At 65.4% G+C, this 112742-nt stretch carries 109 protein-coding genes and 2 tRNA genes (2 of these 111 only partly in view); 37 read left to right on the top strand and 74 right to left on the bottom strand.

What is annotated here, in order from left to right; translation table 11 throughout:
* The 3 genes from rimM to ffh form a co-directional block, all read right to left on the bottom strand.
* Positions 1-511 carry the 5' portion of a ribosome maturation factor RimM gene (gene rimM / locus G391_RS0104885; protein ID WP_035303590.1) on the bottom strand. It extends 8 nt beyond the left edge of the window, so only the first 511 of its 519 coding nucleotides appear in the window; it begins with the start codon at positions 509-511; its stop codon lies off the left edge, out of view.
* 69 nt (positions 512-580) lie between these two features.
* On the bottom strand, positions 581-1132 hold the full coding sequence (gene rpsP / locus G391_RS0104880; protein WP_029086527.1) for a 30S ribosomal protein S16: 552 nt from the start codon (positions 1130-1132) through the stop codon (positions 581-583).
* A gap of 18 nt (positions 1133-1150) precedes the next feature.
* On the bottom strand, positions 1151-2668 hold the full coding sequence (gene ffh / locus G391_RS0104875; protein WP_029086526.1) for a signal recognition particle protein: 1518 nt from the start codon (positions 2666-2668) through the stop codon (positions 1151-1153).
* A 224-nt stretch (positions 2669-2892) separates the two neighbouring features.
* On the opposite strand from ffh, the gene G391_RS0104870 reads away from it, so the two are divergent.
* Complete coding sequence (locus G391_RS0104870; protein WP_029086525.1) at positions 2893-3363, top strand: hypothetical protein; 471 nt, start codon at positions 2893-2895, stop codon at positions 3361-3363.
* On the opposite strand, the gene G391_RS0104865 is transcribed toward G391_RS0104870, so the two are convergent.
* Positions 3360-4118 carry a hypothetical protein gene (locus G391_RS0104865; protein WP_029086524.1) on the bottom strand — a complete coding sequence of 253 codons (759 nt, stop codon included), beginning with the start codon at positions 4116-4118 and terminating at the stop codon, positions 3360-3362. The genes G391_RS0104870 and G391_RS0104865 overlap by 4 nt on opposite strands.
* 110 nt (positions 4119-4228) lie before the next feature.
* On the opposite strand from G391_RS0104865, the gene G391_RS0104860 reads away from it, so the two are divergent.
* Together G391_RS0104860 and G391_RS15090 are read left to right on the top strand one after the other, a co-directional pair.
* Complete coding sequence (locus G391_RS0104860) at positions 4229-4891, top strand: Fe2+-dependent dioxygenase (protein WP_029086523.1); 663 nt, start codon at positions 4229-4231, stop codon at positions 4889-4891.
* 67 nt (positions 4892-4958) lie between these two features.
* Positions 4959-5267 (top strand): hypothetical protein, encoded by a 309-nt coding sequence (locus tag G391_RS15090; protein WP_051257117.1) that lies wholly within the window; start codon positions 4959-4961, stop codon positions 5265-5267.
* Positions 5268-5282: 15 nt separating this feature from the next.
* Here G391_RS15090 and G391_RS13855 read toward each other — a convergent pair whose 3' ends face one another.
* Positions 5283-7346 (bottom strand): TonB-dependent receptor plug domain-containing protein, encoded by a 2064-nt coding sequence (locus tag G391_RS13855; RefSeq protein ID WP_051257116.1) that lies wholly within the window; start codon positions 7344-7346, stop codon positions 5283-5285.
* Between the two features lie 109 nt (positions 7347-7455).
* Complete coding sequence (locus tag G391_RS0104845) at positions 7456-7983, bottom strand: YqgE/AlgH family protein (RefSeq protein ID WP_051257159.1); 528 nt, start codon at positions 7981-7983, stop codon at positions 7456-7458.
* Between the two features lie 161 nt (positions 7984-8144).
* On the opposite strand from G391_RS0104845, the gene G391_RS0104840 reads away from it, so the two are divergent.
* Entirely contained in the window at positions 8145-8627 is a 483-nt protein-coding gene (locus tag G391_RS0104840; RefSeq protein WP_029086521.1) for a peroxiredoxin, read from the top strand.
* A 25-nt stretch (positions 8628-8652) separates the two neighbouring features.
* Here the strand turns inward: G391_RS0104840 and G391_RS13850 are convergent, their stop codons facing one another.
* The 4 genes from G391_RS13850 to G391_RS0104820 form a co-directional block, all read right to left on the bottom strand.
* A complete protein-coding gene (locus tag G391_RS13850; RefSeq protein ID WP_051257115.1) occupies positions 8653-10539 on the bottom strand; it encodes a hybrid sensor histidine kinase/response regulator in 1887 nt (628 codons plus the stop codon).
* An 85-nt stretch (positions 10540-10624) separates the two neighbouring features.
* Complete coding sequence (locus G391_RS0104830) at positions 10625-11791, bottom strand: acyl-CoA dehydrogenase family protein (protein ID WP_029086520.1); 1167 nt, start codon at positions 11789-11791, stop codon at positions 10625-10627.
* A 176-nt stretch (positions 11792-11967) separates the two neighbouring features.
* A complete protein-coding gene (locus G391_RS0104825) occupies positions 11968-13749 on the bottom strand; it encodes an acyl-CoA dehydrogenase C-terminal domain-containing protein (RefSeq protein ID WP_029086519.1) in 1782 nt (593 codons plus the stop codon).
* 4 nt (positions 13750-13753) lie between these two features.
* On the bottom strand, positions 13754-14233 hold the full coding sequence (locus G391_RS0104820) for a MerR family transcriptional regulator (RefSeq protein WP_029086518.1): 480 nt from the start codon (positions 14231-14233) through the stop codon (positions 13754-13756).
* A gap of 221 nt (positions 14234-14454) precedes the next feature.
* Between G391_RS0104820 and G391_RS0104815 the strand changes: the two genes are divergently transcribed.
* Entirely contained in the window at positions 14455-14667 is a 213-nt protein-coding gene (locus G391_RS0104815; RefSeq protein ID WP_029086517.1) for a cold-shock protein, read from the top strand.
* 66 nt (positions 14668-14733) lie between these two features.
* On the opposite strand, the gene G391_RS0104810 is transcribed toward G391_RS0104815, so the two are convergent.
* The 4 genes from G391_RS0104810 to G391_RS0104795 form a co-directional block, all read right to left on the bottom strand.
* A complete protein-coding gene (locus G391_RS0104810; protein ID WP_029086516.1) occupies positions 14734-16131 on the bottom strand; it encodes a protein adenylyltransferase SelO in 1398 nt (465 codons plus the stop codon).
* A 7-nt stretch (positions 16132-16138) separates the two neighbouring features.
* Positions 16139-16918, bottom strand: a complete 780-nt coding sequence (locus G391_RS0104805; RefSeq protein WP_029086515.1) for a succinate dehydrogenase iron-sulfur subunit — start codon at positions 16916-16918, stop codon at positions 16139-16141.
* An 84-nt stretch (positions 16919-17002) separates the two neighbouring features.
* Positions 17003-17920, bottom strand: a complete 918-nt coding sequence (locus tag G391_RS0104800) for a hydroxymethylglutaryl-CoA lyase (protein ID WP_029086514.1) — start codon at positions 17918-17920, stop codon at positions 17003-17005.
* Entirely contained in the window at positions 17917-19587 is a 1671-nt protein-coding gene (locus tag G391_RS0104795; protein WP_029086513.1) for an ArnT family glycosyltransferase, read from the bottom strand. Before G391_RS0104795 ends, G391_RS0104800 begins: the two co-directional genes overlap by 4 nt.
* Before the next feature lie 80 nt (positions 19588-19667).
* On the opposite strand from G391_RS0104795, the gene G391_RS0104790 reads away from it, so the two are divergent.
* Both G391_RS0104790 and pdeM read left to right on the top strand, forming a co-directional pair.
* Positions 19668-22115 (top strand): ligase-associated DNA damage response DEXH box helicase, encoded by a 2448-nt coding sequence (locus tag G391_RS0104790; protein WP_029086512.1) that lies wholly within the window; start codon positions 19668-19670, stop codon positions 22113-22115.
* Entirely contained in the window at positions 22112-22819 is a 708-nt protein-coding gene (pdeM, locus tag G391_RS0104785; protein ID WP_029086511.1) for a ligase-associated DNA damage response endonuclease PdeM, read from the top strand. The genes G391_RS0104790 and pdeM overlap by 4 nt, the downstream gene beginning before the upstream one ends.
* Here the strand turns inward: pdeM and G391_RS0104780 are convergent.
* The 3 genes from G391_RS0104780 to G391_RS15900 are packed head-to-tail and all read right to left on the bottom strand — an operon-like array spanning position 22816 to position 27345.
* Entirely contained in the window at positions 22816-23640 is an 825-nt protein-coding gene (locus G391_RS0104780; RefSeq protein ID WP_245572034.1) for a TIGR02186 family protein, read from the bottom strand. The two genes, pdeM and G391_RS0104780, sit on opposite strands and share 4 nt — an antisense overlap.
* Complete coding sequence (locus G391_RS0104775) at positions 23637-24560, bottom strand: sulfite exporter TauE/SafE family protein (protein ID WP_029086509.1); 924 nt, start codon at positions 24558-24560, stop codon at positions 23637-23639. Before G391_RS0104775 ends, G391_RS0104780 begins: the two co-directional genes overlap by 4 nt.
* 58 nt (positions 24561-24618) lie before the next feature.
* On the bottom strand, positions 24619-27345 hold the full coding sequence (locus tag G391_RS15900) for an SEL1-like repeat protein (RefSeq protein ID WP_029086508.1): 2727 nt from the start codon (positions 27343-27345) through the stop codon (positions 24619-24621).
* Positions 27346-27582: 237 nt separating this feature from the next.
* Here G391_RS15900 and G391_RS0104765 point away from each other — a divergent pair, with 237 nt between their 5' ends.
* Positions 27583-27789 carry a hypothetical protein gene (locus G391_RS0104765; protein WP_029086507.1) on the top strand — a complete coding sequence of 69 codons (207 nt, stop codon included), beginning with the start codon at positions 27583-27585 and terminating at the stop codon, positions 27787-27789.
* A 1-nt stretch (position 27790) separates the two neighbouring features.
* On the opposite strand, the gene argF is transcribed toward G391_RS0104765, so the two are convergent.
* The 15 genes from argF to coxB form a co-directional block, all read right to left on the bottom strand.
* Positions 27791-28705 carry an ornithine carbamoyltransferase gene (argF, locus tag G391_RS0104760; RefSeq protein ID WP_029086506.1) on the bottom strand — a complete coding sequence of 305 codons (915 nt, stop codon included), beginning with the start codon at positions 28703-28705 and terminating at the stop codon, positions 27791-27793.
* Positions 28705-29904 carry an aspartate aminotransferase family protein gene (locus G391_RS0104755; protein ID WP_029086505.1) on the bottom strand — a complete coding sequence of 400 codons (1200 nt, stop codon included), beginning with the start codon at positions 29902-29904 and terminating at the stop codon, positions 28705-28707. The genes argF and G391_RS0104755 overlap by 1 nt, the downstream gene beginning before the upstream one ends.
* Positions 29905-30028: 124 nt before the next feature.
* The gene (locus tag G391_RS13845; RefSeq protein WP_051257114.1) at positions 30029-30985 is read right to left on the bottom strand and encodes a M20/M25/M40 family metallo-hydrolase; all 957 of its coding nucleotides are present in this window, start codon (positions 30983-30985) and stop codon (positions 30029-30031) included.
* A 17-nt stretch (positions 30986-31002) separates the two neighbouring features.
* Positions 31003-31809, bottom strand: a complete 807-nt coding sequence (locus G391_RS0104745) for an ABC transporter permease (protein WP_035303585.1) — start codon at positions 31807-31809, stop codon at positions 31003-31005.
* Between the two features lie 101 nt (positions 31810-31910).
* Positions 31911-33557 (bottom strand): putative bifunctional diguanylate cyclase/phosphodiesterase, encoded by a 1647-nt coding sequence (locus G391_RS0104740; protein ID WP_156893838.1) that lies wholly within the window; start codon positions 33555-33557, stop codon positions 31911-31913.
* A gap of 28 nt (positions 33558-33585) precedes the next feature.
* Positions 33586-34176, bottom strand: coding sequence for a GNAT family N-acetyltransferase (locus G391_RS0104735; RefSeq protein WP_029086502.1), 591 nt, complete (start codon positions 34174-34176; stop codon positions 33586-33588).
* A 124-nt stretch (positions 34177-34300) separates the two neighbouring features.
* The gene (locus tag G391_RS0104730) at positions 34301-35566 is read right to left on the bottom strand and encodes a M16 family metallopeptidase (RefSeq protein ID WP_029086501.1); all 1266 of its coding nucleotides are present in this window, start codon (positions 35564-35566) and stop codon (positions 34301-34303) included.
* Positions 35563-36261: an SURF1 family protein gene (locus tag G391_RS15805; RefSeq protein ID WP_029086500.1), complete on the bottom strand. Its 699-nt coding sequence runs from the start codon at positions 36259-36261 to the stop codon at positions 35563-35565. The genes G391_RS0104730 and G391_RS15805 overlap by 4 nt, the downstream gene beginning before the upstream one ends.
* Before the next feature lie 52 nt (positions 36262-36313).
* Positions 36314-37513 (bottom strand): cysteine peptidase family C39 domain-containing protein, encoded by a 1200-nt coding sequence (locus G391_RS13840; protein ID WP_029086499.1) that lies wholly within the window; start codon positions 37511-37513, stop codon positions 36314-36316.
* Between the two features lie 151 nt (positions 37514-37664).
* The gene (locus G391_RS0104715; protein ID WP_029086498.1) at positions 37665-38540 is read right to left on the bottom strand and encodes a cytochrome c oxidase subunit 3; all 876 of its coding nucleotides are present in this window, start codon (positions 38538-38540) and stop codon (positions 37665-37667) included.
* A 32-nt stretch (positions 38541-38572) separates the two neighbouring features.
* Positions 38573-39145: a cytochrome c oxidase assembly protein gene (locus G391_RS13830; RefSeq protein ID WP_035303579.1), complete on the bottom strand. Its 573-nt coding sequence runs from the start codon at positions 39143-39145 to the stop codon at positions 38573-38575.
* Positions 39142-39276: a hypothetical protein gene (locus G391_RS15895; protein ID WP_281168400.1), complete on the bottom strand. Its 135-nt coding sequence runs from the start codon at positions 39274-39276 to the stop codon at positions 39142-39144. The genes G391_RS13830 and G391_RS15895 overlap by 4 nt, the downstream gene beginning before the upstream one ends.
* A gap of 10 nt (positions 39277-39286) precedes the next feature.
* Entirely contained in the window at positions 39287-40240 is a 954-nt protein-coding gene (locus tag G391_RS0104700; RefSeq protein WP_029086497.1) for a heme o synthase, read from the bottom strand.
* A gap of 91 nt (positions 40241-40331) precedes the next feature.
* A complete protein-coding gene (gene ctaD / locus G391_RS0104695) occupies positions 40332-42017 on the bottom strand; it encodes a cytochrome c oxidase subunit I (RefSeq protein WP_029086496.1) in 1686 nt (561 codons plus the stop codon).
* Positions 42018-42037: 20 nt separating this feature from the next.
* Positions 42038-43027 carry a cytochrome c oxidase subunit II gene (gene coxB, locus G391_RS13825; protein ID WP_035303577.1) on the bottom strand — a complete coding sequence of 330 codons (990 nt, stop codon included), beginning with the start codon at positions 43025-43027 and terminating at the stop codon, positions 42038-42040.
* 217 nt (positions 43028-43244) lie between these two features.
* Here coxB and G391_RS0104685 point away from each other — a divergent pair, with 217 nt between their 5' ends.
* The 5 genes from G391_RS0104685 to G391_RS0104665 all read left to right on the top strand — a co-directional run bounded on the left by G391_RS0104685 (position 43245) and on the right by G391_RS0104665 (position 48537).
* On the top strand, positions 43245-43595 hold the full coding sequence (locus G391_RS0104685; RefSeq protein WP_029086495.1) for a PadR family transcriptional regulator: 351 nt from the start codon (positions 43245-43247) through the stop codon (positions 43593-43595).
* The gene (locus G391_RS0104680) at positions 43592-44170 is read left to right on the top strand and encodes a DUF1700 domain-containing protein (protein WP_029086494.1); all 579 of its coding nucleotides are present in this window, start codon (positions 43592-43594) and stop codon (positions 44168-44170) included. Before G391_RS0104685 ends, G391_RS0104680 begins: the two co-directional genes overlap by 4 nt.
* Positions 44170-44904 (top strand): GIN domain-containing protein, encoded by a 735-nt coding sequence (locus G391_RS0104675; RefSeq protein ID WP_029086493.1) that lies wholly within the window; start codon positions 44170-44172, stop codon positions 44902-44904. The genes G391_RS0104680 and G391_RS0104675 overlap by 1 nt, the downstream gene beginning before the upstream one ends.
* A gap of 46 nt (positions 44905-44950) precedes the next feature.
* Positions 44951-46381 carry a metalloprotease TldD gene (gene tldD, locus G391_RS0104670; protein WP_029086492.1) on the top strand — a complete coding sequence of 477 codons (1431 nt, stop codon included), beginning with the start codon at positions 44951-44953 and terminating at the stop codon, positions 46379-46381.
* Between the two features lie 113 nt (positions 46382-46494).
* Positions 46495-48537 (top strand): TonB-dependent receptor plug domain-containing protein, encoded by a 2043-nt coding sequence (locus G391_RS0104665; RefSeq protein WP_029086491.1) that lies wholly within the window; start codon positions 46495-46497, stop codon positions 48535-48537.
* 3 nt (positions 48538-48540) lie between these two features.
* Here G391_RS0104665 and G391_RS0104660 read toward each other — a convergent pair whose 3' ends face one another.
* The gene (locus G391_RS0104660) at positions 48541-49185 is read right to left on the bottom strand and encodes a DUF2799 domain-containing protein (protein ID WP_029086490.1); all 645 of its coding nucleotides are present in this window, start codon (positions 49183-49185) and stop codon (positions 48541-48543) included.
* 182 nt (positions 49186-49367) lie between these two features.
* Here G391_RS0104660 and G391_RS0104655 point away from each other — a divergent pair, with 182 nt between their 5' ends.
* Both G391_RS0104655 and G391_RS15555 read left to right on the top strand, forming a co-directional pair.
* On the top strand, positions 49368-50594 hold the full coding sequence (locus G391_RS0104655) for an argininosuccinate synthase (RefSeq protein ID WP_029086489.1): 1227 nt from the start codon (positions 49368-49370) through the stop codon (positions 50592-50594).
* A 256-nt stretch (positions 50595-50850) separates the two neighbouring features.
* Complete coding sequence (locus G391_RS15555) at positions 50851-51762, top strand: hypothetical protein (RefSeq protein WP_156893836.1); 912 nt, start codon at positions 50851-50853, stop codon at positions 51760-51762.
* A gap of 5 nt (positions 51763-51767) precedes the next feature.
* Here the strand turns inward: G391_RS15555 and G391_RS13820 are convergent, their stop codons facing one another.
* Positions 51768-51959, bottom strand: a complete 192-nt coding sequence (locus tag G391_RS13820) for a hypothetical protein (protein ID WP_211226466.1) — start codon at positions 51957-51959, stop codon at positions 51768-51770.
* A gap of 96 nt (positions 51960-52055) precedes the next feature.
* A complete protein-coding gene (locus G391_RS15085) occupies positions 52056-53009 on the bottom strand; it encodes a helix-turn-helix transcriptional regulator (RefSeq protein ID WP_156893835.1) in 954 nt (317 codons plus the stop codon).
* A gap of 154 nt (positions 53010-53163) precedes the next feature.
* On the opposite strand from G391_RS15085, the gene G391_RS0104635 reads away from it, so the two are divergent.
* Complete coding sequence (locus G391_RS0104635; RefSeq protein ID WP_029086487.1) at positions 53164-53979, top strand: DUF2306 domain-containing protein; 816 nt, start codon at positions 53164-53166, stop codon at positions 53977-53979.
* A 37-nt stretch (positions 53980-54016) separates the two neighbouring features.
* Here the strand turns inward: G391_RS0104635 and G391_RS0104630 are convergent, their stop codons facing one another.
* Positions 54017-55324: a PQQ-dependent sugar dehydrogenase gene (locus G391_RS0104630; protein WP_029086486.1), complete on the bottom strand. Its 1308-nt coding sequence runs from the start codon at positions 55322-55324 to the stop codon at positions 54017-54019.
* Between the two features lie 197 nt (positions 55325-55521).
* Here G391_RS0104630 and G391_RS0104625 point away from each other — a divergent pair, with 197 nt between their 5' ends.
* A complete protein-coding gene (locus G391_RS0104625) occupies positions 55522-56049 on the top strand; it encodes a hypothetical protein (protein WP_029086485.1) in 528 nt (175 codons plus the stop codon).
* Between the two features lie 100 nt (positions 56050-56149).
* Positions 56150-56776 (top strand): LysE family translocator, encoded by a 627-nt coding sequence (locus G391_RS0104620; RefSeq protein WP_029086484.1) that lies wholly within the window; start codon positions 56150-56152, stop codon positions 56774-56776.
* Between the two features lie 161 nt (positions 56777-56937).
* Here the strand turns inward: G391_RS0104620 and rlmN are convergent, their stop codons facing one another.
* The 4 genes from rlmN to G391_RS0104600 all read right to left on the bottom strand — a co-directional run bounded on the left by rlmN (position 56938) and on the right by G391_RS0104600 (position 58785).
* The gene (gene rlmN, locus G391_RS0104615; RefSeq protein WP_029086483.1) at positions 56938-58092 is read right to left on the bottom strand and encodes a dual-specificity RNA methyltransferase RlmN; all 1155 of its coding nucleotides are present in this window, start codon (positions 58090-58092) and stop codon (positions 56938-56940) included.
* Between the two features lie 93 nt (positions 58093-58185).
* Positions 58186-58262 (bottom strand) — tRNA-Arg (locus G391_RS0104610).
* A complete protein-coding gene (locus G391_RS15395) occupies positions 58253-58438 on the bottom strand; it encodes a hypothetical protein (protein ID WP_029086482.1) in 186 nt (61 codons plus the stop codon). Before G391_RS15395 ends, G391_RS0104610 begins: the two co-directional genes overlap by 10 nt.
* A 271-nt stretch (positions 58439-58709) precedes the next feature.
* Positions 58710-58785, bottom strand: a tRNA-Lys gene (locus G391_RS0104600).
* A gap of 179 nt (positions 58786-58964) precedes the next feature.
* Here G391_RS0104600 and G391_RS0104595 point away from each other — a divergent pair.
* Positions 58965-59318, top strand: a complete 354-nt coding sequence (locus G391_RS0104595; RefSeq protein ID WP_029086481.1) for an Hpt domain-containing protein — start codon at positions 58965-58967, stop codon at positions 59316-59318.
* On the opposite strand, the gene G391_RS0104590 is transcribed toward G391_RS0104595, so the two are convergent.
* The gene (locus G391_RS0104590; protein WP_029086480.1) at positions 59308-59820 is read right to left on the bottom strand and encodes a prolyl-tRNA synthetase associated domain-containing protein; all 513 of its coding nucleotides are present in this window, start codon (positions 59818-59820) and stop codon (positions 59308-59310) included. The two genes, G391_RS0104595 and G391_RS0104590, sit on opposite strands and share 11 nt — an antisense overlap.
* Before the next feature lie 45 nt (positions 59821-59865).
* Between G391_RS0104590 and G391_RS0104585 the strand changes: the two genes are divergently transcribed.
* On the top strand, positions 59866-60609 hold the full coding sequence (locus tag G391_RS0104585; RefSeq protein ID WP_029086479.1) for a DUF6065 family protein: 744 nt from the start codon (positions 59866-59868) through the stop codon (positions 60607-60609).
* A 6-nt stretch (positions 60610-60615) separates the two neighbouring features.
* Here G391_RS0104585 and G391_RS0104580 read toward each other — a convergent pair whose 3' ends face one another.
* The 3 genes from G391_RS0104580 to G391_RS0104570 all read right to left on the bottom strand — a co-directional run bounded on the left by G391_RS0104580 (position 60616) and on the right by G391_RS0104570 (position 62781).
* Positions 60616-61158 (bottom strand): CC0125/CC1285 family lipoprotein, encoded by a 543-nt coding sequence (locus tag G391_RS0104580; RefSeq protein WP_035303573.1) that lies wholly within the window; start codon positions 61156-61158, stop codon positions 60616-60618.
* A 93-nt stretch (positions 61159-61251) separates the two neighbouring features.
* Entirely contained in the window at positions 61252-62328 is a 1077-nt protein-coding gene (locus tag G391_RS0104575; RefSeq protein ID WP_029086477.1) for a glycosyltransferase family 4 protein, read from the bottom strand.
* Positions 62329-62388: 60 nt separating this feature from the next.
* Complete coding sequence (locus G391_RS0104570; RefSeq protein WP_029086476.1) at positions 62389-62781, bottom strand: metallopeptidase family protein; 393 nt, start codon at positions 62779-62781, stop codon at positions 62389-62391.
* Between the two features lie 98 nt (positions 62782-62879).
* Here G391_RS0104570 and G391_RS0104565 point away from each other — a divergent pair, with 98 nt between their 5' ends.
* Positions 62880-65213, top strand: a complete 2334-nt coding sequence (locus G391_RS0104565; protein WP_029086475.1) for a sensor histidine kinase — start codon at positions 62880-62882, stop codon at positions 65211-65213.
* Positions 65214-65269: 56 nt separating this feature from the next.
* Positions 65270-66133, top strand: a complete 864-nt coding sequence (locus G391_RS0104560) for an HAD family hydrolase (RefSeq protein WP_029086474.1) — start codon at positions 65270-65272, stop codon at positions 66131-66133.
* On the opposite strand, the gene G391_RS0104555 is transcribed toward G391_RS0104560, so the two are convergent.
* Positions 66130-66369 (bottom strand): hypothetical protein, encoded by a 240-nt coding sequence (locus tag G391_RS0104555; protein WP_029086473.1) that lies wholly within the window; start codon positions 66367-66369, stop codon positions 66130-66132. The two genes, G391_RS0104560 and G391_RS0104555, sit on opposite strands and share 4 nt — an antisense overlap.
* A 100-nt stretch (positions 66370-66469) precedes the next feature.
* Positions 66470-67765 carry a lytic murein transglycosylase gene (locus tag G391_RS0104550; RefSeq protein ID WP_029086472.1) on the bottom strand — a complete coding sequence of 432 codons (1296 nt, stop codon included), beginning with the start codon at positions 67763-67765 and terminating at the stop codon, positions 66470-66472.
* Between the two features lie 182 nt (positions 67766-67947).
* Here G391_RS0104550 and ykgO point away from each other — a divergent pair, with 182 nt between their 5' ends.
* The 6 genes from ykgO (at position 67948) to G391_RS0104520 (ending at position 71407) form a co-directional block, all read left to right on the top strand.
* The gene (gene ykgO, locus G391_RS0104545) at positions 67948-68073 is read left to right on the top strand and encodes a type B 50S ribosomal protein L36 (protein ID WP_029086471.1); all 126 of its coding nucleotides are present in this window, start codon (positions 67948-67950) and stop codon (positions 68071-68073) included.
* Positions 68074-68228: 155 nt separating this feature from the next.
* Positions 68229-68501 (top strand): nucleoid-associated protein GapR, encoded by a 273-nt coding sequence (gapR, locus tag G391_RS0104540; protein ID WP_029086470.1) that lies wholly within the window; start codon positions 68229-68231, stop codon positions 68499-68501.
* Position 68502: 1 nt separating this feature from the next.
* Positions 68503-68817 carry a hypothetical protein gene (locus G391_RS0104535; RefSeq protein WP_029086469.1) on the top strand — a complete coding sequence of 105 codons (315 nt, stop codon included), beginning with the start codon at positions 68503-68505 and terminating at the stop codon, positions 68815-68817.
* Positions 68814-69770, top strand: a complete 957-nt coding sequence (locus G391_RS0104530) for a glycoside hydrolase family 71/99 protein (protein ID WP_029086468.1) — start codon at positions 68814-68816, stop codon at positions 69768-69770. The genes G391_RS0104535 and G391_RS0104530 overlap by 4 nt, the downstream gene beginning before the upstream one ends.
* A 94-nt stretch (positions 69771-69864) precedes the next feature.
* Positions 69865-70203, top strand: a complete 339-nt coding sequence (locus G391_RS0104525; RefSeq protein ID WP_029086467.1) for a hypothetical protein — start codon at positions 69865-69867, stop codon at positions 70201-70203.
* On the top strand, positions 70196-71407 hold the full coding sequence (locus G391_RS0104520) for a hypothetical protein (RefSeq protein ID WP_029086466.1): 1212 nt from the start codon (positions 70196-70198) through the stop codon (positions 71405-71407). The genes G391_RS0104525 and G391_RS0104520 overlap by 8 nt, the downstream gene beginning before the upstream one ends.
* 494 nt (positions 71408-71901) lie before the next feature.
* Here G391_RS0104520 and G391_RS0104515 read toward each other — a convergent pair whose 3' ends face one another.
* From G391_RS0104515 to G391_RS0104495, 5 genes are all read right to left on the bottom strand, one after another.
* Positions 71902-73353, bottom strand: coding sequence for a sigma-54-dependent transcriptional regulator (locus tag G391_RS0104515; protein ID WP_029086465.1), 1452 nt, complete (start codon positions 73351-73353; stop codon positions 71902-71904).
* Positions 73354-73480: 127 nt separating this feature from the next.
* Positions 73481-73948: a PTS sugar transporter subunit IIA gene (locus G391_RS0104510; RefSeq protein ID WP_029086464.1), complete on the bottom strand. Its 468-nt coding sequence runs from the start codon at positions 73946-73948 to the stop codon at positions 73481-73483.
* 110 nt (positions 73949-74058) lie between these two features.
* Positions 74059-74700, bottom strand: a complete 642-nt coding sequence (gene hpf, locus G391_RS0104505; protein ID WP_029086463.1) for a ribosome hibernation-promoting factor, HPF/YfiA family — start codon at positions 74698-74700, stop codon at positions 74059-74061.
* Between the two features lie 80 nt (positions 74701-74780).
* Positions 74781-76301, bottom strand: a complete 1521-nt coding sequence (gene rpoN / locus G391_RS0104500; RefSeq protein ID WP_029086462.1) for an RNA polymerase factor sigma-54 — start codon at positions 76299-76301, stop codon at positions 74781-74783.
* Positions 76302-76388: 87 nt separating this feature from the next.
* A complete protein-coding gene (locus G391_RS0104495) occupies positions 76389-77639 on the bottom strand; it encodes a UbiH/UbiF/VisC/COQ6 family ubiquinone biosynthesis hydroxylase (RefSeq protein ID WP_029086461.1) in 1251 nt (416 codons plus the stop codon).
* A gap of 90 nt (positions 77640-77729) precedes the next feature.
* Here G391_RS0104495 and G391_RS13810 point away from each other — a divergent pair, with 90 nt between their 5' ends.
* The 3 genes from G391_RS13810 (at position 77730) to cuyA (ending at position 80557) form a co-directional block, all read left to right on the top strand.
* Positions 77730-79085, top strand: coding sequence for a dicarboxylate/amino acid:cation symporter (locus tag G391_RS13810; RefSeq protein ID WP_051257110.1), 1356 nt, complete (start codon positions 77730-77732; stop codon positions 79083-79085).
* 116 nt (positions 79086-79201) lie between these two features.
* On the top strand, positions 79202-79555 hold the full coding sequence (locus tag G391_RS0104485; protein ID WP_029086460.1) for a TonB family protein: 354 nt from the start codon (positions 79202-79204) through the stop codon (positions 79553-79555).
* A 3-nt stretch (positions 79556-79558) separates the two neighbouring features.
* The gene (cuyA, locus tag G391_RS0104480) at positions 79559-80557 is read left to right on the top strand and encodes a D-cysteate sulfo-lyase (protein WP_029086459.1); all 999 of its coding nucleotides are present in this window, start codon (positions 79559-79561) and stop codon (positions 80555-80557) included.
* A 22-nt stretch (positions 80558-80579) separates the two neighbouring features.
* Here cuyA and G391_RS0104475 read toward each other — a convergent pair whose 3' ends face one another.
* From G391_RS0104475 to G391_RS13805, 3 genes are all read right to left on the bottom strand, one after another.
* Entirely contained in the window at positions 80580-81380 is an 801-nt protein-coding gene (locus G391_RS0104475; RefSeq protein WP_169719093.1) for an enoyl-ACP reductase FabI, read from the bottom strand.
* A gap of 82 nt (positions 81381-81462) precedes the next feature.
* On the bottom strand, positions 81463-82101 hold the full coding sequence (locus G391_RS0104470; RefSeq protein WP_029086457.1) for a hypothetical protein: 639 nt from the start codon (positions 82099-82101) through the stop codon (positions 81463-81465).
* Entirely contained in the window at positions 82098-83303 is a 1206-nt protein-coding gene (locus G391_RS13805; protein WP_245572033.1) for a cation:proton antiporter, read from the bottom strand. The genes G391_RS0104470 and G391_RS13805 overlap by 4 nt, the downstream gene beginning before the upstream one ends.
* Before the next feature lie 188 nt (positions 83304-83491).
* Here G391_RS13805 and G391_RS0104460 point away from each other — a divergent pair, with 188 nt between their 5' ends.
* Both G391_RS0104460 and G391_RS0104455 read left to right on the top strand, forming a co-directional pair.
* Positions 83492-84166 carry a hypothetical protein gene (locus tag G391_RS0104460; RefSeq protein WP_051257108.1) on the top strand — a complete coding sequence of 225 codons (675 nt, stop codon included), beginning with the start codon at positions 83492-83494 and terminating at the stop codon, positions 84164-84166.
* 69 nt (positions 84167-84235) lie between these two features.
* On the top strand, positions 84236-85183 hold the full coding sequence (locus G391_RS0104455) for a cation diffusion facilitator family transporter (protein ID WP_029086455.1): 948 nt from the start codon (positions 84236-84238) through the stop codon (positions 85181-85183).
* Here the strand turns inward: G391_RS0104455 and G391_RS0104450 are convergent.
* A complete protein-coding gene (locus G391_RS0104450; RefSeq protein ID WP_029086454.1) occupies positions 85180-85500 on the bottom strand; it encodes a 2Fe-2S iron-sulfur cluster-binding protein in 321 nt (106 codons plus the stop codon). The two genes, G391_RS0104455 and G391_RS0104450, sit on opposite strands and share 4 nt — an antisense overlap.
* A 112-nt stretch (positions 85501-85612) precedes the next feature.
* The gene (locus G391_RS0104445; protein WP_029086453.1) at positions 85613-87907 is read right to left on the bottom strand and encodes a TonB-dependent receptor plug domain-containing protein; all 2295 of its coding nucleotides are present in this window, start codon (positions 87905-87907) and stop codon (positions 85613-85615) included.
* Positions 87908-88114: 207 nt separating this feature from the next.
* Here G391_RS0104445 and G391_RS0104440 point away from each other — a divergent pair, with 207 nt between their 5' ends.
* On the top strand, positions 88115-89113 hold the full coding sequence (locus G391_RS0104440) for a phytase (protein WP_245572032.1): 999 nt from the start codon (positions 88115-88117) through the stop codon (positions 89111-89113).
* A 45-nt stretch (positions 89114-89158) separates the two neighbouring features.
* Here the strand turns inward: G391_RS0104440 and typA are convergent, their stop codons facing one another.
* Both typA and G391_RS0104430 read right to left on the bottom strand, forming a co-directional pair.
* A complete protein-coding gene (gene typA, locus G391_RS0104435; RefSeq protein ID WP_029086451.1) occupies positions 89159-90991 on the bottom strand; it encodes a translational GTPase TypA in 1833 nt (610 codons plus the stop codon).
* A 110-nt stretch (positions 90992-91101) separates the two neighbouring features.
* Positions 91102-92154: a YeiH family protein gene (locus G391_RS0104430; protein WP_051257158.1), complete on the bottom strand. Its 1053-nt coding sequence runs from the start codon at positions 92152-92154 to the stop codon at positions 91102-91104.
* Between the two features lie 232 nt (positions 92155-92386).
* Between G391_RS0104430 and G391_RS0104425 the strand changes: the two genes are divergently transcribed.
* Entirely contained in the window at positions 92387-93643 is a 1257-nt protein-coding gene (locus G391_RS0104425) for a multidrug effflux MFS transporter (protein ID WP_035303565.1), read from the top strand.
* Here G391_RS0104425 and G391_RS0104420 read toward each other — a convergent pair.
* The 9 genes from G391_RS0104420 to G391_RS0104380 form a co-directional block, all read right to left on the bottom strand.
* Positions 93640-94032, bottom strand: a complete 393-nt coding sequence (locus tag G391_RS0104420; RefSeq protein WP_029086448.1) for a VOC family protein — start codon at positions 94030-94032, stop codon at positions 93640-93642. The genes G391_RS0104425 and G391_RS0104420 overlap by 4 nt on opposite strands.
* Before the next feature lies 1 nt (position 94033).
* Positions 94034-95596 (bottom strand): 2-oxoglutarate dehydrogenase complex dihydrolipoyllysine-residue succinyltransferase, encoded by a 1563-nt coding sequence (gene odhB / locus G391_RS0104415; protein WP_029086447.1) that lies wholly within the window; start codon positions 95594-95596, stop codon positions 94034-94036.
* Positions 95597-95632: 36 nt separating this feature from the next.
* Positions 95633-98587 carry a 2-oxoglutarate dehydrogenase E1 component gene (locus G391_RS0104410; RefSeq protein WP_029086446.1) on the bottom strand — a complete coding sequence of 985 codons (2955 nt, stop codon included), beginning with the start codon at positions 98585-98587 and terminating at the stop codon, positions 95633-95635.
* 133 nt (positions 98588-98720) lie between these two features.
* Positions 98721-99098, bottom strand: coding sequence for a hypothetical protein (locus G391_RS0104405; RefSeq protein ID WP_029086445.1), 378 nt, complete (start codon positions 99096-99098; stop codon positions 98721-98723).
* 66 nt (positions 99099-99164) lie between these two features.
* Positions 99165-99365: a hypothetical protein gene (locus G391_RS0104400; protein ID WP_029086444.1), complete on the bottom strand. Its 201-nt coding sequence runs from the start codon at positions 99363-99365 to the stop codon at positions 99165-99167.
* 5 nt (positions 99366-99370) lie between these two features.
* Positions 99371-100273, bottom strand: coding sequence for a succinate--CoA ligase subunit alpha (gene sucD, locus G391_RS0104395; RefSeq protein ID WP_029086443.1), 903 nt, complete (start codon positions 100271-100273; stop codon positions 99371-99373).
* Between the two features lie 43 nt (positions 100274-100316).
* Entirely contained in the window at positions 100317-101507 is a 1191-nt protein-coding gene (gene sucC / locus G391_RS0104390; RefSeq protein WP_029086442.1) for an ADP-forming succinate--CoA ligase subunit beta, read from the bottom strand.
* Between the two features lie 80 nt (positions 101508-101587).
* The gene (locus G391_RS0104385; protein ID WP_029086441.1) at positions 101588-103093 is read right to left on the bottom strand and encodes a spinster family MFS transporter; all 1506 of its coding nucleotides are present in this window, start codon (positions 103091-103093) and stop codon (positions 101588-101590) included.
* A gap of 137 nt (positions 103094-103230) precedes the next feature.
* Positions 103231-105438, bottom strand: coding sequence for a TonB-dependent receptor (locus G391_RS0104380; protein WP_029086440.1), 2208 nt, complete (start codon positions 105436-105438; stop codon positions 103231-103233).
* 185 nt (positions 105439-105623) lie between these two features.
* On the opposite strand from G391_RS0104380, the gene G391_RS0104375 reads away from it, so the two are divergent.
* On the top strand, positions 105624-106340 hold the full coding sequence (locus G391_RS0104375) for a TetR/AcrR family transcriptional regulator (RefSeq protein WP_035303561.1): 717 nt from the start codon (positions 105624-105626) through the stop codon (positions 106338-106340).
* Positions 106337-107086 (top strand): LytTR family DNA-binding domain-containing protein, encoded by a 750-nt coding sequence (locus G391_RS0104370; protein WP_245572030.1) that lies wholly within the window; start codon positions 106337-106339, stop codon positions 107084-107086. Before G391_RS0104375 ends, G391_RS0104370 begins: the two co-directional genes overlap by 4 nt.
* Here G391_RS0104370 and G391_RS0104365 read toward each other — a convergent pair.
* From G391_RS0104365 to putA, 7 genes are all read right to left on the bottom strand, one after another.
* Positions 107083-108543: a carotenoid oxygenase family protein gene (locus G391_RS0104365; RefSeq protein ID WP_029086437.1), complete on the bottom strand. Its 1461-nt coding sequence runs from the start codon at positions 108541-108543 to the stop codon at positions 107083-107085. The two genes, G391_RS0104370 and G391_RS0104365, sit on opposite strands and share 4 nt — an antisense overlap.
* 12 nt (positions 108544-108555) lie before the next feature.
* The gene (locus tag G391_RS0104360; protein WP_029086436.1) at positions 108556-108987 is read right to left on the bottom strand and encodes a DUF2141 domain-containing protein; all 432 of its coding nucleotides are present in this window, start codon (positions 108985-108987) and stop codon (positions 108556-108558) included.
* 128 nt (positions 108988-109115) lie between these two features.
* Positions 109116-109694 carry a GNAT family N-acetyltransferase gene (locus G391_RS0104355; protein ID WP_029086435.1) on the bottom strand — a complete coding sequence of 193 codons (579 nt, stop codon included), beginning with the start codon at positions 109692-109694 and terminating at the stop codon, positions 109116-109118.
* Positions 109691-110116 carry a hypothetical protein gene (locus tag G391_RS13800; RefSeq protein WP_035303557.1) on the bottom strand — a complete coding sequence of 142 codons (426 nt, stop codon included), beginning with the start codon at positions 110114-110116 and terminating at the stop codon, positions 109691-109693. Before G391_RS13800 ends, G391_RS0104355 begins: the two co-directional genes overlap by 4 nt.
* 68 nt (positions 110117-110184) lie before the next feature.
* Positions 110185-111147 (bottom strand): malate dehydrogenase, encoded by a 963-nt coding sequence (gene mdh, locus G391_RS0104345; RefSeq protein ID WP_029086434.1) that lies wholly within the window; start codon positions 111145-111147, stop codon positions 110185-110187.
* Between the two features lie 95 nt (positions 111148-111242).
* Complete coding sequence (locus G391_RS0104340) at positions 111243-111707, bottom strand: hypothetical protein (RefSeq protein WP_029086433.1); 465 nt, start codon at positions 111705-111707, stop codon at positions 111243-111245.
* 40 nt (positions 111708-111747) lie between these two features.
* Positions 111748-112742: the final stretch of a bifunctional proline dehydrogenase/L-glutamate gamma-semialdehyde dehydrogenase PutA gene (putA, locus tag G391_RS0104335; protein ID WP_029086432.1), read on the bottom strand. 2128 nt of this gene lie beyond the right edge of the window; the window shows 995 of its 3123 coding nt (coding positions 2129-3123); its start codon lies off the right edge, out of view — the gene reads right to left on this strand; the stop codon is at positions 111748-111750.

The raw sequence follows: 112742 nt of genomic DNA, 5'->3' as shown, positions 1-112742 counted from the left end.
CCTCCGTCTCGTCCACCGTCGGCGGTTGAACCACGAGCCAGCCGTCGGCGATGTGCAACTCGGGCACATTGGCGCGGGTGAAGGCGAGGTACCAGGTCTGACCGCCGCCCGCCGGGGCGATTTCCAGCAGGTCGCCTGCACCGAAATTGGGGACCGAACGCACCTTGCCCAGCACAGCACTTGAGACGTCGCGGACTTCCAGCCCGATCAGGTCACTGAGGTAGAATTCGTCCTCATCGGGTTCGGGCAGGCGATCGCGCGGGACGTGGAGCTTGAGGCCGCGCAGGGCATCGGCCTGTTCCTTGGTGGCGACCTCCTGGGCGCGGGCGACGACGCCCTTCTTGTCGGGGCGAGCCCCCGTCAGGGTCAGGGCAACGGAGCCGTCAGCCCTTAACAGCGGCGAATAGGCGACAAGTGCCATGGAATCATCGGTGAAGGCGGTGATCTTGACTTCGCCGCGCACGCCGAAGGCACCGCCGACCTGTCCGACGAGGATAAGATTGTCGCTCATATGCACCTCATAGCAGAAAGGCGGCACCCACGAGGGGGGCCGCCTTTCCTTGTCGTCGGGACGAAGGTTTTAGCCTTCGGTCTTTTCTTCTTCGGCAGCCGGAGCTTCTTCAGCAGCGACTTCCTCGGCCGGGGCTTCTTCGGCAGCGGCTTCTGCGGGCGCTTCCTCGACGGCGGCCTCGACCGGAGCTTCTTCAGCAGCCGGAGCCGCTTCTTCCTCGACCGGTTCCGGGGCCGGGGCGGCCTTGGCGGCGGCTTCGGCCTCGGCGCGATCGGCTTCACGCTGGGCGCGCTCGGCGGCGCGCTCTTCAGCCTTCTTGCCCGGCTTGGCCTTGTTCGGGTTGTTGCCGGCCTGCCACTTGACGGTGGCACCCAGGGTCTCGTCCTGGCTCAGGAAGCGGGCGACACGGTCGGTCGGCTGGGCACCCTTGGAAAGCCAGTGCTGGATGCGCTCAACGTTCAGGTTGACACGCTTCTGCTCGCCGTCGCGCGGCAGCATCGGATTGTAGGAGCCGACCTTTTCCAGAAAGCGACCGTCGCGCGGCGAGCGGCTGTCGGCGACGACGATGTGGTAGTAGGGGCGCTTCTTGGCACCGCCACGGGCGAGACGAATTTTGAGCATTTCAGAGGTCCTTGAGGTCTAGTTTTTCTTGGGAGGAAAGCCGGGCAGACCGGGAAGTCCGCCGGGAAGTTGTCCGCCGCCCAGAGCCGCCATGCGGTCCTGGAGCGCCTTGAGATCGGCTTCGGTGGGTTCGGGCATCTTGCCGCCGCCCATGGCTTTGAGCCGCGCCATGTCCGGGCCGCCCATGCCGCCGCCGGTGAGCATTTTGGCCATCTGGCCGAAACCACGCCCGCCGTTCTTGCTCATCGCCTTGACTGCATCGGCCATCTGGCGGTGCTGTTTCAGCAGGCGGTTGATGTCAGCCACATCGACACCCGAGCCCGCCGCGATCCGACGTTTGCGCGAGGCATTCAGAATGTCGGGCTTCTTGCGCTCGCCCTTGGTCATGGATGAAAGGATCGCCTGCTGACGGTCAATCAGCCGATCATCGAGTCCGGCCTGGGCCATCTGGCCCTTCATCTTGGCCACGCCCGGCAACAGACCCATGATCCCGTCAAGGCCGCCCATCTTCTTCATCTGAGCCAGCTGGCTGGCCAGGTCATCGAGATCGAACTTGCCCTGGGCCAGCTTGCGCGCGGCCTTTTCGGCCTTGGCCTGATCGAGGTCCTGCGCCGCCTTTTCTACCAGGGCGACGATGTCGCCCTGGCCCAGGATGCGACCTGCCACGCGGCGGGCATCAAAGGCGTCCAGCGCATCGACGGCCTCGCCGGCGCCCAGAAACTTGACCGGCAGGCCCGTTACCGCGCGCATCGACAGGATGGCGCCGCCGCGCCCATCCCCGTCGGCGCGGGTCAGGATCAGGCCGGTCAGGGGCAGACGCTCGTGGAAGGCCTCGGCGGTGCGCACCGCGTCCTGACCGGTCAGGCTGTCAGCGACCAGCAGCGTCTCGGTCGGCTTGGCGATGGCGGCGATCTCCGCCGCCTCGGCCATCAGGGCCTCGTCGATCGTGGTGCGACCGGCGGTGTCGAGGATGAGGACGTCATAGCCCTGGAGCTTGGCCGATTGCAGGGCGCGTTTGGTGATCTCGACGGGCGACTGGCCCGCGACGATCGGCAGGGTTTCGACCTCAACCTGTTTGCCCAGAGTCGCCAGCTGCTCCATGGCGGCGGGACGGCGGGTGTCGAGCGAGGCCATCAGGACCTTTTTGCGCTCAACCTTGGACAGGCGACGGGCCAGCTTGGCCGACGTGGTCGTCTTGCCCGAGCCTTGCAGGCCCGCCATCAGAATGACGACCGGCGGCGTGGCGTTGAGGTTCAGGCCTTCAGGCGTGTCACCGCCCAGCATCTCGATCAGGCCATCATGGACGATCTTGATGACCTGGTCCGCCGGCTTGACCGAACGGATGACTTCCTCACCGGTCGCCTTCTCGCGCGCGGTGGCGATGAAGTCCTTGACCACCAGCAGGGCGACATCGGCCTCGAGCAGCGCGACGCGGACCTCGCGCATGGCGGTGTCGACATCGGCCTCGGTCAGCACGCCGCGACCGGTGATCCGGTCAAAGACGCCTGAAAGTCGCTCGTTCAGAGCCTCGAACATCTCTTCTCCTATGGCTCAAACGCCCTCAGCCCCCGTGGACGTTCGCGTCGACGGGGGTCCTCCTCGACCTCAGCCAACATCCCGGGAACCGGAAGATGGGGTCGTGTCGAGGGAGGCGCGAGGGTTCACTTGCGCCGGAAGCGGCGGCTTATGAGCCAATGCCGTCAGGAAATCAAGGTTGCGGCGGGTCGTGGGCGCGCTAACCTCAGCTGTGGAGGCGGCGCATGAAACACATTCTGTTCGTCGGCATAGCCATGATGGCTTTGGTCGGCTGTGACATTCCCGGCCTGGGGAACGAGCGTCCGGGATCAGACGGCGATGCGCGGGCGACCGCCGGCGAGGCGACCGAGCTGGTCGATGCCATGGCGGGCCGCAATCGCCTGCCCCAGCGGGACTATGCCTGCACCCTGATCGGGCCAAACCGGGACCTCGACACCCCCTACGGGACAATGGGCGTCAACACCGACATCTACACCCTGATCGTCAAGGGAGAGGGCCGCAAGGAAGGCACCTTGAGCGTCAGCGAGAACCGGCGGATCGAGGTCGAGGGTGATCTCGCCGTCATCGACGGCGAGGTCCGGCGCGTGACCCGAGGGCGAATCAATTCCGAGGGCCAGACCATCGAGCTGGCGTTCGACTTCGCCCCAGCGGATACCGAGGGGCGAAATCAAATCATCTGTACCGCCGAGGCCTAAGACCCCACGGCCAGTCGAATACGCGACGCCTGGGCCTGGACCTGACCGGCCGGAGTGAGCGTCGACGCCTCGTCCGGCGCGGTCACACCGCGCCACATGGCGACGAGCGCCTGGGTGTCGGAAAGCGTCTGAGCAGGCAGCCCTGCGGCCTGAGCGGTCGCCTGCGCCGCCATGGCGGCACCCAGGGCGTGTTGGTATTCGACGGGATCCACCGCGCCATCGACCGCGATCTCGCGATAGAGGCCGGCCGAGATATCAGACAGAGCCCCGACCACGACACCGGCATTGCCGCCGGCAGCGGTCTGGGCGGCCTCGAGCGCCGCAACGGCCGCGGCCAGGTCGGCCTCCGAGCCTGTTTCCGCAGCGCGCCTCAGAACGGCTGCGTCGAGATTGGCGTCGCCAAAAGCCGCCGGCGACGGATCATAGACCTCGGCCAGCCCCTGACCGGCCAGAGCCGCCGCCGAGGCATCACCCTCAACGGCCTGGGCCCGTTGGGCGACCAGGAAGAAACCCTTCAGATGCGCGATGCGAAGCGCCAGAAGACTGTCAGCCGGAACACCGGCATAGCCCGCTGCGGCCCCGGCTTCGCCAACGCCGGCACCGCCGCCACCCTCATTCTCGCCCTGGGCGGCCGCGCCACCCTCGCCGCCCGACTCGCCACCCGTCTCCCCGCCCGGATGCCCCTGTTCGGAACAGGCGGCTGTCAGCGCCAGGGTGGCCCCCAGAGTGATCCAGAGCTTGGGACGGAAGGTCATGGGACGTATCTCCTGAATGTTGGCGCGACCCTACCCCTCCACGATTACTTTGCAAGTCATTCTCACCAAAGGCCTTGCGCCCTCGAGAGGAATGGGCGAACGATCCACCCATGCTGACACTGGCTCAGGTTCTAACTCCCGAAGATGTGGCGCGGGTGCGAGAGGGGCTGGCGGCGATCCCCTTCCAGGACGGCAAGGCCACCGCCGGGCCAATTGCGCGCAAGGTCAAGCACAACCAACAGGCGGTCGGCGCTGATCCGGGGGCCGAACCCCTGCGGCGGTTCGTGCGCGATGCCTTGACGCGGCATCCGGTCTTTGCGGCCTATGCCCGACCCGCCGCCTGGTCGCGGATCATGTTTTCCCGCTACCAGCTCGGTGACGCCTATGGGGTGCATACTGACGATGCCTTCATGGCCGCTGAGGACGGCGGGCGGCTCAGAACCGACATGAGCTTTACCCTGTTCCTGTCGGACCCCGACACCTACGAGGGCGGGGCGCTGATGCTCGACGGGCTGGATGGAGAGCGCGAACATCGGCCAAGGGCAGGCGACGCGGTGCTGTATGCGACGGGGCAGCTTCATCAGGTCACCCCGGTCACGCGCGGAGAACGTCTGGCCGCGGTCGGCTGGATCGAGAGCCTCGTCCGGCGCGACGACCAGCGGGAGCTTCTGTTCGACCTGGAACGTGTGCGCTCTGCCACACCCGCAGGCGACACCCGCTTGCTACTCGACAAGTCGATCGGCGTGCTGCTGCGTCTGTGGGGCACCCCCTAGAACAGGCCTTGGATGCCCCTCGAATTGGGCGCAAAGTGACCCAAGGAATCCATCAAGGATCGCTGGAATGATTGTTACGCTTGCAGCAATCGGTCTGTTTGCGTCAGGCCTGCAACCCCCACCCGAGGCAGAGCGGCCAGAGCCTCCCCAGACTGAGGCCCAACAGGCGGAAGACCGCGACAATGAGGTCAGCGAGGGTGAACGCTCGGGCGATGGCGGCAATCTTGACCGCGTCATCTGTGATTGGCGTCGAGTCCAGGGCTCCAACCGTCGCGAGCGGGTCTGCCAGACCGTCGGGGACCGGCGTGCAACCCGCGATCAAGCCCGGGACACGATCCAGCGAATGCAAGGCAGTCGAACCGATCCCGCGGGCTAACGGCGAACGGGGCGGTTACCCCCAGGTGCGACGTATCCGGAAATAGATGAAGGGGTCGAAGTTCAGATCCCGCGTCTCGGTGAAGGCGACCGGCGAAACGTCCCGCGGCCCGGCATAGACCTCGCGCGTGCGAATGAAATTGCGACCCGAGAGGTTCTGAAGCTCCACGCGGAACGACAGGTCGGGACGATGGCGCCACTCGGCAAACAGGTTGTACCAGGGCTCCAACTCGATCGTCTCGACGGTGTCGAACCGATAGTGCCGCTCCGTGAACCCGAGGAAGGCGTTGCCACCCCATTGCAGATTCCACTGCGGTAGGGCCTGGGTGAAGTTGATCTCGCCCTCGAACGGTTCTTGGCCTGACATACGCCGAAGCGCACCGGTCGTCGGATCACGGACCTCGCTGACCGACCATTCGCCGCGGAACCGCACCCGACCGCCGGCGATTCCGAGACGCCCGAGCGGCACGGTCAGGTCGATACCGAGGCTGTCTTCGGTTCCGTCGCCGATATTGCCCGGCGCGTCGAAAACGTCGGTCAGGGTGAAGATCGGCACCCGATCCGAAGCGTCGGTGATCTCTTCATGGGCCAGGGTGACAACCAGCGACCCCTCGTCCCAGAAGCTACGCTCCCAGGCCAACTCGGCCACCCAGGTCTTGTCGGGTTCCAGATCCGAATTGCCGGCGGTGACGACACCGTTTGTGAAGCCGGCCGACGAGACAAAGTCGCCGAAATCCAACTGGCCCACTTCGCGTTCAAGCCGCAGACGTATCTGGTTTTCTTCGTTCAGGGTCCAGGTCACCAGAGCGCGGGGCTTGGGATAGAAGAAGGATCGCTCGAGATTGGTGTCCCCCGACTGGGTGATGGTGGATACCTCAGCCCGCATCCCCAGCTCCAAACTCCACTGGCTCGTGGGCCGCCAGGTCGAGGTGGCGAACACCTCGCCGCGCAGCTCTTCAACCCGAACGTCGGAGAAGGGCAGGACAATGGGGACACCGTTCTCGGTGTAGGTCGTGGCACTCTCAAGGAAGTTGAACGCCATCTCGCCGCCGCCTTCCAGCGACCAGGTCGGAGTGCGTGTCTGACGCAGGGTCAAACGACCGATGGATTCACCCGACGTCGAGTCCTCCGTGAACTCCCCGTCGCTGGCTCCCGTATTGAAGACACTGGCAAAGTCCGAGCCGCGCAGACGCTGGATGCCGACGGCCTCCAGTCGCCATTGTTCGCCCAGGGGGCGCTGCCAGTTCACCCCGATCTCGCCATTGGTCTGGGCGTAATCATCCTCGACGATCAGCGAACCGGGCACCGGCGCAAAAACGGCATCCTCCAGCGCGTAGTCATAGTCCTCGACCTGAAGTCGGCTGTTGAGGGCGAGACGGCCACCCCCCAGATTCTGCTGCCAGCCGGCGGAGAAGGTGCCACCGCGCCCGCCCGCCGTTTCATCCGAGTATCCATCTCGGATCAGGCTGCCGGTGCTGTCGTAACGCTGCCGGGGGCCTTCACCCGCACCGTCATCAAGGAAGGTGTAGATCAGGCTGGACCATTCGAAACGTCGGTCACCGGACAGGGGCCGCGCCCCCTCGAAGCGCATGGCCGGTGTCGTCCGGCCATCCTGATACCAGCCCGAAGCCACCGCCCAGGTCGTGTTGCCGCCGGCTCCCGGCACGCGAACCACATTGACCACCACGGGCTGTCCCTGCATGTCGATGCCGGGCGCGCCACCGCGGATCAGTTCCAGGCGCAGGACCTGCCCTGCAGGGATACGCCGCAGCGTGTCTTCCATGGGCTCCGACTTCGAAGCCGGACGCCGCCCATCGACTAGGACATTGGGTGCCGTTCCGCCCAGCCCCCGGACATTGTCTCCTTCGTCGAACGAAAAACCCGGAACCCGGTCGACCATATCCATGGCCGAGTTCGGCTGGTTGGCGGCAAAGAAGGTCGCGTCGAAGATCGTTACGCCTTCAGGGGCCGTCGCACGCGGGGCCACGGGGTCCGTACCCACGGTGTCCTGGGCCCAGGCCGGCCCGGCAACGGTTGCCAGAACGGCCGCGACCCCTGTCGCCATGAACTCAATGCGCATACTCGTCTCCCTGTCGCAGACAGGCATGCGGACGACCGGTGGCGAGCTCCAGTTACAAGCGCGAAAGGTGGATTAAATTGTCGCAAGTTTTCGACCGAATAGGTCGCCGTCAGGCCCGGCCGATGTCGCCGGACAGATGCACCACATCGACGCCGATCCGCGCCATCGCACGAGCCCACTTCGTTTCGTGATCCGCATCGAACAGGATGTCGTCTTCCGGCTCCCCGGCCAGCCAGGCATTCTCGACCAGTTCGGTTTCCAACTGACCCTCGCCCCAGCCTGCATAGCCGAGCGCCAGCACCGAGCGGCGTGGGGCGGTGGCGGGGTCTGTCATGGCCAACAGTACCTCCCGGGTCGCGGTTACCGCCAGGCCGCCGTCGATGGCCAGCGAAGCCGTCGGGTCAAAACAGTCGTCCGTGTGCAGGACGAAGCCGCGCTCTGTCTCGACCGGCCCACCGACCAGGACGCGCTGATCCCGGTGAAGCGGCATGGCTCCGATCTCCAGCCTGTCGAACAGATGCCCGAGGCTGAGGTCGCCCTGCGGCTCATTGAGACGCAGACCCATGGCATGCGTCTCATCGTGGGCACAGATCAGAATCACCGCCTGTTCGAAACGCGGGTCACCGATATTCGGCATGGCCAGAAGCAATCGGCCGACGAGGCTGGACGAATGGGACACGCCGCGATGATGGCGATCCGCGCTCCCAACGACAAGCCGTCTTGGATTCGTGGCCTGTGACACCTATGTCGGAGCCGTCGGCCGCTGACGGACCGGCCTGGCCCAAGACGGAGAGCGGCATGACCATCAACATCGGCGACAAGGTTCCCTCGGCAACCCTGATGACCATGGGCGAAGACGGGCCCCAGGCGGTTCAGACCGATGCGCTGTTCGCAGGAAAGACGACCGCCCTGTTCGCCGTGCCGGGAGCTTTTACCCCGACGTGCTCGGCTCGCCACCTTCCGGGCTTCCGGGATCGGGCCGGTGCCTTGCGTGACAAGGGCATCGACCAGATCGCGTGTGTGTCGGTGAATGACGCCTTCGTCATGGGGGCCTGGGCTGCCGATCAGGACATCAACGGCGAAGTGATCATGCTGGCGGACGGCAATGGCGACTTCACCAAGGCCCTGGGCCTGGAGATGGATGCGTCCAAATTCGGAATGGGGGGCCGGTCCCAACGCTATTCGATGATCATCGAAGACGGCGTCGTGAAGGCGTTAAATGTCGAAGATGGCGGCGAATTCCGCGTCTCGTCGGCCGAATTCATGCTGGATCAGCTCTAGATCGAACCGCACGCGTGCCGCCGCCTCAGGCGGCACGAACGTCTTCGTGGTGAAACCGGCTTTCACCGGACAGCACCCCCTGGAGCGCGCCCAGTAGTGCAGCCGGCGTCAAAGGCTTGCCGACAAACCAGGTCATGCCGGCCTCAGCGCAGGCCCGGACATCTTCGGGTGCCGTGTCGGCGGTCACGGCGATCACCGGGGTGGACTGATTGGGACCTGCGACGGCTCGCAACCGGCGGGTCGTCTCTCGTCCGTCCAGTTCCGGCATCCGCACATCCATGAAGATGACGTCGAAAGGCTGGGCCTCAGCTGCGGCCAGGGCGGCCCTGCCGTCAGCCGCCTGGGCAATGTCACAGCCCAACGGAGCCAGAATCAGCTGAACGGCCCGGCGGTTGATGTCATGGTCGTCCACCACCAGAACCCGCAAGGGACGTTCGTCCTCGTCAGCATCCGGAACATCTGACGACGCCACCTCGAGCGGCTCCGACACGACGGAAGGTTCTGTTTCCTCCGCTCTGAAAACGGGGGCCAGGGGCGTAAAGCCCGCACCGACGCGGTGCACCTCCGGCTGAACGGGCATGAGGATCGGCGCTTCGGCACCGTCGACGACCAGCGCCAGGGTGAAGGTCGTCCCCTCACCCTTTTGGCTACGCACGGTCAGGCGCCCGCCCATGAGCTGAGCCAGCCCGCGGCTGATCCACATACCCAGGCCCGACCCCCCGTGACTGCGCGCGACGCCACTTCGGGTCTGATCAAAGGCATTGAACAGGCGCTTCTGCTGCTCGGCATCCATGCCCTGGCCCGTGTCGGCGACCTCAATGACGAGGGCATGACGACCATCCTCGGCGGGCCAGGCGTTCAGGCGCACGCGGACCTCGCCCTCGTCGGTGAACTTCACCGCATTGGACAACAGGTTGTTGAGGATCTGCCGCACGCGGACCGGGTCCGCCTCAACCCAATCCGGCAGGAAGCGGCCACCTTCGACCACCAGACGCACGCCCTTGGCGCGGGCCTGACCCTGCCAGAAACGACTGGCGCGCGCGATCAGATCGCGCAGGTTGAAAACCACCGGTTCGATCTCCATCCGACCGGCCTCCAGCCGGGAATGGTCCAGCAGATCGTCCAGCAACCGGTTCATCATCTCGCCGGCATCGAGAATGAGCTCGGCATTGGAGCGGTCCGCCGCATCCGAGGCGGTCCGGCGAATCTCTGTCGCCCCCGTCAGGATTGCGGACAGCGGCGTTCTCAGATCATGGCCGACCGAGGCGATGAAGGTCGTCTTGCTGGCGGCAGCGCCTTCCAGCTCGGACCGGCGATGTTCGGCTGTACGGCGCGCGCGGCGTTCGGCCTCGGCCATCACCTGGGTCTGATTGTAAGTCGCCAGCACAAAGCCGGCGAAGATCACACAGGCCAGCGACAGGGTGAGAACAGCCTTGGGATCACCGCCCGCCTGCTGGAGGAGCCAGGGGGACATCGCAAAGAAGGCGGCGGCGGGAGCCAAATTGGCCGCCAGAATGGTGCGTGAACCTGCCGTATTCATCACGGCACTGACCGCGGCTCCGGCCAGGATCAGCATGGCACAGGCCCCACCGGGCAGGCCATGCCCCCACATCATCAGGGCGACCGAGCAATAGACGGTATTCGACAGGAAGAGGCAGAGCACGGCCAGAATACGAGCCCCGGTGCCCATCGGCTTTGGGTCTGGACGACGATAGGGGCCTGTCAGCCAGGCTTCAAAAAGCTGAACACCAAGGAAGGTGGAGGCCCAGATCAGGGATGTCAGACTCCCAATGATCGGCTCAAAGGCGAAGGCTCCGACCGCCACGATGGTACCGCGCACCATGACGGACTCGCGGCGCTGGCGCAGTCCAGCGACGAACGCCTCGTCTTCGCGGCTGAGCGCTTCAGACATACTCTAAACACCCCATCACGGCGGCTTTTAGCCGTCCTGTTTGGAGCAGAATGGCAGGGGTGGCCTAATATCCCGTTGACGGACCCTACAGCGTCCGGGCGATCAGCAGCTTCATGATCTCGTTGGTGCCGCCGTAGATGCGCTGGACGCGGGCGTCCTTGTAGAGCTGGGCGATGGGGTATTCGGTCATATAGCCGTAGCCGCCGAACAGCTGGAGCATCTCGTCCAACACCTCGCCCTGGATGTCGGAGATCCAGTATTTGGCCATCGACGCCGTGGCGGCATCCAGCTGACCCTTCAGGTGCAGGCCGATGCAGTGGTTCACGAACACCTTGGCGACCGTCAGCTTGGTCTTGACCTCGGCCAGTTTGAACTGGGTGTTCTGGAAGTCGATCACCCGCTTGCCGAACGCCTTGCGCTCCTTGACGTAGGCGAGCGTCTCGGCCAGGCCGCGCTCGGCGGCGGCGACGCCCTGGACGGCGATGTTCAGGCGCTCTTGCGGCAGCTGCTGCATCAGCTGGACGAAGCCCATGCCTTCGCCGCCGCCGATGATGTTGTCACCCGGGACCTTCACGTCGTTGAAGAAGAGCTCGGAGGTATCGTTGCCCTCCATGCCGATCTTGTGGAGGTTGCGGCCGCGCTCGAAGCCCTCGGCCCCGTCGGTCTCAACCACGATCAGCGAGGTGCCCTTGGCACCCTCGGCCGGATCGGTCTTGGCCACGACGATGATCAGATTGGCCAGCTGGCCGTTAGTGATGAAGGTCTTGGAGCCGTTGACCACATACTGGTTCCCCTCCTTGCGCGCGGTCGTGCGCACGCCCTGGAGATCGGAGCCGGCGCCCGGCTCGGTCATGGCGATGGCGCCGACCAGTTCGCCGGTGGCCATGCGCGGCAGCCAGCGCTGTTTCTGCTCCTCGGTGCCGTAGTGCCAGATGTAGGGGGCGACGATCGCGTTATGCAGCGAGGCACCGAAGTGGTCCGCCCCCTTCAGGCCCAGCTGCTGCATCAGCACGACCTCATGGCGATAGTCGCCGCCCATGCCGCCGTATGCCTCGGGTGCCGAGATGTTCAGCAGGCCCGCCTCCCCGGCCCTGTTCCACAGGTCGCGCGGCACTGAGGAGTTGGCGATCCACTTCTGGACCTCTTCCGGCGGCGCATTGTCGTCGATCCAGCGCGCGACGGAATCCGCGAAGAGGGTGACCTCTTCCTCGGCCATGAAATCAGGTTCGGGGACGTTGAGGGGGGAGGTCATTTCACACCGTCACCCTCGGGCTTGTCCCGAGGGCCCATGGCGCCGCTGCACGTGCGAACGCAGTTGGACAGCGATGTCGGACCCAACTCACCCGCCTGTCGTGCGGCCGATGGATGGGCCCTCGGGACAAGCCCGAGGGTGACGGGGCGAGAGCGCCCTGCTCTCACGCATATTGGTCAGAACGCCTCTGCCGGCATCTCCATCAGCACGCCGGCGCCCGACTGCAGCTTCTTCAGGTGGGCGCGGGCGTCCGGGAGGATGCGCTCGACGAAGTAGCGGCCGGTCATCAGCTTGTTGGCGTAGAAAGGGTCGGTCGAGCCGGCGGCGATCTGCTTTTGCGCCGCGACGGCCATCTGGGACCAGACATAGGCCAGGGCGGTCAGGCCGAAGATCTGAAGATAGTCGGTCGAGGCGGCGCCGGCGTTGTCGGGGTTCTGCATGCCGTTCTGCATCAGCCACATCGAGGCTTCCTGCAAAGTCGCCTTGGCCTTGTCGAGGCCGTCGATGAAGGGGGCGGTGGCCTCATTGCCCTTGTGCTCGGCCACGAAGGCATCGATGTCGGCGAACCACGACATGATGGCGCGGCCGCCATTGGCCGGCAGCTTGCGACCCACCAGATCGAGCGCCTGAATGCCGTTGGTGCCCTCATAGATCATGGTGATCCGCGCATCACGCAGATACTGGCTGGCCATGAACTCTTCGGTATAGCCGCTGCCGCCGTGCACCTGCATGGCCAGGGACGCGACGTGGAAGCCCTTGTCGGTCAGATAGGCCTTCAGGACCGGGGTGATCAGACCCATGTAGTCGTGGGCTTTCTGCGCGGTGGCGGGGTCTTCGGACTTCTCCAGATCGGCTTGCAGCGCGGTCCACAGGATGAAGGCTTGCCCGCCCTCAACGAAGGCCTTGGCCTCCAGCAGCATTCGGCGCACGTCCGGGTGGACGATGATCGGATCGGCAGGACCATCGGGGTTCTTCGGTCCGGTCAGGCTGCGCCCCTGCAGGCGATCCTTGGCGAAAGTCGCGGCTTCCTGATAGGCGGCGGCACCGATGGCCAGGCCTTGCAGGCCGGTGCCCAGGCGGGCCTCATTCATCACCACGAACATGTTGTTCATGCCGCGGCCTTCTTCGCCGACCAGCCAGCCGGTCGCCCCGTCATAGTCCATGACGCAGGTGGCGTTGCCGTGGATGCCCATCTTGTGCTCCAGGCCGCCGCAACGCACCGCATTGCGCTCGCCCAGCGAGCCGTCGTCGTTGACTAGGTACTTCGGCACGACAAACAGGCTCAGGCCCTTGATCCCCGCCGGGGCCCCTTCGATGCGGGCCAGCACGGTGTGGATGATATTGTCGGTGAAGTCGTGCTCGCCCGCCGAAATCCAGATCTTCTGGCCGGTGATCTTGTAGCTGCCGTCGGCCTGCGGGACCGCCTTGGTGCGCACCATGCCCAGATCTGTGCCGCACTGGGGCTCGGTCAGGTTCATGGTCCCGCCCCATTCACCCGTGGCCATCTTGGGCAGGTACTTGTCCTTGATGGCGTCCGAGGCGTTGGCGTACAGGCCTGCATATGCCCCGAAGGTCAGGCCCGGATACATCGAAAACGCCGCCGAAGCGCCGGCGGTGAACTGGCCAAAGGCCATGGCGACGACGGCGGGCATGCCCTGTCCGCCATAGGCCGGGTCCGCCGCCAGACCGGACCAGCCGGCCTCGACCATGGCCTGGTACGCTTCCTTCCAGCCGGTCGGGCCGGTGACGACCCCATCGTTCCACTGGCAACCTTCCTTGTCGCCGACCCGGTTGAGCGGGGCGATGACCTCTTCGGCGAACTTGCCGCCCTCTTCGAGGATCTGCTGGGCCAGCTCAGTGGTGACCTCGGCAAAGCCGCGCTGGTTGGCGTATTTGTCGATCTCGAGAACCTCACCGAGGATGAAGGTCAGGTCGCGCACAGGGGCTTTATAGGCCATGGGATCAGGCTCTCGTCTGGAAGGGGCGTGAGTGGTCGGGGTTCATCCGCTCCTGCAGGAGGCGGGCATAGTCTTCGGCACCAGGTAGAAGGTCTGGCCGATGTTCGGCGAGCGTCCGCTCCATCCAGTCGCAGGCTTCTTCGGCGGTTTCGATGGCACCCTTGATGTCTTCGAGCTGCTGTTTCAGGGCATCGACCCGGGCGCGATGACGCGGCAGGGCGACCGCCATCTGGTGCACATTGTGCTCCTTGCGGTCGTACAGGTCGATCATCTCGTGGATTTCGGCCAGGGTGAAACCGATGCGCCGCCCCCGCATGATCAGTTTCAGCCGTGCGCGGTCTTTCGAGGAATAGACCCGTGTCTGCCCCTTGCGCGCCGGATCGAGCAGGCCCTTGTCCTCATAGAAGCGCAAGGCACGCGCCGTCGCGCCGAACTCGCGGCACAACTGGCGAATGGAATAGGTGCGAAGGTCGTCAGCCGTCATGGTTCCTCGATAACCGAAGTTGACGTTGACGTAAAGGGGAGGTTTGAATTCACCCGGCGCTGGCTATCTGGCGCGGGATAGCCTATATGAGGGCTGTCGATCTCTGTGCGTAACGCTGCTGCCCGCCTGCTTCGCGCACCGAGGTTATCTAGCCATTATTGTCAGACTCGACGGCCCGCAGGGGGTTTCTGCCCTGCACAACGCCATCTAGGAGACTGAAAATGGCTAAAGGCACCGTTAAGTGGTTCAACTCCGTCAAGGGTTACGGCTTCATCGCCCCGGCTGACGGCGGCAAGGACGTGTTCGTTCACGCCACCGCCGTCGAACGCTCGACCCTGGGCTCGCTGAACGAAGGCCAGACGATCAACTACGAGATCGAGCGTGATGCGCGCAGCGGCAAAGAGTCCGCCGTGTCGCTCACCGCGGCTGACTAAGGTTTCGACCACAGTCGAACAAGACCTGCGGGCCGGCGTTTTACGCCGGCCCGTTTCTTTTTGGGCTTACGCCCAGGCCGCGCCTTGCGCGCGAATCCGCTCGGTCTTGGCGGTGAGCGGTACCCAGTCGTCCGCCTCAGCGATGGCGGACCAGATCGCCTCGACCTCGTCGATCAGCATCGTCTCGGGGTCGGGCTGGGCGAAGACCGGGTGCTCAAGCCGCTCGGGGCGATCCGGCGCATGGGCCTTGAGCGCCGCGTGGAAGGCCTCGAAGGCGTCGCCGGCATAGAGGGCCGCGCGCGGCCCGGTCATGGCGCGACCTTGCGAAGCCTCGCCGCACATCCAGTCGAAGAAGACGCCCTCGAACCCCAGCGCCTCGCCGCCCTCGGCCATCAGGGCGAGGGTGGTGTCGATTAGGGCCTGACCGGCCTCTTCGCCGGCGTCCTGAAGGCCGAAGCGGGCGCGAAACGCGGCCTGGCTCTCGGCGACATAGGCGGGTCCGAAGAGGTTGAGGGCATCAACCAATGCCGGTTCCTCGGCGAACGGACGCAGCGTCCCGGCGAACTGTTTCAGTGCCCAGAACACCGCGTCGGCCTGACGCCCGAAGCTGTAGAGGCCGATGCTGTCGAAATAGGCGGCGGTGAAACCCGGATCGAACCGGGGCAGGAACCGCCACGGCCCATAGTCGAAGCTCTCGCCCGTGACGTTCAGATTATCGGTGTTGAGCACCCCATGCGCGAACCCGGCGGCGGTCCAGCGGGCGACCAGCCGCGCCTGGGCGCGCACAACCGCCGCCAGCATCGAGGCCGCGTCGGTCGCCGTCGGGTGATAGGTGTCGATGACATGGCCGATCAGCCGCTCGATCAGGTCGGTGCGGTCAAAGAAGGCGTGGCGCTGGAACACCCCGAAGCGGACGTGGCTGTGCGACAGCCGCACCATCACCGATGACCGCGTCGGCGACGGCTCGTCATTGCGGGCCAGAGGTTCACCCGTCTCGATCAGGCTGAGGACCCGGCAGGTCGGCACGCCCTGGGCCTGAAGCATTTCGGCCGCCAGGATTTCGCGCACGCCGCCTTTGAGCGTCAGACGCCCATCGCCGTCGCGGCTGTAGGGCGTCTGCCCGGAGCCCTTGGTCCCGAGATCTAGTAGGCGGCCCTCATCGTCACGCAACTGGGCCGCCAGAAATCCGCGTCCGTCGCCGAGATCCGGGTTGTAGTGGCGGAACTGATGGCCGTGATACCGCATCGCCCGCGGACTCGACTGGCCCGGCAGGGGATCGAACCGCCCGAAGTGCGCGACCCATTCGGCCTCGGCCAGGCCGTCTAGCCCCACGTCCGCGGCGGCCCGCTGATTGCGCCAGCGGAGGATGTGTTCGGGAAAGGCGGCGGGTTCGACGGCGTCCGAAAAATCGTCGCCGAGCGCGGCGAAACGGGGGTCGGGCCGGTAGTCTGGGCCGACCGGCATGGTCGCTCTAAACCGCCCGCGCGGCGATCATCTTCTTGGTTTCGGCGATGGCCTTGGCGGGGTTCAGACCCTTGGGGCAGACCTGGGCGCAGTTCATTATGGTGTGGCAGCGATAGAGCTTGAACGGGTCCTCGACATTGTCGAGCCGCGCATTGGTCGCGTCATCGCGGCTGTCGGCCAGCCAGCGGTAGGCCTGAAGCAGAGCCGCCGGGCCGAGGTATTTGTCCTGGTTCCACCAGTAGCTCGGGCACGAGGTCGAGCAACAGGCGCACAGGATGCACTCATATAGGCCGTCCAGCTTGGCCCGATCTTCCGGCGACTGCAGCCGCTCCTTCTCGGGGTCCGGCGTGTCAGACTGGAGATAGGGTTCGATCGAGGCGTACTGGTCGTAAAAGCCCGTCAGGTCCGGCACCAGGTCCCGCACCACCGGCATGTGCGGCAGGGGCGAGACGGTAATGTCGCCGGCGTATTCGTCCCAGCCCTTGGTGCAGGCCAGGGTGTTGCGCCCACCGATGTTCATGGCGCAGGAACCGCAGATGCCTTCCCGGCACGAGCGGCGGAAAGACAGGGTCGGGTCGATATTGTTTTTGATGTGGATCAGGGCGTCCAGAACCATCGGGCCGTGGTCCTCGACCGCCACATCGTAGCTGTCCCAGCGCGGCGCTTCGTCGGACGTCGGATCGAAGCGATAAATCTTGAAGGTCTTCACCTTGCCCGCACCCTCACGGGCGGCCCAATGCTTGCCGGTCTGGGGCTTGGAGCCGCGGGGAAGGGTGAGCTGGACCATGAATCTCGCCTGTCGAAAGCTGTGTCCGTTCCTTACGCCTGATCACCCGAGGCGCAAGGGGGCGGGGGCAATTGCGAACGGTTCTTAGGCCGGTGGCCAGCCGCCGGCGCGGCTGAGGGCGGAGGGTTTCGGCCGACCGATCTTCTCGCCGATCCAGCGGGCCGTCTCGATCAGGGCGTCCAGATCATAGCCGGTCTCGAAGCCGGCGCGGCTCAGCATATAGACCACGTCCTCGGTCGCCACATTGCCGGTGGCGCCCGGCGCGAAGGGACAGCCGCCGATCCCGCCGACCGAGGCGTCGATGACGTCGATCCCGGCCTCGATGCCCGCAAAGATATTGGCCATGGCGGTGTTGCGGGTATCATGGAAATGCAGACGCACACGCGCATCCGGTGCCGCCTTCCTGGCCGCCTCGACCTTGCGCCGCACCGCCCAGGGGTCGCCAACGCCGATGGTGTCAGCCAGGCCGATCTCCTTGACGCCAAGCGCCGCGACGTCGCGAACCACGGCCTCGACCTGATCGACAGAGACCTCGCCATCGAAAGGACAGCCCCAGACGGTCGAGATGATCGCCGTCACCGTGGGCCCAGAGCCGGGGCCGCCGCCCATATTGTGCGACCGCCCGACGATCTCGCCTAGCATCTCGATCTGCTGGGCCACCGTCAGCCCCGAGTTCTTCAGCGCGAAACCGTCTGAGGCGGCGATCGACACATTGGCCTGGTCGACACCGGTTTCGACCGCGCGGTCCCAGCCCCGCGCATTCAGAACCAGGCCAATACGGGTGACGCCGGGGTTGGCGGACAGGCCGGCCATCACGGCCTCGGCGTCGGCCATCTGCGGCACCCGTCCCGGATGGACGAAGGAGACGGTTTCCAACCGCCGGGCTCCGGCAGCCTCCATCCGGTTGATCAGCTCGATCTTTTCCTCGGTCGAAAGGACGGTCTTTTCGTTCTGCAGGCCGTCGCGCGGCCCGACCTCGACGATTTCGATGAACCGGCTCATTGCGCCTCTGCCTCGCTCAGCGGGCCATAGACCGACAGCTGCAATGGATCGCCGTTGGAATAGTTGAACCCATCCACCACGGCGACGGGCCGGGGGCTCATCGACAGGGCCGCGGCTTCGGCGGCGAAGGCGTCCTGTTGGCTCTGATCGACCACGGCCACGCGGCCGGCAGCGACCGCTCGGGCCGCATCTGCTCCATCTCCCAGCCGCGTATCGGTGCCCAGCAGGAAAATGGCCGAGGGCTCGGAATAGCCGGCCAAGGTTACCGCACCGGGTGCGCGCCCTTCCATGGGATGCAGGCCGGCCTCTCGGATGGCTTCAACCAGCCGGGGGGCCGTCCACAGAGGCCCCAGCCCGCCGAGAAGCAACACAAAAGTCATGTGGGTCACGATGCCGAAACCAAGGGCCGTCACCACCGCCGCGTCTGTCTCGCGCGCCAGCAGGAAGAAGGCTGCGATCCCGGCCCCGATCAACGCCAGGCCGATGGTCAGGGCCGCCCAGACCTGATCGGCCTGGCCGCCGAATTCCGAAAAGCCGTAGCCGACGACCAGAGTAACCAGCAGCGCCCCAAAGACCATCAAACCCGCGCCGATCCGCCGGCCCCAGGTCGTCAGCGGCTGGGACACGCTCAGGGCCATCAGCCAGGCCAGGGCCCCAAAGGTCGGGAGCGTGTAGTGAAACAGCTTGGTCGGAAACAGCTCGAACGCCAGCCAGGTGGGGATCAGCCAGCACAGGGCAAACCGGACCGCCGGTTCGGTCCGCCGCATCCAGCCGGTGATCGCCGCCGCCGGAAGCAGCAGCGTCGCCGGATACAGCAGTAGCGGCGACAAAAACAGATAATAGCCCGGCAGCCCCCCATGGCGTTCATGGCCCCCCACCAGCTTGGGGAACAGGTCGCCGCCCAGGGCCGTGCCCCAGAAGGCCCCATCCGTGCGGACCGTCACCGCCATGGCCCAGGGCCCGATCGCAAGGGCCGTCAGTACCGCGCCCCAGCCCCAGCCGATGTCCTTCATCCAGCGCCATTGCCGATCCCAAAGACCCAGCGCCACCAAGGTCAGGCCCGCCACCATGATGATGATCGGCCCCTTGATCAGCGCCCCGACCGCAATCGCACCCCACAGGGCCAGCTTGTAGGGACGCCCCGGCGTCGGCTCTCCCTGTCGGTGGCCGATATAGAACCGCGACAACACCGCCATGGCCACCGTTACGCTGGCGCACAACATGGCATCGGTCTTGGCAATCCCGGCCTCGGACGACAGCAGGAAGGTCGCGCCAAGCAAGGCCCCGGCGATCACGCCGGTGCGGGCACCCCAAGCCAGGCCCGCCCCCCAGGCACAGGCCGCCGCGGCCAGCATGGCTCCGAACAGGGATGGCAGCCGGTAGGGGCGAATGTCCCGGGCCTCCACATCGGAGAACAGGCTGACGGCCACCGACTGCATCCAGTGTATGCCGACCGGCTTCTTGTGGCGCGGCTGGTCCTGGAAACGAATGTCGACGAAGTCGCCCGTCTCCAGCATCTGGGCTGTGGCCTGGGCAAAGCGGCTTTCATCGCGATCCAACGGACCCAGGACCATCACGGTCGGCAGACCGGCCAGCAGGGCAATGAAGGCCGCAATCAGCGGCCCGCGCCAGCCTTCGATCCATCGGTCGTCGATCAGAGGGTTCATGGGTGGGTGATCACACGGCGCGCGGCCCACGTCTATCCCATGCGGCTGGAAACGGAACGAGAACATGATATGGGCCGTGGGTGACCAACCCTCTGCCGTCTCCGTTCCTGGACTGGTTCGCCCGGCGCGGCTGGGCACCGCGACGGCATCAGCTGGAGATGGTCGAGGCGGGGTTGGCGGGGCGTGACGTGCTGCTCGTCGCGCCGACCGGTGGCGGCAAGACACTCGGCGGGTTCCTGCCCAGCCTCATCGAGCTGGCGGCGCGGGGGCCGGTGAACGCCCCCCCGGGCGTCCACACCCTTTACATATCTCCCCTCAAGGCCCTGACCACCGACGTCGAACGCAACCTGATGACGCCTGTGCGTGAGATGGGGCTGGATATCCGCATCGAGACGCGCACGGGCGATACGCCAGTTTCGAAACGCCAGCGCCAGAAGGAGCGCCCCCCGGACATTCTGCTGACCACGCCGGAACAGCTGGCCCTCATGTGCGCCTGGGAAGGCGGGCGCGACTGGTTCAACGGCCTGCGCTGCGTGATCGTCGATGAGGTTCACGCCATCTGGTCGGGCAAGCGGGGCGATCTGTTGAACCTGGGCCTGGCGCGATTGAGCCAATTTTCGCCGGTGATGCGCCGCGTCGGCCTGTCGGCGACGGTGCAGGATCCCGATGCGATCCGACGCTGGTTGAGCCCAGGCGGTGAGGCCGATCTGGTGTTGGGCGATCCCGGCGCGCCGCCTCAGGTCGAGGTCATGGGCCGCACCAGCGGGACCATCCCCTGGTCAGGCTGGACCGCGGCCCACGCGATGGGGGACGTCTATGAGCGGATCAAGGCGGCGCGGCTCGCGCTGGTCTTCGTCAATACGCGCTTTCAGGCCGAGATGGCGTTCCAGATCCTGTGGGAGATCAACACCGACGATCTGCCCATTGCTCTGCACCACGGGTCACTGGCGGTCGATCAGCGACGCAAGGTCGAGGCGGCCATGGCGCGCGGCGATCTCAGGGCCGTGGTCTGTACCTCAACGCTCGACCTCGGCATCGACTGGGGCGACGTCGACCTGGTTATCCAGCTGGCCGCGCCGAAAGGGTCCGCGCGGCTGATCCAGCGGATCGGGCGGGCCAATCACCGGCTCGATGAACCCAGCCGCGCCTTGCTGGTCCCGGCGCACCGGTTCGAGGTTCTGGAATGCGAAGCGGCGAAGGCGGCTGTAGCGGAAAACGATCTGGACGCCGATCCGGCCCATCCGGGTGCGCTGGATGTGCTGGCCCAACATCTGATGGGTCTGGCCTGCGCGGAACCGTTTCAAGCAGATGCGGTGTTCGACGAGGTGCGGACCAGCGCGCCCTATGCCGACCTGTCGCGCGAGGACTTCGTTCAGGTGCTCGAGTTCGTCTCGTCGGGCGGGTACGCGCTGAAGACCTATGATCGCTTTCGCCGCATCGTTCAGGACCGCCAGGGTCGCTGGGGCGTCCGCAACGCTGAAACCGCCGCGCGACACCGGATGAACGTCGGGGCCATCGTCGACATCCCCATGCTGAACCTCAGGGTCGGCAATCCCAAGCGGGCGGGACGCAAGCTCGGGCAGATGGAAGAATCCTACCTGTCGCAACTGACGCCGGGCGACACCTTCATCTTTGGCGGCCAGACCTGGCGGTTCAACGAAATGGCCGAGATGGACTGTTTCGTCAGTCCGGCACCGCCCGGGTCCGACCCCATGGTCCCCAGCTGGGGCGGGTCCAAGTTTGCCCTGTCGACCTACCTGGCCCGGCGGGTCCGGCAACTGATCGCCGACGAGGCGTCCTGGGGGCAATTGCCCGACGATGTTCGCGATTGGTTGTATATACAAAAGATGAGGTCGCTTATCCCATCGCCGGACGAGATGCTGGTCGAGTCATTTCAGCGCGGCCAGCGGCACTATCTGGTGTGTTATCCCTTCGACGGTCGGATCAGCCACGGGACGCTGGGGCATCTCCTGGCGCGACGGCTGGAGCGGGCCGGCAAACACCCCGTCGGCATGGTCGCCAATGACTATGCGCTGGCTATCTGGGCCTTGCGGCCCCTGGGCGGCGTCGATCTAGCGAGCCTGTTTCAGGAAGACCTGCTGGGCGACGACCTGGAGGCCTGGCTGGACGAGAGCTTTATGATGAAGCGCGGTTTCCGTCAGTGCGCCGCCATCTCCGGCCTGATCCAGCGCCGGCTTCCCGGCCACGAGAAATCCGGGCGGCAGGTGACCTTTTCGACCGATCTGATCTACGACGTCTTGCGGCGACATCAGCCGGATCACCTGTTGCTGAAATGCGCGCGCATGGATGCGGCGGCGGGTCAGCTGGACGTGGCGCGGGTCGGGGCCTTGCTGAAGCGGGTTCGCGGGCGGATTGTCCATACGGAACTCAGCCGGCCCTCACCGTTCGCCGTGCCGGCCATGCTGGAAATCGGTAGCGAGCCGGTGATGGGCGGCTCCTGGGCCGACGCCGTCTTGCAGGAGAATGCCGAGGACCTCATCGCTGAGGCCATGGGACTGGACGCATGAGCCCGATGCGCCGAAGTCCGTGCGGCGGCTGTCATCTGGAGATCCATGGCCAGGCCGTGACCGCGCGCGTCTCAGGGGCTCTTTGGCTGGCCGATGAACGGATGCTGGCGGCGGGCGATCTGCATTTCGAGAAGGGGTCAGCCTATGGCGCGCGTGGCCAGCTTCTGCCGCCTTTTGACACCCTGGCCACTCTGGACCGGCTGGAGGCGGAGATCGCCGCCCTGAGCCCCCGACGGCTGGTGCTGATGGGAGACAGTTTCCACGACACCGGCGCGATCGACCGACTGACGGCCGAAGCCAGAACAAGGTTGCGGGCGTTAGGGGAACGCATCGAGCTGGTTTGGTTGGCCGGAAACCATGACCCGAGCCCGCCCGTCGGCCTGCCTGGTGCCGTGGCGGAAACGCTGACCATTGGAACCCTGAACCTGACCCACGAACCCCATACAGGGCTTGGGGAGGGCGAGGTCGCCGGGCACCTGCATCCGGTGGCGACCGTCAAGGGCACAGGCGGACGGGTGCGCCGCCGGTGTTTCCTGACGGATGGGCGACGCATGATCCTGCCGGCGTTCGGTGCCTATGCGGGGGGCCTGAATGTCTTTGATCCGGCCTTCGACGGCCTGTTCGCGACTCCACCGACAGCCCTGATCCTGGGCGACGACCGGATCCATGCGGTCCCGTGGACCCGACTATCGCCCGGACGTTAGGTCCGCCGGAACCAGCGCGACGCGGCCCAGCCGGTGAAGCCGGCCAGCAGCACCGATACCAGGCCGTAGAGCCACGGCTGGAAGAAGGCGAAGTTGTGCAGCCAGCGTTCGACCCCAACCCGGCGGACCTGGATGGTGTTGCGCCGCACCGAGATCGCCTGACCATTCTGGAACAGCCAGACTTCGGTTCGATATTCCCCGGTCGGAGCCTCGGGCGGCAAGACAATCTCGGCCCGGAACAGGCCCGGATCCACGAACCTCACCCCCGACGGGTCGGCACGATACAGGCCATCGCGCTCTTTCAGGCGAATGACCGCCCGTCGCCATTCCAGATAGTCTTCGCCCAGGCGACTGATCACCACGTCCCGGACCCCGTAGAGATTGACCGTGCGCGCCTCGTCGGGGGCATCAATCTGGATATGGTCCAGCCCCACGCCCATGCGTCTGAGAACGCCAAAGCCGGCGATCTCGGACAGGGGCCGGGTCGAGGCCATGACATAGAAGGCCGGTGCCCCCTCAAAGACGACCGGGCGACTGTTCAGCCACAGCCCGGCCACGCGAACTTTGCGGACCAGACGAACGGGGCGCTCCGGCCCGCGCACGACCAGCACCACGTCGACCGGGTCATCACCCGGATTGAACACGGCCCCATAGAGAACCAGCGATGCCCCGGCGTAGCTGGAATCGACCTCGATCTCGGAATTGGTCAGGGCCGCCGAGATGGTCGGGGTTTGCGTCACGACGACCGGGCCGGGAGGCTCCGGTGCAGGCGCGACCAGGGCCGGCGGGTCCATTGGCGGCGGGCCGGGCGGCACCATCATCCGGCACCGCCGGGGGCCAGGGCGAACGGATCGTCGGGCCGCAGGAATAGAGACAGGCCCATCTGCAAGCCGACCAGCAGGATCAACAGGCCGAGCGCCGCACGCATCTCATCGGCCCGGAAACGCGCCGAGGCCTTGGCTCCGTACTGTGCACCCAGAACGCCGCCGACCATCAGCAAGGTCGACAGGACAATATCGACTGTCTGGTTCCGGCCCGCCTGAAGAACGGTCGTCACCGCTGTGGTGATCAGGATCTGGAACAGGCTGGTGCCGACGACCACCGCGGCGCGCATCCGCAGAATATAGACCATGGCCGGAACCAGGATGAACCCGCCGCCAACCCCCATGATGGCCGACAGGATGCCGGCAAAGACGCCCAACAGAAGCGGTGGAATGGCCGAAATGTACAGCCCCGACCTTGGAAAGCGCACGCGAAACGGCAGGCCATAGAGCCACAGGGGGCGCCGGGTCGGCTCGCGGCGAGCCGGCTCTCCGCGACGGCGGGCCAGAATGGTGGTCAGGCTTTCTTTCAGGGTCAGGGCCCCAATCGACCCTAGCAACAACAGGTAGGAGACGGCCACCACCAGGTCGGCCTGGCCCAGGAGGCGCAGCAGGCGAAACAGCTCCACGCCGAACAGGGCTCCCACCGCCCCCCCCAAGGCCATGATGCCGCCCATGCGATAGTCGACCGACCCGGCCTTGCTGTAGGTCAGGACGCTGGAGGTCGACGAGGCGACGACATGGTTGGCCTGGCTGGCAACTGCGACGGCGGGCGGGATGCCCAGAAAGACCAGAACCGGGGCCATGAGAAAGCCGCCGCCGATGCCGAACAGTCCCGAAATGAAGCCGACAAGCGCGCCCAGGGCCAGCAGAAGCGGCGCGTTGACCGATACCTCGGCAATGGGAAGATAGACGTCCAATGGCCTCGCCGAAACTGGGGCGATCCGCACGCGCCGGCGGATCGAAATTCGTCAGGCGTCAGCCCTGGGCAGCCTCGGCCAGAATGCGTTCGGCCTCACGCTCAGCCGTCAGGCGCTGGCTGGCCGCAAGCTGACCACGAACCCGCGCGGCGGCCTCCTCTGCGCCTTCGTCACCCGAACGTCCGGCCACGAGATACCACTGATAAGCCTTTGCAAGATCCGGCTGCGCGTCCTGTGTCCCGCGCTCATACAGGCGTGCGAGGTTGTACTGGCTGTTGACCAGCCCCCGTTCCGCCGCAGCCTGGAACCAGTGCATCGCCTGCTGCTGGTTGAGCTCGCCGCCGGTTCCCTGGAAGAGATACATGGCCAGATTGTGCATCGCGGCAGGGTCGCCTCCACGCGCCGCGCGCTCGGTCCAACGACGCATCTCGACCGGATCGGGGGCGACGCCGGCTCCACCGGTTTCGTACAGTTGGGCCATCACCACCTGGGCCGGTGCAAAGCCGAGATTGGCCGCTCGGCTCATCAAACGCACGCCCTCGGCGTTATTGGCGTCGATCAGGGGCAGGGCCTGGTCGTACAGTCCCTGCGCCTCAGCCTGGGCCTCGGCAGCTGGCGGGGCGATGGTCGTTTCGGTGGGCGTGGTCGCAGCGGCTGCCAGCGACGGACCTTCCGGGGTCGGTAGGCCGGGAATGGCCGACCCTTCCTGGACCAGGCGCTGATAGCCCAGAACGCCGGCGACGCCGAAGCCGACAACAACCGCGGCTGTTGTCGTGGCCGCCAGGGCCTTGCCGAGGGTCGAGCCTTCGCGCCGTCCCTGCTTTTCGACGCGCTTCTGCAGGCGGGATTTGCTGCCCCCCATGCGGAAGCCGAAAGACTTGCGATCACCGTCGCCCGCCTCGCCCTGTTCACCGCGGCGGGTGGCGGCGCGGGCGGCCTCGATGGCTTCACGGGTGCTGAGCGGTCGCTCCGCCTCGCCGTGCCGGTTCGTCAGGAACTCTGTCGGCGGATCAAAGGCATCCAGCTCGCTGGACGGCTCCATCATCGCCGCGCCGAAGGAGGCGGCAACCGCAGCCGGCAGCGGCTCGACCGCCGGGGTCGCCACGACCTCGACGGCCTCCGGCATATTCGTCTGGCCAAGGAGCTGTTCGATGTCGAGATCAACGCCAGAGGCTTGCGGTGCCAAATCCGCAAAAACATCCGCCGAGGCTTCGCGCGGGAATTCCGGCGCGCGCGGTGTCAGAACCGGGGCGGCACCGGCGAAAACATCGTCGGCACCAAACGGCGACTCCGCGAGATCAGCCGACGCCTCGCTGGAACCGGCCCCCCAGTCGCTCTCGAAGGTTTCAGCCGGGAAGCTCTCGGTGTTCCAGTCGAGCGCCGGATCGCTGCTGCGCTTGGCCAGCTGCTTGTCGATGCTCTCGCGGGCCTCCGCCAACAGCTTGGCGGTCCGCTCCTCGGACTGACGCATCCGCTCGGCCAGCTCACCCGAGGCCCGCTCGTAGCGCGTCTCCATCTTTTCGGAGGCGCGGTTGAGCTTTTCGGTCAGCTCGTCGACGCCTTGGACGGCGCGGCGCTCGCTCTGGGCAATGCGCTCGGCCAGACGTTCGGAAATGCGCGTGATCTCGCTGCCCAGCTTTTCCAAACCGAGCGCGTGATGGTCATCGGCCCGGCGCAGGCGGTGCTCGATAGCCTCGGCCACCCGCGCGACATCCGAACCCAGCGACTTCGACAGCTCCTGGCCCATCACCTCCACCGCCTTGAGCGCCTTCTCCTGCGATGCGACCAGAACCTCCTGCTGGTTCCGCTCCGTCTCCTTGAGACGGCCATCGAGGTTCGACGCGATACGAACGACCTCGCGACCCATGGCCTCCAGGGCCTGAGCCTGACGGCGCTCGGAATCCTGCAGATGCGCCCCCAACTCCGCCAGGGCGCGCTCGACCTTGTCCATGCGGCCATCCGAGGCGGCATGATCGAGCCGACGCATCATCTCGTTGCGCGAATCCTCAACCTTGCGCGTCAGCCCCTCGGCCAGTTTCTCCAGGCCGGCGACCTGGGCAGATCCCTGACCGTTCGATTCCGTGCGTGCCAGCCGCCGATCAAGGTCGGCGAACGACTGTTCCAGCTTGGCCAGGGATTGAGCGGTTCGACCTTGCGCCTCTTCGAGCCGCTGGGCGATCCGGGCGACGACGGACTCCGTGGCCCGGTCGGACGGCCCCTCGCGCTCGATCCGCTCCAGCCGATCGCGCAAGGCCTGAGAGGTATCGCGGCCCCGCGCCTCGGCTTCGTAAAACTGACCTGCCAGCTTGCCGATCGCCCCTTCGATCTTGCCGAAGGCTTCGGAGTAGCGCGGCCCCGTCTCGTCCTCGAAATGCCGGACGCGGGCGCGCGCCTCGCGCATCGAATCCGACAGTTCCTCAAAACGCCGATCCCGAGAGGCAGCGTCGGCCTCGGTCACCTCCAGCCGCTTGACCAGTCCGGCCACAGCGCGATCGACGCCGTCGATGGCGACCAGCGAGCGGCGCTCAGCCCCTTCGAGCCGCGAAGACAAGGCTTCGATCGACCGCAAGGCCGCGGTCGCATCCTCGCCGCGCAGGGAATAGGCGTCATCATAGCGACGCGGTTGACGGCGGCGGTCGTCGCTGAAGTCCTCGGCGCTGTTCTCGGAAATCATCTCGGAGAGCCACTCTCCGAGCGTCATGCCGGAGCGTCGGGCCAGGTCTTTTGCGACCTCCCGCGTACGGGGTTCGATCCCCTTGACGCTCCAGGGCGCCGCGCCGCTCATTGATTCGCTCCCGACCGCTTGCTCAGTCACGGTAGACGCCCATTTCTTGGGTGTAAACGCACTGGTAACCCCAATATCTAGCGTTAACGGCTCTTTACTGTGGACAGTCCCCCCGCCCGGGGCGAGGGTCGCCGACCCTCTGCCCCCTTGGTCCGCCAATCGTGGTTAACAGGGCGTAAATCGTTAACTTCGCAGCAAGACGTTGCGCGCGGGCGTCGACAGGGCCATGTGGCGGCCATGCCGTTGAATGCCACCCTTGTCCTGCTCGTATGTGCCGCCGTTGTCGGGGTTTTTTGCGCCTGGCGAGGGGCCCAGCCGCCCAATCTGGTGCGCGGGCCCAGGATGGTGCCTTACCGGTTCATCATGGTGTTGTGCGCGGCGCTGGCCCTGATTGCGGTGGTTCACCTGATGAACCTGGCCGGGTTCGAAACCGGTCGGCGCTAGCTCAGCCCCTGAGACACCAGGCGATGACCGCCTTCTGGGCGTGAATACGGTTCTCCGCCTCATCCCACACCGCGGACTGCGGACCGTCGAGCACATCATCGGTGACCTCTTCGCCCCGATGCGCCGGCAGACAGTGCAGAAAGATCGCCCCATCGGTGGCCAGCGACATGAGCCTGTCATCCACCGCGTAGGGCTCAAAGGCGTGCAGTCGGGCTTCGTGGTCCTGATCGCCCATCGACACCCAGGTGTCGGTGATGACGACATCGGCCCCTTCGACCGCCACTTCCGGATCAGAACCGAGCGACACATAGTTGCCACCCCGCTGCAGGTCGAACAGGTCGGGATGATAGTCCGCCGGGCAAGCGATATTGAGCTGATAGCCGAGCAACGGTGCCGCGTGGATCAGACTGGCGCAGACATTGTTGCCGTCCCCGACCCAGGCCAGCGTCCTGCCGGAGATCGGCCCCAGTCGTTCTTCAATCGTCATCAGGTCGGCGATGATCTGACACGGATGGCTCTTGTCCGTCAGGCCATTGATCACCGGCACGCTCGAGGCCTGGGCGAAGCGGACGACATCCTCGTGGCTATTGGCGCGGATCATCACCGCATCGACCATGCGTGACAGAACCCGGGCGGTATCCTCGACCGTTTCACCGCGCCCCAGCTGCATGTCCGAGGCATTGGCGATGATGGCATCGCCGCCCAGCTGACGGATGGCCGCGTCGAACGAGAACCGTGTCCGGGTCGAGTTCTTCTCAAAGATCATCGCCAGGACGTGGTCGCGAGCCGGGGCATCAGCATCGACCCGGCCCTTGGGCCAGCCCTGACGGGCCGCCTTGCGGTCGCGGGCATCGTCCAGAATGGCGCGCAGGTCTGCGGGCGTCAGGCGATAGAGATCGAGAAAGTGGCGGACCATCAGCCCGCCGCCTTGATCTTCTCGCGCGCCACATCACAGGCTTTTTCAAACCGGCGAATGGCCTCCTGGGCATCTTCCATTGTCATGTTCAGCGGCGGCAGAATCCGCACCAGATTGTCGCCGCCGCCGGCGACCAGCAGATGCGCCTCGTCGCGGGCCCAGCCCATGAATTCGCGATTGTTCGGGATCAGCTTGACGCCGAGCAACAGACCCTTGCCGCGCACCTCGACGATGACGTCGGGATAGCGATCCTTCAGACCTTCGAGTTGCTGGACCAGATAGCCCGAGATCTCGCGAACATTGTCCAGGACCGCCGGGCTGGACAGTTCTTCCAGGGCCGCGAGGCCGACGGCCATAGCCAGCGGATTGCCGCCGAAGGTCGAACCATGCACCCCGACCGTCATGCCCTTGGCCGACTCGGTCGTGGCCAGACAGGCCCCGATCGGGAACCCGCCGCCCAGCGCCTTGGCGACCGCCATGATGTCGGGGGCCATTCCGGCCCATTCGTGGGCCCACAGTTTGCCCGACCGGCCCATGCCGCACTGGACCTCGTCGAAGATGATCAGCACGCCGGTTTCGTCCGCCAGCGCGCGCATCCAGCGCAGATCCTCTTCCGACGTGGCGCGGCATCCGCCCTCACCCTGGACGGGCTCCAGAATGATGGCGGCGGTGGTCGGATTGCGGAAGGCCGCTTCCAGCGCCGCCTTGTCGCCCCACTTGAGCTGATGGAAACCCTGCATCGGCGGGCCGAAGCCCTCGGTATAGCTGGGGTTGGCCGCCGCATTGATGGCGCCGTAGGTCCGACCGTGGAATGAGCCGTCAAAGCCGTAGATGTCGATGCGCTCCGGCTGACCATTGGCGACGTGATATTTGCGCGCGGTCTTGATCGCGCACTCGACCGCCTCGGTGCCCGAGTTGGTGAAGAAGACGACATCGCCGAACGAGCGCGCCGTCAGGGCGTCCGCCAGAGCCTCCTGGCCCGGAATGCGGAAAATGTTCGAAACGTGCCAGAGCTTGTCGGCCTGATCCTTCACGGCCTGGACCAGTTTCGGATGGGCATGGCCCAGCCCGTTGGTCGAAATCCCCTGAACACAGTCCAGATATTCGACGCCGTCCGTCGACCACAGGCGTGCGCCCTGGCCACGCTCGACCTGCAGAGGTGCGCGGTTGTAGACGGCCATCAGGTGTTCGGTGGTCACGGTTTCGGCTCCTGAAAAGTGAAAGGCCCCGTCGCGGGTGCGACGGGGCGAAGCTACAGGTTTGTCGTCTTGTGAACGCGGTTAGTCAACACCGCGGCACATTCCGGCCGGGGGTCGCCCCGCTTCATTCGCGCAGATGATCGTCCGGCCGATGGAAGTACCCGTCGATCTCGGTCACGACGGCGGCATACGTCTCCGCAGCCAGAAACAGGGTCGCCGATTCGACCCGCCCGATGTTGTCGTTCTCGGAATGGATGACAGTGAAGACGTCGGGCACGAACCCTGGTGCCAAGCCGCTCTGGCCTTGCGGCGCGTTGAAGGCCAGCCACATCTGATGAGCCCCGATTTCGGTCTGGAAGCCGAGCGAAACCACCGGCGTTCTGTCCGCTACGAAAGTCCGATCGTCGCTGGGCGGATAGTTGGGATAGCCGACACACTGCAACTCACGCTCAGAACAGACGCGCTGAACCGCCTGGGTCACGAATAGCGATTGCGGCCCGTTATTCTGGCCGTACATCATGGTGTCGCCAAAGGCCGCCACGTCAGAGTTCACCACGGCGGCGGCGTGGCCGGTGCCATGCGCAGCGATCCAGGCGCGCGACCCGAGCAGGCCCAGTTCCTCCTGATCGAACAGGACCACCCGCACATCGTGATACAGGTTATCGTCCCGCAGCTGGCGCGCCGCCTCGACAACGGCGACGACCGAGGCTGCATTATCGACCAGGCCGTCCGCCAACTGGCCATTCGCGAGCACTACGGCATCATAGTGGGCCGTCAGCAGAATCTCGCAGCCGCAGTTGCTGTGACCACGAACCACGAAGGTGATGTTGTGTCCTTCCATCGGCCGGCCGGCCTCGCCGCCCTCAAACGCCTCGACGACCGGCTCGAAACCGGCCCGGCGGATCAGCGTCAACGCCGCCTCCCGTCGCGCTTCGGCGGTCGGTCGCGCAAAGGTACGAACCTGGTTGAGCAGAACGGTTTCCGCTTCCAGCCGCGCAATGGCGGCGGACGGTTCCCGACTCTGGGCAAAGGCCGAGCCGGCCGAAAGCAGCAAGGCCACAGCGATCAACAGGCAACGCATGGACACCTCCCCCGAGGTCAGGATTTCAGGCGCCAGCCGCGCCGGAAGACCTCATAGGCAGCCCAGCCGACGATCACCGTCAAGACAAATGACGAGATTACCCCAATGACGAGAACTCCTTCGGCCTGGCCGATGAAGCCATAGCGGAAGCCGTCGATCAGATAAAAGAAGGGGTTGTAGTGGCTGATCGTCGCGAACGGCTCGGGCAGGGCATCGACCGCATAGAAGGTGCCCGACAGGAAGGTCATCGGCATGACGACGAAGTTCTGCACCACCGCCAGGTGGTCGAACTTTTCCGACCAGACCCCGGCCAACACCCCCATCAGACCCAGCAAAAGTGAGGCGATCAGAGAAAAATAGACGACAGCCCAAAGGTGCTCGATGCCGAAGCGCGAGAACGGCCACACGCAGATCGCCGTCGCCAGCCCGACCAGCAGGCCCCGCGTCGCTGCTCCCAGGCCAAATCCCAACAAGAGCTCCAACGGGGAAAGTGGTGGCGTCAGAAAATCGGTCGCAGTGCCCATAATCTTGGCCTGGATCAACGACGAGGAGGCATTGGCAAAGGCATTGTTCAGGATCGCCATCATGATCAGGCCCGGCCCGACAAAAACGGCGAAATCCACGCCCGGGATCGGCTGGCGCGCACCCTGCACCGCCACGACAAACACCATCATGTACAGCAACGTCGTCACGACCGGCGCAAAGACGGTCTGAGCCCCGACCTTCCAGAACCGGCGCACCTCCTTGAGATAGAGGGTCTTCAAACCCTCCCAGTTCAGGCCGTTGTAGGTGCGCGGAGCGGGAGGAGAGACAGGAGCGGTCATGCTCGCCGATATAGAGGCGGCGCGAAGCAGGTTCTAGGGACTAGGTTCCAGGGAATAGGGTTCGCAGGAGCGCCCCGCCTCTAGAACCTGGAGCCTAAACCCTACCTGCTCCGCGCCTTGATGGGGGCGTAGCCGTCCGCCAGGCTCTCATGCAGATAGACCTCCGCCTCCTGCGCAGCCAGTGCCGGCGCGTAGCCGAATCCCTGTCCATAGTGGCAACCCACCGACATGAGCTGTTCGGCCAGACCGGCGTTCTCGACCCCTTCGGCTACCACCTCCAGCGAGAGGTCGCGGCCCAGCGCCACGACCGAGCGGACAATCTTGGCCGACCCCTCGTCCTGGGTCATGGTCAACACGAAATACCGATCAATCTTCAGCGTATCGAACGGCAGACGCGCCAGGTAGGTCAGGGACGAAAAGCCGGTCCCGAAATCATCCAGCGCCAGCGACGCACCGGCTTCACGCAGGGCCTGAAGCGTCGAGGCGGCACGATTGGTGTCGCGCATGATGTCACTCTCGGTCACCTCCAGCTTGAGGGCACCCGGGCGAAGGCCCGCCTCCTTGATGATACGCGCCACGTCCTGCACCAGGCCGTGCCGCTCGATCTCGCCGGTCGACAGATTTACGCTGACGAACAGATTGGCGGCGGCGGGGTGGCGTCCGATCCATTCGGTCAACTGGCGCGACGCCGTGCGCATCATCAGCACGCCCAGGTCGTTCATCAGGCCCATTTCCCCGGCCAGGGTCAGGAACTCATCCGGGGCGACCAGTCCGCGCTTGGGGTGACGCCAGCGGGCCAGGGCCTCAAAACCGGCAACCGCCCCCGTCTCCAGGTTCACGATCGGCTGATAGTGGGGTTCGATCTCGCCACGGACGAACGCATTCCTCAGGTCCGATTCCATGGCCAGACGCGACAGGCTGTCGGACTCGAGAGCCCGGCCATAGGCGGCAGCCCCTCCGCGCCCGACCGTCTTGGCCTGTTCGACCGCCAGTTCGGCCCGGCGCAACAGTTCGGCGGCGTCCGGCGCATCCGGGCCACCTTCGGCGCGAACCGCCCCGATCGACAGGGTCGGGTAGATATCAAAGCCGGCCACACGCAGTGGCTGTTCCAGCGCCCCGCGCATCTGATCAGACGGTCGCACGGGACCCGATCTGATGATGATGGCGAACTCGTCCTCGCCAATGCGCGCGGCCGCGCAGTCGTCGGGGAACGCCGAGGCCAGGCGCGCAGCTAGGGCCGCCAGCACCAGATCCGCGCGATCATGGCCGAGGGCCTCGTTCAGACGCCGCAACCGATCCAGGTCGGCCACGACCAATTCATAGTCCCCCGGATGGATCAGAGCCTCAGCGACCCGAATCAGGAAGGACCGGCGATCCAGCAATCCCGTCAGCGCATCCTTGCCGGCCCCACCAAAGCGGCTTTCGACCGCCACGACACCCGCGGCCCGCAGACCGTCCTCGAGCCACACTCCGCGCCACAGGCAGGCCTCGCCGCCGCGCATGCGCATGCGCAAGGCGATCTCGGCCCCCTCGTCCTGCTGTCGGAACAGTTGCTCCGCCAGCGCGCGATCTTGCGGCATCGCCAGGGCGCTGAAGGCTGCGGGGGTGCATTCCGGAGCCAACGGCCCCAGGCCCAGCGCCCGGGTCGCGCCGGTAAACCGGATGGCATTCTCCGCCGGGCACCAGGTCCACAGCGCAACGCCCGCCGCCGCCAGGGCTTCCAGCGACGTCGTGGGGTCCCATGCCATGTGCCGTGACCTGTCGGCCAAGTCGTCCTCAGACTTCCTCAGGGGCCTCACTCCTGATGAGGCCGAACAGGAGATGATCTCGCCAAGTACCGTTAATTTTCAAATAAGCCCGGGCCAATCCTTCGTGCTCGAAACCACAGTTTTCCAGGACACCGCGCGAACCGTCATTCGACGGCAGGCAGGCAGCTTCGATGCGATGCAGACCAAGACGACCAAAACCGAACCGGCAAACCGCCCGCACAGCCGCTGTCGCATAGCCCCGGCGAACAAAAGGCTGGCCGATCCAATAGCCCAGGGTCGCCGTCTCGGCGACGCCGCGCCGGATGTTGGACAGGGTCACGCCGCCGACCAGGGCTTCGTCGTCGGGACGAAAAATGAAGAACGGATAGGCCCCGCCCAGTTCGATCTCGCGGGTATAGACCGCCAGCCGACGACGATAGGCGGCGCGCGTCAGATCATCCTCGGGCCAGCTCGGCTCCCACGGCTGCAGGAAATCGCGCGAGTGATGGCGCAGATCTGACCATTGGCGATAGTCCGAGTTCCTCGGCAAACGCAGCAGCACCCCGTCGCCTCGAACAGCCAGAGACGGATCGGGATGGATCCAGTCCAGCAGCGACATCAGGCTGCATCCCTATCAGCACAAGGGATCGTCGTCGCCGCTCCGCTGACACCCCATCGCCGCATCCAGAACCTCCGCCTGCATGTTGCGGCGCGCTCGGCCAAGGCGCAACCCACCCGGTAGTTCAAGCTGCGCCCAGTCCCCGGACAAAAACCTCCGCAGCGACGGCTGCGCGTCCCGGCCCGATTGCCGCCGCCGCCGACCGCCGTGGCGCGAGCAGCCGCTCTGCCACGCGGCGAAGATCATCCGGGGTCAGGCCCGCCAGGCGATCGGCTATCTCTGCGGTCGGGATCAACCGGTCCCAGACCAGCGCCTGCCAGGCCCCGCGTTCGGCACGCGACGCCAGGCTTTCCTCGGCCATATAGAGCCCGGCGAGGGCCTGGGCGCGGGCACGGTCCAGTTCGCCCTGATCAACCCCGTCGGCCAGCTTGAGCAGCTCAGAGGCGGCCAGTTCGGCCATTTCGCTCGCCTTGCTTCCAGCGGTTCCCGCAAAGATGGATATCATCCCGCTGTCGGCGAAGGCCTCGTATCCGGCGTCCACCGAATAGGCCAGGCCACGAGCCTCGCGCGCCTCCTGGAACAGGCGCGAAGCCATGCCGCCCCCCAGAATCTCGATCAAAAGGGCCAGCGCCGGCAGATCGGGGTCGCGCGCCGCCAGACCCGGCACCGCAAAGACGAGATTGGCCTGTTCAATGCGCCGCGTTTCCGACGCGGTGCCGCCGACGAAGTGGGCCGGGGCGATCTCGGCGGACCGGCCCGACGCCGGGCCTCCAAACCATCGCTCCACCATCGACAGCACGGCCGCTTCCTCGACCGCACCGGACACCGATACGGTCATCCGCTCTGGCGCATACAGATGGGCGCGCCAGGCCTCGAGAGGCGCGCGCCGGGCCCCGGCGAGACTATCTGTCGATCCCAGGATCGGGCGTCCAAGCGGCTGGCCAGAAAAGGCACAGGCCTGGGCCAGTTCGAAAACATGATCGTCGGGCGTGTCGTAGGCCTCGGCGATCTCCTGGGCGATCACATCCTTTTCGCGCTCCAGTTCTTCGGCATCCAGCGTGGGTCGGAATACCAGATCCGACACGGTGGACAGGGCCAGTTCCAGATCCGGGGCCATGGCCCGAACCGTGAAGGTGGTACGCTCCTGGCCGGTCGCAGCATTGAGGTTGCCGCCAACGGCCTCGATCCGCTCGATCAGCTCGCGCGCCGAACGCCCCCCGGCACCCTTGAACACCATATGCTCCAGCAGGTGCGACCAGCCTGAACGCGCAAGGTCCTCGTGTCGGGCACCGCCTGAAGCGGTGACGGCCACGGCCACGGTGTGCAGGCCAGGGACCGGGTCGCAGACGACCTTGAGGCCGCTGGGCAGACGATGCAGCGCCGCCGTCACGCGCGATACCGCCGATAAAGCAGAGCCGCATAGACCCCGATCAGCGCCAGAGCCAGGCCGTACCAGGTGATGGCGTAGCCCAGATGATTGTTGCTCAGACCTTGCGGCAGGGCTGTTGGATGCAGGGCTTGCCATTCCGGATTGGACGAGGTTTCGGCCACAATCATCAGATCGCGACGGACCGCCGATGCATCCAGCATATCGGCCATCGCCCCGATGTCGCGAACGTAGATCAACCCATTGTCGGCCGGCGGCGTAAAACTGTTGGCTGGCTCGCCACGCCGAAGCACACCGCGCACCGCTACAGGCATCGCGCCTCCGCCCTCGGGCGGGCGGGCCGAAATCGCTTCCGGCACAAAGCCACGGTCAACCAGAATGGGCACGTCCGGTGAGCATACCGAAACCAGCCGCACACCCGCCTCGCCATCCACCAGGGTTCGCAAGGACACAAAGGCGGCCCGGTCCAGCCCCCTGCAGGTCGCGATGACTCGGGCGAATTCGGGATCAGCGCGGGCCAAAGCCTGATCCAGCGGGACGGGTGGCGCGGCCTGTGCCGCCTCAATCCGCGCCAGAAGATCCTGTTTCCAGGCCAGCCGCTGGACCTGCCACGTCCCCAGGAACACCAGCACCCCAAGGGCGAGGGCGGACAGGATCGTCAGTAACCAGGGAAAGGCACGCGAGGCGGTCGGCGTCATCCCGGCCTTCTAGGCCATCGGTACGGCCAAAGGAATGACCCCTGAATGAAGGCTACCGGCAACCGGGACAGAAAAGGAATTCCCGCTCGCGCTGATCCCCGGTGAACCGGAACAGGGGGAAATTCTCGTCGTAGAAGAACTCGCTGCGAGCGCCGCGCTCGATTCCGGCGATCGAGATGTAATCCAGGTTCCAGTTGTCGCCGCCCAGGCCACCTCGCGATGTGGTTTCCAGGCGCACACCCCGAACATCGGCCAGGCGAACGTCGTCCGGAATCGGCAAGGCGATCTCCTGTTCGCTGTTATTGAGCCACGGATGGCCGCGATTGATGTTGTTGAAGGTCAGGGTGCGTCCCGAGCGGGTCAGCACATGGGCGTTGAGATTGTCATTGGTCCCGCGCAGGTCATCCCCACCGGTGCCGAGTGTCAGGACCAGTTCGCGCGGGGCCTGGGTGATCACCGGCGGTGTCTGAGGCGTGTAGTTTTCGATGAACCAGGCCTGCCAGGCCAGTCGGCGACCTTCCTCATTGGGTTCGTGATACCGCCAGGCGACGGATTCAGGTGCCGGGCTGAGGGTTCGAATCTGGCCGGGTTGATTGGGATCATAGACGATGATCCTGACCTCGCGGACGGTCGAGCCACGCGGGTCACCGTCATAGCCGCTCACATCATAGCCGATGGCGATGACCTGATGGTCGCCACCGCAATAGTCCCACCCCGAACAACTCTTCAGGCCCAGCGGCACGGGGCGGCCGGCATCGATCTCGCGGCGCAGCTGATCCAACCGTCCTTCCAGGCCCCAGCGATAGAATTCAGAGTTGCGTTGGCCGTGCGGGTTGAAGCTGAGCTCGATCCACTGGGCCAGGTTCTGGTCGATGACCGAATGGTTCTGGCGCGCATAGATATAGTCGCGCAGGGCCGTGCCGTCCGCCGGTCGGTAGTCCTGGGTCGGCAGGGGGATGTGCGGATTGTTGAAATAGTCCAGGGCCGCAAAGATCATTCCGCCGCACAGACCATCCGTGCGCCAGTCGAACTCCGGGATGAAATTATTGCCGAAATAGTTCGAGAACCGAAAGCCGTGGACCGCCGGATCGAAGCGCATGCGGTTGGCCGTGCGCCGGCCCGTTGCGATGACGCCGGGGCGAACTTCCAGAATTCGCGGGGTGACCTGCTGGATCGTGGCCGAGGCCGGTGCCGCGAAAGCCACCATCCCCAAGGCCACCAGAAACGAAAGAACCGCAACACGCACACGCATGGCCACCCTCCGATTTCGTCGTGCCCGAGAGGGCAGACATGCAGAGTGTCAGAGGATGGGGCCTAGCTCAATCTGACAGAACCAGATTCCTTCAGATACGAAAACGGGGACGCCCGCATGAGCGTCCCCGCTTCAGTACCCGGGTTGGAGATCAGGACCCGCCGTGTCCCCCGAACGCCACATAGACGAAGGCAAAGAGGAACAGCCAGACCACATCCACGAAGTGCCAGTACCAGGCCGCCGCCTCGAAGCCGAAGTGCTTCTGCGGGGTGAACTGGCCGGCCAGGAGGCGCAGCAGACAGACGATCAGGAAGATGGTCCCGACCAGAACGTGGAAACCGTGGAAGCCGGTCGCCATGAAAAAGATCGAGCCGTACAGGCCCGAACTGGCCGCCGCGTCGTTGAAGAACAGGTGCTCGTGGATGATGTGGCTGTACTCATAGGCTTGGATCGCCGTGAACAGGGCACCCAGCATGACCGTCAGCACCAGGCCCCATTTGGCCGCCGAGCGGTTGCCAACCTGAAGCGCGTGGTGCGCCCAGGTCACCGTCGTGCCCGACAGCAGCAGGATCACGGTGTTGAGGAACGGCAGGTGCCACGGATCGAGGGTTTCAACCCCAGCCGGCGGCCAGCTTGACCAGGCCGCGCGGACCTCTTCGATCGACGACAGGGTCCTGTGCTCGTTCCACAGGGCCATTTCGAAGAACATCCAGAAGAAGGCGACGAAGAACATGATCTCCGACGCGATGAACAGGATCATGCCGTAGCGAAGCCCGATCGAAACGACCGGCGTGTGGTCGCCCCCACGGCTTTCCTTGATGACGTCGCTCCACCAGCCGATCATCGAATAGAGAACACCGGCCAGACCAGCGAAGAACAGCCAGCTGGTGCCCTCCGGCATGCCGAACAGGCCCTTCATCCACATGACGGCCCCGACGAACATCACCGTCGCGGCAATGGACGCCACCAACGGCCAGGGGCTGGGGTTCACAAGATGGTAGTCGTGGTGGACGGCGTCCTGGGCCATGGGCTCACTCGGCTGAATTCTGCTGGGTTCGGCTATAGCGGGGCCGGGGCCGCTCCGCTAGAGGCGGATGCCTCCGGATCGAACCCCTGGGTCGGATAGAAGGTGTAAGAGAGGGTCACATTGCGGATTCCGCGCCCCTCGGGCTCAGTCTCGATCGTCTCGTCGATGAAATACTGGATGGGAAACTCCAGCGTCTCTCCCGGCTCGATCCGCTGTGATTCGAAACAGAAGCACTGCAACTTGAGAAAATAGGGGCCCGCCGATTCAGGCGAGACATTGTAGGCCGCAGTCGCCTCGACCGGCTGGTCCGAGGTGTTGGTCACGCGGAAATAGGCCAGGGTCGGCTCTCCCACGTGGACCGTCTGGCGAAGCTGTTCGGCCTGGAAGGTCACCGGCAGGTCACGCACATTGGTGTCAAAACTGACCGTCAGGGTGCGGTCCAGGACACGTTCGGGGGCTTCCACCGCGCGCTGGGTCGTACCGTCAAAGCCCGTCACCTGACAGAACAGGCGATACAGCGGCACCGCCGCATAGGCCGCCCCGACCATGCCGACGGCGACCACTCCACAGATGAGAGCGATCCGCGCGTTTCTGTCGATCTTCATCCCGCGCTCGCGGCGATGTTGGCGGTCATCCGCAGGACGGTGATGGTGAACACAAGGACCACAAACAGGACCAGGGCCCCGGCGATGGCCCAGTTCCGGCGCTTGCGGGCAGCGATTTCATCTTCAGTCATGGCGCGCTCCTTACAACAGGGCGGTTTCGATCAGAAGGGCGGCGAACAGGCCGAACAAATACAGGATCGAATAGGCAAACAGATTTCGGGCCGATTTCGCCTCGGCGCGAACGTCATAGAGGGCCGCCTCACGCCCGACCGCCTCGGCCTTGTCGGGCTGATCCCCGGCGCGACTGCGGAACAGTCGCCAGGCTAGCAACAGGAACACCAGCCCCCCGCCGATTGAGGTCGCCAGATAGATGGGGCCACCCAGCCCCACCAGACCCGGGAGCACCGCCACCGGAACCAGCACCAGCGAATACAGCAGGATCTGAAGACGCGTGGACCTGGCCCCGCGCGCCACCGGCATCATCGGGATGCCGGCCTTGGCGTAGTCGCCCGCCGAATATAGCGCCAGAGCCCACGAATGCGGCGGCGTCCACAAGAAGATGATCAGAAATAGCAACCAGGCCTGCCACGGAGCCTCACCCGTTGCGGCGGCCCAGCCGATGACCGGCGGAAAGGCCCCGGCGGCACCGCCAATGACGATATTCTGGGGCGTTCGTCGCTTGAGAACCAGGGTGTAGAGCCCGGCGTAATAGACGATTGTCAGGCCAAGTAGACCACCCGCAAGCCAGTTCACGCCCAACCCCAGCAGGGTTACCGATGCCACCGACAGGATTGCCCCATACGCTAGGGCGTCACCGCGCGGCACTCGGCCTGCCGCGACAGGTCGCCCCCGCGTGCGTCGCATGAGAGCGTCTGTGTCTCCCTCCAGCGCCATGTTCAGGGCCCCGGCGGCACCGGCACCCAGCGCGATACACAGCACTGAAATGGCGGCCAGCAGCGGGTTCATCTCGCCCGGCGCGACGACCAGGCCCGTCAGGGCGGTGAAGACAACCAGCGACATGACGCGCGGCTTCAGCAGCTGGACATAGTCCGAGGGCTCGGCTGCGAGGGTCTGTTTGTCGGTGGTTTCGGTCATCTGGGTCTGAAATGCGTCGGGGACGGGGCCTGTTTCGGCACCGTCCCCGCGCTTGGATATGGGGGGCGACGGGCGGGGCCCGTCACACGCCCTAGTGGTGGTCGTCGGCCTTGATGACCGGCGGGGTGTTGAACTGGTGGAACGGCGGCGGCGACGACAGCGTCCATTCCAGCGTCGTGGCGCCCTCACCCCACGGATTGGCTTCAGCCGGACGACGACGGATCGCCGCCTCGATCAGCATGATGAGGAACACGCCCACACCGACCAGGGTCACCACATAGCCCATCGAGGACACATGGTTCCACAGGGTGTAGGCCTCGGGATAGTCGATGTAGCGGCGCGGCATGCCCTGCAGGCCCAGGAAGTGCTGCGGGAAGAAGACCAGGTTCACGCCGATGAACATGATCCAGAAGTGCAGGGCTCCGAGGAACTCATTGTACTTCACGCCGAACATCTTCTCGAACCAGTAGTAGAAGCCCGCGAAGATGGCGAACACGGCACCCAACGACAGGACGTAGTGGAAGTGCGCCACGACGTAATAGGTGTCGTGCAGGCTGTAATCGATGCCGGCGTTGGCCAAGACCACGCCCGTCACGCCGCCGACCGTGAACAGGAAGATGAAGCCGATCGCCCACAGCATGGGCGTCTTGAAGTCGATGGAGCCGCCCCACATGGTGGCGATCCACGAGAAGATCTTCACGCCGGTCGGCACCGCAATCACCATGGTCGCGGCGGTGAAATAGGCCCGCAGGTCTACGTTCATGCCGACTGTGAACATGTGGTGCGCCCACACGATGAAGCCGACGAAACCGATGGCCACCATGGCGTAGGCCATGGCCAGATAGCCGAACACCGGCTTGCGGCTGAAGGTGGAGACGATGTGACTGATGATGCCGAAGCCCGGCAAGATCAGAATGTAGACCTCCGGGTGACCGAAGAACCAGAACAGATGCTGGAACATCACCGGGTCGCCGCCACCGGCCGGATTGAAGAAGCTGGTGCCGAAGTTGCGGTCCGTCAGCAGCATGGTGATGGCACCGGCCAGAACCGGCAGCGACAGCAAGAGCAGAAAGACGGTGACCAGGATCGACCACACGAACAGCGGCATCCGGTGCAGGGTCATGCCCGGCGCACGCATGTTGAAGATGGTGGTGATGAAGTTGATCGCCCCCAGGATCGACGAGGCCCCCGCGACGTGAAGCGAGAAGATCGCCAGATCCATGGCCGGGCCGGTATGGCCGGTCGTTGAAAGCGGCGGATAGATGGTCCAGCCACCCCCGAAGCCTCGTCCCGGCCCGCCGTCGACGAACATCGACATCAGCAGCAGCACCCAGGCCGCAACCAGCAGCCAGAACGAGATGTTGTTCATCCGCGGGAAGGCCATGTCAGGCGCACCGATCATGATCGGAACGAACCAGTTGCCGAAACCGCCGATCATCGCCGGCATGACCATGAAGAAGATCATCACCAGGGCGTGGCCGGTGACCACGACGTTGTAGGCGTGCTTGGCGCGGCTTTCGTCCGAAAGGTCGAACAGGCCAAGCTGCGACAGCATCGAGCCGGGGGTGAAGACCTGCAGACCCGGCTCGGCCAGTTCCCAGCGGATCAGACCCGACATCAGACCGCCGACGATCCCCGCCATGATGGCGAAGAGCAGGTACAGGGTGCCGATGTCCTTGTGGTTGGTCGACAGGAACCAGCGGGTGAAGAACCCGGGCTTGTGATCGTGGTCGTGGTGGTCGTCGTGACCGGCCTGAACGGTTTGGGCAGTAGCCATATCTGTGTCGAGCCCCGGTCTTATTGGGCCGCCGGCGCGGTGGCCGTCGGTTCGGTTGTGGTTTCACCTTCGGCGGTCGCCTCGGCGGCTGCGCCTTCAGCGGTGGCATCGGCGGCGGCGGCGGTCGCGGCTGCAGCCTGTGCAGCGGCGGCCTCGGCGGCGGCGGCTTCGGCCGCCTGATCCGCCAGATAGGTCATCGAGCCACCGCGCGAGGCGACCCACTGTTCGAACTCGGCCTGGGTCACGACGTTGATCTGAAGCGGCATATAGGCGTGGTTGATGCCGCACAGTTCCGAGCACTGACCGTAGTAGATCCCCGGGCGCTCGGCGCGGAACCAGGTTTCGTTGATCCGACCGGGCACGGCATCCGTCTTCAGACCAAAGGCCGGCAGGGCCACCGCGTGAATGACATCTGCACCGGTGATGGTCAGGCGCACCACCTGACCGACCGGCACGACCATCGGCTCGTCCGCCGCCAGCAGATAGGGTACGCCCTGGGCGCGCGCCTCGTCTTCCGGCAGCACGTTCGAGATATATTCAGAGATGCCGTACTCGGGGTACTCGTAGCCCCAGTTCCACTGATAGCCGGTGACCTTCACCGTCACATCCGGGTCGGGAATGTCGTGGTAGGCGAACAGCAGCCGGAACGAAAACACTGCGATAAAGGCCAGGATCAACACCGGAACCAGGGTCCAGATGACCTCGATGGTGGTGTTGTGGCTCCACTTGGCCGGGGTCGGATTGGCCTTCTTGTTGTAGCGGATGACCACCCAGATCAGCAGACCCAGCACGAACAGGGTGATGACCGTGATGATCGGCAGCAGGATATAGTCGTGGAAAAAGTGCGCATCGTGCTTCAGCGGCGACGCCGCTTCCTGAAGCCCCAGCCCGCCTGGTGTCGGCTGACCGACGGTCGTGCTGGCCCAGGCCGCGCCTGACAGCAGCGTGGTGCTGACCAGAGCCATCAGGCCGGCGATCCCCTTGCCCATGCCCATTCCCCAATTCTTCATGTCTTGACGGCCCGGATTACCTGAATGCCCACGCGCCAATACCCGCACGGGGGCGGTGGGATTTCGGGCTGACATATCGGGTCGCCTCGCGCTTGCCAAGCCGTCAGGCGCGACACAGCCGTATTGAATCTGCCTCGATTACAAATCTGTATATTGACAGCTACCTTGCATTCACAGATACCTTGCAATATCGGGCTTGAGACATGGAGGTCCACACATGCCGGAAGGCATTGAGATACAGCTGAAGAAGGGGGTGCTGGGCCTGTGTGTCTTGGCCCTGCTCTCGGCGCGGGACAACTACGCTTATGAGATTGCCGCGCGGCTTGCTGACGACATCGGCATGGGCGAGGGCACCATCTATCCGCTGATGCGTCGCATGCAGTCGGACGGCCTGGTTGAGACCTATCTGGTCGAAAGCCCCGCCGGACCCTCTCGCAAATACTATCGCCTGACCGAGGCCGGTCGGCACGCCTATGAGGCTCAGAAGGCCGAATGGCTGACCTTTTCCCGGGCCGTTGAAACCATCCTCAACGCCCCGGCACCCTCTATGACAGGAGAAATTGCATGACCCGCGCCGAGTTTCTGACCCGGCTGCGGCGGGGCTTGAATGGCCTGCCGCCCGAAACCATCGACGAAATCGTCGCCGACCACGAGGCCCATTTCGTCGAGGCCGCCGCCGCCGGACGCCAGGATCCCGAAATCGCTGCGGCGCTCGGCAACCCCGAGCGGCTGGCCCGCGAGGTTCGGGTTGAGGCCGGCCTCTCGCGCTGGGAAGCCGAGAAGACGCCGTCCAACGCGGTGGCCGCCCTGGTGGCCCTGATCGGACTGGCCTCGGTCGACATCCTGTTCCTGTTGCCGCTGCTGGTCGGCGTCGCCTCGGTCCTGGCCTCGCTGTTCATTGCGGCGATCGGGATCTTCATCGGCGGCGGTGCCGCGCTCGTCGCCGGCCCGTTCTTTGGACCTCCGGGGGGGCCGCTGGTCGCGATCCTGATCGGCATCGGCCTGATGGCCATGGGCGTTCTGATGGCGGCGGTGACGGCTGTTCTGACCATCTGGCTGGTCAATTTCCTGGTCTGGTTCGCCCGCCTTCACTACCGGCTGCTCAAGCCGGCCCTGCAACAGAATGAATCGGGAGAGATCTGATGATCCGCACCCTGCTTTTGATCGCAGCCGCCAGCTTCGTCCTTATGCTGGCTGCCTTTGGCGGTGCCGCCGCCCTTGGGGGACCTGAGCTCCTGCGAAACGGTTGGACGATCGATGTAGGCGACAACGATTCCGAAGCGTGGTCTGGCCCGACCGTCGAACGGACGCTGGAGTGGACCGGCGGCGACCGCCTCACCGTCGCCCTGCCCGCCGATGTCGTCTTCACCCAGGGCGATACACCCTCGGTCGTTGTCTCGGGGCCCGAGACTGCGGTCCAACGCATCACCCTGGTCGACGGGCGTCTTGCCTTCGCCGACGAGAACGGGGCCAGCGAGCGGTTCACCGTCATCGGTCGATCCTCGGGCCTGACGGTGACCATCACCGCCCCGGACGTCAGTCGTTTTGAACTGGAAGGTGCGGGCGATCTCACGCTGAACGGGATCGACCGTGATGAACTGGTGCTGGTCGTCGCCGGGGCCGGGGACATTGCGGCCAATGGTCGAACCGGCACCCTGAACCTAATGATCGCCGGGGCCGGAGATGCCGATCTCGCCACCCTCGCGACGGAGAATGCCGACGTCCGCATCGCCGGGGCCGGTGGCGCTGAGGTCAATGCCAGCCAGTCCGCCAACATCGTGATCGCCGGTGTCGGCAACGTCGATCTGGTCCAGCGCCCGGCCCACCTGACCCAGGAGATCTCGGGCGTCGGCTCGGTTGATGTTCCGGGAGAATAGACGCCGGGAGGTGACGGAGACGGTTCGAACGCCTAACTGATAGGCCATGACCGTCTCCGTTTCTCCGCCCCCCATCCTCGAACCCGCCGGCGTCTCGCCCGAGACAGCCGGTGCCGTGCTGCAAGAGGCCCTTGTCGGGGCCGATGACGGCGAACTCTTCCTCGAGCGCGCCGAAAGCGAATCGTTGCTGTTTGACGACGGGCGGCTGAAGTCGGCGGCCTATGACGCCAATGAGGGCTTCGGTCTGAGGGTCGTCTCCGGTGAGACAGCCGGCTACGCCCATTCCAACGAGATCACCGTCGACGCCCTCAAGCGCGCCGCCGAGGCCGCCGCCCTGGCCAAACAGGGGCGGGCCGGAAATGCGGCCGTGGGGCCGAGGGCGACCAATCAAAAGCTCTATGACGAGGTCGATCCGCTGGCCTCTCCCGCCTTCTCGGACAAGATCGCCCTGTTGCAGGAGATCGACGCCTATGCCCGCGCCAAAGACCCGCGCGTGGTCCAGGTTTCGGCCTCGATCGCCGGCGAGCGCCGCGCCATTGAAATTCTGAGGGCCGATGGCCAGCGCCTGAGGGACGTGCGCCCCCTGGTCCGCGTCAATGTCTCGGTCACGGTGGAAAAGGACGGACGGCGCGAGTCCGCCTCTCAGGGTGCCGGGGGCCGCGCCGGCTTCGAAACCTGGATCGCCCCGGACCGCTGGCAGGGTCAGGTCGAGGAAGCCATTCGCCAGGCCCTGGTCAATCTCGACGCCATCGACTGTCCCGCCGGTGAGATGGACGTGGTGCTCGGCGCCGGCTGGCCCGGCGTTCTGTTGCATGAGGCCGTCGGCCACGGCTTCGAGGGCGACTTCCACCGCAAGGGCTCGTCGGTGTTTAGCGGCAAGATGGGCCAGCGCGTGGCCGCGCCCGGCGTCACCGTGGTGGACGACGGCTCCATCGCCGGACGGCGCGGCTCGCTCTCATTCGATGACGAAGGCACGCCCACTCAGCGCAATGTGCTGATCGAAGACGGCATCATGGTCGGCATGATGCACGACCGCATGTCGGCTCGACTGATGGGTATGGAGGCGACCGGCAATGGTCGGCGCCAGTCGTTTGCCCATATCCCGATGCCGCGCATGACCAACACCTTCATGGAAGGCGGCAAGGACAAGCTGGCCGACATGATCGCCTCGACCAAACGCGGTCTCTATGCCGTCAACTTCGGCGGTGGCCAGGTGGACATCACCAACGGCAAGTTCGTTTTCCAGTGCACCGAGGCCTATCTGATCGAGGACGGCAAGGTGACCGCCCCGGTCAAGGGGGCCACCCTGATCGGTGATGGGGCCACGGCGTTGCAAAAGATCTCGATGATCGGCAACGACTTCGCGTTCGACCCCGGCGTCGGCGTCTGCGGCAAGTCCGGCCAGGGTGTGCCGGTGGGAATCGGTCAGCCCAGCCTCAAGATCGGTGGCCTGACGGTCGGCGGAACGGCGGTCTAGAGGCCACATTTTCGTCGCCAGGATTGCGCCGATTTAATCTACCTTTCAGCCATTTAACTGGCGCGCCTTAGCCGTGCACGGCACTACCTTGCATGACAAGGGAGCTAACCAGTATGCGCACGATCTTCGGGCTGGCTGCCGTGGCCGCCGCCGCCCTCGCCCTGCCGGCCCAGGCCCAGGCCCAAGACGTCCAGCCTGCGGAACCCAACGCGCCCTATGAGCGCGCGGATGGCGTGCGGGTCTATCCGCCGGCTTTTTTCGCCGAGGCGCGCCCCAGCACGGCGCTCGATATGGTCAGCCGGATTCCCGGATTTTCGATCAATCAGAACAATTCGGTGCGGGGCTTTTCGGGTGCGGTCGGCAATGTCCTGTTCGACGGCTCGCGTCCGGCCTCCAAGGACGAGGGCCTGTCGGGCCTGCTGCAACGTATTCCCGCCGACCAGGTCGAACGGATCGAACTGATCCGCGGCGGGGCCCCGGGCGTGGATATGCAGGGCTATTCCACCGTCATCAATGTGGTGCGTCGGGCCGTCCCATCGAGCCGCCAGGTGGTGGCCACCGCCGGTGCCTTCATCTTCGACGACGGCCGCTACATTCCCAGCATCGGGCTGGATATCTCCGGCACGAACGGCGCTCGCCAGTATTCCTTCGCCCTGACCAGCTCGACCTCGATCAATGACGGCGTCGGCTCCGGGATCCAGCGCCGCTATGACCCGACCGGTGCCCTTGTCTTCGAGGATCAGATCGAGAGCGAATCCGACGGCGATGGCCTGGGCGTTCGTGGACGTTGGCAACAGCCGTTGATGGGCGGCGAAATCGAGCTGACCGGCAACGCCGGCTTCTATGACTACAAATTCGAGCACAACCAGTTCGGCCTGGCCGGGGACCGGTTCCTGACCGACGGGGCGGATACCAACTATGGCGAGGCGGGGTTCCGTTATCGCCGTCCGCTCAATGCGCGCCTGCGCGGTGAGGCCCGCCTCATCCAGCGGCTGCGCCAGACAACCGGCAACCAGAGATACATCGGCCCCGGCCTTGATCAGTTGTTCGCCTATGACAACGCCTCGGGCGAAACGATCGTGCGCGGCTCCCTGACCTTCGAACGCAGCGAGACTCTCACCTTCGAGACCGGGGCCGAGGGGGCCTTCAACTTCCTCGATGCCCAGCAAGCCCTGACGGTCGGCGGCGTGCCCGTGCCCCTGCCGTCTGACAGCGTGCGGGTCGAAGAGTTGCGCGGCGAAGTCTTCGGCCAGGCGACCTGGCGGATTCGCGAGAACCTTACCTTTGAGGGTGGCCTGCGGCTCGAACGCTCGACCATCAGCCAGTCCGGGGCCTTCGAGCTGGAACAGACCTTCACCTTCCTCAAGCCCCGCGCGATCCTGACCTGGAGCCCGACCTCGGCCGACCAGTTCCAGTTCCGCATCGAACGCGAGGTCGGCCAGCTCGACTTTGGCGACTTCGCCGCCTCGGCTGAGCTGTCGAACAATGTCGTCAACGCCGGCAATGCCAATCTCAGCCCCCAGTCCGCCTGGGCCTTCGAGGCCACCTGGGAGCGTCGCTTCTGGACCGACGGTGTCCTCTCCGCCGGTATCAGCCATGAGCGCATGACCGACGCCATCGACGTCATCCCGGTGTTCAGTGGCCCGGACGTCTTCTCGGCACCCGGCAACATCGGCGACGGCTCGGTCACCGAGTTCGAACTGGAAGCCACCATCCCGACCGACCGTTGGGGCATTCCCGGTGGCCGCTGGTTCCTGTCGGCAGAGGTCGCCGAGACGGAGGTGACCGACCCGACCACCGGCGAGGCGCGGGGCATCTCCGGCTATCGCGAGGTCGAGTACTTCACCCGCTTCAGCCAGGACATCGACAGCTGGCGCATGAACTGGGGCTTTGAGTATCAGCCGTTCGGCGAAGACACGGTCTGGCGCATCGACCAGATTTCGCACTTCCGGTTCCGCGACTACGCCTCGGCCTGGATCGAGTACAAGCCGACCGACGCCTGGTCGATCCGCACCCAGGCCTGGGTTCTCGGAAGCTACGACCAGACCCGCACCATCTACGCCGGCCCGCGCGACACCGATCCCGTCGCCTTCACTGATATCCGCTCGATGGAACCGGAAAGCCGGGTTCAGGTTCGCGTGCGCCGGACGTTCTAGCGATCACCAGCTTCCGTAATAGGCCGCGAAGCGCGCCCGCAGCTCACGAACGTCGCGCTCGGCCTCGCGCATGCGCCATTCTGCGTCGCGGGCCTGATCCAGGGCGCGGTCGCGATCATTCCTCAGCGACCGGATCCGGTCACGGATGATCCGGCGCTGATCGTCGGTCAGGTCCGGGGCCTGGGCCGCCGTCTCTTCCGTGCGAATCCGGCTTTCCAGGTCGCGTGCGGCCTGCTGGTGGCGATTGTAGTCATTCTGAGCCGCGTCGTAGGCCCCCTGCGCCGCGTGCACGAGCTGACCGTCGGAATAGCCGGCCAGAAAATCACGCTCGAGCTCGGCCGGGCATACGCCGCCGTAGCTGTTGCCCATCCGGCCTGCCCGGAACCCGCGTTCCGGCGTGCAATAGCTGCGCAAGCCCGCCCGACGTCCCTGTTCATACTGCACATGGTCCGGCGTGACCCCGTGCCGCTGGCAGGCCTCGATATGCTCCTCCAGCCGCTGGTGACTGTAGCCCGAGTTCCCGTCTGACTGGCCGATCCCGTACCAGTCGCCGACCGCACACTGTTCCTCCGACAGGGTGGCACAGCCATTCAGGACCGCTCCGCTGACCAGAACGGCACAAAGGCCGATGATGGGCTGGATACGCATGTTCATTCCCCCGATGAGCCGAAACCGATCCTAGCTGGACACGGCCTGAACCGCCAATGAACCCAAGCTGCCGAGACGTTGCAAGATCAGACCTTGCACCCTGCCCCAGATCGTCAAAAGCGGTTTCCACTTTTGGCCGTCAGGCGCTAAAGCGTCCGCCTCCCCAGCCGAAAGCCTTTGCCATGTCCGACAAGCCCGCCCCCAAGAAGGTCGTCCTCGCCTATTCCGGCGGTCTGGACACCTCGATCATCCTGAAGTGGCTCCAGACCGAATATGGGGCCGAGGTGGTGACCTTCACCGCCGACTTAGGCCAGGGCGACGAGCTGGAGCCGGCCCGCGAAAAGGCGCTGAAGCTGGGTATCAAGCCGGAAAACATCTTCATCGACGACCTGCGCGAAGAGTTCGTGCGCGACTTCGTCTTTCCGATGTTCCGCGCCAACGCCCTGTATGAAGGCCAGTATCTGCTCGGCACCTCCATCGCCCGGCCGCTGATCTCCAAGCGCCAGATCGAGATCGCCCGTCAGGTCGGGGCCGACGCCGTCTGTCACGGCGCCACCGGCAAGGGCAACGACCAGGTCCGCTTCGAGCTCGGCTACTATGCGCTGGAGCCCGACATCCGCGTCATCGCCCCCTGGCGCGAGTGGGACTTCAAGTCGCGCGAGGCCCTGCTCGCCTTCGCCGAAGAGCACCAGATCCCCATCGCCAAGGACAAGCGCGGCGAGGCCCCGTTCTCGGTCGATGCCAACCTGTTGCACTCCTCATCCGAGGGCAAGGTGCTGGAAGACCCGGCGGTCGAGGCTCCCGAGTTCGTCCACCAGCGCACCATCAGTCCCGAGGATGCGCCCGACACCCCGACCGTCATCACCATCGGCTTTGAGCGGGGCGACGCCGTCTCGATCAATGGCGAGGCCATGAGCCCGGCCACCCTGCTGACGGCGCTGAACCAGTATGGCCACGACAACGGCATCGGCCGACTGGATCTGGTCGAGAACCGCTTCGTCGGCATGAAGTCGCGCGGCGTCTATGAAACCCCCGGCGGGACCATCCTCCTGGCCGCCCACCGCGGGATCGAAAGCATCACCCTGGATCGCGGGGCCATGCACCTGAAGGACGAACTGGCGGTCAAATACGCCCACCTGATCTATAACGGCTTCTGGTTCGCCCCCGAGCGCGAGATGCTCCAGGCCGCCATCGACAAGAGCCAGGAAAAGGTGTCGGGCACCGTCCGCGTCAAGCTCTACAAGGGCAACGCCACCGTCATCGGCCGCGAGAGCGAAAACTCCCTCTACGACCAGGACCTCGTCACCTTCGAAGAAGGCGTCCAGGCCTACGACCACCACGACGCCGAAGGCTTCATCAAGCTGAATGCGCTCAGACTGCGGGTGCTGGGGAAGCGGGAGCGGCGGTAGGGGGCGTCACGCCTTCCGGCGCGACAGACCTCAACCCCGCTCACCGCTCATCCCCGCGAAAGCGGGGACCCAGTTCTGTCCAGCCTGGCACCGGCGTCTCGGGACGCTGCCTGATTCCTCTCCTGCGCACCCGGATCACCCAAAGCCCTGGATCCCCGCTTTCGCGGGGATGAGCGGTATAAAGAGGTCGGCCGCGAACGATCGACGAGGCTGGGGTGATGTTTGCGATGGAGGTGGTTGGTGGCAAACTCTCTCCATGACGGAGTGGCCAGAAATTCCCGAGGACGTTGTGGCTTGGTTTCGCAGCGTTTTTGCCGAAGCCAACCGCAGCGCCTGCGAGCGGTTGGTCAATCTTCCCAACATTCGGGAAACATCACTGGATGACGGCCTGATAGAGGCTTTAATCCCCGATTCAGCCCCGACCCTTCTGCCATCGGGTGCCATTGTTCGTATGGACACTCACAATATCGGCGGGCTTAGACGGCTCGGTGGACCGCATTGGGATCTGCCTTTCCCGCGTCGGTGGGAAACGGCAGACGTTGCTGTCCTTGTGTTCGTCTATCGAGGAGCGACCTTGGTAGCTCGTAAGATCGGCCTGCTTCAGTCGAAGCGCCTCTTCCCGTCTAATGACGACGTCGATGACGATGATGAAATTGGCTTTCTTTACGGAATGAATGCGTTCTTGCGTCGCGAAGAACCGCAGGCTCTTGGGGTGCTTCATAGAAGCTACAAATTCGACGCGTCTTGCGCATATGGAGCAATCCTTCCCGGGAGCGATCAGGTTGCCGCCATAGAAAGGCTGAACAGCGAGTTTGGTGAGGCGATCTACTACCTCCTCTATAATCCCCCTGCTCTTCCAATGGAGATCCGCTATCCGCTGGCATCGCGCATTCGGGTTGAAGAAGTTGATATAGGTTGCCGCGTGCTTCCCGCATCAACGGTCCATGGCGCACTTGATGGATTAGGCGATGGTCGTCGTCCAACCTTCTCCAACCTCAATGTCGAACAAGGTTGGCCACTTGAGACGTGGGCGGCCGATCTCTTGCTCACATGCAAAGTTGGACAGCCTTTTGATGGCTCCAAGGATGGTCAGGTGAGATACTTCCTCGAGCGTCGGTCTGGACCGATTGGCGCTGCTTTGGCCACGTCGATCACGCTTCCAGAATAGCCCCCTCACCCCGCCATAATCCGCCGCATGAACCCGTCGAACAGCGGCGCCGTAAACGCCGTATCCCCATGCCCAGGGCTGTGGAGCATGCCCTTGCTGATCAGGTTGTTGCGGATGGGGGCGACGCTGGTGACCTTGCGCCCCAGCTCCTCGGCGATTTCGCCGGAGCGGTGCGGGCCGGGGCCGAGGTCGGCCATGGCGCGCATATAGGCCTTTCTGCCGGGGTCAGGCGGTCGAAGCGCGCGCGGAAGACCCCGGCGTCCAGCTCGGCCAGGGCCAGGGCGGTGACCTTCTCACACCCCCGCCCTGTATTCCCTTGGCGTCACGCCCGTTTCCGCCTTGAACGCCCGGTTGAACGGGCCCACCGAGGCGAACCCGCAGTCCAGGGCGATCAGCAGGATCGGGCGCGCCCGGCCGGGCGCGGTCAGCATCGCCTTGGCCTGTTCGATGCGGTGGTGGTTGATCAGGCGGTTGAAGTTGGCAAAGCCCAGGGCGGCGACCCCGCGTGAGAGCCGGTGTTCGGGCACATTCAGCCGCGCGGCCACGTCGCCAATCCTCAGGTCCGGGTCGGTGTGGATGGCCTCGGCCGCCAGCAGGGCCATCAAACGCCCGCCGATCTCGACCTCGTCTTCAGTCGCCGCCCGGCGCGGCGCGGGCGCGGGCACCTGCAACGGGTGGCCGCGACGCCAGATGACCGCTGCCGCCAGGGCGATGAGGCTCAGGGCCGCGCTGACGGTCTGGATCGGAGCGGGGTCGAGCCAGACGCCCAGCACCGACACCCCGGCCAGAATCGCAAATCCGATCACAAAGACGGCGCGAAACCGCACCTCGCCCGGCGTAAGCCCGCACCCATGCCGCTGGAACGGCTCGATCGCGGTCAACAGCAGCGCCGCCGACCCGCTGAGGGCATAAAGATTGGAGGCGACGTCGCGAGCCGTTCCCTCCGGCGCCAGAACCGACATCGCCCCGGTCGCGGTCAGCACGCCCACCACCAGCCTCGGCCACACGGCGTCGTGCCGCGCCGGGTCGAACAGCGCCCGCGTCACCAGCCAGGCCCAGCCACAGGCTGATACGCCAAAGGCGGCCAACACCGTCGCCGCCGGACCCTCGAACACCCGCGCCAGAATGTAGGCGACGAACGAAGCCGTCGCGATCATCGCCTGAACGCCCAGCCGGTCAAACGGGCCCACCGACAGGGGGCGCCGGTCGTCTGCGGTCGGGCTATGCGGGGCTAGGGCTGGGGTCATGACTCGACGAAACATCGGCTTGAGGGGCCGCCGTGTCCAGACGCCCCCGTGACCGTCACGGGCAAAATTACTGGCCGATTTCCAAATCGGCGAGACGCCGCCGGGCCAGGGTCGCCATGCCCCGCGCCTGTCTGTCTGATCGCCGGAGTCGCCGATGCCCGCCGCCCTCGCCCCTGTCCGTCCGCGCCTTGCCGACCGCATCCTGAAAGCCTCCGGCGTCCTGTGGTTCGTCGCCGCGTTCGCGGGCCAGGCCGCCTTCATCCTCTTTATCCTGGCCTTCTATGGTGTGCGGACCTTGTCCGGGAACTGGGCCGGGTGGAACGACAAACCGCTGATCGAGGGCCATGTCGCGGGCGACGACGTCGGCAACAGCGTCTTCGCCCTTCACGTTCTGCTCGCTTCGGTGATGACCCTGTGCGGCCTCATGCAGCTGATCCCCCAGCTTCGGCGCGCCCAGCCGCCGCTGCATCGCTGGACCGGGCGCATCTTCCTGACCCTGGCGGCGGTCATGGCGCTGAGCGGCGTTTGGCTGACCACCGTGCGCGGGACCTTCCTGTCCGAAATATCCGCCGCCGCTATCCTGCTGGACGCCGTACTGATTCTGGTGTTCGCCGCTCTGACCCTGCGCAATGCCGTCATGCGCCGGATCGAGATTCACCGGCGCTGGGCCATGCGCACCTTCATGGCCGCCAGCGGCGTCTGGTTCCTGCGCGTCGGCATCATGGGCTGGGTGCTGATCAATCAGGCACCGATCGGCATGAACGACACCATGTCCGGGCCGGCCGACGTGGTGCTGGGATTCGGATGCTACCTGATCCCGCTGGCCCTGCTGGAGCTCTATTTCAGGGCCGGACGAAGCCAGGGTGTGTGGCCAAAGCTGGGGGTCGCCGCCCTGGTCGCCGCCGCCGCCGCCTTCACGGCCCTGGGGGTGTTCGGGGCGGTGGCCTTGATGTGGTTGCCCTACCTCTGAGGCCTACGGATCGCTGGACCGGGTTTTGCGGCCCGGCTCAGAAGCGGGCGATCCGCAACACCGCCCCGTTGCGGTCCTCCGCTACCCAGATCGACCCGTCCCTGGCCACGGCCATTCCGACCGGCGCACCCATCGGATGTTGGCCCTGCACCGAGCCCCACCTGGGCGTCAGAAGCCGGCCCTGCGGGGCCGGGGCGTCGGCGGGATAGGCCATGGAGCCGCGCGGATAGATGGCGTAGTGGGCCCGCGTGGCGGTGACGGGAGCACCGTCAGCCGTCGTGTCCACCGCCATGATCCGTCCGCCGGCGCGGCGATAGCCGTGCCAGCTGATCAGCATCCGCCCGCGCAGCTCCGGGAACATGGCTCCGTCGTAGAACAGCATCGCCAAGGGCGCTGAATGCGGCGGCAACAGCGAGGTCGGCGACGTGCGGCGACCGCACCCGGTGACGGCGGCAGGCCAGCCTGGCAGGGCCGTTCCCATGTCGGTGCAATAGGGCCAGCCGTAGTCGCGCCCGGCCTCCAGCCGGTTGATCTCATCATAGGGGCGAGCCGGGTCGTTCAGATCGACCGAGTTTTCCGCCTGCCAGACACTGCCGGACGGATGCACCGCCATGGCGACCGAGTTCCTCAGACCCGTGGCAAACGGGGTCCAGTCGGGGCTCCAGCGCCCCAGACCCGCGGCATCAGGCCCGAGATAGGCATAGCGGCGCACCATCGCCTGTTCCGCTCGCTCGGCACATTGACGTTGCGCATCCCGGTTGGGCCGACCCCGCGTATCCAGACAGGTATCGGACGGGGCTCCGACATTGACCAGCATCGACCCGTCTGCCTGAAACACAAAGGCCGACAGCGGATGGCGGTTTTCATGCAGCCGGTTGTCCGGCAGGTCGGCGATCACCGTCCCACCTTCGTGCGGATCGTCGGGGTCAAAGGCGAAGATGCGGCTCATCTCTGCGACATAGATGCGTCCGTCCGGTCCCCGTGCAATCGTGTGCGGCATCGACAGGTTGGCTACAAGGCGGGTCCAGCGGGCCTGAGCGCCCCTCGCGCTCAAGCGCCAGATCGCCCCGCGCCCGGCATCCCAGCTGCCCAGATCCGCCACCAGCCAGTCGCCATCGTCCATCTCATACAGGGTGCGCGGCATGCGTGGGCCGGAGTCGCCCGTCCTTTGCCAGACCAGGCCCAGACACATCCCGGACACCATCCCGACCGTCGTCGCTGGCCACCCGTGACAATCGCCCTGCACGGCATAGGTCGTACGCACCGGCTGAGCCGCCGCCGGCTCCATCCCCCCTGCGAGGGCCAGGCTCACCCACACCAGAAGCCGACGAAAAGTGACGATCATGATGTTCACCCTAGCGTCTGAACGTCAAAACCGGCAAACAGCGGCGGGGGCTTAACCTTGATCTTCGCCGTTCAGGCGCAAGGGCTGGACACGGAACGTGGTTTTACGGCTAGGCTTGCGCCGCTTTTTTGCCGCCATGGGCGGCTAACCCACACACCCCTCAGGCCCATCGGGGCCAACTTGGAGCTCTCACCTCAATGACCATGCGTACCGTTCTGGCCGTTGCCGCGGCCCTCGCCTTTTCGACGCCGGTGATGGCGCAACAGGCCGAACAACCGACTGCGCCACAAGCTCCCGCCCGCCAGCCGACCGCTGAGGAAATCGCTTTCGGCCAGACGGCCCAGGCCTTCGATGGCCGGATGCAGGCCATGGTCGGTGAAATCCAGACCATGCTGCAGGATACGTCCACCAATGGGGCCCAGAAGCAAGCCGCCCTGGAAGGAATCCTCGCCCCCTACATCCCCGAGATCAATGCCTTCGCCGATGCGATGCAGACCTTCCTGGCCGGTGCCCGCAGCCGCTCGACCGACCCGCAGGAACAGGCGGCGATCGATCAGGCCCTGGCCAACGGGCCCGCGAACGTGCGCGCCATCCCGGATCAGGTCCGCGCCGGCGTCGCCCAGGCCATCGCCAATGCCGCGGCCCAGGCTGAGGCCGCCGCGGCGGCCGGTCAGGGTGCCCAACCCGGCCAGGGTGCCGTCGCCGGCTCGATCCCGGTCCAGTAAGCCAGACCCGGCAACACCAGATCAGGCCCGCTCCGGTCGTCGGGGCGGGCCTTTTCAATTGGCCGTTGACGCCAGACCCCAATCCCCTCAGACGCCCGCCATGGCCTGGCCCGTCGATCCGCATCTGTATTTGACCTTCCTGGGCGTCATGGCCTTGATGGCGATGACCCCGGGGCCGGCCAATCTGTTCGCCGTGGCGACGGGCGTGCGCGACGGCAAACGCGCCGCCCTCCTGGGGATGATCGGTATGAATGCGGCCACCCTGGTGTGGTTCTTTGCCGCCTCGCTCGGGCTAGGGGCACTGGTCGCCGCCTTCCCAGACCAGTTCCGCTGGATCGCGATCGCCGGCGGCCTCTACGTCGCCTGGCTGGGCATACAGACCATCCGAGGGGCCGGCCACGCCCCCGGCGATCCCGGTAAGGCCCGCCTGACGCGGCGCGGCCCCCTGGTCGACGGCTTCATGGTCCAGATCGCCAACCCCAAGGCGGTGCTGTTCTTCACCGCCGTCCTGCCACCCTTCCTCGATCCGGCCCGGCCGTTGGGACCGCAGTTGGTGCTGTTTGCCATCGCCACCATCGGCCTGGATATGATCACCATGAGCGCCTATGGCCTGGGTGGTGCCGCCCTGACCCGCCGCATGACCGACCCGGCCTTCTCACGCGCCTTCAGCTGGATCAGCGGAGGCCTGTTGCTGATCGCGGCGGCGATGATCCTGTTCCGGCACTGATATCTCCTCCCCATGAGCGGCGCGAAATGGGGAGGGGGACCACGAAGTGGTGGAGGGGGCACCCGAAGCCTGTCAGGCGAGATCATCGCCGCCCTCTCCGGCGCGACGCCGATTAGCGCCGAGCCACCTCCCCACATCCTACGTCGTGGGGAGGAGAGATTTTAGTCGACGCTCATCATCGCCCTGAGCGCGCTGGCCCGGATCTTCTCGCTCTCGGACTTCAGCTGGCCGCAGGCCGCCAGGATGTCGCGACCGCGCGGGGTGCGGATCGGGCTGGCGTATCCGGCCTTGTTCAGGATGGCGGCGAACCGCTCGATGGTCTTCCAGTCCGAGCATTCGTACTCGGTTCCGGGCCAGGGATTGAACGGGATCAGATTGACCTTGGCGGGGATGCCGGCGATCAGCTTGACCAGCGCACGCGCCTCTTCGGGGCTGTCGTTCACGCCCTTCAGCATCACATATTCGAACGTCACCCGCCGCGCATTGCCCAGGCCCGGATAGGCCCGGATGCCGGCCATCAGCTGCTCCAGCGGATATTTCTTGTTCAGCGGGACGAGCACGTTCCTGAGCTCGTCATTCGTGGCGTGCAGGCTGATCGCCAGCATGGTCTGGGTGCGCTCGCCCAGCTCGTTCAGCTGCGGCACGACGCCCGAGGTCGAGACCGTGATCCGCCGCCGCGACAGGGCGACGCCCTCATTGTCCGAGATAATGTCGATGGCGTCCGCGACATGGTCCAGATTGTAGAGCGGCTCGCCCATGCCCATGAAGACGATGTTGGACAGCCGGCGGTCTTCCTTCGGCGACGGCCATTCGCCGAGGTCGTCGCGGGCGACCTGAACCTGGGCCACGATCTCGGCTGCGGTCAGGTTGCGCACCAGCTTCTGGGTGCCGGTATGACAGAAGGAGCAGTTCAGGGTACAGCCGACCTGGCTGGACACGCACAGCGCCCCGGCCCGGCCGACGTCGGGGATATAGACGGTCTCTATCTCGATGCCCGGCGCGGTGCGGATCAGCCATTTGCGGGTGCCGTCCTTCGACACCTGGCGCTCGACGATCTCGGGCCGCTCAAGCGTGAAGGCGTCAGCGAGCCTGGCCTGCATGTCCCTGGCCACATTGGTCATGGCCGAGAAGTCGGTCACCCCATAGTGGTGGATCCAGCCCCAGATCTGGCTGGCCCGCATCCTGGCCTTCTCGGGCGGACAGACCCCGGCGTCGATCAGCGCCTGGCGCAGGCCTTCACGCGTGAGACCGGACAGGTTCACGGGCGCAGACGGACGGGCGCGCGCGGCATGGCTGATGTCGAGCGAGAGGCTCACGGATGAATCCTGAAAGACGGGAGAAGCGCGCTTATACCTCAGATCACGGCGAAAATCAGCCGTCACCGGACTTGGAGGTTCCAGACCAAGAGCTGGCGACCCCGGGGTGACTCGAACACCCGACCTCCGGTTTAGGAAACCGCTGCTCTATCCTGCTGAGCTACGGGGCCGCTGGCGGGGCCTGTTTAGACGCAGCGCGCGCACGAAGCCAAGCGCCGATCCCGTCGCCGAAAAAGTGGATCATCTGACGAAGCGCCGCCAGGGCCAGGCCGTTTCGCATGGCACCCGAACGCCGCAGTTCGGCGCGATACCTCGCCTGAGCATCAACAGCAGGTGCGTGACCCATCGGACCCTCCCAAGTCCATGAAGCCTGCGCCAGAGACTACGCGCGAGTATTGAGGATTCCATAAACAGCCGCGACCCGACAGTTGTGGTTAATCATCCTTTAGATACAAGATATTGCGGTGAACAAAGCCAGAAGAGCGCGATGTCAGTGATTCGGACGCGATTCGTTCCGGGGGCGTTCTGCAAGATCGGGGCGGGTGTTTACCGCAACACCGAGCCAACCCGCGGCCGACGTGCCCGGCGTGTATCCTAGGTATCAAAGGGGGAAACGATGGTGGGTGATGTAGGGCTCGAACCTACGACCCGCTGATTAAGAGTCAGCTGCTCTACCAACTGAGCTAATCACCCGGAACCATCGTCCTTGGGCCGGTCCAAACAAGGCCATGCCAGCCGCAAGGCTCCTAGCCGGAACATCGCGGGAGGCGCGGACATAGAGGCGATAGCCATCGCTTGCAAGGGGATTCCGGGCGGCGATAATGTCCCGGCGCTGGCGGCAGGCCGCCGTTCTCATTCGAGGAGCTTTCCAAATGAGCCGCCGCGATCTGGCTGGTGCCATCGATGTCTCGGTGCTGGACAGCTTCACACAGGGAGACACAGCCCTGGCTGACGAAGTGCTCGGCCTGTTCCAGCAGCAGGCCAATATCTGGTCGCCGATGCTTGAGGTGACGAGCCCCGGCTGGAAGGACGCCGTCCATACCCTCAAGGGGTCGGCTGCTGGCATCGGAGCCCATGGGTTGGCCGAGGCCTGCGTGTCGGCAGAACAGGCCGACCCAGCCGCCCTGGCTGGCCGTCTTGAAGGGGTCAAGGATGCGCTGGCCGCCGCCTTGGCCGATGTCGCCGCCTGGCGTCACGAACTGATGCTCGCCAGCCTCAAGGGCTGATGACCGCCATGGCTTCAAAATCGACGACCATCGGCTCGACGCCGATAATCTGAAGGAACTGTCGAAAGTCTGCCTGGTCCAGCCCCGTGGTCGCGGTGTTCAACAGCGGATGAAAGTTGACGATATCGGCCCCCCACAGGTGCCGGTCGACCACGAAAGTTACCCTGTGGTCGGGGTCATTGACCAGGCCCAGCGCCGTCACCGACCCGGGGGTCAGACCCAGCACCTCGTTCATCAACTCGGCATTCCCGAAGGACAGGCGCGCTGACCCGATCACCCGGTCCAGCCGCTTGAGGTCGATCATCGTGTCCTGACGAGCGGATATCAGCCACAGCCGCCCCTTCTTGTCCTTGAGAAAGAGGTTCTTGGTATGGGCACCGGGCATCCCCGCCTTGAGCTCCAGCCCCTCCTCCACGCGAAAGACAGCCGCGTGCTCGACCGTCTTGTGAACAATGCCCTGCTGGTCCAGCCAGGCCAGAAATTGATCTCGGTCAAACGCCATGGTGCCGCTTTACGATACCCGTCCGCCAAGGCTAGGAAATTCGGCATGGAACTCTTGTGCTACCCGATGGGCTCGCGCCCGCCCGAGATCGTCCCCGGTCGCGCCCAGCGCCGGTGGATGGACAATTTCTCCAACCGCCATCCCTACAAATGCCTGCCGCTGACCATGGCCAATACGACGGGCTGGGAAATCCTGTCGCCTTGGGATGTGACGATCGAGTGGACGGGTGGGAGGAGCCAATCGGACATTTCGTTCCGTTTCGACCGCCCGATCCCCGACCAGGACCATTTCATCGCCTCGCATTTTGCCGGTGGTGTCGTCACCTTTCATCCCGGCTATCTGTTCCGCACGCCCCCCGGCTGGGCCATGTGGGCCTCAGGCCCGCCCAATCATGTCAAGGACGGCATCCAGCCCCTGACGGGCCTGGTCGAAACGGACTGGCTGCCCTTCCCCTTCACCATGAATTGGATCTTCACCCGCCCCGGCATGGTCAAATGGGAGCGTGGCGAACCCTTCTGTTTCATCACCCTGGTTCAGAACCGGGCCATGGAGCAGGTCCAGCCTGTCATGCGCTCGCTTGAGCGCGATCAAGAGCTCCACGGCCAGTTCAACGCCTGGAACCGCCAGCGCGGTGAATTCAATCGACGCCTGGCCGCCAATGACCCGGATACGGTGCGGGAATCCTGGCAGCGGTTCTATTTCAAGGGCGAGCTGCCGGAGGAAGCGCCGGGCAGCGCCCCCGAGGACCACGTCAACAAGCGCCGGCTCAAGCCGATCCGGCTGACCTGACGGCAATCAGCCGTAGGCTCCTGGCCGGGCGACGCGCGGCCCCAGGTTTTGCATCACCTCGCGCGCGTCGAAGGCGTGGCGTTCACCTGCCGGCGCGACGCCCCGGCCCATGACAATCTCGGAACGCGCCTCATAGCGGGTCGCCTGGCGCATATCCATGTCCCGATACCAGGGATCCCAGGCCGTCCAGTAGCCGCCACGATAGAAGCGCCAGTTGGGCCCCCAATAGGGACCATAGGATCCGCGGAACCAGGGGTCCGGGTTGGAGTAGTAGCGGGTGTCGGCTTCCGTTTCGCGATAGTCTGTGACGAACCAGTCGTAACCGGACTGCACCGTCAACTCGGCCGCCCGATACAGGAGGTACATCTCGACCGTCTCACGACTGGTCAGGGAATTGCCGCTGAAGGCGACCGCCCAGCGGTCCTCCTGGACGCGTTGCTCGGCGTAACCGCCGCGTTGGCCCCCGTACCCCTCCGGCGCATAGACGGTCGGGGTGGCGCAGGCCGTCAGCACCAGGCTTCCGGCTAGGACGGCAAATAGCTTCTTCATGGCGATCCTCCAGGTCGAGGTTGAGCCCCTGCCACGCCTAAGCATAACCCATTTCCGGCCCCACTGTTCCTTTTCAGGCCGAAAGCCGCGAACTCAGGCCGCCGCAGCCCGGCGACGCAAACGTGCCAGACGCCGCAGACGCCGCCAGAATTTCACCTTCTCGGCCTCGGGCTGAGGCTGAAGATTACGCACGAACTCTTCGGCCGAGGCGCGCCAGGAGAAGCCCTCGGCATAGGCTCTCACCGCCTGTCGATCGAGATTCAGACAGGCCATGCAGGCCGTCCTGAGATCGTCGTCGATCGCCCCGGCACCCGAGCCGGGAATGATGTCGATGGGGCCGTGGGCGGGATAGGCCGCGACCGGCGTTCCGGTCGCCATGGCCTCCAGGATCACCAGACCGAAGGTATCGGTCCATGACGGGAAGACAAACACATCAGCATCGGAGAAGGCTCGCGCCAGATCTTCGCCGAACATCGCCCCGGTAAACTTGACATCGGGATAGCGAGCCTCGAGGTCGGCCTTGGCCGGACCGTCGCCAACGACCACCTTGGTGCCCGGCAGGTCCAGCTCGACAAAGGCTTCGATATTCTTTTCGACGGCGACCCGACCGACGTTCAGCCAGATCGGGCGCGGCCAGTCGGCGGGAAAGATCGCCTCCAGATCGGGTCGGAACAGCTCTGTATCGACCCCTCGCGTCCACGGCGAGACGTTGCGAAAGCCATGCTTGACCAGCTCATCCCGGAGCGTCGGTGTGGCCACCATCAGCCGCCCGGACGGCTTGTGGAACCACTTCATATAGGCGTAGCCGACCTGAACCGGCACGGGAAACCGGGCCGAGACATATTCGGGGAATTTGGTGTGATAGCTGGTCGTGAACGGCAGCTTCCATTCCAGACAGATGCGCCGGGTGGCGATGCCGATCGGACCTTCGGTGGCGATATGTACGGCCTCTGGCTCGAACGCCGCCATGCGCTCACGGATCTCTTCTTCCGCGCCCAAGGCGAGACGAATCTCGGGATAGGTCGGGCACGGGATGGTCTTGAATTGATCAGGCGTGACGGTCAGGACCTCGTGGCCCATCTCACGACACTCCGCCACCGTCCGTGACAGGGTGCGAACCACGCCGTTGACCTGGGGTTCCCAAGCGTCCGTCGCCAGAAGAATACGCATTCTTATCCGTATAGCCGCTGCGGCCTAGCCTGCCCCTATAGGCGCGAAGTCGGGTCTAGGCTAGCGGCGGTCGTCCTCGATATCGTGGATGTCATCGTCCGACAGGCCGAAGTGGTGGCCGATCTCGTGGATCAGGACATGCTCGACCAGCGCCGCCAGATCGACATTGCCCCGCTCAATCCATTCGTTGAGGATCGGGCGACGGTAGAGAAACACCTCGGCCGGAAACGGCATCGGGTTCGTCACCGAGGCATGGGTCAGGTCCACGCCGTGATAGAGCCCGGTGAGCTCGAACGGATCCTCAATCCCCAGTTCGGCCAGAACCTCGGGTTCGGCGAAATCCACGACCCGGATCACCACCGGCCCGGACGCCTCTCGAAAGACCGGAGGAAGCCGCTGCCAGGCCTCTTCGGCTAGGCGGACCATGTCGTCGATCGTGGGGAGCTGGAACATGCCAGACCTATCCCCCCGAAGCGGACGGCGGACAAGACGGCGGATTAGGTTATGGTGGGCCGAATCGCTCTTGAGAATGGCGGGACGGGCCGGTTCGAATGACGCCTATCGATATCGCATATGTGGCTTCCGCCGGGTCCGTTGGCCTGGCCTTGGCTGTGGTCATCTGGGCCTGGCGGATCCGACGCGGCGTCCAGCAACGCCGGCGCGGCATGGACCGGGAAGCGATGGCCGGAGCCCAGGCGCTCGCGGATGCCCGCGGCGCCGCCGAGGCGTTCGAGGGTGCCGTCATTCGCATCGAAGGCGGCGAAGCTCGACTGGCCAGCGGGCGTGAGGCCCTGGAGGCGGTCGCGACAGCCCTGGGCCTCGAGGTCGAGAACCACGAGAATCTGGCTTTTTCAGTCATCCACGCCCTGGCCGACCAGGCCGCCGACACCACGCAGCGCCTGACAGCCCTGGTCGAGCGAGGCGAGCCCTGCCGATTGACGGTCCAGGGCATAGCCGGCCCGGTCAGTCTGGAGGGCAAGGCACTGGGGGGGTCCGTCTGGCTGCGACTTGACCCAGGCGTCGATGTGGAGCCGGCCACCGATAGTCGCCTGTCGATGCTGGCGGATGCCCTGCCGGCCCCGGCCTGGATCTCCGATGCTTCGGGGAGCCTCGTCTGGGCCAATCGGGCCTGGCTTTCGGCCGTCGAACAGCCGACGCTGGAGGCCGCCCGTGCGGCAGGGTCCATGTTCGACAAGGACGGTACCGCCCTCGTGGTCGAGGCCCTTGAGGCAGGAAAACGGATCGAACGCTTCCGCTGGGCGGTTCTCGGCGGGCGGCGGCGGGCCTGGCGTATGGTCATCGAGCCAATCGGCCAAGGCGAGGTGCTGTCCTATGCGGTGGATGTGACCGAGACTGAGGAGACGCGCGAAACCCTGCGCCGTCACGTCGAGGCCCACGACGAAACCCTGGATCATCTGGACGACGCCGTCGCCATCTTCGGGGCCAACCGGCGGCTTGCCTATCACAACTCGTCGTTCCGCGACCTCTTTGGCCTGGACTCAGCCTGGCTGGATGAGCGCCCCACCCACGCTGAGGTGCTGGACCGGTTGCGACAGCGCCGCAAACTGCCGGAGACGGCCGACTATTCTGGCTGGAAGGCCCGCGAGCTCGAATATTACGGCTCAACCGAAATCGCTCCCGACGACGTTTGGCCGCTTCCCGATGGGCGAACCCTGCGCGTGGTGCGCCAGCCCCATCCCCTGGGTGGCCTGCTGCTGCTGTTTGCCGACATCACCGATGAGCTGAAACTTCGCTCGGAGTACAACGCCCTGCTCAATGTGCAGCAGGCTACGCTGGACAAGCTCAATGACGCCGTTGCCGTTTTTGGCTCCGACGGAAGGCTGCGGCTGCGAAATGATGCCTTCGAGCGGTTCTGGGCCCTGACCGGCGAGCAGCTCGATGACGCCGGTGGCTTTGACGAGGTCGCGGCGCTTTGCCGGGCGTTGCTACCTGAACCGGGACTGTGGACCGAACTCGGCGCGCGCGTGACAGACCCAGACCCCGAGAGCCGGGCCCCGGTTTCGGGGGAGGCCCGTCTGGTGGATCGACGCATTGTGGCCTGGCAGACCCGACCCCTGCCCGATGGGGCCACCCTCATCGCTTTTTCCGATATCACGGCCCGGCGCGAGCTTGAGGACGCCCTGGAACAGAAGCAGGCCGCCCTGGGAGAAGCCGAACGGCTCAAGCGCGAGTTTGTCGGCAACGTCTCCTATGAACTGCGCACCCCCCTGACCACCATCATCGGCTATGCCGAACTGCTCGAGGCCGAAGGCTCGGGCCTGCCGGACCGGTCGCGCCAGCATCTGGCCGCCGTGCGCTCAGCGGCCGGCCAGTTGGCCCATTCCATCGACGATGTGCTCGACATGGCCCAGATCGACGCCGGCGAGATGGCGCTGGCCCTCGGCGATGTTCGTGTCGCGGATGTCCTGACCCGGGTGGCCGACCGCATCCGACCCGATCTTCAGGCCAAGGGTGCCGAACTGGTCGTCGAGGTGGGTGAAGGCGTCGACCTCATCCGGGCCGATGAGGACCGGCTGATCAAGATCGTCGACCAGTTGGCCGACAATGCGGTGCGTGCCCTTGAAGGGGCGGGTACGGTCGGGCTTCGCGCGGAGACGACCGCAGGCGGCGTTCGCCTGACCGTTTCGGATACCGGTCGGGGTGTCCCCTTCCACAAACAGGCCCATGTGTTTGACCGGTTCGTCGGTCGCGACCGCGGCGGGCCGGGCCTGGGCCTGGCTCTGGTGAAGGCGGTAGCCGAAATGCACGGCGGCGCGGTATCCCTGCGAAGCGAGCCAGGTCAGGGGGCTGAGTTCAGTCTCGATCTGCCCGTCAATGCCACCGACCGGGCCACCGCCCCCGAGCTTGAACTCGACGCCGGTTAGGTTCGGACCGATTTGGTGCTAGGAGGCCGCAAGATCTTCTCATTGCCGGCTTCAGAATGACCCAAGCCCCCCTGCTCAAAACCGCCCTCATCTACGATTTCGACGGCACCCTGGCGCGCGGAAACATGCAGGAGGTGACCTTCATTCCCTCCGTCGGCATGGGTGTGGGCGATTTCTGGGGCGAGGCGGATCGACTGACCCGGGACGCCGACGGTGACAACATCCTGATGTACATGCAGCTCATGCTTCAGCGCGCCCGTGAGCAGAAGCAGCCGATCACCCGCAAACTGCTGGCCGAACACGGTCAGGACGTGAAGCTGTTCGACGGCCTCAAGACCGACCTGACGGGACCGGGGTGGTTCGACCGCATCAATGCGTTTGGAGCCCGATACGGCCTGGATATCGAGCACTACATCATCTCTGCCGGTCTGGAGGAGATGATCGACGGCTGCCCGATCCGCAGCGCGTTCAAACACGTCTTTGCATCCAAGTTCGTCTATGATGACGACGGGGTCGCGATCTGGCCGGCGGTCGGGGTCAACTACACCACCAAGACCCAGTATCTGTTCCGCATCAACAAGGGCGTGCTCAATCACTACGAGCACGAGAAGATCAACAAATTCATGCCGGACGCAGCTCGCCCGGTGCCCTTCAATCGCATGATCTTCCTGGGCGACGGCGACACCGATGTGCCGACCATGAAGATGATGCACTCCAAGGGCGGCTTCTCAATCGCGGTCTACGACCCGCGCAACTCGGCCCGCGACCAGGACAAGCTCTACAACCTGATCTCGGAAGACCGGGTCAATTTCGTCGCCGCCGCCGACTACCGTGAGGGCACGGCGCTGGACTTGATCGTCAAGGGGCTGGTCGGGCGTATCGCGATCAACGCCGGCACCATGCCGGTGGCTGAACTCTAGTTGCCGCCCCGCAGGCGCGACGACGCGCCACCCCGAATCTCGCAGGCATAGTCGTTCGCCGCACGAGGCCCGGTGGCTCCCTGGATAGGCGTCAGCATCCCGCCGCGCGCCTGACACTCCGCGTTGAGCTGGGCCATTTCCTCAGCGTAGGTGGGGTGCGTCTGCGCCGTCGAGGCACAGGCAGATACCAAGAGCGCGCCGGCAAGGAGGGCGACGGCTGTGATCCCTGAACGCATGTTTCTCTCCTTAGGTGGGTGCCCTAATCCGGCACGCCGCCACCGTCGCGGCTGATCTTGGCGAAAATCGGTCCGTCAGCACGGGAACCGGGGCCCGGGGCTAAACTCCGGCCTCGGATCGAATGCGGTTGATGATCGCCTCATTGACATAGCCATCGGCAATCAAGCCGCGTGCGGCCTGGTACTGACGCAAGGCCCGACGCGTACCCGATCCGATCACGCCGTCGATCCCGTTGGGATCGAACCCAAGGGCCTGCAGGCCCCGCTGCAGGGCAAAGGCCTGGTCGCGAGACAAGGGCGGCTCATTGGGCCAGGCGCGCGCAACGCCGGCGCGGCCATCCATGGCATCGGCAAGCAGACCAATCGCCAGGGCGTAGCTCAGCGCATTGTTGTAGCGTCGGATCACATAGTGGTTCGGCAGGGCCAGGAAGGCCGGCCCCCCCGCGCCGGAGGGCAACAGAATCGTCGCATTCTCCGCCGCCTCGGCATCGCTTAGGGCCACGCCTCCGGCCAGCTCAACCCCCCGGCTGCGCCAGAAGCTCCACGGCTGTTGGGCTGAATCGGTCAGGCTGTAGTCAAAGCCGCTGGGCAGGGTCACTTCCAGTGCCCACCGCTGATTGCGTCGCCATCCGGCGGTGGCCAGCAGATTGGCCGCAGACGCCAGGGCGTCCTGGTCTGAGCCCCAGATATCGACCCGGCCGTCGCCGTCGGCATCGCGGGCCAGACGCAGATAGTTGTCCGGCATGAACTGGGTCTGACCCATGGCCCCGGCCCAGCTTCCGGTCAGGCGGCTCCGGTCCCGCCGCCCCTCAGTTACGATGGTCAGGGCATTGACCAGTTGGCCCTCGGCCCACTCACGGCGACGCCCCTCCCAGGCCAGGGTGGCCAGAGAGCGAACCACATCAAAATCGCCCTGAATCCGGCCAAAGGCGCTTTCCTGGGCCCAGATCGCCACCAGGATCGACTTGGGCACGCCATACTGGTCCTGGATCCGGTTCATCCACGGCGCGGCTCCGATCCGGTCACGCCCGGTCTGGATCCGATCAGCGGTCAGGGCGCGGGTAATGTAATCGCCGGCACCGCGCGAGAATTCCGGCTGAGAGCGATCCCGGTCGATCACCCGATGATCCGGCGTCAGACCGGCCAGTTCCTGGGCCCAGGCCGCTCGATTGGCTCCGCCGCGGCGGGCCAGGAAGCTGTCGCGCCAGACGTTGAACTCCATCACCTCCTGCGGGGTCGCCACATCGGTCGCCGTCTGGTTCGAGGGCGGCGAAGGCGGTGTCGGGGACGGTGTGGGGGTCTGGGTCGGCTGCGGCTGAACAGGAGGCAGGTCGGGGGCCATGGGCGCACAGGCGGCCACGATCAGACACAGGACAAGACGCGACGTCATTTTCATCGCGTGAGTCTAGCGGGCTTTCCCCTGTTGGTTCAATCACAAGCGCGTGGGAGGCGAAGCGACGGATCGCCGCGTTCGGTCCCTACGTTGACACCGCGTCGCGCTTTGCATATAGACCCCGCTCCGCCGCGAGCCCCCTCGCGGCGCTTGTCATTTATGAACGTCCAGCCCGGAAGAAGACCATGAAGGTCCGTAGCTCGCTCAAGTCGCTCAAGTCTCGCCATCGGGACTGCAAGATCGTCCGCCGCAAGGGCAAGGTCTATGTGATCAACAAGACCGATCCGCGCTTCAAAGCCAAGCAAGGCTAAGCGTTCGCGCCGGGATCGGCGCGTCGATATCTCAGAGATTTCCACAGGCCTCGGGCAGTTGTCCGGGGCCTGTTTCGTTATGGGTGGTTGAGACAGGGGAACATTCGGGGCTAGGAACCGGGTCTGTTTACCCTGATCCCTTCTGGAGTTTTCCCGTGGCCGACGACGCTGCCTTTTCCAATCCCGATGTCCTGACGGCAGCTGCCCAGGGGCGTCTGCGCACCATCATCGAGCGCATTGAGCGGCTGGAAGAGGACAAGGCCGCCGTCATGGCCGACATCAAGGAGGTCTTTGCTGAGGCCAAGGGTGAGGGCTATGACGTCAAGGTCCTGCGCAAGGTCGTGCGTATTCGCAAGCAGGACAAGGCCAAGCGCCAGGAAGAGGAAGCCATCCTCGACCTCTACCTGTCGGCGGTGGGAGAGATCTGATCTGAAAGCGAAACCGCCCGCCAATCCCTTTGAGGTCGCCCGCCAGGCGGCCCGGCGGCGGGCGCTTCGCGCCTTGAAACGCGCGCAACGCACCGCCGAACGCGGTGGCGTCGAACTTTCGGACTGGGAAGAAGAATTCCTCGGCTCGGTGGGCGAGCGGATAGAAACCTACGGACGCGCCTTTGCCGACCCGGACAAGGGCACCACCGGCGCGCCCCTTTCCGCCCTGCAAGGCCGCAAGCTCAAGGAAATCCAGGCCAAGGCCAAGGGCGAAACGCCCGGGCCGCGCACACGCCGCCGAAAGCCTTTCGGATGAGGCGGCGGGGGTTTCTGGCCGGTGCGGCAGCCCTGATCGCCACCCCATGGCGCGCCCTGGCCCGGACCCGACGTGAAACCCTGGCGTTTCACTATGGCTGGTATGCGCCGAACCAGGGCTGGGGCGTTTCGGCGGATGGTGACCGCAACCATCCCAATCAGCCCGCAGACGGCCTCTATGACAGCCGCGATCCGGCGGTCATCGCCCGCCAGATCAGCCAGGCCCGCGCCGCCGGCATCACCGGATTCATCACCAGCTGGGACGGTGAGGCCAACCCCCGCGATCAGGTGCTCGCCGCGCTCGTTGCCGACGCGCCAGATGGGTTTTCCATCACGGCCTATGTCGAGAGCTCGGGTGGGTCGCCGGCACGCCTGACCGAACGACTGAACGCGCTGTATCGTCGGTTCGAAACGGCCCCGGCCTGGCTCAGGCTTGCGGGCCGGCCCTGCATTTTCGTCTTTGATCGCGTCCTGCAGGAGATCGGGGAGGACGGCTGGACCGCAGCCCGCGCCGCCCACACCACAACCACCGGCGGTGGCTTTGCCTGTGTGGGAACAGCCAACAATCTGGATGAGATCGCCGCGCGGCGGGCGCTGTTCGACGCCGTGCACATCTATTCGGTCCAGTTCGAGACGGATGGCTGGTGGGTCGGATTCGGCGTGCGTGCACGCCGCTGGATGCGCCGCTGGGTTCGCGCGCAAGACGGCCTGGCCGTCACCACCGCCACCGTCCTGCCCGGCTACGATGACCGGCGGCTGGATGATCGCACCGGCAACCGGCCGACCACGCCGCGACGCGAGGGGCGTACCTTCCGCCTGATGCTGGAGGCTGCCCGCGTCGCCCGCCCGGACTGGATCCTCATCGTCAGCTGGAACGAATGGCTCGAGGCCACCGAGATCGAACCGTCGCTGGAGAATGGGTCGAGGGAGCTGGGGACGTTACACAACCCATAGGGGTTGTACATTCCAGATTCTCTACTAGGTAGATTTTTATCTGTAACATGCCCATAATGGAACGCCGGTTTCTGACACCGGCACGGGAGGGCACATGGGAAACAAACCGACACCACAGAAGCTCAACAACCTGATCCATGTGGCCCTTGAGCACCAAATGCGGCTTTGGCCCAAATTCACATCCGCTGACGGGTCGAACAAGGTGGAGTTCTTCTGGCCGCTACGAGAGGGCACGGGTACGGATCGTTACTTCATGAAGGATAGCGATATCCGTCAGATCGCGAACGATGCAGCAGGACCGGTTTGCTCAGAGTTGGAGATCAAGCCCATTCACTATGGGACTTCCGCCGATATGGCCGCCGTTAAAACATTGGATGATTTGAAAAACCTCATATCAGCCTCGATCGTCAAACAGGAGAAGTGGGGTGCTTAGGACCGCGATCATAGGGCTGGCTTTGGCGGCCGCTTCCGGAACCGCAGCGGCCCAGACCTCGCCGACACCGCAAAGTCGATTTGCTGGGGCCTGTTCGAACTATGCGGGCAGCGACCTCCCGAATGATGAAGTTCTCGCCAGCATCATCGCCACGGGCAGTCCGTCATGGTCCGCCCCGCTCGTGCGCGCCTACAATGCGACACTTGCCGGCGTGTCCACACCCACGAACCCGAATCTGGCCGACCAATTCCTGCCAGGAAATGGAACGTGGGATTCGCTGTTGCGCGAAATTCACTCGGATGAATTCCCCGAGCAGACGCAACGGCGGACCGATCAAATTCAGATTTCACGTCGGACCCGCGGGCTAGACGCACAGGCGTGGGTAAGGGCCTATCTGGGCGGCGAGGTCGGTCTGATTACCGTCCATTGTCCCCTGGCCAAGCCGGATGAACCTGCAACCTCCGCCCCACGACGTTTGATTATCACCGGTGACATCGCGGGCCTGAGTGCTGCGCGGCTCGATCAGCGTACATTTGGGACAATCAGCTACACCAACGACCGGGTCGCCAGTACTGAGAGTTTCAATGTTGATGTGGTCCTCGGCCTTGGGGTTTTTGATATCGGTGCCGCCCGCGTGGTCCCCTATCTGAGCTATGAGCGGGAATCTCTCAGCAGCTCCCCCGTCAACGACCTGACCCTCGGGGCGACCGGCTTCTGGCAACGCGATTTCCATGAGGTTCGCTGGAATGCGGCCTATGAAACGGATGATGAGTTCGACTCGTCGATGTGGATGGCCGATGTCGAGTGGGAGCCTGCGCCGATCCGGGCCTGCACCCAGCGGATCGGACGAGCGGGCATGTTCCAATGTGAGTATGGTCTGCGGCTTGACTACTCGTATGTCGAGGACCCGGGGAGCAAGGCCTCACTCGCCAACGTCGAGAACTACCTCCGTGCGGGGGGCTGGCTCGGATTGTCTTATGGTCAACCCCTTTGGAGAGGGTGGTTCGAGGCCCGCCTCCGCTATGCGCTCATGGAACCCTTGACAGGGGAAGAGGGCGATGTCGCAAGGGGCGAGGTCAACTTGACCCTGTCGCCCCGAGAGACATCCAACTACGAGTTCGGCATCGGCTATGTGAACGGTGAAGACCTGACCAGTCTCGTCCGTAGCGAAACGATCAAGGTGTTTCTGGGCATTCGCTACTAGCCGCCGCCTCTCGTTCAACAGGGCAAAGGCCAGATAGCACGGCTCGCTGCGGCATGGGTGCATCTGCACCGACACATTGACGGGTCGCCGGCCATGGCCGCTGACAATGATCGGCGCGTTCAGCTGCTGACTTTCGTCCATCTGACCGCCCCCCTATGCCGTTGATGCGACACTCGACCTGTTGGCAGTCACCGTCGCAGCCAGCGGCCAGCCTCAGGTCCAGCCTGAGCCTTCACGCTGCCCGTTGACCTCTAAAGCCTCACCCGTCCTGAGCCAGACGGGCTGATCGACTGCCTTTGGCCCGTCCGGTGGTCCGAAAAGCAGCGTCGAGGCTCGGACAGGTCTGGGCTACCAATGGAAGGCTGTCAGGGCTGTGGCCGATGTCGCCACAGCCATTGGCAACGACATCGCTGAGAGCCTGAGCATCGGCACCCCCCGAACCCGGAAGGGCTACGGCCAAGGCCAAATCGGGTCAATCGGACCTGACTTGGCGTCTAACCCAACCTGGCCACGATCTCTTCCAGGCCCTGTTCGCGGACCTTGCGGTAGAGGGTCGAGCGCCCGATCCCCAGCCGGCGCGCGACCTCGGACATATGGCCGGCATAGACCTCGATGGCGTGCTGAATCAGGTCGCGCTCGATCGAATCCAGGGTGCGAAGATGCCCCCGGTCATCGAGGAACTTCACCGGAGCTTCCGGCAGGGGCGGCAGATCTTCCGGCAAGCGGATCGGCATTTCCATCATCGGGCCACCCGGCTCATCGGCCATCGGCGGGTTCAGGCCGGAGATCGACGGGAAGTCATGCGGCTGGAGATAGGCCCCATCAGCCAGGACGATGGCCCGGTACACCGTATTCTCGAGCTGGCGGACATTGCCGGGCCAGTCGAAGCCCTGCAGCAGCCGCATGGCCTCGGGTGAGGCACCGGCGATCCGACGACCTTCCTCGACGTTGAAGCGGGTGACGAAATGCTCGACCAGAGCCGGAATGTCCTCGCGACGTTCGCGCAGGGCCGGGGCCTCCAGCGGAAAGACGTTGAGGCGATAGAACAGATCCTCGCGGAAGGTGCCTTCCCGGACCTGTTGGGCCAGATCCCGGTTCGTCGCCGAGACGATGCGGACATCGACCTTGACCGGACGCTTGGACCCGATGGGGTCGACCTCACCCTCCTGAAGGGCGCGCAGCAGTTTGACCTGCATATCCAGTGGCAGTTCGCCGATCTCGTCCAGGAACAGGACGCCGCCGTCGGCCTCCTTGAACTTGCCAAGATGCTTGTCGGTCGCGCCGGTGAAGCTGCCCTTTTCGTGGCCGAACAGGATGGATTCCACCAGATTGGCCGGCAGAGCCCCACAGTTCACCGCCACAAACGGTTTGCCCGCCCGGTCCGAGGATCCATGAAGCGCGCGCGCGATCACTTCTTTGCCGACGCCGCTTTCGCCGGTGATCAGGACCGGGATCGTCGACGGGGCGGCGCGCTCTCCCATCCGCTTGACCATCTGCATGGCCGGGCTGGTTCCGACCAGATCGCCGAAGCCCATGCGACCCGCCGCACGCTTCTTCAGGCGGGATACCTCGCTGGTCAGGTCGCCCATCTGCAAAGCGTTGCGAACCCCCACCAGGATACGCTCGGGCGAGGCCGGCTTGACAAAGAAGTCCTGTGCCCCGGCCCGCATCATCTCGACCACGGTTTCGATCCCGGCATTGGCCGTCAGGATGATGACCGGACAGGCCACGCCGGACAGGCGCGCCTCTTTCAGCACCTCAAGCCCGGACATCTGGGGCATGACCATGTCCAGCAGGACCACATCGACCCCGCCGCGCGCCAGGCGATCCAGACCGGCCGGCCCGGACTCAGCCCCCTCGAAGGCAAAGCCCTCGCGCTCCAGCACCGCCTGAATCAGCCGGCGCTGGGTCGGATCGTCATCAATGACGAGAACCGTCTTGGCCATCAAACACCCCATCACATCACAGTGGCCTCGCCTCTGTCGGGCGTGGCTCGTTCTGGGACAGGTTCTAGCGTGTCTGAGTGAAGATCAGGTTTACCGCAAAGCCAACGTAGCTAACGGTTTGTTGACGTCAGGCGGCCGCTTCGGCCTCGGAACGATGGGCCAGCAGGGCATAGAGGGCCTCAGGCGTGCGAGCCCGGCGAAGCTGTTCACGGACCTCGGCCCGGCGCAACAGACGCGACACCGCCGCCAGGGCCCGCAAATGCTCTGCCCCGGCGTCGGCTGGGGCAAACAGTGCGAAAACCAGATCGACCGGACGGTCATCCAGCGCCTCAAAATCGAGCGGTTGCTCGAGCTTGACGAAGACGCCCGCTACCTTGCCGATCTCGGGCGAGCGCGCATGTGGAACAGCGGCACCGCCGGCCAGGCCGGTCGAGCCCAGCGCCTCACGCTCCATCAAGCCTTCGAACAGAACCTTCTCGGAGGCACCGACTAGCGGCGCTGCCAGCTCCGCCAGCAGGTTCATCAGCTGTCGCTTGGTCGTCACGCCGGCGCGAACTGCGACGGCCGAAGGCGACACCAACTCTGAAATATCCATACTCTCTACCGATTCACCCCGTGGGTCGCACGGTCTATAGCCGGCGACTCTGTCATTATCGCGACGGGCGCCGCCCTAGCGGTGTTCGCCCAACGCGACAAGACTAGCGACTAACCCTTCCCGTTCGATGAACGCGTTCGCTGGGGGTCTATCCAGCCGATATTACCGTCGGGCCGGCGGTACACGACCGACACGCCACCGTGCGCAATATTGCGGAAGATCGAGACGGGATAGCCCGTCATGTCCAGTTCCAGCACGGCCTGGCCGACCGTCATTTGCTTCAGCTCGGTATCCGTCTCGGCAATGATCATGGCGGCGGGTGGAGCCTCGTCCGGCCGGCCGGCGTCGCCAAAATCGACATCCTCCACCAGGCCGGGATCCCGCAGCACAGTCGATCGAGCAACCGCCGCAGCGGCTATCTCGGTTTTTTCGGGCGACATTCGGCGCGGGCCGAGGTGGTGGTCCTTCAGCCGGCGCTTGTAGCGGCGCACGCGCGTTTCCAGTTTGTGCAGACTATCGGTGAAGGCCGAATGGGCATCTCCGCCCTCTCCGGTCGTGACCAGAGACTGGCCCGAGGCCAACCGGACCCAGCAATCGACGCGGTAGCTATGACCGTCCTTGGACACCACGACTTCGGCATCCTGGCCACCACGTTCGAAGTACTTTCCGATACCGTCCTGAAGTTCCTGGGAGATGCGCGAGCCTAACGCTTCGCCAACATCCATGTGCTTGCCGCTGACTTGGACCTGCATGGCCCTAAAACGCGCCGGGAAGCGATTGGTGTCAAGCCGAACCCGACGTGTTCAAAAAAGTGTGTTTGAGGGAACCGAACCTAGCCGGTGCGCAACAGCCGTCGACGCTCTACCGACGAGGGAATTCTTAACGCTTCCCGATATTTGGCAACGGTTCGCCGCGCAATATCGACGCCCGCCTCCTTGAGAATTTCGACGATCCGGTCATCAGACAGAACCGCCGCCTCGGCGGATTCTGCCTCGATCATCAGTTTGATCTTGTGACGCACCGCCTCGGCAGAGTGGCTGGCCGCGCCATCGGTCGAGTTGATCGCCGAGGTGAAGAAGAACTTCAGTTCGAACAGGCCCCGCGGCGTCGCCAGATACTTGTTCGATGTGACCCGGCTGACGGTCGATTCATGCATCCCGATCGCGTCGGCCACAGTCTTGAGATTGAGCGGTCGAAGACATTCGACACCAAAGGCCAGGAAGGCGTCTTGCTGACGCACGATCTCCGACGCCACCTTAAGGATGGTCTTGGCGCGCTGATCCAGCGACTTGACCAGCCAGGCCGCCTGGGCCGAACACTCAGCCACGAAAGTCTTGTCCTCGTCGCTGCGGGCCGAGGCCTGGACCACAGCGTGATACCGTTTGTCGACCAGCAGCCGGGGCAGGGTGTCCGCGTTCAGCTCCACCCGCCAGCCCCCGGCGGGGTCCGGCTTGACGAAGACATCCGCCACGACCGTCTGGCTCGGCTCGCCGCCAAAGGCCGCGCCCGGGCGGGGCGTCAGAGCCTTCAGCTCGGCCATCATCTCAGCCATGTCCTCATCATCGACGCCACACAGCGCCCTGAGTTGGCCGAAATCGCGACGCGCCACCAGTTCGAGATTGTCGAGCAGGGTCTGCATGGCCGGATCGAGCCGGTTCTTCTCCTTGAGTTGAAGTGCCAGGCATTCCGTCACCGACCGCGCCAGGACCCCCGTGGGCTCAAATGACTGGCATCGCACCAGGACGGCCTCGATCCGCTCGACCGACCAGCCGAGCCGATCGGCCAGCTCCAACAGCTCGACGCGCAGATAGCCGCCCTCGTCCACGCCATCGATCAAGGCCAGGGCGACCGCGTGCTCGACGGGGGTGAAGCCCATCAGGGCGGCCTGGTTCTGCAGATGCTCGGCCAGGGAAATCTCACGCCGGAGCACCCGATCCAGCAGATCTTCGTCTGCCTCTATCGACCCCCCGCGCCCCACCGTCGACCAGTCGCCCAGCGGCTGATTGCTGTCCGCCAGCCGGTCCGACGTCTTTTCGCCCGGTGACGCATCGCCATAGACGTCGTCAGGGCGAGCGTCGACCGCGTCGGTCGCCGCTGCCGAGCCGCCTTCTTCGAAGATCATCTCCGCCCGATCCGCCGGCGCGTCCGCCGCCTCGACCGGCTCGTTGGTGTCGGCACGATCAGGATCGTTGTCATCGCGCGCCAAGAGCGGATTGCGTTCAAGCTCCCCCTCGACGAAGGCTTCCAACTCCATGTTTGACAGCTGCAACAGCTTGATCGCCTGCTGGAGCTGGGGCGTGATAACGAGCCCCTGCCCCTGCCTGATCTCCAGCTTTTGACCGAGTCCGGCCATCGCACATCCACCCCAGGGCCGATGGCCCGAAACTTGCTGACGGGCATCCTGGGGTCAGGGCGGTTAACGCCGATCTAAGCGTCGGGACTAAAGCGCCTCGCCCTTGAGCAAACGGGGCAGATCGCCCACGGCACCGCCGGCCTCGGCCATGAAGAAGCGCCGCGCCGCCGGGATCGCATTCACCGTCGCCATGCCCGAATCCCGCACCGCCCGGATTAACGGGTTGTCGGTCGCAAATGTCCGATCAAAGGCTTCCATCATCAGGGCCATGGTCACATTGTCGAAGCGTCGCCAGCCTTGATAGCGGGCCAGAACCGATGGCGAGCCGATGTCCTCGCCCAGACGTCTGGCATCGACCAGGGTTTCGGCCAAAGCCGCCGCATCCTTGAGCCCGAGGTTCAGGCCCTGGCCCGCCAGCGGATGGATGCCGTGGCCGGCGTCGCCCACCAGGGCCACACGAGGCCCGATCAGGCTGTCAGCCAAAAGCAGGCTGAGCGGATAGACAAAGCGGGGTTCCAGCACCTCGACCTCGCCCAGGAACTCACCAAATCGACGCGACAGATGCGCGGTAAAGGCCTCCAGGCTCGCCGCCTTCAAGGCCTTGGCCCGGTCGTGCGGCTCGGTCCACACCAGCGATGCCCGCTGGTCGGTCAAGGGCAGGATGGCCAGAGCCCCGTCGGGCAAAAAGACTTCGTGGGCGACCCCCTCGTGCGGGCGCTCCAGCTTGACCGTCGCCACCACGCCGGACCGCGGATAGGGCCAGGCGACCACGCCGATACTGGAGGCTTCCCGAACCCTGGAGGCCCGGCCTTCGGCCCCCACCACCAGAGGCGCACGCAACCGGCTGCCGTCGCTTAGCGTCACGGTTGCGCCGAACGCATCGCTTTCCAGCTCGGTCAGCCCCACCGGGGTACGCAGTTCCACTGTCGATCGCTCCAGCGCGCGGGACAGCGCCGCCCGGGACTGACGGTTCTCGACCATCCAGCCCATGGGCTCGCCGTCGGACCGGTCGGTGATCTCCTCGGCGTCAAACCGCAGAAAGACCGCGTGCCCCGGCCCCGAGGCTGCGCCCGGCCGCTTGCCGTCCGTCACCAGGATTCGCTGGATAGGCTGGGCCACCTTGGCCAGATCCTCGCCCATGCCCAGAGCCTGCCACTGGCGAAAACAGGCCCAGGCGATCGCAGAGGCGCGCCCGTCAAAACTGGCGTCGAGCTGGGTCGAGAACGGGGCGGGATCGACCACAATCACATCCAGCCCGCCGCTGGCCGCAGCCAGGGCAAAGGTCGCCCCGGCCAGACCGGCCCCGGCCACGATCACATCGGCGTCAAAGGTGCTCATGGGGTTTCTCTAGCTGATTTTGATCGCGTCTGCATTGGCTCTTGCCCAGGTGCGTCGGGGCCGCAATGAAGGGCGTGGGGAGGAACATTGATGGCCATCAAGGCAGCACCGGGCGTTTCGCCTGTCCGACCTGAGCCAGGGGCGCCTGCGGTAAAGAAGCCCGTCTGGAGCCATCTGTACGTCCAGGTCATCACCGCCATCGTGCTGGGTGGCCTGATCGGGCATTTCTGGCCAGCCTTCGGCGAGAGCCTCAAGCCGCTCGGCGACGCCTTCATCAAGCTGGTGAAGATGATCATCGCCCCGGTCATCTTCCTGACGGTGGCCACCGGAATCGCCCATCTGCGTGACCTGAAGGATGTCGGGCGCGTGGCCGGAAAGGCCTTCGCCTATTTCCTCACCTTCTCGACTCTGGCCCTGATCGTCGGTCTGGTGGTCGCCAATGTTGTGCGGCCCGGTGCCGGCATGAACGTCGATCCCGCCACCCTCGATCCCAGCGCCGTCGCCCAATATTCCGAGGCCGCACACGACCAGACCATCACCGGCTTTCTGATGCACATCATCCCCGACACGATCGTCGGGGCTTTTGCGGAGGGGGCGATTCTTCAGGTCCTGTTCTTCTCCATCCTGTTCGGCATTTCGCTGGCGGTCATCGGCGACCGCGCCCGGCCGGTCCTGAGCGTGCTGGAAAGCGCCTCGGACGCCTTTTTCAAACTGGTCCACATTCTGATGAAGGCTGCACCCATTGGGGCCTTTGGGGCCTTTGCCTTTACGATCGGCAGGTACGGCATCGAGAGCATCGTCAGCCTGGCCGCCCTGGTGGGCACCTTCTATCTGACGTCGCTAATCTTTGTGCTTGGTGTGCTGGGTGCCGTGGCCGCTGCCAACGGTTTCTCCATCCTCAAGCTGATTCGGTACCTCAAGGAGGAGCTGCTGCTGGTGCTCGGCACATCCAGCTCCGAGGCCGCCCTGCCGAGCCTGATCGAAAAGATGGAGCGGGCGGGGGCCCGCAAGTCCGTCGTCGGCCTGGTCGTGCCGACCGGCTATTCCTTCAATCTGGACGGCACCAATATCTATATGACGCTGGCCGCCCTGTTCATCGCCCAGGCCTGTGGCATCGACCTGTCGCTCACGGAACAGCTGCTCTTGTTGGCCGTCGCCATGCTCAGCTCCAAGGGCGCGGCGGGCGTCACTGGGGCCGGCTTCATCACCCTGGCGGCGACTCTGGCAGTGGTGCCCAGCGTGCCGGTGGCGGGCATGGCCCTGATCCTGGGCGTGGACCGCTTCATGTCCGAATGCCGGGCCCTGACCAATTTCATCGGCAATGCCGTGGCCACCCTCGTCGTCGCCCGCTGGGACAAGGCCCTGGACGTAGAGGCCATGCACGCCGCCCTGAACGGCGAGCCCGCTTCTCTGGCCGCACCCATGATCGAGGCCGATGAAGACTAGCCAAGCGATCGTCTGTCGAACACGCCGGGAGCCTCGATCTCAATAGAGTACTCAAGTCGCCTTGAATTCGATCCACGGACGCGCAATCACGAATTGTCGGGAAGGGACAGTATTTCATGCTTGTGGCAATCGTGACGTCGTCAATAGCCTTGATGCTGCAGGCCGGGCTTGAGCCGCCTCGTCCACCCGTGCCTGTTGCCGTTGGTGAAGAGGTCGCTGGTCGGTGGCGCAGAGCCCCTCGGGTGATCTACCCGCCTGTTGCCCTCAGTCGCGGCGTCCAGGGCTGGGCCGATATCAGGTGTTCGCTCGCCACCGACGGGAGCCTGAGCGATTGTCGTGTCCTTCAGGAATCACAGCCCGACTACGGATTTGGGGATGCCGGGCTCGAGGCCATGATGGCTGCTCAACTGGCTCCGGGGATCCAGACGCCGTTCGTGCGTCAGCGTATTCACTTCCGGCTGGGAGACTAGATCATGCATCTCGCCCGCTTCCCGCGCGTTCGCCTCGCCCACCTGCCGACCCCGCTGGAGGTCGCGCCACGCCTTTCGGAGATGCTGGGGCTCGAGCTCTGGATCAAGCGCGACGACTGCACCGGACTGGCCGGGGGCGGCAACAAGACCCGCAAGCTGGAGTTCCTGGTCGGGGCGGCACTCGACGACGATTGCGACACCCTGGTCACCCAAGGCGCGGTCCAGTCCAACCATGTGCGTCAGACGGCGGCAGCGGCGGCGGCCTGTGGCCTGAACTGCGAGGTCATCCTCGAAGAGCGCACCGGCTCGCGCGCCGAGGACTATATGGGCAACGGCAATGTCCTTCTGGACAAGCTCTTCGGTGCCGCCATCCGTTTTGTCCCGCGCGACACCGACATGACTGCCGAACTGGAAAAGACCGCCGACGATGTACGCGAGCGCGGTGGCCGGCCCTATGTCATTCCCGGCGGCGGCTCCAACGCCATCGGCGCGCTGGGCTATGTCGACTGCGCCCGCGAGATCGTGGTCCAGGCCGACGAATTCGATCTCGAGTTGGACCGTATCGTCTGCGCCACCGGCTCGGCCGGAACGCAAGGCGGACTGGTCGCGGGGTTAGCCGTGATGGGTGCGGACATTCCGGTCCTCGGTATCGGCGTGCGCGCGCCCCGTCCGAAACAGGAAGAGATGGTCTTCAAGCTGGCGACCGAAACCGCCGTCATGCTGGGCCGGCCCGAGGCCGTCAGCCGAGATCAGGTCGTCGCCGATTGCGACTATGTCGGTGAGGGCTATGGGCAGATTGACCCGGGCGTCGTCGAAGCCCTGCGCCTGGCGGCGCGCACTGACGGCCTGCTGCTGGACCCCGTCTATACGGGCAAGGCCATGAAAGGGCTGATCGCCCTGGCCCGCTCTGGCGCGCTTCAGGGCGAAACCGTGGTCTTCATCCACACCGGAGGCGCTCAAGGCCTGTTCGGCTATCAGTCCGAGATCGGCGACCTGTTCTAGGAAAGAAACCGGTCAAGCCGGATCAGCCCTCGCCTTCGTCCCCCGCCATGCCCATCATGTGGAAACCGGCGTCCACGTGGATGACCTCGCCAGTGGTCGAGAAGCCGAGGTCTGAGCACAGCCACAGGGCACAACCGGCTACGCCCTCCATGGAAGTGTCCTCCTTCATGGCCGACATTTCGCGACCCTTGGACAGCATTCCGCGACCGCCCGAGATCCCCGCCAGGCTCAGCGTGCGCATGGCACCGGCCGAGATGGCGTTCACCCGGACACCCTTCGGCCCCAGGTCGCGCGCGACGTAACGGGTGGCGGCTTCCAGCCCGGCCTTGGCCACGCCCATGGTGTTGTAGTTCGGGATAGCGCGCTCGGATCCCAGATAGGTCATGGTCACGATCGAGCCGCCGTTCGGCATCAGGGCTGAGGCGCGCCGGGACACGTCGACAAAGCTGAACACCGAGATGTTCATGGCCAGTAGGAAGCTGTCGCGCGTGGTGTTCTCGACGAACGAGCCCTGCAGCTCGTTCTTGTTGGCGAAGGCGACGGAGTGGACGACGAAGTCCAGCGTGCCGAAGGCCTGTTCCAGCTCGGCGAAACAAGCGTCCATGGAGGCGTCATCGGTGACGTCACACGGGATGATCGCCTTGGCCCCGACACTTTCGGCCAGCGGGCGCACCCGCCGCTCCAACCCCTCACCGAGATAGGTGAAGGCCAGCTCGGCCCCCTGGGCCGCCAACTGTTGCGCGATGCCCCAGGCGATGGAGTTGGTGTTGGCCACCCCCATGATCAGGCCCTTCTTGCCCTTCATCAGCTCGCCCGCAGGCATATTCCAGCTGGATTCACCGGCCATGGATCACGTCTCCTGTTGTTCGTCGCCCTTCTGAACGCTCAGGCGGTTCGGGGCAAGATCAGGGCTGCGGGTAGTCGCGCGCCAGATCGCGCTGAACGGCTTCGGCGCTGTCACAGGCCTGATCATTGGCGATCTCCAATTCCCGAAGCTGCTGCACATAGGCGCGAAACTCAGGCCGCAGCTCACCGTTCTCCCAGGCATCTGAGTGGTCGGGCCGCAGGGCCCAGACGCGCGTCTCTGTAATGGCATTGTAGCGGCGATAGCGATCGCCAATCGAGTTCAGGGTGTTGAACAGGGCCGCCAGTCGCCACACCGTCTGCGGCTCCAGCACGCGCACAGCCCCGGTGGCCATCAGCCCATCCCAGATCTGGGTCGGGGGGCCTTCGCCGCCGGCCTCCCGATAGACCGGCAGCCGGGGTTGCTCGCCGCGCGCCACAGCCTCATCGAACCGCTCCAGCTCGGCACGGATGGTGGCACTGATGTCCCGCCCGTGCGAGCCGACGCTGGCAAAGATTGGTCCAACAGCGGCAATCACTTCGCGGCGATAGGCAGCCTCTTCGGCGTCCTGGCGGGCATTCTCCAGAGCAAAGGCGGCGGTGACACCGACAAAAACCACCACCAGCTCAAAGGCAAACTTGCCGACCACCGCTCGGTAGTCCTGCCAGACCCTCTTCATGGACGCCGTGAGAGCCTTCATGCCTGTTCCCTCGACGTCGTCGACGACGCCACTTCGCCCTCGGCCCGCCAGCGTGCAAGTCGGCTCAGCAGCGGCGTCGCCGTCACTCCGTGGATGACGATCGACGCCAGGATGATGAAGCCGACGATGGCCCACAGCCGCTCAGAGTCCCCGAACTGACCGTGGTTGATGCCGTAGGCGACATAGTAGATCGACCCGATCCCGCGAATGCCGAGAAAGGCCATCAGCACCTTCTCCCTGAGCGCGTAGGGCGCGCCGATCAGGGCCAGCAGACCCGCCACCGGCCGCACGATCAGCAGGATCGCCAGACCGACCGCCGCATCCACCCAGGTCAGGCTGTCGAGCAGTCCATTGGCCAGGGCCCCGCCGAACAGCACCAGCACCAGCATAATCAACAGCCGCTCGATCTGGTCCGACAGCTCGTGCATCTGGTGGTGGAAGGCGCTCTCGCGCTCGGCGTTGCGGATCGTCAGGGCGGCGACGAAGACCGCGAGAAACCCGTAGCCGTGCGCCAGCTCGGTCGCCGCATAGGCCACGAAGGTCGCCGCTAACGCCACCAGCCCGTCGGCGATCTGGGAAAATCCGCGTCGAAACAGCAGCCGCCCGAAGCCAAACCCGACCAGCCACCCGACGCCGAGGCCGGCGGCGATCTTCCAGGCCACCTTGTCCAGCGCCCAGTCGACCAAAGCCCCCTGCACCGCCAGCCCGCCCAGCGACGCCAGGATGGCCAGATGCACGAATGGAAAGGCCAGGGCGTCGTTCAAGCCGGCCTCGGAGGTCAGGGCGAAGCGCACCTCGTCTTCATCGCCCGATCCCGGTCGCCCGACCTGCACGTCCGAGGCCAGCACCGGATCGGTCGGGGCCATCGACGCCCCCAGCAAGAGCGCCATGGGCAGGGCGAAACCTAGCCCCCAGACACCGAGGAACGCCACCGCCGCGATCGTCAGCGGCATGGCGATGGCCAGGAGCCGCCAGGTCGCGTTCCAGCTCTTCCAGCCCACGGGTCGCTCCAGCTTCAGGCCGCAGCCCATCAAACTGATGATCACCACGATCTCGGCCAGCCGTTCGGTGCGGGTGTCCCAGGTGCGTGGATCGGGATCAAAGGACAGCGCCCCGGTCGAGAACACCGCAAAGCCGATGCCGACGCACAGGATCGCCAACGTCACCGGCAGATGCTTCAACCCCTCGGGTGCCCACGACACCAGAAGGATGACCAGCCCCAGGGCCAGGAGAAACAGGATATAGGGATCGGCGCTCAGGGTCGGCTCCTGTCGAGTTCGATCTCTTATAGCGCGGTCATCCGCTGCGGGTTCATCCGAATTTCGCCGTTACTCCGCCGAACGGTTCAAATGCTTTGACTGTTACATCGTAACACTCTACGGCGTCGGCCATGACCCTTCCCGTCGATCTTTCCGGCGATCTGAGCCAGGCGTCTCTGCTGTCGCTTCTGGGGGCGGGTTTCGTCGTGGCCCTGCTGCACGCGGCCCTGCCGACCCACTGGCTGCCGTTCGTGGCGGTCGGCCGGGCCCAGGGGTGGAAGACGCCGACGGTGCTGGGCGTCACCGCCGTGGCGGCCCTGGCCCACATCGTCTCGACGGCGGTCGTCGGCTCGGCCCTGACTCTGGCGGGGTCGATCGCGCCCTGGATCACCCGCATGATGCCGCTGCTGTCAGCGGTGGTGCTGTTCGGATTTGGCCTCTGGTATCTGATCCGGGGGCTACGTCGCAGCGCGACCCTGACCGGTGCCGGCCTGGCACCTGCCGAACGCGCGCCGGTGTCCGACGCGGCGGCCGCCTGGGGCCTGATCGGTTTTCTCGTCGCTTCGCCTGGCGAGGCCCTCCTGCCCGTCTATGTCGGGGCCGGGGTGCATGGCTGGGGCGTGGTGGCAGCCCTGACGGTCGCCTTCGCTGCGGGGACGGTTCTGGGCATGGTCGTTTTCACCGGCCTGGCCCTTGCCGGTGTCGAACGCTTCCGCCTGCAACGCCTTGCCCGTTTCGAGGGTATGGCGCTCGGCCTGTTGTTGATCGCCCTGGCCGGGCTGGTGCTGCTGTTGCACGGCCACTAGGCTGCTAGGTTATATATTTACAATCAATCACTTGATTGACGTCCATCCCGGACCGGCCTAGGCAGGATCATGGCGCATGATCACGCTCACCACGATCATTCTGGACATGACCATGGTCCTGGCGATGACCATGGCGACAACCACGCCCACCACCACCACGCCCCGCCGGAGGACTGGCGCTACGCCGTCGGCCTGATCGCCAATCTGGCCTTTGTGGTGCTGGAGTTCAGCTATGGCCTGATCTCGCACTCGACCGCCCTGGTCGCTGACGCCGGCCACAATCTGTCCGACGTGCTGGGCCTGGGACTGGCCGGCGGTGCCGCCTGGCTGGCCCGGCGGGCGGCCACCCGCAAGCGCACCTACGGCTATCGTAAGGCCACGGTGCTGGCGGCGCTCGGCAACGCCATCCTGCTGGTCTTCGCCTGCGGTGCCATTGCCATCGAGGCGGGCCGACGCCTATTCGAACCCGCGGAGGTCGCCTCCGCGACGGTCATGGTCGTGGCCGGCATCGGCTTCGTCATCAATCTGGGCACGGCCCTGCTCTTCATGGCGGGGCGCAAGCACGATCTGAATGCGCGCGGGGCCTGGCTGCACATGATCGCCGATGCGGCGGTGTCGCTCGGCGTCGTCGTCGCCGGTGCCTTGATCCTGTTCACCGGCTGGAGCTGGATCGACCCTGTGGTCGGCCTGGTCATCGTCGCGGTGATCATGTGGGGGACCTGGGGCCTGTTCAGGGAATCCTTCGACATGGCGCTCGATTCCGTCCCGACAGGGGTGGAGGTTGAGGCGGTGCGCGAGGCCCTCAACGCCTTGCCCGGCGTCGTTGAGACCCACCACCTGCACGTCTGGAGCCTGTCGACCACCGAGCGCGCCCTGACCGCGCATCTGGTGCGCAGCGAACCGGTCGGGCCCGATTTCTATTCAGAGGCCCAGGCCATGCTGAAGGCCCGCTTCGGCATCGGCCACGTCACGCTGCAGATCGAGAGCTGCGGACGCCAGGCCTGCACGGACTGCTAGTGCTGGTTTTCCGGCAACCGCACGACCAGACCATCCAGCGCATCGGTCACCCGGATCTGGCACGACAGGCGGCTGTTCTCCTCAACCCCCTCCGCAAAGTCGAGCATGGATTCTTCCATGGCCGAGGATGACCCGGTCGCCTCGCGCCAGGCCTCATCGACATAGACGTGGCACGTCGCACACGCGCAAGCACCGCCGCAGTCGGCGTCAATGCCCGGCACATTGTTGCGGATCGCGCCTTCCATGACCGATAGACCGGTCTTGACCTCGACCTTGTGCTCGGTCCCGTCGTGCTCGATATAGGTGATCTTCGCCATGGCCGGGCCAATACGGCCTAAGGCTTCTCCGGGCAAGGCCGGGCTCTGATCGCGAAGGCGGCGAGCCGTGTCCGCGACCCGCCGCCCAAAGCCGCCTCCCGGAAGTGCCGGCCTAGAAGGTCCAGCGCAGGGCGACCTGCCAGACCGGACCGGCCGACTCGGTTTCAAGCTCAAACTCGTCGTAGTTCCGGGCGATCTGATCCGCGACATTGTCGAACTTGTCGAAATCCTCGTCTTTCGAGCTGTCGAGCAGATTCGTGCCTGTCAGGCGCAACACCACGTTCTCGCCGAAACGCCGCTCCAGAAAGATCTCGAGATTGTCGCCGTAGCGAGTGTGTATCTCCTCAGCCAGGACGCGGTCATAGGCCTCGCCCTGATGGAAATAGGTGGCACCGAATGCCGCCTGCCAAGTCGGAATGTCGTGGGTGAAACCCGCCGACAGCACCTGGTCGGACTGCCCGTTGAAGCGACGCTCACCCATGAAGTCATCGACCTGAGAATCCAGCCACGACCAGTTGAAGAAGACACCGGTGTTGGGCATGCCCAGCGCGTCGAGCGGGGTCGACAGATCCAGCTCCACGCCCCAGACCTGACCATCGCCGACGTTGTCGACCGAATAGACGAAGGTGCCCGCGCCGCCCGAGCCGACCAGCGGCGTTCCCGCAGCGTCCGTAACCACTACCGCCTCGGTCAGGTTGGCGATGTCGCGGTAAAAGAGGTTGATCCCGGCGACGCCGCGGCGGCCCAGACGCCGCTCATAGCCGACGTCGAAGCCGACCGCCGTCTCCGGCTGCAGGTCGGGATTGCCGATGAAATCATCGTCGCCGTATTCCTCTTCCAGCAGGGCCGGCGAGAGGTAGTCAAAGCGCGGACGGCGGATCGTGCGCGCCACCGAGGCGGTGATGCGGTCATCCTCGGTCAAAGACCAGCGGATCGCCGCCGACGGCAACAGCTCCGCATAGTCGTTCGACGTCACCCGGTCCGCCGGGGCGGCGGTTTCGTCGGTGATGGTCACATCGGTCGTCTCGTAGCGCAGGCCGGCTTCCCAGCGGACAGGCCCGGCCTCACCTGAAATCATCGCCCAGGGGTCGAGCCGGTCTTCCTCAATCAGGCTGTCTCCACCGGCCACCGGGGCATGGCCCGAGAAAGGCGGGACGGTCGGGCGCACGCCCGGGGCGTTGGGCACATTGAAGCGGATGCGGTCGGCCTCGGTGATCAGGCTGTCGCGGGTCTGGCTGGACCAGTCCAGGCCGAACTCCAGCTCCACCGCGCCCAGGTCGCGCTGGTGGCTGATCCGCGCCGACCATTCCTCATCGAGAATGTCGACCAGCGTCCGGTCCGCCGTATAGCGGTCTTCGTCCGGGAAGGGCGTCCCGTCGCGCAGATATTCGCTCTCGCCCTCGAACTCGTCTTGCTCGTCCGAGATATTGGCGTAGCCGAGGCGCAAGGTAGTCTCGCCGCCCATCATCTCGCCGCGCCAGCGACCGCGCAGCGACAGGTTGTCAGTCAGGATATCCAGGTTGTTGTCATTGTAGCTGAGCAGATTGGCCTCATCCTGGATGCCGTCGCGGTACTCCCAGGAATCCTCGTCCTGGTAGCGGTCCGTGCGCACGAAGACGCCCGCCAGCTCCAGCTCGCCGCCGAAGACCGGAACCTGATAGTTGGCGTTGAACGAATAGTCCGTGCCGTCACGCACGTCCGTCTGGACCTCGACATTGTCGAGCGTGCCGCCGGGCTGATCGAAGCGCTGCGAGAACTTGTCCTTGGGGCTACGGCGGCCCTGAAGATTGGCCGAGACGATCAGGCGACCCGGCCCGACCTCGCCGCCCCAGGTGAGGCCCAGCGACGGTGCCCATTCCCCGTCACTGTAGTAGAGGCCGCCGGCGCGCACATAGCCGCCGTCCAGCGTATAGGCGTCGCGCAGCACGATGTTGATCGCCCCGGCCACCGCGTCGCCGGAGCGATTGGCCGAGGACGAGCGGACCACCTCCACCCGCTCGATCAGTTCGGCGGGGATGCGGTCAACGAAGAAAGACCGGTCGACGCCCGCGCCCGGCACCCGCTCGCCGTCGATGAGGATCTGGGTGTAGCCGGCATCCAGGCCGCGCATACGCGCGCCGTCTGATTCCAGGACGTCCGACAGGAAGGTCACCGACGGCACCCGACGCAGAGCGTCGCCGACGCTCAAGGGTTCGAAGCGCTGGAAATACTGCTGGTCGTAGGACAGCCCCGGCGCGGTTTCATCGGAGCGATTGCGATAGGTCGCCTCGCCGACAATGACGATGTCCTCGACCCGAGCCGGCTCGCCGCCGCCCTCGGGTGCCGTGACGATGAACTCCTGAGCCACGGCTTCGCCAGCCAACAGCAGAGGTGTCGCGGCCGCAGCGAGAAGAAGAATGCGTTTCATATTTCTGTCATCCCCGAGTAACAAATCACTCATTGACTGATCGTTGTTCATATGTGAACTGACGACGAAATAGAATGTGACGTGTTCAGAGGGCCAGTGATGATTACAACAAACAAATATGTCAGTTATATACTTGTAACATTGGCCGCCGGAGCACTCGCGGGGTGTCATGTCCTGGACCCTGAATTCTATTCTGACTCTCGTCGCATGACGCTGGGCGTCGGCACGCCGGTTCCGGCGGCGGCTGAGACTGTGGCAGTCGGCACGACCCGGGCCGATGCGGCGGACGATCCGGAGATATGGGCGGATCCGACCGACCCGGCGCGCGCGGTCATTCTGGGCACCGACAAACAGGCGGGACTCTATGCCTATGACCTGAACGGCCAGGTGCTCAGCTTCATTCCCGATGGACGGCTCAACAATGTCGACCTGCGTGGCGGCTTCCCGACGCCGTGGGGCGAGCGGGTGCTGGTAGCCGCCAGCGACCGGGGCCGTATGGGCGCGGCGCTGTATCTGATGCACCCGTCGACCTTCGAGCTGACGCCCTGGGGGATCATTCCGCTCGACCTCAGCGAGCCTTACGGCCTGTGCGTCGGGCGGCGCGGCGACGACTTTCTGATCTTCATCAACTCGACCGACGGACAGATCCGACAGGTCGCCGTGCGGGCGGGGACGGATGGCGCTGTCGAGGCGCGCGGCGAGCGTCAGTTCTCCGTCCCGACCCAGCCGGAAGGCTGCGTTGTCGACGATGCGCGCGGGCGGCTCTACCTGGGCGAGGAAGCGGCGGGCATCTGGCGGTTCAACACCTCCGGCGCCGGCGATGCGGGCGGTCGGCTGATCGAGCCGGCGCCGTCAGACCGTTTGACCCCCGACGTTGAGGGCCTGACCCTGCTCCATGAGCCGGGCGGTGCCGCCTGGCTGATCGCGTCTTCACAGGGCGACAGCGCGTTTGCCGTCTATCGCGCCGACGGGCCGGACCTGGTCTATCGCGGACGCTTCTCGGTCCATCCGGCCAACGGCGTCGACGCCGTCACCGGCACGGATGGCGTGGCCGCGCTCGGTGGGGCGGTCGGCCCCTACGGCTCAGGGCTGGTCGTCATGCAGGACGACGCCGACACCGAAGGTGAGGCCCTGGAAAGCCGTCGCGAGCGGCAGAATTTCAAACTGGTCGACTGGACCGAGATCCGGCGAGCGTTGGGGCTTTAGCCACCTCTCCTCCCCATCTCTGATGGGGAGGAGACGATTCCAGAATCAGTCTTCCCTCACCCGCTTCTTGCGGAAGGACGGGTTCAGGACCTGCTTGCGCAGGCGGATCGACTTGGGCGTCACCTCGACCAGCTCGTCGCTCTCGATATAGGCGATGGCCTGTTCCAACGACGGGCGGCGCGGCGGGGTCAGGCGCACAGCCTCGTCCTTGCCGGAGGCGCGCACGTTGGTCAGCTGCTTGCCCTTGATCGGATTGACGTCCAGGTCGTCCGAGCGGCTGTTCTCGCCGATGATCATGCCCTGATAGGTCTTTTCGCCGGCGCCGACGAACATGACGCCGCGCTCCTCCAGGTTCCACAGGGCGTAGGCCGCCGTCTCGCCGTCGGAGTTCGAAACGAGCACGCCCTTCTGGCGGCCCTCGATAGGGCCCTTGTGCGGCTCATAGTGGCTGAACACGCGGTTCAGCACGCCCGAGCCGCGCGTATCCGTCAGGAACTCACCCTGATAGCCGATCAGGGCGCGAGACGGGCACATCAGCTGGATGCGGGTCTTGCCGGCACCGGACGGTCCCATGTCCTTCAACTCGGCCTTGCGCTGGCTCAGCTTCTCGATGACGACGCCGGTGTATTCGTCGTCGACGTCGATGACGACGTCCTCGATGGGCTCCAGCCGCTCGCCGTTTTCGCCGGTCTGATAGACCACGCGCGGACGACTGATGGACACTTCAAAGCCCTCGCGGCGCATATTCTCAATCAGCACGCCGAGCTGAAGCTCGCCGCGACCGGCCACGTCATAGGCGTCAGCACCGGGCGTCTCGGTGACGCGGATGGCGACATTGGCCTCGGCCTCCTTCAGCAGGCGGTCGCGGATGACCCGGCTCTGGACCTTGTCGCCTTCGCGCCCGGCCAGCGGGCTGTCGTTGACGGCCACGGTCATGGAGATGGTCGGCGGGTCGATCGGCTGGGCGTCCAGCGCCTCGGTGACCTCAAGCGCGCACAGGGTGTCGGCCACGGTGGCCCTGGCCATGCCGGCGATGGCGACGATGTCACCGGCCTCGGCGCCTTCATCGACCGGCTGGCGCTTCAGGCCGCGGAAGGCCAGCACCTTGGTGATGCGGCCCTGTTCGATCACCTTGCCATCGCGCGACAGGGCCTTGATCGGCATCCCCGGGACGGCCTTGCCGCTCTCGATGCGGCCGGTCAGCAGGCGACCGAGGAACGGGTCGCTCTCGATCAGCACGTTCAGCATACGGAACGGTTTGTCGGTGTTCTGGGCGACGGCGGGCGGCGGCACATGGTCGACGATCAGGTCGAACAGCGGGGCCAGGTTGTCGTTCGGCTGGTTCATGTCCAGCGTCGCCCAGCCGTTGCGGCCCGAGGCGTAGATGTGCGGGAAATCCAGCTGCTCCGGCGTTGCGCCGATGGCCTCGAACAGTTCGATGGTCTCCAGGTGAACCCGGTCCGGGTCGGCGTGGGCGCGGTCAACCTTGTTGATGCACAGGATCGGGCGCAGGCCCATCTTCAGCGCCTTGGTCAGCACGAACTTGGTCTGGGGCATGACGCCCTCTTCGGCGTCCACCAGGATGACGCAGCCGTCGACCATACCCAGGATGCGCTCGACCTCGCCGCCGAAGTCGGCGTGGCCGGGGGTGTCGATGATGTTGATGCGGGTTTCGCCCGCCTTGCCGTTCCACAGCACGCTGGTGGCCTTGGCCAGGATGGTGATGCCGCGCTCACGCTCCTGATCGTTGGAGTCCATGGCGCGTTCGGTCGTCGCCTCATTGGCTCGGAACACGCCGGACTGGGCGAGCAGTTGGTCCACGAGCGTGGTCTTGCCGTGGTCGACGTGGGCGATGATGGCGACGTTGCGAAGGTTCATTTTCAGGATCGGTCAGGGGCGGTCGCAGAGATTTCCGCGCCGCTAATCGGGGGAGGGTTTCGGGGAGGCGCGCGCCTCATACCCGTCACCGGCCCGAAAAGCCAGTCCTGCTAGCTTCGCACCAGCAGCAGAGCGGGCACGAGCGCCACCCCAATCAACAGGCCGATGGTCAGGACGCTGACCGCCGCCACGCGGGGCCCGGCCTGGACCAGCCCGCGCGGATCAACCCCGAGGCCGAGCGCCGCCATGGCCAGAACCGTCAGTATCTTGACCACCATACTGATCGGCGCGGCCAGGTCTTCGCCGATCCAGCCGACGGACCGGGCGGCCAGCAGGACCAGAAAGGCGACCACGAACCACGGGACCAGGTGGCGCAGGGGCGGCCGGCGCGCTGCGCCTTCACCCGGCGCTCCGTCCAGCCGGGGCGCCAGCAGGCCCAGCACCAGGCACATCGGGCCCAGCATCAGCACCCGCACCAGCTTGATCATCGCCCCGACCTGGACCGCGACCGGCCCCATCGGGGCGGCGGCGGCCAGAACCTGAGGCACCGCATAGACGGTCAGGCCGGCGAGCACACCGAACGACTGTTCCGACATCGACAGGGCCACGCCCAGCGCCGGCAGCAACAGCACCACAATCACCCCCATGACGGCGGTGAAGGCGATGGCGGCAGCGACATCCTTGGCTTCGGCGCGGATGACCGGCGCCACGGCCGCAATGGCCGAGTTGCCGCAGATGGCGTTGCCAGCCGCCATCAGAATGGCCATGCGCGCTGGCAGGCCCATCGCCTTCCCGATCAGATAACCGCCGATCATGGCCACGACCACGAAGACCACGACCCCGGCCAGTAGCGGCAAACCCGCCGCCGCCAGAGCCTGGGCGCTGACGGTTGCGCCCAGCAGGGCCACCGCCACCTCCAAGACCGGCTTGGCGCAGAAGTTGATGCCGGATCTGAAGCGAGCATGCGGCGTCCACACTAGGCGGATCAAGGCCCCCAGCAGGATCGCCAGCACCAGCGGCTCGATCCAGGTGTGGCCGAAGATCCGGGCCTCCAACTGCCCGACCAGCCAAGCCGCGACGCCGACAGCCATGCTGACAAGGACGCCGGGAATGAGGGCCAGGACGCCCCCGTTCGCCTTCACCTGTCCGTCCGCCTCGGCCATCGATCCATGATTCTCCGCCTGCCGACTGGATAGCATGGGCATTCCCCCTTTCGTCATCCTCCGACAAGCGGCGTAGCGGCGCAGATCGGGGAACCCAGGGCTTTCCGGGCTGCAAACGCGGTCCTCAATCGTTGCACTGGATCCCCCGGTTCCGTGCTCCGCACGGCTCGGAGGATGACGAAAGGGGCATGCCGCCCCTTCCCTTCGCAGGTGCGAAGGCCTTTATGGGAGTATGACCTCAACCGCCCCCGCAGTGACCCCACGCCGTGAGATCGGCTTCAAGGAGCTGGTGGCGCTGGTGGCCATGCTGATGGCGATGAACGCCCTGGCCATCGATTCCATGCTGCCGGCCCTGCCAGCCATCGGCGAAGGCCTGGGTGTCGGCGACGCCAATCAACGTCAGTGGGTGGTGACGGCCTATCTGCTCGGTTTCGGGGTCACCCAGATCATATACGGGCCGCTGGCGGACCGGTTTGGGCGGCGACCGGTGCTGTTTAGCGGCGTGGCAATCTATGTGCTGTTCAGCCTGCTGGCGGCCTTCGCCTGGAGCTTTGAGGCCCTTTTGGCCGCGCGGGTGCTGCAAGGCGTCGGCGCGGCCTCGACGCGGGTGCTGGCCGTCGCCATCGTGCGCGACCAGTACGAGGGGCGGCGGATGGCCCAGGTGATGAGCCTGTCGTTCCTGGTCTTCCTGGCCGTGCCGATCCTGGCACCGAGCGTGGGTGCGTTGATCCTGATGCTGGGGCCCTGGCGCTGGATCTTCGCGGTGCTGGGCCTGTTCGGCGTCGCCATCCTGGTCTGGTCCGCCTTGCGGCTTCCCGAGACGCTGAAGCCCGAGAACCGGATGCCTATCGACCTGAGGCGGATCGGGGCGGCGGCCTGGGAAACGGTCTCGAACCGACTGTCGATCGGCTACACCCTGGCCATGGCCGTCATCGTCGGCTGCCTGTTCGGCTTCATCAACTCAGCCCAACAGGTGTTCGAGGTGGCCCTGGGCAATGCGGCGATCTTTCCGATCATCTTCGCCATGGTCGGCTGTTTCATGGCGGCGGCGTCGCTGTTGAACGCCAGTCTGGTGCAGCGGTTGGGCCAGCGGTTGCTGTCGCATACCGCCCTGATCGGCTTCACCCTGTTCTCAGCCGGCCACTTCGCCGTGGCGCTGAGCGGGCACGAGACCCTGATCACCTTTGCGGTGCTCCAGGCCCTGACTATGTTCTGCTTCGGCTTCATCGGCGGCAACTTCGGCTCCATGGCGATGACGCCGATGGGCCACATCGCCGGCACGGCCGCCGCCGTTCAGGGCGTGATCTCATCCGTGGGCGGGGCGCTGATCGGATTTTTCATCGGCCAGCAGTTCGACGGCACGACTGTGCCGATGACCCTGGGCTTCACGGTCTGTGGCCTGGCGACGATCGCCATCGTTCTGTGGACGGAGCGCGGGCGGTTGTTCTCGGCGCACGAAGCGGCTTCCGCCGAGGCCAGTCAGATCTAGGACGGGCGGCCCAGGATCGATTCGTCGCGATAGGCCTTGATCTCGACGAGGTAGCCGTCCGGGTCAGCCAGCACCATCTTGGCCTGTCCCTTGTCCGTCCAGACGGTCGGGTCGAGCTGAAAAACCGTCGCGGTAGCCGTGAGCCGATCCGCCAGAGCCTGCCAGGCGGCCCAATCGAGGGTCGCTCCGAAGTGTTGAGCCTGCCGATAGGGCAACGGCATGACCGCGTCGGGCCGGGCATAGGCCGTCACCTGCGCCCCGAACAGCCACAGATCGATCCAGTGTTCCGTGGCCCGCCCGACCCTGGCACCAAGCTGCTGTTCGTAGAACCGCCGTGTCTGCTCCAGGTCAGAAACCAACAGAGACAGATGAAAGGTCGGTTGCGACAACCTACACGTCCAGCAGGAACCGGCGCGGATCCTCCAGGTGTTCCTTGATGCGCACGAGGAAGGTCACGGCCTCTTTCCCGTCGACGATGCGGTGGTCGTAGCTGAGCGCCAGATACATCATCGGGCGGATCTCGACCTGGCCGTTCACGGCGACCGGGCGCTGGACGATATTGTGCATCCCCAGGATGCCCGACTGGGGCATGTTCAGGATCGGCGTCGACATCAGCGAGCCATAGACCCCGCCGTTAGTGATGGTGAAGGTGCCGCCCTGGAGCTGGTCCAGCGTCAGGGCGCCGTCACGGGCGGCCTTGCCCAGATCCGAGATGCCCTTTTCGATGCCCGCCAGCGACAGCTGGTCGGCGTCGCGCAGCACCGGCACGACCAGGCCCTTATCGGTGCCGACGGCCACGCCGATGTCGTAGTGGTTCTTGTAGATGATGTCGGTGCCGTCGATCTCGGCATTGACCGCCGGGATCTCCTGAAGCGCCGACACCACCGCCTTCACGAAGAAGGACATGAAGCCCAGCTTGGTCCCGTGGCGCTTTTCGAAGGCGTCCTTGTACTGGTTGCGCAGGGCCATGACGGCGGACATGTCCGCCTCATTGAAGGTGGTCAGCTGGGCGGCGGTGTTCTGCGATTCTTTCAGACGGCGCGCGATGGTCTGGCGCAGACGGGTCATCTTGACCCGCTCCTCACGCGGATGGTCGCCGCGCGGAGTCGGGGCTGCGGGCGCTGACGGCGCGGGCTGCGCGGGCTGCGCGGCAGCCAGGGCCTTGGCGGCCTCCAGCACGTCGCCCTTGAGGATATTGCCCTTGGGGCCGGTGGCCGCGACCGTGGAGGTATCAACGCCGGTTTGGGCGGCCGTCCGCTGAACGGCCGGCGACAGGACCGCCGAGGCCGAAGCCCCCGCAGCCGGCACAGACACCGGCACCGCAACAGGTACGGGGGCAGACGGCGTCGAAGCCGCCGCCGAGGCCCCGGCGGTCAGCTTGCCGATGACCTGACCGGGCGTCACCGTGGCCCCATCGGCCGCCACGATCTCGGATAGAACCCCATCAGCAGGCGCGGAGACTTCGACCGCGACCTTGTCAGTTTCGATTTCGACGAGAACCTCGTCCTTTCTGACCGCATCCCCGACCTTCTTGGTCCAGGTGCCGATGGAGCCTTCGGCCACCGATTCGCCCATCACAGGGGTCTTGATCTCGACCGTCGTTCCCGTCGAGGCCGGGGCTACCGTCACCGCGGGGGTCGCTTCAGCAACAGGTGTCGCAGCCGGCACCGGGTCCGCCTTGGCAACCGCAGCCACGGGTGCCGCCGCCGCAGCGCCTCCGCCGGCACCGACGCGACCGAGCACAGCCCCCGGCGTAATGGTGTCACCGTCCTTGAAGGCAATGTCCTCCAGCGTTCCGTCCGCCGGCGAGACGACCTCAAGCGACACCTTGTCAGTGTCCAGCTCGACCAGGACCTCGTCCTTCTTGACGGGGTCGCCGACCTTCTTGGTCCAGCGGGCGATGGTCGCTTCGGTGACGGATTCACCGAGGGCGGGGGTGAGGATATCGGCCATATTCGTTCCGGATCGTGTTTGCTCAGACTTCGCTTATCAGGCGAAGGCCTCAGTCGTGAAGGCTTTCAATTCAGCGAGGTGGCGGCTCATCAGGCCGGCGGCGGTCGAGGCTGAGGCGGGGCGACCGACATAGCGGGCGCGCTTGGCCTTCACATCCATCTTTTCGAGCGTCAGTTCCAGCCAGGGGTCCACGAAGGTCCAGCCGCCCATGTTCTTGGGCTCTTCCTGACACCAGACCAGCTCGGCATTGGGGAAACGACCAAGCTCGGTCATCAGGGACTTCATCGGCCACGGATAGAACTGCTCCAGACGCATCAGATAGATGTCGTCGCGGCCCGCGGCCTCGCGCGCATCCAGCAGGTCGTAATAGACCTTGCCCGAGCACAGAACGACGCGGGAGATTTCCGCATCCGGGCGCAGCCGGATCGTCGTCTTCTCCGGATGGCTCTGGGCGTCGTCATGCAGCACCCGGTGGAAGGTCGAGCCCTCAGCCAGCTCCGACAGGGACGACACCGCCTTCTTGTGCCGCAACAGCGACTTGGGCGTCATCAGGATCAGGGGCTTACGGAACGGCCGGTGAATCTGGCGGCGCAGGATGTGGAAATAGTTGGCCGGGGTCGTGCAGTTGGCGACCTGCATATTGTCTTCGGCGCAGGCCTGGAGGAAGCGCTCCAGACGGGCGGAGGAATGCTCTGGCCCCTGGCCTTCATAGCCGTGCGGCAACAGCAGGGTCAGGCCGCTCATCCGCAACCATTTGCGTTCGCCCGACGAGATGAACTGGTCGATGACGACCTGGGCCCCGTTCACGAAGTCGCCGAACTGGGCCTCCCACATGACCAGGGTGTTGGGATCGGTCAGGGAGTAGCCGTACTCGAAGCCCAGCACCGCCTCTTCGGACAGAGCGGAATCAATGACCTCGAAGAAGGCCTGATCTTCCTTCAGGTGGTTGAGGAAGACGTAGCGTTCCTCCGTGGTCTGATCGACGATGGCGGAATGGCGCTGGGAGAAGGTGCCGCGTACGGAATCCTGGCCCGACAGACGCACGGCGAAGCCCTCGTCAAGCAGCGATCCGAACGCCAGGGACTCGGCCGTGGCCCAGTCCAGGCCTTCGCCGGCCTCGATCGCCTTGCCGCGCTCGTCGATGACACGACGCAAAGTCTTGTGACAGTCGACGTCGTTCGGAATGGTGGTCAGGATCTTGCCGATGGCCTCCAGCCGCGACCGCGACACGCCGGTATTGCCCTTGCGCTCGTCGCTTTCCGGCAGGCCCAGGCCCTTCCACTGACCGTCGAGCCAGTCGGCCTTCTTGGAGGCATAGGTCTTGCCGGCCTCGAACTGCTCGTCGAGGTAGGTTTCGAAGTCGGTGACCATGGCGCCGGCCTCGGCCGGAGTGATCACCCCCTCTTCGACCAGCCGCCGGGAATAGATCTCGCGCGTCGAGGGCAGGGCGCGGATGCGCGAATACATCAGCGGCTGGGTGAAGGTCGGATCGTCGCCTTCGTTGTGGCCATATCGACGGTAACAGAACATGTCGATGACCACGTCCTTGTGGAACGTCTGGCGGAACTCGGTGGCCACCTTGGCGGCAAAGACCACCGCTTCCGGGTCATCGCCGTTCACATGGAAGATCGGGGCCTGGACCATCAGGGCCACGTCGGACGGATAGGGCGACGAGCGGCTGTTGCGCGGGCTGGTGGTGAAGCCGATCTGGTTGTTGACCACAAAATGCAGGGTGCCACCGGTGCGATAGCCCTTCAGCCCCATCAGGGCGAAACACTCGGCCACCACGCCCTGGCCGGCAAAGGCCGCGTCGCCGTGAATCAGAAGCGGCATGACCCGCATCCGGTCCAGCGCGCCCGGCGCATCCTCGCGCAGGTCGAACGCCTGTTTGGCGCGCGCCTTGCCCAGCACAACCGGGTCGACGATTTCCAGGTGGGACGGGTTGGCGGTCAGGCTGAGGTGAACCGTGTTGCCGTCGAACTCGCGGTCTGACGAAGCCCCCATGTGGTATTTGACGTCGCCCGAGCCTTCGATGTCGGATGGCACCGACGAACCGCCCTGGAATTCATGGAAGATGGCGGCATAGGGCTTGCCCATCACCGCGGCCAGGACGTTCAGGCGGCCGCGGTGGGCCATGCCGAGGATAATCTCGTCGACCGACATATTGCCGCCGCGCTTGATCACCTGCTCGAGTGCCGGGACCATGGCCTCGCCGCCGTCCAGGCCGAAACGCTTGGTGCCGGGGAAGCGTTTGTGCAGGAAGCGTTCGAACGTCTCGGCCTCAATCAGCTTTTTGAGGATGGCGATCTTGCCTTCGGGGGTGAAGGCGTTCTCTTCCTGGCGCCGTTCGATCCGATCCTGCAGCCAATCCTTCTCGGTCGGCTCGGCGATATGCATGTACTGGATGGCGAAGGTGCCGCAGTAGACCTGATCCAGCAGCTCCATGATCTGGCGCACGGTGGCCGACGTCTGGCCCATGACACCGTCGAGATAGATCGGTCGGTCCAGATCGTTGGGTCCGAAGCCCCAGTACTCCGGCGTCAGTTCAGGGTTGTCGACCGGCATCTCGATGCCGAGCGGATCCAGCTTGGCGTGCAAATGGCCGCGGATGCGGTAGGTGCGGATCAGCATCAGGGCGCGCACAGAATCCCGCGCGGCGGCCTGAACCTGTTCTTCAGAAGCGCCCGGCTGGGAGACCCGGAGACCGGCAGCGGCCTTGGCCTCAACCGCCGGCCAGATGCCGTCAAAGGCCGACAGAGTTTCGTCCCGGCGTTCGGGCGTGGGACGCGACCACGGCGTCGTCTCGACCGAGGCGCGCACAGCATCGGCACCCTCGTTCAGCCCATCGAAAAAAGCCCGCCATTCCGCCGACACGCTCGACGGACTGTCGGCCCAGCGCGCATAGAGCTGTTCGATATAGTCGGCGTTGCCGCCATACAGGAAAGCGGTCTCGGCGAAGACCTGGTTCAGTCGCCCGGCGTCATCAGCCATGGTGTCGTTCTGGTCCGTAGTGGCCGCGCACCCACGTCGGCGCGGAGACGAGCCGGTATATAGGCTGAGTTTCTTTGCGGGTCATGGCCGAAAGCGGGCATTTTCGGAGGATTTCGTCGTTTCGCGGGCCACGTCAGCCCGGTGCCAGGGCCTCGACCTGGCAGCCCTGGATCAAAAGGTAGGCCGTGGCCGACGGCACCAGCTGCAGATGGCCCGCCCACGGGCCCTCACAGCCTTCGATGTCGACCTGCACTCGGGCCGTGCGCGCCGCGCCCCAGTCGAGGTCATACCTATGCTCGGCCCCCATGGGCGGAAAGGTCAAACGTCCGTCGACCAACACCACGTCATCGACAACGATGCGCAGCGTCCTGCCGACATAGTTGCCGAGCAGGGTGACCACTAGCGGGCCAGCTTCTGGGGCTGTCTCCTGGGCCGTCGACGATCCGCTGGGTGTGGCGCAGGCCGTCAGGCCGGCGGCGAACAGACAGGCAAGGCTGGCTCGGGCGATCATGGCGGTTCCTCCTGCCCCAAGACAGAGGGTGAGCGCCACCCGGGTCAAGCCCGTGCGGCCGCCCCGTCAGGTTTGGATAAGTCTGAGAGCCGCCAGCGCCACGCAGTACAGGCCCGCAAAAACCATAGCCACAGCGGCCACCCCCGACAGGATGGTGCGGTTGCGCCGCGTCGCGCGGGCCGACTGGATCGCGTCCTTGCCGGTCAGCCCGGCCAGGGCCAGCAGCCCTGCGCCGAACATCAGGATCATCAGGGTTGCGCCGATCACGGCGATCAGCCCTTCAGCACCTCGACCAGGGTGGCGCCGAGACGCGCCGGCGACTGTGAGACCTTGATACCGGCGGCTTCCATCGCCGCAATCTTGGATTCGGCGTCGCCCTTGCCGCCCGAGACGACGGCGCCGGCGTGGCCCATGGTGCGGCCCTTGGGCGCGGTGCGACCGGCGATGAAGCCGGCCATCGGCTTCTTGCGGCCCTTCTTGGCTTCGTCGATCAGGAACTGGGCGGCGTCTTCTTCGGCCGCGCCGCCGATCTCGCCGATCATGATGATGCTCTCGGTGGCGGGGTCGGCGAGGAACATCTCCAGCACGTCGATGAACTCGGTGCCCTTGACCGGGTCGCCGCCGATGCCGACGGCCGTGGTCTGGCCCAGCCCCTCGTTGGTCGTCTGGAAGACGGCTTCATAGGTCAGGGTGCCCGAGCGCGAGACGATGCCGACATTGCCCTTCTTGAAGATATTGCCCGGCATGATGCCGATCTTGCATTCCTCAGGCGTCAGCACGCCAGGGCAGTTCGGGCCGAGCAGCCGCGACGTCGACCGGTCCAGCCGCGCCTTGACCCGCACCATGTCGAGCACCGGAATGCCCTCGGTGATACAGACGATCAGCGGGATCTCGGCGTCGATCGCCTCGATGATGGCGTCCGCGGCGCCCGCCGGCGGCACATAGATGACCGAGGCGTCGGCCCCGGTCGCATCGCGGCCTTCAGCGACCGTGGCGAAGATCGGCAGCGTCTCGCCCTCGGACCCCTGCCAGTTCGTCCCGCCCTTGGTCGGATGGATGCCCCCGACCATCTTGGTCCCGTAGTAGCGAAGCGCCTGTTCGGTATGGAAGGTCCCGGTCTTGCCGGTCAGGCCCTGGACCAGGACCCTGGTGTTCTTGTTGACGAGAATGGACATTGCGGTCTCTGAAAAAAGGTCTGTTCGGGCGGATCGGCCGGCGTCAGCCGACCGCCTTGACGATCTTCTGGGCGGCGTCATCCAGGTCGTCGGCGGCGGTGATGTTCAGGCCGGACTGGTTGAGAATCTGCTTGCCCAGCTCGGCGTTGGTGCCTTCGAGGCGCACGACCAGCGGCACCTGCAGCCCGACTTCTTTCACCGCCGCGACCACGCCCTCGGCGATGATGTCACAGCGCATGATGCCGCCGAAGATGTTGACCAGAATGCCCTTCACCGCCGGGTCCTGGGTGATGATCTTGAAGGCCGCGGCGACCTTCTCCTTGGAGGCCCCGCCGCCGACGTCGCAGAAGTTCGCCGGCTCGGCGCCGTAGAGCTTGATAATATCCATGGTCGCCATGGCCAGGCCGGCGCCGTTGACCATGCAGCCGATGTTGCCGTCGAGCGCCACATAGGCGAGGTCCCATTCCGAGGCCTCGATCTCCTTGGCGTCTTCCTCGGTCTTGTCGCGCAGCCCTTCCAGCTCGGGGTGGCGGAACATGGCGTTGCCGTCGAAGCTGACCTTGGCGTCCAGCACCCGGATGCGCCCGTTGGTCATGACGATCAGCGGGTTGATCTCGAGCATCGACATGTCCTTCTCGACGAAGGCCCGGTAGAGCGTCGGGAAGATGAACTCGCCGTCCTGGGCGGCCGCGCCGTCCAGCTTCAGCGCACTGTTCAGGGCCGCGACGTCGGTGGGGGTGACGCCGGTCTCGGGGTCGATCGACAGGGTGACGATCTTTTCGGGCGTGTCGTGGGCGACGGCTTCGATGTCCATGCCGCCCTCGGTCGAGGCGACGAAGGCGACGCGGCCCGTCTCACGATCCACCAGCAGCGACAGATAGAGTTCGCGGTCGATGTCGGCGCCGTCTTCGATATAGAGGCGGTTGACCTGTTTGCCCTGGGGACCGGTCTGGGCGGTGACCAGGGTGTTGCCGAGCATCTCGCGCGCATTGGCGGCGGCTTCGGCCGGCGACTTGGCCAGGCGAACGCCGCCCTTGGCGTCAGCGCCCAGCTCCTTGAAACGGCCCTTGCCGCGCCCGCCGGCGTGGATCTGGGACTTCACCACATAGAGCGGTCCCGGCAGGGAGGCCGCCGCAGCCTCGGCCTCGTCGGCGGAGGTAATGGCGACGCCATCGGCGACGGGGAGGCCATAGCCCTTCAGGAGCTGCTTGCCCTGATATTCGTGGATATTCATAGATAGACCGCCGCGCGACCGAATGGGGAGATGGCGCGCTTATAGGCCCCGCCTCTTTATGGGCGCAACCGGGTGGTGGCCTATTCCACCCAATCGCGCTTGAGCGTCCGCGAGGCTCCGATCAGCAGCAAGGCGGCCAGGACATAGAAACCCATGCCCGTATAAATGGCCCAGCGCAGCGATTCCTCGCCGAACTGAGGAGCCAAAAGGTCGCTCATCCAGCCGAAATAGTAGAAGCCGACCGCGATCCCCAGCAGGTTGTTCAACAGCAGGAACAGGGCCGAGGCGGTCGTGCGCATCGGGGCCGGGACCAGGTGCTGGACCGAGGCGGTGATCGGACCCAGCCAGGCCAGATTCAGACCCGTCGGGATCAGGAAGATCAGGAAGGCCAGGACCAGAGACGTCGACTGGCTGGCCCCGCCCGGCATGAACAGGCCAATCAGCCAGGGTGTATTCATCGCCAGGATGAAGCACGGCGCCGAGATCAGAAAAGCAATGGCCGGCACCAGCGGATAGGCCCCCTTGCCGCGCTGGCCCAGACGATCGGCGATGAAGCCACCCATCCAGATGCCGATCAGGCCACCGATGAGGGCGATGCCCGCATAGTACCAGCTGACCTGGCCGAGGCTGAGTTCAAAGCTGCGCATGAAGAAGCTGGGCAGCCAACCGGCAACCCCATAGCCGCACACCGACGACGAGGCTGCCCCCAGGGCCAGGAGCCAGAAGCTGGGTTTTGGCATGACCACACTGGCGGTCGTGCGTGCGATCCACAGGGAAACGGCGATGACCAGGGCTAGCAACCCCCCGAAACCGAGAACCTGGCCGCGTGACCAGTCGCCGGTCGTGGTCCCATGATAGACAAATGCAAAGATGCCGGCCGCTGCAGCCACGGCCATGATACCCGCAGCCACTCGGCCGGCTGACGATGGCTTGACCACATCGACCATATGATCGGCGGCCTCGGCCACCGCATGCTTGATGTCCGTCGCCCCGCGCTGGGGGTCACGGACCGTCAGGCGAAGCAGTGGCGCGACCAGCAGGCCCAGCAGGCCCACAACAATGAACGACACCCGCCAGTCATAGGCGACCGCCAGCAGACCACCGACGAGCGTGCCGGCCGCCATGCCGGTGGGGATACCAAAGGCGAACACCGACAGGGCCCGTGCGCGCTGATGCGGCGGGAAATAGTCCGCGATGAGGGAATAGGCCGGGGCAACACCGCCCGCCTCGCCAACGCCGACACCCATGCGGGCCAGGAACAGCTGGGTGAAGTTCTGGGTCACGCCGCACAGGGCCGTGAACCCGGACCACACGGCCAGAGCCCCGGTCATGATCCAGACCCGGCTCTTGCGATCGGCCACCCAGGCTAGCGGGATAGCCAGGGTCGAATAGACCGAGGCGAAGGCCAGGCCCCCCAGAAGGCCGAATTGGGTGTCGGTCAGGCCGAACTCATCGATGATCTTGGGGCCGAGAATGCCGATGATCTGCCGGTCCAGAAAATTCAGCATGTAAACCAGCACCAGCACCGCCAGCACATAGTAGCGATACCGCGACGGGTGCGCCGGATTGGCCGTGGCGTCTGACATCTGATCCTCCCCGATCACATGGTTTGCGACCCTAGGTCCGTCCGCGCCCGACGCAACGAAAAAGGTCTGTTTCAACAAAAGAAAACCCCGGTCGCTGTCCGACGACCGGGGTTCAAAGGCTCAGGATAGGCTCAGGATCAGTAGCGGGCCGTCAGCGTGAACGAGAAGGTCCGCGGCGGGCCGTAGAAGGCGCTGATCGAGTTGTTGAAGGTCGCACCCGCGAAGTTGTAACCGCCCACGCGATAGGTCTCATCGGTCAGGTTGCGACCGTTGAAGCCCAGGGACCAGTTGCCGCCCGGCGCATCCCAGCTCGCGGCCAGGTCCACCAGGGCATAGCCATCCTGGTCGAGGATCGGGTCCGCCGCCTCGAACAGGTGATAGTCCGAGCGATAGGAGATCGACGGCGTGACCGACAGTTCCCCACCGAACACGTCCGGCTGGGTCCAGGTCGCGCCCAGGAAGACGGTGTGCTCGGGCGAGTTCTGGAACACGCGAATGTTCGAGATGTCGACGGGCGAGCCCGTCACATAGGTGATGAACTCGTCGAACTCGGCGTGCAGATAGCCGTACGACAGGAAGGCGGTCAGGTTATCGGTCAGGAAGGCGGTCGCTTCGAACTCGGCCCCGTAGATGGTCGAGGAGCCGACGTTGTCGACGATCGAGGCGATACCCGTCGCCGGCAGCGTCGCCACGACCTGTGAGGTGATCTGCTGATCCTCATAGGCCGAATAGAAGACCGCCGACGAGAAGAGGAAACGGCGACCGATATTGCCCTTCAGACCGACCTCAAAGGTGTCGACGATTTCGGGGTCGTAGCCGTTGACCGTCTGCGGGGTCAGGAAGGCGTCGCCGCGCATGTCCCAGCCGCCCGACTTAAAGCCTTGCGAGTACGAAGCGTAACCGGTCAACGCGTCTGTGAAGTCATAGGTCAGCGAAACCCGCGGGGTGAACCGCTCAAAGGTTTCAGAGGCGGTGTAGTCGGTGCGGGTCGCAAAGACCGGACGCACCGTGCCCCCCGTGAGCGGCGAGCGTGTCGCACCCAGGAAAAAGGCGCGATAGACATCGCCGGTCTTGTCGTCCTGGGTCCAGCGACCACCGACCGAGACTTCCAACCGATCCGTCAACTCATAGGAGAAATCACCGAAGACCGACCAGGAGGTCGTATCGACCGAGCCCGCCGCCGCGATGACGACGCCCAGGTTACCGGCGATGGTGTCGAAGACACCGGCAGCGGTGGAGTCGAGGTAGTAAATCCCCGCGACACCCGACCAGCGGTCGCCTTCGAACAGGGCCTGGAACTCCTGGCTGAACTGGTTGTCTGAATAGATGGCCGGAACATCCAGATAGGGCAGCGGCGTCTGGTCAAAGTCGATGACGGTCGCCGTATCACCGCGACGGTTGGCCGTGATCGAACGCAGGGTCAGCCAGTCATTGACGTACCACTCACCCGTCAGAGACAGGCCTTCAGTGACCACGCGCTGCTCACCGGTCAGACCGGCCTCGGTGTCATAGACGCTGGCCGGCGGGGTATAGCCGCCAACCGTCGAGTTCACCTCACGGTGGCCGTGACGCGGATTGGAGTTGTCCTCGACCCGGTCATAGGCGAGGCGGAAGAACAGGGCATCGGTCGGAGTCCATTCCGCCGACAGGCGCCAGCCCGTCACATCGCGGTTGTACTGCTCTTCGCCGGTCGTGAGGTTTTCACCGAAGCCGTCACGGGTGTAGCGCGCGAAAGCGGCCCCGAACGACAGAGTCTCGGAAACCGGCGCGCCACCCGACACGATCACATCGGCCTGGCGATACGAACCCAGCGTGGCCGAGGCCTCGAACTCAGGCGTCTGACCGATCCGGTCGGTGACGTACTTGATCGCACCACCGATGGTGTTACGGCCGTACAGGGTGCCTTGCGGGCCCCGCAAAACTTCGATGCGGTTGATGTCGAAGATGTCCAGAACCGCGCCTTGCGGGCGGGCGATATAGACGTCGTCGACGTACAGGCCGACGCCGGGCTCAAAGCCCCACAGCGGGTCCTGCTGGCCGACGCCACGGATGAAGGAGATCAGGGTCGAGTTCGAGCCACGGGCAACCTGGACCGTGGCGTTCGGCGTCTGCTGTTGCAGGGCCGTGATGTCCGTCGCGCCGGTCTGCTCCAGGCGCTCGGAGCTCAGCGAGGTCACCGCGATCGGCACATCCTGCAGCGCTTCTTCACGGCGACGGGCCGTGACGATCACTTCGCCGACGACATCTTCATTGCCGGTCGGCTGCGTTTCCTGGGCGAGAGCGGAAACGCTCATGGCGCTCCAGGCGGCGCTCGCCAAAAGGGCGGCGCGGGCGATTCTGTTCATGTCTATTTCCCCGACTGCGTTTCCAACGCGCTGAATTATTTATTCAGCGTTCAATGATTTTTGAAGGTGAACGCAATTCACTTAGCTGTCAAACAGCGTGGATTGGCTTCCTCGACGTAAGGCCCGTGCTGTGGCGGAAATGCCAATACTGGACAGGTCAGACGGTGCCGCTAGGTTCAAGCGCAATGGCCATAAAGACTCCCCCTCCTGCCAAGCCCGCCAAGCCTGCCCGACGCGGCCGCCCGCCCAAGACACGGGCCGTGGGCGATACGCGCGATTCGATTCTCGATGCCGCCGAGGATCTGTTTTCCAAACACGGCTTCTACGGCGTAACCATCCGCGAGGTCGCCCGTGAGGCCGGCGTCGATACGGCCCTGGTTCATTACTATTTTGGGGCCAAGCGGGACCTGTTCGATGCCGTGTTCCTCCGCCGGGCTGAGATCTGGAACAATGAGCGGGTCGACGCGATCAACCGCTATGCGGTCGACGCCGGCACTGCCATGACTCTGGAAGGCTTGCTCGAGGCTTTCCTGCGCCCACCGTTCGAATGGTCGCTGAAGGGCGGGCCGGGGTGGAAACACTATTCAGCCTTGGTGGCCCAGACCAACGCCAATCCAACCTTCGGCGGCGAAACCATGGCGCGGTACTTTGACCCGGCCATCCGTCGTCTGATGGAGCTGTTGAAACAGGTACTGCCCGGTGCCCGCGAAGTGGACCTGTACTGGGCCTACCACATGCTTTCTGGCGCGCTGACGCTGACCCTTGGCGAAACCGGGCGGCTGGACAGGCTGTCGGGCGGGATCGCCAGATCCGGCGATCTGGATACGGCGGGGGATTACATGGTCAGGTTCGCGGCGGCTGGCTTTCGCGCCTGCTGTCCGGCCAGCGGTCCAGCGGCGTGAGCACGCAACCCTCGACCACCCTGATGAGCTGGGCCCGAGGCCTGGGTGCGGCGGTGATCGTGGGCGCGTTCCTGTCCTTCACCGGTGCCTTCGGAACCGGGCACCTGCCTCTGGTGAGCCGCTTTGTCTACTGGGTCCCCCTGATGGTGATGGGGAGCATCATCGGCGGGCTGATCGTCGAAGGCTTCCGGCGCTGGAGCGGGCTGGACGAACGCCCGATCGTTCGCGGCGTCGCCATGACCGTAGTGATGGCCGTGCCGATCACCCTCATCGTCTGGGTGGCCACAACCTTGATGATGCGCCTGGCCTGGGACTGGGCCTATTTCGCCGGCCTGATCGGGCCTGTGTTTCTGGTGTCTGCCGCCATGACGGTCATCGGCCACCTCCTGGAGCGCCCGACCGAGACACACGCCGGCGCTGTCGACGCCGCGCCGGCAGCCTTTCTGGATCGTCTCCCCCCGAAGCTGAGAGGGGCCGAGATCTACGCGGTCGGGGCGGAGGATCACTATCTGCGCGTCTATACGGATCGCGGCACCAATCTGGTCCTGATGCGGCTGGCCGATGCCATCAAAGAGCTGGAGGGCCTGGAAGGTGCCCAGGTTCACCGGTCCTGGTGGGTGGCAAAGAATGCGGTGCTGGAAGCCCGGCGCGGCGACGGACGCGCGACCCTGAGCCTGAAGGGCGGGATCACCGCCCCGGTCAGCCGCCGCTACGCCGCCGGGCTGCGGCGGGCCGGCTGGTACTAGCCGGCCCAGACCCCGTGGAATGCTGCGGGCAAGGCCACGTCGGCCCGCCATGTCGCCACCGGGCCGTCTTCGATACGGGCCACGTCCAGTACATGCAGCTCGGTCGCCCGTTCCGCCAGGTTCAGACTAGGTCCGACCAGCCAGGCATCGGCCTCGGTTTGAGCCCGCGGCTTGGCCACATAGATCATCTCGTCGACGACATGATCGGCACCGAAGTCGAAAGCCCGGGTCTGGCCACTGCCCCAGTCCGTCACACCGATGGCGCGGGCGAAGGGCGTCTCCCGGTTCTCGCCGGTCGTGTGGACGCTCAGACGCCGGGACAGGCCTGCTCGCTCAGGGTCGCTACGCGGGAACTCGGCGACGACCGGAAGGCGGGTCAGTTCGGTCGTGCCGTCCGCCTTGAGCCGGATCAAACCCAGGTGGGCGGGCTCACCATCAAGGGGCACGCCCTCGACCACCTCGGATGCGCCGCGGGCGGCAAAATCCATGTCCCGGTGCAGAGCGAGGTCAAACAGGATGTCGTCGCCCACCGTCCAGGCATCGCCCAGATGGAAAAAGCCGAAGGCCTCGGTTTCGAAGAGACGGCGACGGGTCAGGTCGTCCTTGTCGACGACGAGGATCTGGGTGCCCGTCTCGGGTCGCCAGGCGAAGCCGTCGGCAAAAGGCATGGTCTGGCGTTCACGCACCCAGGGCTGCAGCACGATCACCAGGTGCCGGGTCGTGGCGGTGAAGTCGTGCACATAGCTGGCGCGCGGCAGATCTATGACCGAGGCATCCTCAAAGGTACCGTCCGCTGACAGCCGCCAGACAATAGCCTGCCCTCCTCCCATTCCCAGATTCCAGATCCGCCCGTTCGGCTCGACGCGGGGATGGGCCAGAAAGGGCATCGAGCGCAGGTCAGAACGCAGGGTGACATAGCCCTCCGTTTCCAGAGTTTGGGGGTCCATGGCCACGGGCGAACCGCCTTCCCACAGAGCCCAAAGCCGGTCACCCGCCATCAGCACCGACGTATTGGCGGCATTAGCGTCATCCGGCGAGCCGATCTCGGCGCGCGGGTCAGGCGGCGTGCCGAAGCCCGGCATGACCATGGCCCCCAGGCGCTCTTCCTGGCGACGTTTGCGGGTGTCGACAAAGCGAGCGGCCAGCTCGACGCTGTCACCGCTGACAGAGAAGCGCCGCACCAGGCCGTCGCCGTCGAACCAGTGCCGGGCGCTGCGCCCGGGCCGTCGGAACTTGGCCGGGCCATTGCGGTACAGAACGCCTTCCAGCCCAACTGGTGGCCGACCCTCGACGAGCCTCATGGCGCGCGGAGCGATGTCCGCCTCGATGTCACCGGTGGCCAACGCCCAGTTGGGGGTCGCCGCTGCGGCCTGGGCGGCGCGGACCAGATCGGGGGTAATCACGGTTGCGGAAAGGACCGCAGCCCCCATCAGAAACGAACGACGCGAGGGGATCATCCTGCGGTCCTCCTATTGCGCCAGATTGATGGTCTGGGCCGTGTCGCCCGCGACGGTGAAATGGGCGCGATCCCAACCGGCCGGCCCCATATTGCCGCGCGCATTGTTTGAAAAGGCAAAGGGCTCGGTCGGCATGCCGAACGGGTTTCGCGACATCTCGCCGTCGCCGTTCAGATCGTGAAAGGCCCGCATGGCGTAGTCGCCGGCGGGGAGGTCTGCGAAATCCACAACGCTCGAGGTGGCGGTTACAGAAACCCGCTCCACCCGGACAGGCCGCCCGCCACCGTCATAGGCAGACTGGGAATCATACAGGGCCACCATGATCTGGCCCGACGGCTGGCCGGTTTCGAAGGTGAAGGTGATGTCTGCGGTCGAATCTTGCGCCAGGGCGGGCGTCGCGGCGAGGGCCAGGACGGCGGCGGCGGCGGCGAGAAAGGCTTTCATGGTTCGTCTCCATCGGAACGGTCGGCGACCGCGTGTTGATGGAGACAGGATGCGGGGGCCGCCGCGGCCGCGCATCACAGGATGCATGAACCGCCGCCTGCCGTTCGCGGATGACCGCCGATGTCAGTTCACGAAGCGCGAACGACCACCTGATCGAGCCAATCGAACTGTTGGCGGTTCTCGGCCCACTGGTCGCGGGTCTGGCCCCAGGCGTCGACGCGGGCGTCCTGGAAGGGCGGGGGTAGACGCGTGGGGCCGCGATTGATCGAGCCGAGGCGGGCGGCAACCTTCTGTGAGGGGACATTGTCCGGGTCGATGACATGGATGACATCATCCCAACCGAGGTGGTTGAAGGCCCAGTCGATTGACGCCGCCGAGCCTTCCGTGACGAAGCCCTTGCCGGCCTCGGACGGCAGGATCGACCAGCCGACTTCAGCTTGGGGCCAGCCATGCGGGAACCACGGCCCCAGCCGCCCGACCCAGCGGCCCGTCTCTTTCTCGATGACCGAGAAAAAACCGAACCCCTGCAGTGACCAGGACCCCGCCACGCTCATCATCTGACGCCAGACAACCGATGGCGGAGCCGCACCACCGATGTATTTGACGTGCTCGGCGTCACTCATCAGCTCGACATAGCCGTCGAAATCTTCGGCCAGGGGCGGGCGAAGGATCAGGCGGGGGGTTTCGAGCGTGGGTCCAAGCGTCACAGGAACAGCAGGCTTCGCGGCAGGTTCGGATACATCCGCGCATACTGGTCCGCCGCAGGGTCGCAGTCCACCTCGGTGCAGGCGATCTGGCGCAGACGCCAGACGCCGTTGGACCGCTGCAACAGGGCGTCGACGGGTTCATAGCCATTGCCGCGATCACCCGGTGCCTGCGGGCGAACGATGACCCTGGCCCAGCCGCAGGCGACCTGGATCGAATCGACCATGAACTCAACGTCATGGCCGGCCATCTGTTCGATCGACGGGCGCAGGGCGTTGAGAACGGCCCGACGGGTTGTCGTTCCGGGACGTGGCGAGGTGGCCGCACAGGAACTCTGCGCCTGGGCCGGCTGGGGATGAACGACCACCGCCGACGGGACGGCGATGAGAGCGAAAACGCAGGCACTGACGGCAAAACGGCGCATGGCGACCTCCGGGTTGAGCCGAAAATCTACGCCTGCGCCGCGCCGTTGCAAACGACGTTATCTGACGATCAGCCGAGCGACGGCTCGATCTCCTTGCAGACGTCGATCAGACCCTTCACGGACTCGACCGACTTGGCGAACATGGCCTTCTCGTCGTCGTTCATCGAGAACTCGATGACCCGCTCGACGCCGCCGGCCCCCAGAACGGCGGGGACGCCGACATACATGCCGTCCAGGCCGTACTGGCCCGAGACCCACACCGCGCACGGCAGGACGCGCTTCTTGTCCTTCAGATAGGCCTCGGCCATCAGGATGGCGCTCTCGGCCGGGGCATAGAAGGCCGAGCCGGTCTTGAGCAGGCCGACGATCTCGCCGCCGCCGCCGCGCGTGCGCTTGACGATGGCGTCCAGCTGATCCTGGGTCAGCATCCCCTGCTCGACGCATTCCGGCAGGCTCAGGCCGCCGACGGTGGAGTGGCGCACCATCGGCACCATGTCGTCACCGTGGCCGCCCAGCGTCCAGGCGTGGATGTCTTCCACCGAAATGCCGGTGGCGTCGGCCAGGAAGTGGGCAAAGCGGCCCGAATCCAGAATGCCGGCCATCCCCACGACCTTCTCGCGCGGCAGGCCGGAGAACTGGCGCAGCGCCCAGACCATGGCGTCCAGCGGATTGGTGATGCAGATGACGAAGGCGTTGGGGGCGTGCTGTTTGATGCCCTCGCCCACGGCCTTCATGACCTTCAGATTGATCGAGACCAGGTCATCGCGGCTCATGCCCGGCTTGCGCGGCACGCCGGCCGTCACGATGCAGACGTCGGCACCGGCGATGTCGGCATAGTCATTGGCGCCCTTGAGCGTCACGTCGGAATCAAAGACCGCTGCCGCCTGGGAGATATCCAGCGCCTTGCCCTGGGGCGTGCCCTCGGCGATGTCGAACAGGACCACATCGCCCATCTCCTTGCGCGCGGCCACATGGGCCAGGGTGCCGCCGATCATGCCGGCGCCGATGAGAGCGATCTTGGAACGAGCCATGGGGGGATCCTGTCTGTCGATGGGGAGAAATCGTCGGCGCGCGGTCTAGCGCCGTGCGGGGACGGGGGCAAGCGGGACGGCCGGCTGACGCAAGGTCAGGTCCGATCCGGCAGCCGGGCCATGATCAGGTCGGTCAGGCGCGCAAAGCCGATGATGACAGCCCCCAGGATCACACTCGACGTGCCGCCGGTGAACAGGAGGAGCTTCTTCATCACCTCGCCAAGGTTGACCACGTCGCGCGAGACGGACGGCAGGGTGATGCCGTAACCGAGAGACTCGCCCGGCACATCGACGCGAACCGTCGGATCATAGAGTACGCCCCAGATCATCAGGCCGATGCCTCCCAGCACAAGGATCACGCCGGAGATAAACGTCGGTCGAGAGCGGGCCGGAGACGCCACCGGCCCGGCGCCGATCTCTGTTTGGACAACGGTAGCCTCGGCCCACCCGGCCCGATAGACCGCCTCAAGCTGGACTTTGCGAGCCGGTGGAGCCGTCAGATACTCGAGCTGCTGGTCCGCAGTCAGACGCTCGAACTCTTCGTTGGACAGATCGCTCATCGGGGCCTCCGCTCGACAGAGTGGCCCGACTCCAAGCACCCTACAAATTCAGCAGCCCCGGATCCCCGCCCTGGGCCGCGATGTTGTCGGTGATGACTTTTTCCGCCGCATAGCGGATCAGGCTGTTGGGGCCGCCGGCCTTGGGGCCGGTGCCCGACAGGCCTTCGCCGCCGAAGGGCTGAACCCCGACCACGGCGCCGGTCATCGAGCGGTTGATGTAGACATTGCCCGCCGGGACCAGGCGGGTGACCTCGTCGGCGAAGGCCTTGATGCGCGAATGCACGCCCAGCGTCAGGCCGAAGCCCCGCGACGCCAGCTTTTCAGCCACCGCCGGCAGCTTGTCCGGGTCATAGCGATAGACGTGCAGGACCGGGCCGAAGACCTCCTTTTCCAGGAAGTCCGGCGTCGGGATCTCGGCGATGGTCGGAGCGAAGAAGTCGCCCAGGCCCTCGACCGCCGACAGGTCGGCGCGGGCGATGACCTTGGCCTCTTTCTCCAGCCGGGCGACGTGGGCCTCGAGCATCTCGCGGGCCTCCGCGTCGATGACCGGGCCGATGTCGGTGGAGGGGTCGGACGGGTCGCTGATGACCTGGGCGGCCAGGGCACCTTTAAGGCCTTCAATGATGGTGTCGGCGGAATCCTTCGGTACGAACAGGATGCGCAGGGCCGAGCAACGCTGGCCCGCGCTTCCGAAAGCCGACAGCACGACATCATCCAGCACCTGCTCGCGCAGGGCCGTGGTGTCGATGAACATGCCGTTCAAACCACCCGTCTCGGCGATGAAGGGGATGATCGGGCCGGGCCGGGCGGCGATGGCGCGGTTGATGATCCAGGCGGTGTCGGTGCCGCCGGTGAAGGCGACACCGTCGATGCCCGGATGGCTGACCAGGGCGGCGCCGACGCGTGAGCCGGGCCCGGGTGCCAGGGCGATCAGATAGCGGTCCAGCCCCGCCTGGACGAACAGCATGACGGCCTCGGCGGCGATCAGGGTGGTCTGTTCGGCCGGCTTGGCGATGACGGCGTTGCCCGCGGCCA

The organism is Brevundimonas aveniformis DSM 17977, from assembly GCF_000428765.1.
Taxonomy (GTDB): domain Bacteria; phylum Pseudomonadota; class Alphaproteobacteria; order Caulobacterales; family Caulobacteraceae; genus Brevundimonas; species Brevundimonas aveniformis.
The sequence above is the reverse complement of the archived record's forward strand: the minus strand, read 5'-3'. Positions and strand labels throughout refer to the sequence as shown.

Coding starts and splice junctions, on each gene's coding strand:
- rpsP (WP_029086527.1), bottom strand. CDS start 1,132: ATGCTCAAAATTCGTCTCGCCCGTGGCGGTGCCAAGAAGCGCCCCTAC.
- ffh (WP_029086526.1), bottom strand. CDS start 2,668: ATGTTCGAGGCTCTGAACGAGCGACTTTCAGGCGTCTTTGACCGGATC.
- G391_RS0104870 (WP_029086525.1), top strand. CDS start 2,893: ATGAAACACATTCTGTTCGTCGGCATAGCCATGATGGCTTTGGTCGGC.
- G391_RS0104865 (WP_029086524.1), bottom strand. CDS start 4,118: ATGACCTTCCGTCCCAAGCTCTGGATCACTCTGGGGGCCACCCTGGCG.
- G391_RS0104860 (WP_029086523.1), top strand. CDS start 4,229: ATGCTGACACTGGCTCAGGTTCTAACTCCCGAAGATGTGGCGCGGGTG.
- G391_RS15090 (WP_051257117.1), top strand. CDS start 4,959: ATGATTGTTACGCTTGCAGCAATCGGTCTGTTTGCGTCAGGCCTGCAA.
- G391_RS13855 (WP_051257116.1), bottom strand. CDS start 7,346: ATGCGCATTGAGTTCATGGCGACAGGGGTCGCGGCCGTTCTGGCAACC.
- G391_RS0104845 (WP_051257159.1), bottom strand. CDS start 7,983: ATGCCGAATATCGGTGACCCGCGTTTCGAACAGGCGGTGATTCTGATC.
- G391_RS0104840 (WP_029086521.1), top strand. CDS start 8,145: ATGACCATCAACATCGGCGACAAGGTTCCCTCGGCAACCCTGATGACC.
- G391_RS13850 (WP_051257115.1), bottom strand. CDS start 10,539: ATGTCTGAAGCGCTCAGCCGCGAAGACGAGGCGTTCGTCGCTGGACTG.
- G391_RS0104830 (WP_029086520.1), bottom strand. CDS start 11,791: ATGACCTCCCCCCTCAACGTCCCCGAACCTGATTTCATGGCCGAGGAA.
- G391_RS0104825 (WP_029086519.1), bottom strand. CDS start 13,749: ATGGCCTATAAAGCCCCTGTGCGCGACCTGACCTTCATCCTCGGTGAG.
- G391_RS0104820 (WP_029086518.1), bottom strand. CDS start 14,233: ATGACGGCTGACGACCTTCGCACCTATTCCATTCGCCAGTTGTGCCGC.
- G391_RS0104815 (WP_029086517.1), top strand. CDS start 14,455: ATGGCTAAAGGCACCGTTAAGTGGTTCAACTCCGTCAAGGGTTACGGC.
- G391_RS0104810 (WP_029086516.1), bottom strand. CDS start 16,131: ATGCCGGTCGGCCCAGACTACCGGCCCGACCCCCGTTTCGCCGCGCTC.
- G391_RS0104805 (WP_029086515.1), bottom strand. CDS start 16,918: ATGGTCCAGCTCACCCTTCCCCGCGGCTCCAAGCCCCAGACCGGCAAG.
- G391_RS0104800 (WP_029086514.1), bottom strand. CDS start 17,920: ATGAGCCGGTTCATCGAAATCGTCGAGGTCGGGCCGCGCGACGGCCTG.
- G391_RS0104795 (WP_029086513.1), bottom strand. CDS start 19,587: ATGAACCCTCTGATCGACGACCGATGGATCGAAGGCTGGCGCGGGCCG.
- pdeM (WP_029086511.1), top strand. CDS start 22,112: ATGAGCCCGATGCGCCGAAGTCCGTGCGGCGGCTGTCATCTGGAGATC.
- G391_RS0104780 (WP_245572034.1), bottom strand. CDS start 23,640: ATGATGGTGCCGCCCGGCCCGCCGCCAATGGACCCGCCGGCCCTGGTC.
- G391_RS15900 (WP_029086508.1), bottom strand. CDS start 27,345: ATGAGCGGCGCGGCGCCCTGGAGCGTCAAGGGGATCGAACCCCGTACG.
- G391_RS0104765 (WP_029086507.1), top strand. CDS start 27,583: ATGCCGTTGAATGCCACCCTTGTCCTGCTCGTATGTGCCGCCGTTGTC.
- argF (WP_029086506.1), bottom strand. CDS start 28,705: ATGGTCCGCCACTTTCTCGATCTCTATCGCCTGACGCCCGCAGACCTG.
- G391_RS13845 (WP_051257114.1), bottom strand. CDS start 30,985: ATGCGTTGCCTGTTGATCGCTGTGGCCTTGCTGCTTTCGGCCGGCTCG.
- G391_RS0104745 (WP_035303585.1), bottom strand. CDS start 31,809: ATGACCGCTCCTGTCTCTCCTCCCGCTCCGCGCACCTACAACGGCCTG.
- G391_RS0104740 (WP_156893838.1), bottom strand. CDS start 33,557: ATGGCATGGGACCCCACGACGTCGCTGGAAGCCCTGGCGGCGGCGGGC.
- G391_RS0104735 (WP_029086502.1), bottom strand. CDS start 34,176: ATGTCGCTGCTGGACTGGATCCATCCCGATCCGTCTCTGGCTGTTCGA.
- G391_RS15805 (WP_029086500.1), bottom strand. CDS start 36,261: ATGACGCCGACCGCCTCGCGTGCCTTTCCCTGGTTACTGACGATCCTG.
- G391_RS13840 (WP_029086499.1), bottom strand. CDS start 37,513: ATGCGTGTGCGTGTTGCGGTTCTTTCGTTTCTGGTGGCCTTGGGGATG.
- G391_RS0104715 (WP_029086498.1), bottom strand. CDS start 38,540: ATGGCCCAGGACGCCGTCCACCACGACTACCATCTTGTGAACCCCAGC.
- G391_RS13830 (WP_035303579.1), bottom strand. CDS start 39,145: ATGAAGATCGACAGAAACGCGCGGATCGCTCTCATCTGTGGAGTGGTC.
- G391_RS15895 (WP_281168400.1), bottom strand. CDS start 39,276: ATGACTGAAGATGAAATCGCTGCCCGCAAGCGCCGGAACTGGGCCATC.
- G391_RS0104700 (WP_029086497.1), bottom strand. CDS start 40,240: ATGACCGAAACCACCGACAAACAGACCCTCGCAGCCGAGCCCTCGGAC.
- ctaD (WP_029086496.1), bottom strand. CDS start 42,017: ATGGCTACTGCCCAAACCGTTCAGGCCGGTCACGACGACCACCACGAC.
- coxB (WP_035303577.1), bottom strand. CDS start 43,027: ATGAAGAATTGGGGAATGGGCATGGGCAAGGGGATCGCCGGCCTGATG.
- G391_RS0104685 (WP_029086495.1), top strand. CDS start 43,245: ATGCCGGAAGGCATTGAGATACAGCTGAAGAAGGGGGTGCTGGGCCTG.
- G391_RS0104680 (WP_029086494.1), top strand. CDS start 43,592: ATGACCCGCGCCGAGTTTCTGACCCGGCTGCGGCGGGGCTTGAATGGC.
- G391_RS0104675 (WP_029086493.1), top strand. CDS start 44,170: ATGATCCGCACCCTGCTTTTGATCGCAGCCGCCAGCTTCGTCCTTATG.
- tldD (WP_029086492.1), top strand. CDS start 44,951: ATGACCGTCTCCGTTTCTCCGCCCCCCATCCTCGAACCCGCCGGCGTC.
- G391_RS0104665 (WP_029086491.1), top strand. CDS start 46,495: ATGCGCACGATCTTCGGGCTGGCTGCCGTGGCCGCCGCCGCCCTCGCC.
- G391_RS0104660 (WP_029086490.1), bottom strand. CDS start 49,185: ATGCGTATCCAGCCCATCATCGGCCTTTGTGCCGTTCTGGTCAGCGGA.
- G391_RS0104655 (WP_029086489.1), top strand. CDS start 49,368: ATGTCCGACAAGCCCGCCCCCAAGAAGGTCGTCCTCGCCTATTCCGGC.
- G391_RS15555 (WP_156893836.1), top strand. CDS start 50,851: ATGACGGAGTGGCCAGAAATTCCCGAGGACGTTGTGGCTTGGTTTCGC.
- G391_RS13820 (WP_211226466.1), bottom strand. CDS start 51,959: ATGGCCGACCTCGGCCCCGGCCCGCACCGCTCCGGCGAAATCGCCGAG.
- G391_RS15085 (WP_156893835.1), bottom strand. CDS start 53,009: ATGACCCCAGCCCTAGCCCCGCATAGCCCGACCGCAGACGACCGGCGC.
- G391_RS0104635 (WP_029086487.1), top strand. CDS start 53,164: ATGCCCGCCGCCCTCGCCCCTGTCCGTCCGCGCCTTGCCGACCGCATC.
- G391_RS0104630 (WP_029086486.1), bottom strand. CDS start 55,324: ATGATCGTCACTTTTCGTCGGCTTCTGGTGTGGGTGAGCCTGGCCCTC.
- G391_RS0104625 (WP_029086485.1), top strand. CDS start 55,522: ATGACCATGCGTACCGTTCTGGCCGTTGCCGCGGCCCTCGCCTTTTCG.
- G391_RS0104620 (WP_029086484.1), top strand. CDS start 56,150: ATGGCCTGGCCCGTCGATCCGCATCTGTATTTGACCTTCCTGGGCGTC.
- G391_RS15395 (WP_029086482.1), bottom strand. CDS start 58,438: ATGGGTCACGCACCTGCTGTTGATGCTCAGGCGAGGTATCGCGCCGAA.
- G391_RS0104595 (WP_029086481.1), top strand. CDS start 58,965: ATGAGCCGCCGCGATCTGGCTGGTGCCATCGATGTCTCGGTGCTGGAC.
- G391_RS0104590 (WP_029086480.1), bottom strand. CDS start 59,820: ATGGCGTTTGACCGAGATCAATTTCTGGCCTGGCTGGACCAGCAGGGC.
- G391_RS0104585 (WP_029086479.1), top strand. CDS start 59,866: ATGGAACTCTTGTGCTACCCGATGGGCTCGCGCCCGCCCGAGATCGTC.
- G391_RS0104580 (WP_035303573.1), bottom strand. CDS start 61,158: ATGAAGAAGCTATTTGCCGTCCTAGCCGGAAGCCTGGTGCTGACGGCC.
- G391_RS0104575 (WP_029086477.1), bottom strand. CDS start 62,328: ATGCGTATTCTTCTGGCGACGGACGCTTGGGAACCCCAGGTCAACGGC.
- G391_RS0104570 (WP_029086476.1), bottom strand. CDS start 62,781: ATGTTCCAGCTCCCCACGATCGACGACATGGTCCGCCTAGCCGAAGAG.
- G391_RS0104565 (WP_029086475.1), top strand. CDS start 62,880: ATGACGCCTATCGATATCGCATATGTGGCTTCCGCCGGGTCCGTTGGC.
- G391_RS0104560 (WP_029086474.1), top strand. CDS start 65,270: ATGACCCAAGCCCCCCTGCTCAAAACCGCCCTCATCTACGATTTCGAC.
- G391_RS0104555 (WP_029086473.1), bottom strand. CDS start 66,369: ATGCGTTCAGGGATCACAGCCGTCGCCCTCCTTGCCGGCGCGCTCTTG.
- G391_RS0104550 (WP_029086472.1), bottom strand. CDS start 67,765: ATGAAAATGACGTCGCGTCTTGTCCTGTGTCTGATCGTGGCCGCCTGT.
- ykgO (WP_029086471.1), top strand. CDS start 67,948: ATGAAGGTCCGTAGCTCGCTCAAGTCGCTCAAGTCTCGCCATCGGGAC.
- G391_RS0104530 (WP_029086468.1), top strand. CDS start 68,814: ATGAGGCGGCGGGGGTTTCTGGCCGGTGCGGCAGCCCTGATCGCCACC.
- G391_RS0104525 (WP_029086467.1), top strand. CDS start 69,865: ATGGGAAACAAACCGACACCACAGAAGCTCAACAACCTGATCCATGTG.
- G391_RS0104515 (WP_029086465.1), bottom strand. CDS start 73,353: ATGGCCAAGACGGTTCTCGTCATTGATGACGATCCGACCCAGCGCCGG.
- G391_RS0104510 (WP_029086464.1), bottom strand. CDS start 73,948: ATGGATATTTCAGAGTTGGTGTCGCCTTCGGCCGTCGCAGTTCGCGCC.
- hpf (WP_029086463.1), bottom strand. CDS start 74,700: ATGCAGGTCCAAGTCAGCGGCAAGCACATGGATGTTGGCGAAGCGTTA.
- rpoN (WP_029086462.1), bottom strand. CDS start 76,301: ATGGCCGGACTCGGTCAAAAGCTGGAGATCAGGCAGGGGCAGGGGCTC.
- G391_RS0104495 (WP_029086461.1), bottom strand. CDS start 77,639: ATGAGCACCTTTGACGCCGATGTGATCGTGGCCGGGGCCGGTCTGGCC.
- G391_RS13810 (WP_051257110.1), top strand. CDS start 77,730: ATGGCCATCAAGGCAGCACCGGGCGTTTCGCCTGTCCGACCTGAGCCA.
- G391_RS0104485 (WP_029086460.1), top strand. CDS start 79,202: ATGCTTGTGGCAATCGTGACGTCGTCAATAGCCTTGATGCTGCAGGCC.
- cuyA (WP_029086459.1), top strand. CDS start 79,559: ATGCATCTCGCCCGCTTCCCGCGCGTTCGCCTCGCCCACCTGCCGACC.
- G391_RS0104475 (WP_169719093.1), bottom strand. CDS start 81,380: ATGCCTGCGGGCGAGCTGATGAAGGGCAAGAAGGGCCTGATCATGGGG.
- G391_RS0104470 (WP_029086457.1), bottom strand. CDS start 82,101: ATGAAGGCTCTCACGGCGTCCATGAAGAGGGTCTGGCAGGACTACCGA.
- G391_RS0104460 (WP_051257108.1), top strand. CDS start 83,492: ATGACCCTTCCCGTCGATCTTTCCGGCGATCTGAGCCAGGCGTCTCTG.
- G391_RS0104455 (WP_029086455.1), top strand. CDS start 84,236: ATGGCGCATGATCACGCTCACCACGATCATTCTGGACATGACCATGGT.
- G391_RS0104450 (WP_029086454.1), bottom strand. CDS start 85,500: ATGGCGAAGATCACCTATATCGAGCACGACGGGACCGAGCACAAGGTC.
- G391_RS0104445 (WP_029086453.1), bottom strand. CDS start 87,907: ATGAAACGCATTCTTCTTCTCGCTGCGGCCGCGACACCTCTGCTGTTG.
- G391_RS0104440 (WP_245572032.1), top strand. CDS start 88,115: ATGACGCTGGGCGTCGGCACGCCGGTTCCGGCGGCGGCTGAGACTGTG.
- typA (WP_029086451.1), bottom strand. CDS start 90,991: ATGAACCTTCGCAACGTCGCCATCATCGCCCACGTCGACCACGGCAAG.
- G391_RS0104430 (WP_051257158.1), bottom strand. CDS start 92,154: ATGGCCGAGGCGGACGGACAGGTGAAGGCGAACGGGGGCGTCCTGGCC.
- G391_RS0104425 (WP_035303565.1), top strand. CDS start 92,387: ATGACCTCAACCGCCCCCGCAGTGACCCCACGCCGTGAGATCGGCTTC.
- odhB (WP_029086447.1), bottom strand. CDS start 95,596: ATGGCCGATATCCTCACCCCCGCCCTCGGTGAATCCGTCACCGAAGCG.
- G391_RS0104410 (WP_029086446.1), bottom strand. CDS start 98,587: ATGGCTGATGACGCCGGGCGACTGAACCAGGTCTTCGCCGAGACCGCT.
- G391_RS0104405 (WP_029086445.1), bottom strand. CDS start 99,098: ATGATCGCCCGAGCCAGCCTTGCCTGTCTGTTCGCCGCCGGCCTGACG.
- sucD (WP_029086443.1), bottom strand. CDS start 100,273: ATGTCCATTCTCGTCAACAAGAACACCAGGGTCCTGGTCCAGGGCCTG.
- sucC (WP_029086442.1), bottom strand. CDS start 101,507: ATGAATATCCACGAATATCAGGGCAAGCAGCTCCTGAAGGGCTATGGC.
- G391_RS0104385 (WP_029086441.1), bottom strand. CDS start 103,093: ATGTCAGACGCCACGGCCAATCCGGCGCACCCGTCGCGGTATCGCTAC.
- G391_RS0104380 (WP_029086440.1), bottom strand. CDS start 105,438: ATGAACAGAATCGCCCGCGCCGCCCTTTTGGCGAGCGCCGCCTGGAGC.
- G391_RS0104375 (WP_035303561.1), top strand. CDS start 105,624: ATGGCCATAAAGACTCCCCCTCCTGCCAAGCCCGCCAAGCCTGCCCGA.
- G391_RS0104365 (WP_029086437.1), bottom strand. CDS start 108,543: ATGATCCCCTCGCGTCGTTCGTTTCTGATGGGGGCTGCGGTCCTTTCC.
- G391_RS0104360 (WP_029086436.1), bottom strand. CDS start 108,987: ATGAAAGCCTTTCTCGCCGCCGCCGCCGCCGTCCTGGCCCTCGCCGCG.
- G391_RS13800 (WP_035303557.1), bottom strand. CDS start 110,116: ATGCGCCGTTTTGCCGTCAGTGCCTGCGTTTTCGCTCTCATCGCCGTC.
- mdh (WP_029086434.1), bottom strand. CDS start 111,147: ATGGCTCGTTCCAAGATCGCTCTCATCGGCGCCGGCATGATCGGCGGC.
- G391_RS0104340 (WP_029086433.1), bottom strand. CDS start 111,707: ATGAGCGATCTGTCCAACGAAGAGTTCGAGCGTCTGACTGCGGACCAG.